This window comes from Streptomyces sp. NPDC044002 (assembly GCF_056434525.1).
The window spans coordinates 27,033-142,375 of sequence record NZ_JBWKEZ010000004.1 but is presented as its reverse complement, the minus strand read 5'-3'; the positions used below and the strand labels follow the sequence as shown (position 1 = coordinate 142,375).

38 protein-coding genes and 3 pseudogenes (1 of these 41 only partly in view) are annotated in these 115,343 nt (G+C 75.5%); 21 read left to right on the top strand and 20 right to left on the bottom strand.

Annotation, left to right across the window (positions count from 1 at the left end; genetic code table 11):
- The 9 genes and pseudogenes from AC07A6_RS04660 to AC07A6_RS04620 form a co-directional block, all read right to left on the bottom strand.
- Positions 1-11,046: the 5' portion of a type I polyketide synthase gene (locus tag AC07A6_RS04660; protein ID WP_478776064.1), read on the bottom strand. The gene continues 201 nt to the left of window position 1, outside the view; 11,046 of the gene's 11,247 nt are visible here — the first part of the coding sequence; the start codon lies at positions 11,044-11,046; its stop codon lies off the left edge, out of view.
- 58 nt (positions 11,047-11,104) lie between these two features.
- On the bottom strand, positions 11,105-16,057 hold the full coding sequence (locus AC07A6_RS04655) for a type I polyketide synthase (RefSeq protein WP_478776063.1): 4,953 nt from the start codon (positions 16,055-16,057) through the stop codon (positions 11,105-11,107).
- A gap of 39 nt (positions 16,058-16,096) precedes the next feature.
- A pseudogene (locus AC07A6_RS04650) lies at positions 16,097-20,371 on the bottom strand (type I polyketide synthase); the annotation flags it as partial.
- A 128-nt stretch (positions 20,372-20,499) separates the two neighbouring features.
- Complete coding sequence (locus AC07A6_RS04645; protein WP_478776062.1) at positions 20,500-31,737, bottom strand: type I polyketide synthase; 11,238 nt, start codon at positions 31,735-31,737, stop codon at positions 20,500-20,502.
- Positions 31,738-31,814: 77 nt separating this feature from the next.
- Positions 31,815-36,755 carry a type I polyketide synthase gene (locus tag AC07A6_RS04640; RefSeq protein ID WP_478776061.1) on the bottom strand — a complete coding sequence of 1,647 codons (4,941 nt, stop codon included), beginning with the start codon at positions 36,753-36,755 and terminating at the stop codon, positions 31,815-31,817.
- A 36-nt stretch (positions 36,756-36,791) separates the two neighbouring features.
- A pseudogene (locus AC07A6_RS04635) lies at positions 36,792-44,834 on the bottom strand (type I polyketide synthase); the annotation flags it as partial.
- Positions 44,835-44,928: 94 nt separating this feature from the next.
- Positions 44,929-56,676: an SDR family NAD(P)-dependent oxidoreductase gene (locus AC07A6_RS04630; RefSeq protein WP_478776111.1), complete on the bottom strand. Its 11,748-nt coding sequence runs from the start codon at positions 56,674-56,676 to the stop codon at positions 44,929-44,931.
- A gap of 36 nt (positions 56,677-56,712) precedes the next feature.
- Positions 56,713-56,790, bottom strand: a pseudogene (locus AC07A6_RS04625) (polyketide synthase docking domain-containing protein); the annotation flags it as partial.
- A gap of 38 nt (positions 56,791-56,828) precedes the next feature.
- Complete coding sequence (locus tag AC07A6_RS04620) at positions 56,829-71,624, bottom strand: SDR family NAD(P)-dependent oxidoreductase (RefSeq protein ID WP_478776060.1); 14,796 nt, start codon at positions 71,622-71,624, stop codon at positions 56,829-56,831.
- A 312-nt stretch (positions 71,625-71,936) separates the two neighbouring features.
- On the opposite strand from AC07A6_RS04620, the gene AC07A6_RS04615 reads away from it, so the two are divergent.
- Together AC07A6_RS04615 and AC07A6_RS04610 are read left to right on the top strand one after the other, a co-directional pair.
- Positions 71,937-72,968: a 3-oxoacyl-ACP synthase III family protein gene (locus tag AC07A6_RS04615; RefSeq protein ID WP_478776059.1), complete on the top strand. Its 1,032-nt coding sequence runs from the start codon at positions 71,937-71,939 to the stop codon at positions 72,966-72,968.
- Positions 72,965-74,731, top strand: coding sequence for a 3-hydroxyacyl-CoA dehydrogenase family protein (locus tag AC07A6_RS04610; RefSeq protein WP_362461388.1), 1,767 nt, complete (start codon positions 72,965-72,967; stop codon positions 74,729-74,731). Before AC07A6_RS04615 ends, AC07A6_RS04610 begins: the two co-directional genes overlap by 4 nt.
- 85 nt (positions 74,732-74,816) lie before the next feature.
- Here AC07A6_RS04610 and AC07A6_RS04605 read toward each other — a convergent pair whose 3' ends face one another.
- Complete coding sequence (locus AC07A6_RS04605) at positions 74,817-75,314, bottom strand: GbsR/MarR family transcriptional regulator (protein ID WP_362461385.1); 498 nt, start codon at positions 75,312-75,314, stop codon at positions 74,817-74,819.
- An 82-nt stretch (positions 75,315-75,396) separates the two neighbouring features.
- On the opposite strand from AC07A6_RS04605, the gene AC07A6_RS04600 reads away from it, so the two are divergent.
- Positions 75,397-76,317 carry an ABC transporter ATP-binding protein gene (locus tag AC07A6_RS04600; protein ID WP_386272188.1) on the top strand — a complete coding sequence of 307 codons (921 nt, stop codon included), beginning with the start codon at positions 75,397-75,399 and terminating at the stop codon, positions 76,315-76,317.
- A 12-nt stretch (positions 76,318-76,329) separates the two neighbouring features.
- On the opposite strand, the gene AC07A6_RS04595 is transcribed toward AC07A6_RS04600, so the two are convergent.
- Complete coding sequence (locus AC07A6_RS04595; RefSeq protein WP_478776058.1) at positions 76,330-77,664, bottom strand: AMP-binding protein; 1,335 nt, start codon at positions 77,662-77,664, stop codon at positions 76,330-76,332.
- A 98-nt stretch (positions 77,665-77,762) separates the two neighbouring features.
- Positions 77,763-80,834, bottom strand: a complete 3,072-nt coding sequence (locus tag AC07A6_RS04590) for an AfsR/SARP family transcriptional regulator (RefSeq protein ID WP_478776057.1) — start codon at positions 80,832-80,834, stop codon at positions 77,763-77,765.
- Positions 80,835-81,082: 248 nt separating this feature from the next.
- Here AC07A6_RS04590 and AC07A6_RS04585 point away from each other — a divergent pair, with 248 nt between their 5' ends.
- From AC07A6_RS04585 to AC07A6_RS04550, 8 genes are read left to right on the top strand one after another with little or no spacing between them, the layout of a single operon-like run.
- Positions 81,083-82,891, top strand: coding sequence for a fatty acyl-AMP ligase (locus tag AC07A6_RS04585; protein ID WP_386272183.1), 1,809 nt, complete (start codon positions 81,083-81,085; stop codon positions 82,889-82,891).
- The gene (locus AC07A6_RS04580; RefSeq protein WP_478776056.1) at positions 82,888-84,675 is read left to right on the top strand and encodes an acyl-CoA dehydrogenase; all 1,788 of its coding nucleotides are present in this window, start codon (positions 82,888-82,890) and stop codon (positions 84,673-84,675) included. Before AC07A6_RS04585 ends, AC07A6_RS04580 begins: the two co-directional genes overlap by 4 nt.
- Before the next feature lie 56 nt (positions 84,676-84,731).
- Positions 84,732-85,019, top strand: a complete 288-nt coding sequence (locus AC07A6_RS04575; protein ID WP_362461367.1) for an acyl carrier protein — start codon at positions 84,732-84,734, stop codon at positions 85,017-85,019.
- Positions 85,016-88,018, top strand: a complete 3,003-nt coding sequence (locus AC07A6_RS04570) for a type I polyketide synthase (protein WP_478776055.1) — start codon at positions 85,016-85,018, stop codon at positions 88,016-88,018. The genes AC07A6_RS04575 and AC07A6_RS04570 overlap by 4 nt, the downstream gene beginning before the upstream one ends.
- A 5-nt stretch (positions 88,019-88,023) precedes the next feature.
- Entirely contained in the window at positions 88,024-89,064 is a 1,041-nt protein-coding gene (locus AC07A6_RS04565; RefSeq protein ID WP_478776054.1) for a 3-oxoacyl-ACP synthase III family protein, read from the top strand.
- Positions 89,061-91,052, top strand: coding sequence for an HAD-IIIC family phosphatase (locus tag AC07A6_RS04560; protein ID WP_478776053.1), 1,992 nt, complete (start codon positions 89,061-89,063; stop codon positions 91,050-91,052). The genes AC07A6_RS04565 and AC07A6_RS04560 overlap by 4 nt, the downstream gene beginning before the upstream one ends.
- The gene (locus AC07A6_RS04555; protein WP_478776052.1) at positions 91,027-91,308 is read left to right on the top strand and encodes an acyl carrier protein; all 282 of its coding nucleotides are present in this window, start codon (positions 91,027-91,029) and stop codon (positions 91,306-91,308) included. The genes AC07A6_RS04560 and AC07A6_RS04555 overlap by 26 nt, the downstream gene beginning before the upstream one ends.
- Complete coding sequence (locus AC07A6_RS04550) at positions 91,305-92,153, top strand: 4'-phosphopantetheinyl transferase family protein (protein WP_362461352.1); 849 nt, start codon at positions 91,305-91,307, stop codon at positions 92,151-92,153. The genes AC07A6_RS04555 and AC07A6_RS04550 overlap by 4 nt, the downstream gene beginning before the upstream one ends.
- 54 nt (positions 92,154-92,207) lie before the next feature.
- On the opposite strand, the gene AC07A6_RS04545 is transcribed toward AC07A6_RS04550, so the two are convergent.
- Complete coding sequence (locus tag AC07A6_RS04545) at positions 92,208-93,200, bottom strand: AfsA-related hotdog domain-containing protein (RefSeq protein ID WP_386272177.1); 993 nt, start codon at positions 93,198-93,200, stop codon at positions 92,208-92,210.
- A 105-nt stretch (positions 93,201-93,305) separates the two neighbouring features.
- The gene (locus AC07A6_RS04540) at positions 93,306-94,388 is read right to left on the bottom strand and encodes a helix-turn-helix transcriptional regulator (RefSeq protein ID WP_478776051.1); all 1,083 of its coding nucleotides are present in this window, start codon (positions 94,386-94,388) and stop codon (positions 93,306-93,308) included.
- Positions 94,389-94,521: 133 nt separating this feature from the next.
- Here AC07A6_RS04540 and AC07A6_RS04535 point away from each other — a divergent pair, with 133 nt between their 5' ends.
- Entirely contained in the window at positions 94,522-94,728 is a 207-nt protein-coding gene (locus tag AC07A6_RS04535; protein WP_362461343.1) for a hypothetical protein, read from the top strand.
- Between the two features lie 210 nt (positions 94,729-94,938).
- On the opposite strand, the gene AC07A6_RS04530 is transcribed toward AC07A6_RS04535, so the two are convergent.
- Complete coding sequence (locus AC07A6_RS04530) at positions 94,939-97,233, bottom strand: helix-turn-helix transcriptional regulator (protein WP_478776050.1); 2,295 nt, start codon at positions 97,231-97,233, stop codon at positions 94,939-94,941.
- 245 nt (positions 97,234-97,478) lie between these two features.
- On the opposite strand from AC07A6_RS04530, the gene AC07A6_RS04525 reads away from it, so the two are divergent.
- Positions 97,479-98,894, top strand: coding sequence for an MFS transporter (locus AC07A6_RS04525; protein ID WP_478776049.1), 1,416 nt, complete (start codon positions 97,479-97,481; stop codon positions 98,892-98,894).
- On the opposite strand, the gene AC07A6_RS04520 is transcribed toward AC07A6_RS04525, so the two are convergent.
- Together AC07A6_RS04520 and ccrA are read right to left on the bottom strand one after the other, a co-directional pair.
- Complete coding sequence (locus tag AC07A6_RS04520; RefSeq protein WP_478776048.1) at positions 98,857-99,876, bottom strand: AIR synthase-related protein; 1,020 nt, start codon at positions 99,874-99,876, stop codon at positions 98,857-98,859. The genes AC07A6_RS04525 and AC07A6_RS04520 overlap by 38 nt on opposite strands.
- Positions 99,873-101,255 carry a crotonyl-CoA carboxylase/reductase gene (gene ccrA / locus AC07A6_RS04515; RefSeq protein ID WP_478776110.1) on the bottom strand — a complete coding sequence of 461 codons (1,383 nt, stop codon included), beginning with the start codon at positions 101,253-101,255 and terminating at the stop codon, positions 99,873-99,875. The genes AC07A6_RS04520 and ccrA overlap by 4 nt, the downstream gene beginning before the upstream one ends.
- 234 nt (positions 101,256-101,489) lie before the next feature.
- Here ccrA and AC07A6_RS04510 point away from each other — a divergent pair, with 234 nt between their 5' ends.
- From AC07A6_RS04510 to AC07A6_RS04495, 4 genes are all read left to right on the top strand, one after another.
- Complete coding sequence (locus AC07A6_RS04510) at positions 101,490-103,067, top strand: acyl-CoA carboxylase subunit beta (protein ID WP_362461331.1); 1,578 nt, start codon at positions 101,490-101,492, stop codon at positions 103,065-103,067.
- Positions 103,064-103,270: an acyl-CoA carboxylase epsilon subunit gene (locus AC07A6_RS04505; RefSeq protein ID WP_362461329.1), complete on the top strand. Its 207-nt coding sequence runs from the start codon at positions 103,064-103,066 to the stop codon at positions 103,268-103,270. The genes AC07A6_RS04510 and AC07A6_RS04505 overlap by 4 nt, the downstream gene beginning before the upstream one ends.
- Before the next feature lie 117 nt (positions 103,271-103,387).
- Positions 103,388-103,612, top strand: a complete 225-nt coding sequence (locus AC07A6_RS04500; RefSeq protein ID WP_362461326.1) for a DUF5988 family protein — start codon at positions 103,388-103,390, stop codon at positions 103,610-103,612.
- 118 nt (positions 103,613-103,730) lie between these two features.
- The gene (locus AC07A6_RS04495) at positions 103,731-104,069 is read left to right on the top strand and encodes a DoxX family protein (protein ID WP_362461323.1); all 339 of its coding nucleotides are present in this window, start codon (positions 103,731-103,733) and stop codon (positions 104,067-104,069) included.
- A gap of 38 nt (positions 104,070-104,107) precedes the next feature.
- On the opposite strand, the gene AC07A6_RS04490 is transcribed toward AC07A6_RS04495, so the two are convergent.
- Together AC07A6_RS04490 and AC07A6_RS04485 are read right to left on the bottom strand one after the other, a co-directional pair.
- Positions 104,108-104,734, bottom strand: coding sequence for a TetR/AcrR family transcriptional regulator (locus tag AC07A6_RS04490; RefSeq protein ID WP_478776047.1), 627 nt, complete (start codon positions 104,732-104,734; stop codon positions 104,108-104,110).
- 123 nt (positions 104,735-104,857) lie between these two features.
- Positions 104,858-108,814, bottom strand: coding sequence for a type I polyketide synthase (locus AC07A6_RS04485; RefSeq protein WP_478776046.1), 3,957 nt, complete (start codon positions 108,812-108,814; stop codon positions 104,858-104,860).
- 348 nt (positions 108,815-109,162) lie between these two features.
- Between AC07A6_RS04485 and AC07A6_RS04480 the strand changes: the two genes are divergently transcribed.
- From AC07A6_RS04480 to AC07A6_RS04470, 3 genes are all read left to right on the top strand, one after another.
- Complete coding sequence (locus AC07A6_RS04480) at positions 109,163-110,335, top strand: hypothetical protein (protein ID WP_478776045.1); 1,173 nt, start codon at positions 109,163-109,165, stop codon at positions 110,333-110,335.
- Positions 110,336-110,420: 85 nt separating this feature from the next.
- Complete coding sequence (locus tag AC07A6_RS04475) at positions 110,421-111,269, top strand: MDR/zinc-dependent alcohol dehydrogenase-like family protein (protein WP_478776044.1); 849 nt, start codon at positions 110,421-110,423, stop codon at positions 111,267-111,269.
- Positions 111,270-111,415: 146 nt separating this feature from the next.
- A complete protein-coding gene (locus AC07A6_RS04470) occupies positions 111,416-112,411 on the top strand; it encodes a glutathione S-transferase family protein (RefSeq protein ID WP_478776043.1) in 996 nt (331 codons plus the stop codon).
- A gap of 73 nt (positions 112,412-112,484) precedes the next feature.
- Here the strand turns inward: AC07A6_RS04470 and AC07A6_RS04465 are convergent, their stop codons facing one another.
- Positions 112,485-114,071: an FAD-dependent monooxygenase gene (locus AC07A6_RS04465; protein WP_478776042.1), complete on the bottom strand. Its 1,587-nt coding sequence runs from the start codon at positions 114,069-114,071 to the stop codon at positions 112,485-112,487.
- Between the two features lie 86 nt (positions 114,072-114,157).
- On the opposite strand from AC07A6_RS04465, the gene AC07A6_RS04460 reads away from it, so the two are divergent.
- A complete protein-coding gene (locus AC07A6_RS04460; protein ID WP_478776041.1) occupies positions 114,158-115,225 on the top strand; it encodes an aldo/keto reductase in 1,068 nt (355 codons plus the stop codon).
- The last annotated feature ends 118 nt before the right edge of the window (positions 115,226-115,343 follow it).

Here is a 115,343-nt window from a genome sequence, read left to right as displayed (position 1 = left end):
CTCGTCGACCGGTGCGCCGGTGCCCGTCGGGCCGGCCGCGGGGTCCGCCGCCGCGGTCTCCGGGGCGAGTTCGTCCCGGAGGTGGTCCGCGAGTTCGACCGGGGTGGGGTGGTCGAAGACGATGGTCGCGGGCAGCCGCAGTCCGGTGGCCGCGCCGAGCCGGTTGCGCAGTTCGACGGCGGTCAGCGAGTCGAAGCCGAGCTCCTTGAAGGCCCGGTCGGCCTCGATGGATCCGGTGCCGGAGTGGCCGAGGACGGCCGCCACGTTGGTCCGTACGAGGTCCAGCAGCACGCCCCGGCGGCGCTCGGCGGTGAGCCCGGCGAGCTTGCGCAGGAGCGCGGAGCCGTCCGGTTCCGCGGTGGCGGCACCTCCCGCGGCCCGGCGTACCGGGGTGCGGACGAGGGAGCGGTACAGCGCGGGCAGTTCGGCCCCGCCGGCGGAGTCGCGCAGCGCGGCCGGGTCGAGCCGGACGGGGACGCTCAGCGCCTCGTCCTGGTCCACGGCGGCGTCGAACAGGGCGAGGCCCTGCTCCGCGGTGAGCGGGGTGACGCCGCCGCGGCTGAACCGGGCCAGGTCGGTGTCGTCGAGGCCGGCCGTGAGCTCGCTGGTCTGGCGCCACATGCCCCAGGCGAGGGAGGTGGCGGGCAGGCCCTGGGCCCGGCGGTGGTGGGCGAGGGCGTCCAGGTAGGTGTTGGCGGCGGCGTAGTTGGCCTGGCCGGAGTTGCCGGTCACGCCCGCGGCCGAGGAGTAGAGCACGAACCGGCTCAGGTCCAGGTCGCGGGTGAGCTCGTGGAGGTTCCACGCGGCGTCCGTCTTGGGCCGCATGGCGCGCTCCATGCGTGCCGGGGTGAGCGAGGCGAAGACGCCGTCGTCGACGACGCCGGCCGCGTGGACCACGCCGGTCAGCGGCCGGTCGGCCGGGATCGCGGCGAGGAGCGCGGCCAGCGCGTCCCGGTCGGCGGCGTCGCAGGCCACGACCTCGGCCGTGCCGCCCGACGCGGCGATCTCGGCGACGAGTTCGGCCGCGCCGGGGGCGTCCGGGCCGCGCCGGCCGGCGAGCAGCAGGTGCCGGACGCCGTGGTGCGTGACGAGGTGCTTGGCGAGCAGGGCGCCGAGGGTGCCGGTGCCGCCGGTGACGAGGACGGTGCCGGCCGGGTCCCAGCCCTGCGGGACGGTGAGCACGATCTTGCCGGTGTGCTTGGCCTGGCTCATGAAGCGAAACGCCTCGGGCGCCCGCCGGATGTCCCAGGTGCGGGTGGGCAGCGGCCGCAGCCCGTCCGTCTCGAACAGGCCGGCCAGTTCGGTGAGCATGGCGGCGGTGCGCTGCGGCCCGGCCTCGGCCAGGTCGAAGCGGCGGTAGTGGACGCCCGGGTGGTCCTGGGCGACCTGTCCGGCGTCGCGGACGTCGGTGGCGCCGAGCTCGACGAAGCGGCCGCCGCGCGGCAGGAGCCGCAGCGAGGCGTCGACGAGGTCACCGGCCAGGCAGTCCAGGACGACGTCCATGCCCTCGCCGCCGGTGGCGGCGGCGAAGCGCTCCTCGAAGGAGGCGTCGCGGGAGGAGGCGATGCGGTCGTCGTCGAGTCCGGCCGCGCGCAGCGCGTCCCACTTGCCCTCGCTGGCCGTGCCGTACACCTCGGCGCCGAGGTGGCGGGCGATCTGCACCGCCGCCGAGCCGACGCCGCCGGCGGCGGCGTGCACGAGCACCCGCTCCCCCGCCTTCAGTCCCGCCAGGTCCACCAGCGCGTAGTAGGCGGTGAGGAACGCGGCGGGCACCGAGGCGGCCTTCTCGAAGGACCAGCCCTCGGGGATGCGGGCCACCATCTCGGCGTCGGCCACCGCGAGGGGGCCGAAGGCGTACGGCACCATGCCCATCACCCGGTCGCCGGGGGCGAGGCGGGTGACGCCCGGGCCGGTCTCGACGACCACGCCGGCCGCCTCGCAGCCCATGAACCCGCCGCCCGGGTACATCCCGAGGGAGACCAGGACGTCGCGGAAGTTGAGCCCGGCGGCGTGCACGGCGATGCGCACCGCCCCCTCGGGCAGCGGTCCGGCGGCCTCCGGGCGGGGCAGCAGGGCCAGGTGGTCGAGGGTTCCGGCGGCGGTGGTGTCCAGGGCCCAGGCGGCGGCGTCCGGTACCGGCAGGGCCGTGCCCGAGCCGGCCCGGACCAGGCGCGGCGCGAGGGCGGTGCCGGCGCGCAGCGCGGTCTGCGGCTCGTCGTGGACGAGGGCCGCGGCGACCGCGCCCCGCAGGGCGGCGGCCGACTCCGCGGTGGTGTCGAGGTCGGCGATCAGGAGCCGGCCCGGGTTCTCGGCCTGGGCGGAGCGGATCAGCCCCCAGGCGGGTGAGTGCGCGAGGCCGGCGGCGTCCTCGCCGGTGCGGGTGGCGACGGCGCCGTGGGTGAGGACGACCAGCCGGGATCCGGCGAAGCGTTCCCCGGCCACCCATTCCTGCACGGTGGCGAGCAGGGCGGCCGCGTCGGCGTGGACCCGGTCGAGGGCGCCGTCCGGGGCGGGGCCGGCGGCCGGGTCCCCGTACGGCAGGACCACGGTCTGCGGCAGGGCCGTGCCGTCGGCGGCGGCGAGGGCCGCGAGGTCCTCGTACCGGTCGACGGCGGCGCCCGCGCCCTCCAGGGCGGCGGCGATGCCGGCCGTGTCGGAGCCGAGGACGGCCCAGTTCCCGGCGGCGGAGGCGTCGGCCCCGGCGGGCAGTTCCGTCCAGTCGAGGCGGAACAGCCCGTCGGTGGCGCCGTCGCCGCCCTGGCGCAGGGTGGCCGTGTCGACGGGGCGCAGGACGAGCGCGTCGACGGTGGCGACCGGTGCGCCGGCCGCGTCGGCGACGTCCACCGCGATGGTGTCGGTGCCCGCCGCGCTGACGCGGACCCGCAGGGTGCCGGCGCCGGCCGCGTGGAGGGAGACGCCGCTCCAGGCGAAGGGCAGCCGGGCCTGGCCGGTCAGCTCGATGAACTCGCCGAGCCGCATGGCGTGCAGCGCGGCGTCGAGCAGGGCGGGGTGCAGGAGGTAGCGGGCCGCTTCGCCCTGGTGGCTGTCGGGCAGGGCGACCTCGGCGAAGACGTCCCCGGTGGACTCCTGGCGCCAGGCGGCGCGCAGGCCCTGGAAGGCGGGGCCGAACTGGTAGCCGGTCTCGGCCGCGGCGGCGTAGAAGCCGTCGAGGTCGACGGGTTCGGCGCCGGCGGGCGGCCAGGCGGTCAGGTCGTGGCCGGGGGCGCGGACGTCCCGGGCGAGGACACCGCTGGCGTGGCGGGTCCAGGGCAGGTCGGCGGGTGCGTCCTCGGCGCGGGAGTGGATGGTGACCGGGCGGGTGCCGGCGGCGCCGTCGGGGCCGACCAGCACCTGGAGGTGGACGCCGCCGCGGGCCGGGAGGACCAGCGGTGCTTCGAGGGTGAGCTCGTCGAGCAGGGTGAAGCCGGCTTCGTCGCCGGCGCGGACGGCCAGTTCGACGAAGGCGGTGCCGGGGAGGATCGGCGTGCCGGACACCGCGTGGTCGGCGAGCCAGGACTGGGTGTCGGGGGCGATCCGGCCGGTGAACAGCAGGCCTTCGCCGCCCGCGAGGCCGACGGCCGCGCCGAGCAGCGGGTGCCCGGCGTCCGAGAGCCCGAAGCCGGTGGCGTCACCGGAGTAGGGCGGCAGCGGATCGGGCCAGAAGGGCTCGTTCTGGAAGGCGTACGTGGGCAGGTCGACGCGCGCGGCGTCCTGGCCGGCGTAGACGGCCTCCCAGTCGACGGGGGCGCCGTGGGTCCAGGCCTCGGCCAGGGAGGCCAGGAACCGCTGGGCGCCGCCTTCGTCACGGCGCAGGGTGCCCTGGGTGACGGCGGAGGTGCCGGCGGCCTCGATGGTCTCCTGGACGCCGATGGTCAGCACCGGGTGGGCGCTGGACTCCACGAAGACCTTGTGGCCGCGCTCCAGGAGGCCGGCGACGGCGTCCTGGAAGCGGACGGTCTGGCGGAGGTTGGTGTACCAGTACTCGGCGTCCAGCTCCGAGCCGTCGGCCCACTCCCCGGTGACGGTGGAGAAGAACGGGACCTCGGCGGTGCGGGGTTCGATGCCCGCGAGGAGGCCGATGACCTCGTCGCGGATCGACTCGACCTGGGGGCCGTGCGAGGCGTAGTCCACGTTGATCCGGCGGGCCCGGACGCCGTCGGCCTCGCAGGCCGCCATCAGCTCGTCCAGAGCCTCCGGATCACCGGAGACGACCGTCGACTGCGGGCCGTTGACCGAGGCGAGGGCGAGGCGCTCGCCCCAGGCGGAGATGCGTTCCGCCACCGCGTCGGCCGCAGCCGGGACCGACACCATGCCGCCCTTGCCGGCCAGCGCGAGCAGCGCCTTGGCGCGCAGCGCCGACACCTTCGCCGCGTCCTCCAGCGACAGCGCGCCGGACACCGCGGCCGCGGCGATCTCACCCTGCGAGTGGCCGACCACGGCCGCGGGGACGACGCCGACGGCGCGCCACAGCTCGGCGAGGGAGACCATCACGGCCCACAGGGCGGGCTGCACGACGTCGACGCGGTCGAAGCCGGGGGCTCCGTCCTTCTGCCGGAGCACGTCCAGCAGCGACCAGTCGGTGTGCGGGGCCAGGGCGCGCTCGCAGTCGTCGAGGCGGGCGGCGAAGGCCGGCGAGGAGTCGTACAGCTCCACCGCCATGCCCGCCCACTGCGAACCCTGCCCGGGGAAGACGAACACCGGGCGGCCGGTGCCCTTGACGACGGCGCCCTCGGTGACGCCGACGGCGGGCGTGCCCTCGGCCAGGGCGGTGAGCCCGGCGAGGAGTCCGGTGCGGTCGTCGGCCTGGACCGCGGCACGGCGTTCCAGGGCGGCCCGGGTGGTGGCCAGCGACCAGGCGACGTCCACGGGGCGCGGTGCCCCGGTGTCCTCGGCCGCGGCGAACTCCCGCAGCCGGCCGGCCTGGGCGTGCAGGGCGGCCGTACCGCGTCCGGAGACGATCCAGGGCAGTGCGGCGGCCGGGAAGGCCGGGACGGCGGGTACGCGGGCGGGCTCCTCGGCGGGCGGCGCCTGCTCCAGCACGACGTGGACGTTGGTGCCGCTGCCGCCGAAGGAGGACACGCCGGCGCGGCGCGGGCGGCCCGTCTCGGGCCACGGCCGGGCCTCGGTCAGCAGTTCCACGGCGCCCGAGGACCAGTCGATCTCGCGGGACGGCTCGCCGACGTGGAGGGTCTTGGGCAGCACGCCGTGGCGCAGCGCCATGACGGTCTTGATGACGCCGGCGACGCCGGAGGCGGCCTGGGAGTGGCCCAGGTTGGACTTCAGGGAGCCCAGCCACAGGGGCTGGTCGGCGGTGCGGTCCTGCCCGTAGGTGGCGAGGAGGGCACCGGCCTCGATGGGGTCGCCGAGGGTGGTGCCGGTGCCGTGCGCCTCGACGGCGTCGATGTCGGCGGGGCCGAGTCCGGCGTCGGCGAGGGCCGCGCGGATGACGCGCTGCTGGGCCGGGCCGCTGGGGGCGGAGAGGCCGTTGCTGGCGCCGTCCTGGTTGGCGGCCGTACCGCGGATGACGGCGAGGACCTGGTGGCCGTTGGCCTGTGCGTCGGAGAGGCGCTCCAGCATGATCACGCCGACGCCCTCGGACCAGCCGGTGCCGTCGGCGTCCTCGGAGAAGGACTTGCAGCGGCCGGACGGGGAGAGTCCGCCCTGCTGGCTGAAGCCGATGAAGACGCCGGGCGAGCACATGACCATCGCGCCGCCGGCGAGCGCCATGCGGCAGTCCCCGGTCCGCAGGGCCTGCACGGCGAGGTGCAGGGCGGTCAGGGAGGAGGAGCACATGGTGTCGACGGTGACGGCCGGGCCCTCCAGGCCGAAGGTGTAGGCGAGGCGGCCGGAGGCGACGGCGGCGGAGGCGCCGAACAGCATCTGGCCGTCGGAGCCTTCGGGCATCTGCACGCCGTGTCCGTAGCCGGGGTATCCGGCTCCGATGAACACGCCGGTGCTGCTGCCCTTGAGGCTGTCCGGGTCGAGGCCGGCCCGTTCGAAGACCTCCCAGGCGGTCTCCAGGAGGAGGCGCTGCTGCGGGTCCATGGTGAGGGCCTCGCGGGGCGAGATACCGAAGAAGCCGGGGTCGAAGTGGGTGGCGGTGTCGACGAAGCCGCCCTCGCGGACGTAGCTCGTACCGGCCTTGGCGCGGTCGGGGTCGTAGAAGCCGTCGAGGTTCCAGCCGCGGTCGGCGGGGAAGCCGCCGATGGCGTCGCGGCCTTCGGCGACGAGCTGCCACATGTCCTCGGGCGAGGTGATCCCGCCGGGGTAGCGGCAGCTCATGGAGACGATGGCGATGGGCTCGTCGGAGGCGACGGCCCGGGTGGTGGCGGTGCCGGCCGCGCCGGCGGTGTCCTCGGCGCCGAGGAGTCCGGTGCGCAGCAGGTCGGCGACGGCCTGCGGGGTGGGGTGGTCGAAGACCATCGTGGCGGGCAGGGTGAGGCCGGTGGCGGCGGTGAGCCGGTTGCGCAGGTCGACGGAGGTCAGCGAGTCGAAGCCGGTCGCCTTGAAGGCGCGTCCGGGTTCGATCGCGTCGAGGGACGGGTGGCCGAGGACGGCGGCAGCCTCGCGGCGGACCAGGTCGAGCAGGAGGGTGTCCCGCTCGCCCTCGGGGGCCTGCCGCAGGCGGCGGGCGAACTCGCCCGCGGGGCCTTCGCGTCCGTCGGTGTCCTCATCGGCGCCGGCGGCCCGGGTGGCCTCGCGGGCCTCGGGGATGCCGGTGAGCAGCGGGCTGGGGCGGGTGGCGGTGAAGCCGGGCGCGAAGCGGGTCCAGTCGACGTCGGCGACGGCGACGAACGCCTCGTCGTGTTCGACGGCCTGGAGCAGCGCGGACAGGGCGGTCACCGGGTCCATCTCCAGGACGCCGCGGCGGCTCATGTACTCCTGGGCGCCGGCGGTCTCCATGATGCCGCCGCCGCCCCAGGCGCCCCAGGCGACGGAGGTGGCGGTGAGGCCGCGGGCCCGGCGGTGTTCGGCGAGGGCGTCGAGGTGGGCGTTGGCCGCGGCGTAGGCGGTGTGTCCGGCGGCGCCCCACACGCCGGAGTTGGAGGAGAACAGGACGAAGGCGTCCAGGGGGGTGTCGCCGAGGAGTTCGTCGAGGTGGGTGGCGCCGGCGGCCTTGCCGGCGAGGACCCGCTCGAACTCCTCGGGGGTGACGTCCTCCAGGACGGTGGACTGGGGTACGCCGGCGGCGTGCACGACGGCGGTGAGGGGGGTGGCGGCGGGTACGGAGGCCAGCAGCGCGGCGACCGCGTCGCGGTCGGCGACGTCGCAGGCGACGGCTTCGGCCTCGGCGCCCAGGGCGCGGAGCTCCGTGAGGAGTTCGGCGGCGCCGGGGGCGTCGGGGCCGCGGCGGCCGGCCAGGACGAGGCGTTCGGCGCCGGCGGCGGCGAGCCAGCGGGCGACGTGCGCGCCGACTCCGCCGGTGCCGCCGGTGACGAGGACGGTGCCGTGCGGGCGCCAGTCGCGGGCCGGTTCGCGGTCTTCGAGGGCGGCGCGGACGAGGCGGCGGCCGAAGGTGCCGGAGCCGCGGACGGCGATCTGGTCCTCGTCTCCGGCTCCTCCGGCGAGGATCTGGACGAGCCTGGTCAGGGCGCGTTCGTCGGCGGCCGGCGGCAGGTCGACGAGGCCGCCCCAGCTGCGGGGCTGTTCCAGTGCGACGACCCGGCCGAGGCCCCAGACCTGTGCCTGGGCGGGGTCGGGGGCGTCGTCGGAGCGGCCGGTGGAGACGGCGCCGCGGGTGACGGTCCAGAGCCGGGCGCCGGTCACGTCGGCGTCGGTGAGGGCCTGGGCCAGGACGAGGCCGTGCAGGGCGCCGTCGGCGCCGAGGCCGGCGAGGGAGAGGACCCCGGTGATCTCGGAGGCGGAGACGGCGGTGCGGATCAGTTCGGCGAGCGCGGTCCGGTCGGTGCCGGTGGCGCGTACGGTCACGGTCGAGGCGCCGTGCCGGGCGAGCGCGGCGGCGCAGTCGGCGGCGAGGGACTCGTGGGCGGGGTCGGCGGGCAGCACGACCAGCCAGGTGCCGGTCAGCGGCGCCGGGGCGGGCTCCGGGAGGCGGTCCCAGGTGACGCGGTAGCGCCAGGAGTCGACGGTGGAGCGTTCGCGGCGGCGGCGCCGCCAGGAGGACAGGGCGGGCAGCAGTTCGCCGAGGGAGCGGCGCTCCTCCAGGTCGAGGGTGCCGGCGAGGGCTTCGAGGTCCTCGCGTTCGACGGCGTCCCAGAAGCGTGCCTCGGTCTCGTCGGCGGCCGGGGTGCCGCCCGCCGGCTCGGCGGGGGCGGCCGCCTCCAGCCAGTAGCGCTGCTGCTGGAAGGCGTAGGTGGGCAGTTCCACGGGGTGGGGGCCGTGCGGGGCGACGAGTGCCGCCCAGTCGACGGCGGCGCCGTGGACCCAGGCTTCGGCGAGGGAGGTGAGGAGGCGGCGCGGGCCGCCCTCGTCGCGGCGCAGGGAGCCGAGGGTGACGGCGGCGGCGGCCGTGGTGTCGATGGTCTCCTGGACGCCGATGGTCAGCACGGGGTGGGCGCTGGACTCGACGAAGATGCCGTGGCCCTCGGCGAGGAGGGCGCGGACGGCCTCCTCGAAGCGGACGGTGGTGCGCAGGTTGGTGTACCAGTACTCGGCGTCGAGCTCGGTGCCGTCGACGAAGCCGGCGGTGACGGTGGAGAAGAACGGGATCTCGGCGGTGCGCGGCTCGATCCCGGCGAGGAGGCCGAGGACCTCGTCGCGGATGGATTCGACCTGCGCGGAGTGGGAGGCGTAGTCGACGTTGATGCGGCGGGCGCGGACCCCGTCGGTCTCGCAGGCCGCCATCAGCTCGTCCAGCGCCTGCGGGTCACCGGAGACGACGGTGGAGCGGGGGCCGTTGACGGAGGCGAGGGCGAGGCGCTCGCCCCAGGCGGAGATGCGTTCGGCGACGGCCTCGGCGGTGTCGGCGACGGACACCATGCCGCCCTTGCCGGCCAGGGCCACGATGGCCTTCGCGCGCAGCGCGGAAACCTTCGCGGCGTCCTCCAGCGACAGGGCGCCCGCGACGGCGGCCGCGGCGATCTCGCCCTGCGAGTGGCCGACCACGGCTGCCGGGACGACACCCGCCGCACGCCACAGCTCGGCGAGGGACACCATCACCGCCCACAGCGCCGGCTGGACCACATCGACGTGGTCGAAGCCGGGCGCGCCGTCCTGCTGGCGGAGCACGTCCAGCAGCGACCAGTCCGTGTGCGGGGCCAGGGCCTCGGCGCACGCGTCGAGGCGGGCGGCGAACACCGGGGAGGCCTCGTACAGTTCCACGGCCATGCCGGCCCACTGGGAGCCCTGACCGGGGAAGACGAGGACGGTACCGGAGCCGGGCAGGGTGGTGCCCTGGACGACGGTGGCGGCGCCGGGTGCGGCGTCGGCGAGGGCGGCGAGGCCCTCCTGGAACCCGTTGTCGCCGGCGGCGACGACCACGGCGCGCTGCTCCAGGGCGGCGCGGGTGGTGGCCAGGGAGTGGGCGACGTCGGCGGGGCCCGGCGCGTCCTCGCGGGCGGCGAAGGTGCGCAGCCGGCCGGCCTGGGCGCGCAGGGCGCCCGGGGTGTGGCCGGAGAGGGCCCACGGGACCAGCGGGGTGGACAGGACCGCCGGGGTGGCGGCGGGAGCGGCGTGGGCGGCTTCGGGGCCGTCGGGGGCGGTGTCCTGTTCGAGGATGACGTGGGCGTTGGTGCCGCCGACTCCGAAGGCGGAGACGCCCGCGCGGCGCGGGCCGCCGTCGCGGGGGGTCCACTCGACGGGGTCGCGCAGCAGCCGTACGGTGCCGGACGACCAGTCGACCTGGCTGGTGGGCTCGTCGACGTGGAGGGTGCGGGGCAGCAGGCCGTGGCGCATGGCCATGACCATCTTCATCACGCCGGCCATGCCGGCGGCGGCCTGGGTGTGGCCGATGTTGGACTTGACGGAGCCGAGCCACAGCGGCCGGTCCTCGGGGCGGTTCTTGCCGTAGGCGGTCAGCAGGGCCTGCGCCTCGATGGGGTCGCCGAGGGTGGTGCCGGTGCCGTGCGCCTCGACGGCGTCGACGTCGGCGGCGGTGACGCGGGCGTTGGCGAGGGCCTGCTTGATGACGCGGACCTGGGAGGGGCCGTTGGGGGCGGTCAGGCCGTTGGACGCGCCGTCCTGGTTGACGGCCGAGCCGCGGATGACGGCGAGGACCTCGTGGCCGTTGCGGCGGGCGTCGGAGAGCCGCTCCAGCAGCAGGACGCCGATGCCCTCGGCGAAGCCGGTGCCGTCGGCGGAGTCGGCGAAGGCCTTGCAGCGGCCGTCGGAGGCGAGGCCGCGCTGGCGGCTGAACTCGACGAACAGGCCGGGGGTGGACATGACGGTGACGCCGGCGGCCAGGGCGAGGGAGCACTCGTCCTGGCGCAGGGCCTGCACGGCCAGGTGCAGGGCGACGAGGGAGGAGGAGCAGGCGGTGTCGACGGTGACGGCCGGGCCCTCCAGGCCGAAGGTGTAGGCGAGGCGCCCGGAGACGACGGCGGCGGCGCTGCCCGTGCCGAGGTAGCCCTCGACGTCGTCGGGGACGGAGTCGAGGTCGGTGGCGTAGCTGGAGGAGGAGGCGCCGACGAACACGCCGGTGCGGCTGCCCTTGAGGGAGGTCGGGTCGTATCCGGCGCGCTCCAGGACCTCCCAGGAGGCCTCCAGCAGCAGCCGCTGCTGCGGGTCCATGGCGAGGGCCTCGCGCGGCGAGATGCCGAACAGCTGTGCGTCGAAGCCGGGGACGTCCTGGAGGAAGCCGCCCTGCTTGGTGTACGAGGTGCCGATCCGCTCGGGGTCGGGGTCGTAGAGGGCGTCGAGGTCCCAGCCGCGGTCCTCGGGGAAGCCGCCGATGCCGTCGCGGCCGTCGGCGACGAGGTCCCACAGCTGTTCGGGGGTGGTGACCTGGCCGGGGAAGCGGCAGGCCATGCGGACGACGGCCACGGGCTCGGGCTCTTCGAGCTCCTTGACGCGCCGGCGCGCGTTGCGCAGGTCGGCGGTGGCCCGCTTCAGATATTCGCGGAGCTTGTCTTCATTGGTCGTGCTCAACGTCACTCACCTACCGGGAACGGGAAGCCAACACGGCGCGGTCGTTGCGGGCGCGGGGTCACTGCGTCTCCAACTCGTCGTCGAGCAGGTCGAAGAGCTCGCTGTCCGAGGCCGTGTCGAGGTCGGCGTCGGGGGCGGGCGCCGCGTCCGTCCCGGTGGCGTTCCAGGCGGCGAGCAGCGCGTGGAGCCTGCCGCTGATCCGGCCGCGGTCCTCGGGGCCGGCCTGCGCGGCTGCGGCCAGGGCGCCGCCGAGCCGGTCGATCTCGTCGAGGAGCGGGTCCACGCCGTCGGTGTCGCCGAGGAGTTCGGTGCGCAGCAGGGCGGCGAGCTCGACGGGCGTGGGGTGGTCGAAGACCAGGGTGGAGGGCAGGCTCAGGCCGGTGGCGGCGCCGAGCCGGTTGCGCAGTTCGACCGCGCTGAGGGAGTCGAAGCCCAGTTCGCGGAAGGCCCGCTGGGGGCCGACGGCGGCCAGGGCCTCGGGGCCGGCGGTGCCGTGGCCCAGGACGGAGGCGGCCTGCTTGCGGACCAGGTCGAGCAGGACGCGGTCCTGCTCGGCCGGCGGGAGGCCGGTGAGCCGGTGCAGCAGGGCGTCGGCGGCGCCGTCGGCGGCCTCGGCCTCGGCGGCGGCGGTGGCCTCGGCCTGGGCGAGGAGCTTCGCCGCCTCGGGGACCATCTCGAACAGGGGGCTGTCGCGTTCGGTGTTGGTGCCCAGCGAGAAGCTGTCCCAGCGGATGTCGATGATGACGGGGCTGGTCTCCTCGTGGTCGAGGGACTGCTGGAGCGCGGCGGTGGCGAGCTCCGGGGGGAGCTCCCAGACGCCCTGGAGGCGGGCGCGTTCGCCGACGCCGTTGTCGGCCATGCCGCTGCCCTCCCAGGTGCCCCACACGACGGCGGTGGCGGGCAGGCCGAGGGCGCGGCGCTGCTCGGCGAGGGCGTCGAGGAAGGTGTTGCCGGGGGTGTAGTTGCCCAGGCCCGCGGAGCCGTAGGCGGCGCCGAAGGAGGAGAACAGGACGAAGGCCGTGAGCTCCTTGTCGCGGGTCAGTTCCTGGAGGTTGAGGGCGCCGCGCGCCTTGACGGCGAGGACGCGTTCCATGCGGTCGGGGGTGAGCGAGTCGACCATGCCGTCGTCGAGGACGGCGGCGGTGTGGAACACCGAGGTCAGGGGGGCGTCGGCGGGGAGTGCGTCGATGACGGCGGCGAGCGCGGCGGCGTCGCTGACGTCGGCGGCGGCGATGGTGACCCGGGCGCCGAGCTCGGTGAGTTCGGCCTGGAGGGCGTCGGCGCCGGGGGCGCCGGGGCCGCTGCGGCTGATCAGGAGGAGGTGTTCGGCGCCGGCGCGGGCGAGCCAGCGGGCGGTCTGCGCGCCGAGGCCGCCGGTGCCGCCGGTGATGAGGGCGGTGCCGGCCGGCTGCCAGGTGCGGACGGGTTCGGTGTCGCCGATCGGGGCCCGGACCAGCCTGCGGACCAGGACGTTCCAGGAGCGTACGGCGAGCTGGTCCTCGTCTCCGGGCTCGGTGAGGATGCCGGCGAGCCGCTTCCAGGCCTCCTCGTCGGGCTGCTGCGGCAGGTCGACGATGCCGCCCCACAGCCGCGGGTGCTCCTGGACGAGGACGCGGGCCAGGCCCCAGACGGTGGCCTGGACGGGGCTGGTGAGCGGGTCGGAGTCGCCGACGGAGACGGCGCCCTGGGTGAGGGACCAGACCGGGGCGTCGAACTCGGCGAGTTCGCGGACCTGGAGGACAGCCTGGACGAGGGTGACGGTGCCGGCCAGGCCGAGCGGGAGTTCCGGGTGGTCGGGGTGCGGCCGCTCGTCGAGGGACAGCAGGGACAGGATGCCGGTGACGCGGTCCTCGCCCTCGGCGGTGAGCTCCTGGTGGAGCTGCTGGGCGAGGGTGTAGCGGTCGCTCGCCCAGATGTCGACGGGGATGCGGACGGTGCGGGCGCCCTGGGCGGCGAGGCGGTCGGCGGCGGCCGAGGCGAGCGCGTCGTCGCCGCCCTCGGACTCCACGATCAGCCAGGTGCCGGTGAGCTGCGGGGCGGCGGTCTCGGCGACGGTCCACACGGTGCGGTAGCGCCAGGAGTCGATCGCGGACTTCTCGCGGCGGGTGCGGCGCCAGGCGGCCAGGGCGGGCAGGGCCTCGCCGAGGGGCTGGTCGGCGCCGACGCCGAGGGGGGCCAGGTCGCCGCTGTCCACGGCCGCCCAGAAGGCGGTGTCGACCTCGTCGCCGCCGTGCGCGGCGGGGGCGGGGGCCGTCGGGTCGGCGGGGGCGGCGTCGAGCCAGTAGGGGCGGTGCTGGAAGGCGTACGTGGGCAGTTCGACGCGCTGCGCGCCCTCGGGGAAGACGGTGGGCCAGGCGACGGCGGCGCCGCGGGTCCAGGCTTCGGCGAGGGAGGTGAGGAAGCGCTGCGGGCCGCCCTCGTCGCGGCGCAGGGTGGCGAGGGTGACGGCGGAGGCGGCGGCGGGGGCCCCGTCGGCGTCGATGGTCTCCTGGACGCCGATGGTCAGCACCGGGTGGGCGCTGGACTCGACGAACAGGCCGTGGCCGGAGGCCAGGAGGCTGCGGACGCCGTCCTCGAAGCGGACGGTGGTGCGCAGGTTGGTGTACCAGTACTCGGCGTCCAGCTCGGAGCCGTCGGCCCACTCCCCCGTCACGGTGGAGAAGAACGGGATCTCGGCGGTGCGCGGCTCGATGCCGGCGAGCAGGCCGAGGACCTCGTCGCGGATGGATTCGACCTGCGCGGAGTGGGAGGCGTAGTCGACGTTGATGCGGCGGGCGCGGACCCCGTCGGCCTCGCAGGCCGCCATCAGCTCGTCCAGCGCCTCCGGGTCACCGGAGACGACGGTCGACTGCGGGCCGTTGACGGAGGCGAGGGCGAGGCGCTCGCCCCAGGCGGAGATGCGTTCGGCGACGGCGCCGGCGACGTCCGCGACGGACACCATGCCGCCCTTGCCGGCCAGCGCCACGATGGCCTTCGCCCGCAGCGCGGAAACCTTCGCCGCGTCCTGGAGCGACAGGGCTCCGGAGACGGCGGCGGCGGCGATCTCGCCCTGGGAGTGGCCCAGCACGGCGGCGGGGCGCACCCCGTGGAAGCGCCACAGTTCGGCGAGGGACACCATCACGGCCCACAGGGCGGGCTGGACGACGTCGACGCGGTCGAAGCCGGGGGCGCCGTCCTTCTGGCGGAGCACGTCGAGCAGCGACCAGTCGGTGTGCGGGGCCAGGGCCTGGGCGCACTCCTCCAGGCGGGCGGCGAACACCGGGGTGGAGTCGTACAGTTCCACGGCCATGCCGGCCCACTGGGAGCCCTGGCCGGGGAAGACGAAGACGGGGCGGTCCGCGCCCGCGGCGGCGGTGACGCCGGTGGTGTCGCCCTCGGCGAGCTCGGCGAGCCCGGCGAGGAACTCCTCGTGCTTGGCGGCGACGACCGCGCCGCGCACCGGGTGGGCGGTGCGGGTGGTGGCCAGCGAGAAGCCGGTGGAGGCGGGCGCGGCGCCGTCCCGGACGTGGTCCAGGAGGCGGGCGGCCTGCTCGCGCAGCGCGGCCCGGGTGCGGCCGGAGAGGATCCACGGCACGGGCGCGCCGCCGTCCTCGGGGGCCGGCGCGGCCGGCAGGTCGGCCGGGGCGGCCTCTTCGAGGATGACGTGGGCGTTCGTACCGCTGACGCCGAAGGAGGAGACGCCGGCGCGGCGGGGTTCCTCGCCGCGGCGCGTCCAGTCGCGGGAGTCGTTCAGCAGCCGGACGCCGCCGGAGGACCAGTCGATGTGCGGGGAAGGCTCGTCGGCGTGCAGGGTCTTGGGGAGCACGCCGTGGCGCAGGGCCTGCACCATCTTGATGACGCCGGCGATGCCGGCGACGGGACCTCCGTGTCCGATGTTGGACTTCGACGAGCCGAGCCACAGCGGCTGGTCGGCGGAGTGCTCCTGCCCGTAGGTGGCGAGCAGGGCCTGGGCCTCGATCGGGTCGCCGAGGGAGGTGCCGGTGCCGTGCGCCTCGACCGCGTCCACGTCCTGCGGGGTGAGCCGGGCGTTGGCGAGGGCGCGGCGGATGACCTCCTGCTGGGCGGGCTCGCTGGGGGCGGTGAGGCCGTTGCTGGCGCCGTCCTGGTTGAGGGCGGAGCCGCGGATGACGGCGAGGACCTGGTGGCCGTTGCGGCGCGCGTCGGAGAGGCGCTCCACGAGCAGCACTCCGGCGCCCTCGGCCCAGGTGGTGCCGTCGGCGTCGGCGCCGAAGGCCTTGCAGCGGCCGTCGGCGGCCAGCGCGCGCTGCCGGCTGAACTCGACGAACGCGGCGGGGCTGGACATGACGGCCACGCCCGCGGCCAGGGCGAGCGAGCACTCGCCCTGGCGCAGGGCCTGCACGGCCAGGTGCAGGGCGACCAGGCCGGAGGAGCAGGCGGTGTCGACGGTGACGGCGGGGCCGGCCAGCCCGAAGGTGTAGGCGACCCGGCCGGACAGGACGCTCGACATGGTGCCGGTGCCGATGTAGCCCTCCACGCCGTCCGGCAGGGCGTCCAGCCGGGAGGCGTAGTCGGAGGCGACGGCGCCGACGAAGACGCCCGTCCCGGTGCCCTTCAGCGACAGCGGGTCGTAGCCCGCGCGCTCCAGGGTCTCCCAGGCGGTCTCCAGGAACAGCCGCTGCTGCGGGTCCATGGCGGCCGCCTCGCGCGGCGAGATGCCGAAGAGCTCCGGGTCGAAGAGGGTGGCTCCCTGGAGGAAGCCGCCCTCGCGGACGTACGTCTTGCCGGGGGCGTCGGGGTCGGGGTCGTACAGGTCGGTGTCCCAGCCGCGGTCGGCCGGGAAGGGGCCGATCGCGTCGGTACCGGACGCCACGAGGTTCCAGAAGCCCTCGGGGTCGGTGACCCCGCCCGGGAAGCGGCAGGCCATCGAGACGATGGCGATCGGCTCGGACCCGGCGTCCTCGGCGTCGCGCAGCTGCTGCTTGGTACGGCTCAGATCGGCTGTGACGCGCTTGAGGTATTCGCGGAGCTTCTCTTCGTTGCTCGTCGACATGCTCGGTACTCCTAAGTGGATATGGGACAGAGGAGCAGGTCAGGAAGCTCCCAGTTCCTTGTCGATCAGTGCGAAGATCTCGTCGTCCGTCACCGCGGCGAGGGCTTCGTCGTCGAGGACGTCCGCCTCCGTCTCGGTGCCGCGCCACTTCCACAGCAGCGCCTCCAGGCGCTTGGCGACGGTGTCGCGGGCGTCGCCGTCCGGGTCGGCGTCCGCCAGTACGGCTTCCAGGGCGGCGAGTTCACGCAGCCCGGGCGCTTGCGCGCCGCGGGCGGTGCCCAGCTGGTCGAGGAGGTGCCGGGCGAGGGCAAGCGGGGTCGGGTGGCTGAAGACGAGGGTGGCGGGCAGGGACAGGCCGGTCGCGGCGGTGAGCCGGTTGCGGAGTTCGACGGCGGTCAGCGAGTCGAACCCGAGCTCCCGGAAGGCCCGTTCCGCCTCGACCGATTCCGTCTCCGGGTGGCCGAGGACCGCGGCCACCCGGGTGCGGACGAGGTCGGTGACCGTGCGCTCCTGTTCCTGCGGGGAGAGCGCGGCCAGCCGCTGTGCGAACGATTCGGCCTCCGCCGCGTCCTGCGAGGCGGCCGTCCGGCGTACGGGCGTACGCGTCGCGGTGCCCGCCCCGCCGGTGGCTCCGGCGGCGGCCGCGGCGGCGGTCAGTTCCCCGGCGGACACCAGCCGCGACGCGAACGACGCGACGGAGGCGACGGGGCGGCCGGTGGCGTCGGCGACCGTGAGGGCCACCTCGTCCGGGCCGGCCGGGGTCAGGTGCACGCGCACGCGCGAGGCTCCGGCGGCGTGCAGGCGCACTCCGCTCCACGCGAACGGCAGCCAGGCCGTTCCGTCCTCCGCTTCCGGCCCGCTCACCGCCAGCGCGTGGAGCGCGGCGTCGAGCAGGGCCGGGTGGAGGCCGAACCGGCCGGCGTCCTCCTGCTGATCCTCGGGCAGCACCACCTCGGCGTACACCCCGACACCGTCGCCCGGGAGCCAGACCTCGGCCAACCCCTGAAAGGCCGGGCCGTACCCGTACCCCGACCCCGACAGCCCCTCATAGAAACCGTCCAGGTCCACGCGCTCGGCGCCGGCCGGGGGCCAGGCGGTGAGCTCGCGGCCGGGCTCCGGGGTCTCGGCGCGGCTGAGCACGCCCTGGGCGTGGCGGGTCCAGGGGCCGTCGGCGGCGTCCTGGCGGCCGTACACGGCGACGGTGCGCCGGGATGCCGGGTCGGGGGCGCCGACGACGATCTGGAGCAGTACGGGGCCTTCGTCGGGCAGGACGAGCGGGGCTTCCAGGGTCAGTTCGTCGAGGGTGTCGCAGCCGGCCTCGTCGCCGGCGCGGACGGCCAGCTCGACGAACGCGGCGCCGGGCAGCACCCGGGCTCCGGCCACGACGTGGTCGGCGAGCCAGGGGTGGGTGCGCAGCGACAGCCGCCCGGTGAGGACGGTCTGGCCGCCTTCGGCGAGGCGGACGGCGGCGCCGAGCAGGGGGTGGTCGGCGGCGCCGAGGCCGGCGGCGGCCACGTCGGCGGCGCCGGTGCCGGCGGGGGCCGTCAGCCAGTAGCGCTCGCGCTGGAAGGCGTACGTGGGCAGCTCGACGCCTGAGACGTCCTGGCTGGCGTGGACGGTCTGCCAGTCGACGGGGGCGCCGTGGGTCCAGGCCTCGGCGAGGGAGGCCAGGAAGCGCTGCGGCCCGCCCTCCTCGCGGCGCAGGGTGCCGAGGGTGACGGCGGCCGACTCCGTGGCGTCGATGGTCTCCTGGACGCCGATGGTGAGCACCGGGTGGGCGCTGGACTCCACGAAGACCTTGTGGCCGCGCTCCAGGAGGCCGGCGACGGCGTCCTGGAAGCGGACCGTGCGGCGGAGGTTGGTGTACCAGTACTCGGCGTCCAGCTCCGAGCCGTCGGCCCACTCCCCCGTCACGGTGGAGAAGAACGGGACCTCGGCCGTACGCGGCTCGATCCCGGCCAGGAGGGCGAGGACCTCGTCCCGGATCGACTCCACCTGCGGGCCGTGCGAGGCGTAGTCCACGTTGATGCGGCGCGCCCGGACCCCGTCGGCCTCGCAGGCCGCCATCAGCTCGTCCAAAGCCTCCGGATCACCCGAGACGACCGTCGACTGCGGGCCGTTGACCGAGGCGAGGGCGAGGCGCTCGCCCCAGGCGGAGATGCGTTCCGCCACCGCGTCGGCGGTGTCGGCGACGGACACCATGCCGCCCTTGCCGGCCAGGGCCACGATGGCGCGGGCCCGCAGCGCGGACACCTTCGCCGCGTCCTCCAACGACAGGGCACCCGCGACGGCCGCGGCGGCGATCTCGCCCTGCGAGTGGCCGACCACGGCCGCCGGGATGACACCCGCCGCCCGCCACAGCTCGGCCAGCGAGACCATGACCGCCCACAGGGCGGGCTGCACGACGTCGACGCGGTCGAAGCCGGGCGCGCCGTCCTTCTGCCGGAGCACGTCCAGCAGCGACCAGTCCGTGTGCGGGGCCAGGGCCTCGGCGCACGCGTCCAGACGGGCCGCGAACACCGGCGAGGTCTCGTACAGCTCCAGGGCCATGCCGGCCCACTGGGAGCCCTGCCCGGGGAAGACGAACACCGTCTTGCCGGTGCCCGCCTGGCCCTGGTGGACGCCCGTCGCGGTGTCGCCGTCGGCGAGGGCGGTGAGGGCGCGTGCGGTGTCCTGCGCGGAGGTGAGGGAGGTGATGGCCGCGCGGTGGTCGAAGGCGGCCCGGGTGGTGGCCAGGGCGATGCCGGTGGCGGTGTGCGCGTCGGGGTGCGCAACAGCGTGCGCGGCGAGCCGTTCGGCCTGGCCGCGCAGGGCGGCGGCGGTGCGGCCCGACAGGAGCCACGGGGTGCCGTCCACGGGGCCGGACAGGACGGCGGGGCGGCCGGGGCCGGTCTCGGCCGGCTCGGCCTCGGTGTCCGTGCCGGTGTCCTCGGGGGCCTGCTCCAGGATGATGTGGGCGTTGGTGCCGCTGATGCCGAACGCGGAGACGCCGGCCCGGCGCGGGCGGCCGGTCTCCGGCCAGGCGCGGGGCTCCGTCAGCAGTTCCACGGCGCCCGAGGCCCAGTCGATCTTCGGGGAGGGCGCGTCGACGTGCAGGGTCTGCGGGAGCAGGCCGCCCCGCATCGCCATGACCATCTTCATCACGCCGGCCGCGCCCGAGGCGGCGGAGGTGTGGCCGATGTTGGACTTCACGGAGCCCAGCCACAGCGGCCGGTCGGCGGGCCGGTTCTGCCCGTAGGTGGCGAGGAGGGCCTGGGCCTCGATGGGGTCGCCGAGGGTGGTGCCGGTGCCGTGCGCCTCGACGGCGTCGACGTCGGCGGCGGTGACGCGGGCGCTGGCGAGGGCCTGCTTGATGACCCGCATCTGGGCGGGCCCGTTGGGGGCGGTGAGGCCGTTGCTGGCGCCGTCCTGGTTGACGGCGGTGCCGCGGATGACGGCGAGGACGCGGCGGCCGGCGCGGCGGGCGTCGGAGAGCCGCTCCACGAGGAGCACGCCGACGCCCTCGGCGGGCCCGAAGCCGTCGGCGGCGGCGGCGAAGGCCTTGCAGCGGCCGTCGGCGGCGAGCGCCCGCTGGCGGCTGAACTCGACGAACCCGGCGGGGTTCGACATGACGGTGACGCCGCCGGCGAGGGCCATGGAGCATTCGCCGTTGCGCAGGGCCTGCACGGCCATGTGCAGGGCGACGAGGGAGGAGGAGCAGGCGGTGTCGATGGTGACGGCCGGGCCCTCCAGGCCGAGGGAGTAGGCGAGCCGGCCGGACATGACGCTGGCCAGGTTGCCGGTGCCGAGGTAGCCCTCCAGCTCGTCCGGGGCCTGGAGGATGCCGGTGGTGTAGTCGATGGCGCTGAAGCCGACGAAGGTGCCGGTGAGGCTGCCGGTGAGGGTGGCGGGGTCGATCCCGGCGCGTTCGACGGCCTCCCAGCCGGTCTCCAGGAGCAGGCGCTGCTGGGGGTCCATGGCGAGGGCCTCGCGGGGGGAGATCCCGAAGAAGCCGGCGTCGAACTGGTCGAGGTCGTGCAGGAAGCCGCCTTCCCTGACGTAGTTGGTGCCCGGCTTGTCGGGGTCGGGGTCGTAGAGGGATTCGATGTCCCACCCGCGGTTGACGGGGAAGGCGCCGACGGCGTCGCCGCCGGCCGCGACCAGCTCCCACAGGTCTTCGGGGGAGCTCACCCCGCCGGGGTAGCGGCAGGCCATGCCGGTGATCGCGATCGGTTCGTGGCCGGCCGACTCGGCCGCCTGCAGCCGCTTGCGGGTCTGCTGCAGGTCGGCCGTCGCCCGCTTGAGGTATTCGAGGAGCTTCTCTTCGTTGTTCGCCATGGTCGGTATCTCCGTGGGCCCCGTGGGGCGGATCGCTGGCCGGCGGGTGGGATGGGGGAAGGGGTGCCCCCGCCGTACGGACCGTGGTCGTGGCCCGGCCGGCGGAGACACCCCTCCCGGATGTGTCAGGAGGTGCCCAGCTCTTTGTCGAGCAGGGCGAACATGTCGTCGGCGGTGGCGCTCTGCAGGCCTTCGCCGGTGCTCTCGTCCGGGGTGGCGTCGGTGCCGCCCACGGTCCACAGCAGGGCTTCGAGGCGCTGCTTGAGCTTGGTGCGGGTGTCGCTGTCGGGCTCGGCGGCGGCGAGCGCGCCTTCGAGGCGGTCGAGTTCGTCGAGGACCGAGCCGACGGGTGCCGTCGACTCCGGCAGCAGGGCGCCGCGGAGGTGCCCGGCGAGGGCCGCCGGGTTGGGGTAGTCGAAGACGATGGTGGCGGGGAGCTTGAGGCCGGTGGCGGCGCCGAGCCGGTCGCGCAGTTCGACGGCGGTCAGCGAGTCGAAGCCGAGGCCTTTGAAGGCGCGGCCGGGTTCGATGGCGTCGGCCGAGTCGTGGCCGAGGACGCCGGCCACCTTCTCGCGCACCAGGTCGAGGAGGATCGTCTCGCGCTCGGCGGGGCTGGCCGCGGTGAGCGTCTCGACGAGCCGGGCCGCGGCCCCGCCGGCGGCCGTGTCCGCCGGGGCGGGTTCGTCGGATGCCTTGAGGGCGGCGCGGGCCTCGGGGACGCCCTGGATGAGCGGGCTGGGGCGGCCGGAGGTGAAGCCGCGGGCGAAGCGCTCCCATTCGACGTCGGCGACGGCTCGGAACACCTCGTCGTGCTCCACGGCCTGGACCATCGCGTTCAGGGCGAGTTCGGGGTCCATCTCGATGACGCCGCGGCGGCGCATGTACTCCTCGACGCCTTCGCCCTCCATCATGCCGCCGCCGCCCCAGGCGCCCCAGGCGAGGGAGGTCGCGGTGAGGCCGCGGGCGCGGCGCTGCTGGGCGAACGCGTCGAGCCAGGCGTTGCCGGGGGCGTAGCCGCCGTGCCGGCCGCTGCCCCAGACGCCGGAGTTCGAGGAGAACAGGACGAACGCGTCGAGCGCGGTGTCACCGAGGAGCTCGTCCAGGTGGCGGGCGCCGTCGATCTTGCCCTCGTTGATCTTCCGGTATTCGTCGGTGGTCATCTCGTCGACGAGGGTCGACTGGACGATCCCGACGGCGTGGACGACGGCGGTCAGGGGCCGGTCGGCGGGGATCGCGTCGAGGACCGCCTTGAGCTGGTCGCGGTCGGAGACGTCGCAGGCGGGGATGGTGACGTCGGCGCCCAGTGCCCGGATCTCGGCGGCGAGTTCGGCCGCTCCGGGGGCGTCGGCGCCGCGCCGGCTGGTGAGGACGAGGTGGGCGGCGCCGGTGGCGGCGAGGCGGCGGGCGACGCGCGCGCCGACGCCTCCGGTGCCGCCGGTGACCAGGACGGTCCCGGACGGCTCCCAGCGGCGTACCGGCTCGCGGTCGCCGAGCGGGGCGCGGACCAGGCGGCGGCCGAAGGCTCCGCCGGAGCGGACGGCGACCTGGTCCTCGTCGCCGAGGCCGGTGAGGACCCGGGCGAGCCGGGCCGCGGCCCGCTCGTCCAGGGTGGCCGGCAGGTCGACGAGGCCGCCCCAGGTGCGGGGCTGTTCGAGGCCGACGACCCGGCCGAGGCCCCACAGCTGGGCCTGGACGGGGTCGGCGGGCGCGTCCGCCGGGCCGGTGGCGACGGCGCCGCGGGTGAGCGCCCACAGGGGTGCGGTCACTCCGGCGTCGTTCAGGGCCTGGACGAGGACGAGGGTGCCGGTGGCGACGGCGTCCCGGTCGGCGGCCTCGCCGAGCAGGGAGACCACGCCGGTGAGCGGGGTTCCGGGCAGCAGGGCGGCCCAGGCCGTGCGGTCGGCTCCGGCCGGGTCGAGGGCGATCCGGTCGACGTCGGCGCCGTGCGCGGCGAGCGCGGCGACGGTGGCCGCGGTGCGCTCCGGGTCGGCCGGCCGCAGGGGCTCCACGACGAGCCAGCGTCCGGTGAGCCGGTCGGCGCCGTCCTCGGGCAGCAGGGTCCAGTCGACGTCGTAGCGCCAGGAGTCGACGGTGGAGCGCTCGCGGCGGCCGCGCCGCCAGGTGGCCAGCTCGGGCAGCAGGTCGCGCAGCGGGCGGTCGCCGTCGAGGCCGACGGTCTCGGCGAGGGTGTCCAGGTCGCCGGCTTCGACGGCCGACCAGAACGCGCCCTCGGTCTCCTCGGCCGGGCCCTGCGGGGCGGCGGCTTCGGCGGGGCCGGAGGCCAGCCAGTAGCGCTGCTGCTGGAAGGCGTACGTGGGGAGTTCGACGGTGCGCGCGCCGCGTCCGGCGAGGACGGCGGTCCAGTCGACGTCGACGCCTCGGGTCCAGGCGGTGCCGAGGGAGGTGTAGAAGCGGGCCAGGCCGCCCTCCTCGCGGCGCAGGGTGCCCAGGGCGAGGGCCTCGGTCCCGGCGTCGTCGGCGGTCTCCATGACGCCGTAGACGAGGACGGGGTGGGCGCTGGACTCGACGAACACGCGGTGTCCGGCGGCGAGGAGGGTACGGACGACGGGCTCGAAGGAGACGGGCTGCCGGCAGTTCTCGTACCAGTAGGCGGCGGTGAGCTCGGAGCCGTCGAGGACCTCGCCGGTGACGGTGGAGTAGAGCGGGACGGAGCCGGCGCGCGGCCGGACGAAGGAGAGGAGTTCGATCACCCGGTCCTTGAGGCGGTCGACCTGGGCGCAGTGGGAGGCCACCGTCGAGGGAATGATCTTGGCGCGGACGCCTTCTGCCTCCAGGGCGGCGACCAGCTCCTCCAGCGGAGCCACCTCACCGGCGACGGTGACCGTACCCGGACCGTTGATCCCCGCGATGGACAACGCGTCCCCGTACCGGGCGATCCGCTCCCGGACCGCGTCCGCACCCAGCGACACCGAAGCCACAGCACCCCGGCCCACCAGCTCGTCCGCGAACAGCTGCGAGCGGAGCACGACGACCCTGGCCGCGTCCTCCAGCGACAGCGCACCCGACACGGCCGCAGCCGCGATCTCACCCTGCGAATGACCCACGACCGCGTCGGGCACCACGCCCGCCGCACGCCACAGCTCCGCCAGGGACACCATCACGGCGAACAGGACGGGCTGGAGCACCTCGATCCGGGTCAGACCGTCCCCGTCACCGCGCAGCACCTCCTCCACCGACCAGTCGACATGCGCCTCCACCGCGGCCGCGACCTCGGCGAACCGCGCCGCGAACACCGGCGAGGAGTCCAGCAGTTCGACACCCATCCCGACCCACTGGGAGCCCTGACCGGGGAAGACGAACACCGTCTTGCCCTCGGTGTCGGCGGTGCCGGTGACGGTGCGGCCGGCGGGTGCGCCGTCCGCGAGGGCGGCGAGTCCGGCGAGGGCCTCCTCGCGGCTGCCGAGGACGACGGCGGCCCGGTGTTCCAGGCGGGCCCGGGTGGTGGCCAGGGACAGGGCGACGTCGGAGAGGGACAGGTCGACGTCGGCGGCGAGGTGGTCGTGCAGCCGCCGCGCCTGTGCCTGGAGGGCCCCGGGGTTCTTGCCGGTCAGGGTCCAGGGGACGGTGGCGGCGAGGACCCCGGCGACCGCCGGGCGCGCGGTGTCCTCGGGGGCCCGGTCGTGGTCCGGGGAGGCGGCCTGCGGGGCCTGTTCCAGGATGACGTGGGCGTTGGTGCCGCTGAGGCCGAAGGAGGAGACGCCGACCCGGCGCGGGTGGCCGGTCTCGGGCCAGGTGCGCCGCTCGGTGAGCAGTTCGACGGCCCCGGTGGACCATTCGACGTGCGGGGAGGGCTCGTCGACGTGCAGGGTCCGGGCGAGGACTCCGTGGCGCAGGGCCATCACGGACTTGATGACGCCGGCGATGCCGGAGACGGCCTGGGTGTGGCCGATGTTGGACTTGAGGGAGCCGAGCCACAGCGGCCGGTCCTCCTCGCGGCCCTGGCCGTAGGTGGCCAGCAGGGCGTGCGCCTCGATGGGGTCGCCCAGCTTGGTGCCGGTGCCGTGGGCCTCGACGGCGTCGACGTCCTGCGCGGCGAGCTTGGCGGAGGCCAGGGCCTGGCGGATGACGCGCTGCTGGGCGGGGCCGCTGGGGGCGGTCAGGCCGTTGGAGGCGCCGTCCTGGTTGGTGGCGGAGCCCCGTACGACGGCGAGGACGCGGTGGCCGTTGCGGCGGGCGTCGGAGAGCTTCTCCAGGAGGAGCACGCCGAGGCCCTCGGAGAAGGCGGTGCCGTCGGCCGCGGCCGCGAAGGCCTTGGCCCGGCCGTCGGCGGCGAGTGCCCGCTGGCGTCCGAACTCGACGAACTCGGCGGGGGTCGACATGACGGCGACGCCGCCGGCCAGGGCCATGGAGCACTCGCCCTGGCGCAGGGACTGGGCGGCCAGGTGCAGGGCGACGAGCGAGGAGGAGCAGGCGGTGTCGACGGTGACGGCGGGGCCCTCCAGGCCGAAGGTGTAGGCGACGCGGCCGGAGATGACGCTGTTGGAGAGGCCGGTGCCGAAGTAGCCCTCGACGCCTTCGGGGATCTCGCGCAGTTCGGTGGCGTACCCGGAGGGGACGGCGCCGACGAAGACGCCGGTGCGGGTGCCCTTGAGGGTGGCGGGGTCGACGCCGGCCCGTTCGAAGACCTGCCAGGCGCCTTCCAGGACGAGCCGCTGCTGCGGGTCCATGGCGAGGGCCTCGCGCGGGGAGATGCCGAAGAGTTCGGCGTCGAAGCGGCCCGCGTCGTGCAGGAAGCCGCCCTCCTTGACGTACGTGCGGCCGGGCGTGCCGGGCTCGGGGTCGTAGATGGCGTCCAGGTCCCAGCCGCGGTCGGCGGGGAAGGCGCCGAGGGCGTCGCCCTCGGCGTCGACGAGCCGCCACAGGGCCTCGGGCGAGTCCACGCCGTCGGGGAAGCGGCAGGCCATGCCCACGATCACGACCGGGTCGCCGTCGGCGGCCGGGGCGGTGAGGGGGGCGTCTTCCTCTCCGCGCGGCTCCGTCCCGGCGTCGCCGACGAGGGCGGTGCGCAGCTGACGGGCGAGGGAGGAGGGGGTGGGGTGGTCGAAGACGATGGTCGCGGGCAGCCGGAGTCCGGTGGCGGTGCCGAGCCGGTTGCGCAGTTCGACGGCGGTCAGCGAGTCGAAGCCGAGCTCCTTGAAGGCCCTTTCGGCGCCGACGGCTTCGGCGGTGGAGTGCCCGAGGACGGCGGCCGCGTGGGTGCGGACCAGGTCGAGCAGGGTGCGCAGCTGGTCGTCGGGGCCGAGGGCGGTCAGGCGGCGGGCGAGGGCCGATCCGCCGGCGCCGTCGGCGCTCTCCACGGTGCGGCGGGCGGACACGCGGACCAGGCCGCGGGCGAGCGCGGGCAGGGTGTGGGCGGCGGCCATGGTGCGCAGCGCGTTCTGGTCCAGGCGTACGGGGACCAGCAGGGGTGTGCCGTCGGCCGTGCCCGCGTCGAGGAGGGCGAGGCCCTCGGCCGGGGAGAAGGCGACCATGCCGGAGCGGGCCATGCGGGCCACGTCCTCCTCGGAGAGGTGGCCGGTCATGCCGCTGGCCTCGTCCCACAGGCCCCAGGCGAGGGAGGTGGCGGGCAGGCCCTGGGCGCAGCGGTGCTGGGCGAGGGCGTCGAGGAAGGCGTTGGCGGCGGCGTAGTTGCCCTGGGCGGGGCCGCCGATGACGCCGGCGGCGGAGGAGAACAGGACGAAGGCGGTGAGGTCCAGGTCGCGGGTGAGCTCGTGGAGGAGCGCGGCGGCGTCGGCCTTGGGGCGCAGGACGGCGCCGAGCCGGCCGGCGTCGAGGGAGGCGATGACGCCGTCGTCGAGGACTCCGGCGGTGTGGACGACTCCGCGCAGCGGCCGGTCGGCCGGGATCGCGGCGAGGAGCGCGGTGAGCGCGTCGCGGTCGGCGGCGTCGCAGGCCACGACCTCGGCCGTGCCGCCCAGCTCGGCGATCTCGGCGACGAGTTCGGCCGCGCCGGGGGCGTCGGGGCCGCGCCGGCCGGCGAGCAGCAGGTGGCGGACGCCGTGCGTGGTGACCAGGTGCTTGGCGACGAGCCCGCCGAGGGTGCCGGTGCCGCCGGTGATGAGGACGGTGCCGTCCGGGTCCCAGCCCTGCGGGACGGTGAGCACGATCTTGCCGGTGTGCTTGGCCTGGCTCATGAAGCGGAACGCCTCGGGCGCCCGCCGGATGTCCCAGCTGCGGACGGGCAGCGGCCGGAGCACGCCCGCGTCGAACAGCCGGCCCAGCTCGGTGAGCATTTCGGCGATCCGGTCGGGTCCGGCCTCGGCGAGGTCGAAGGCCCGGTAGGCGGCCCCGGGGTGGTCCCGTCCGACGTCCTGCGGGTCGCGGACGTCGGTCTTGCCCATCTCGACGAAGCGGCCGCCGCGCGGCAGCAGCCGCAGCGAGGCGTCGGTGAGTTCGCCGGCGAGGGAGTTCAGGACGACGTCGACGCCCTCGCCGCCGGTGGCGGCGGCGAAGCGCTCCTCGAAGGAGGCGTCGCGGGAGGAGGCGATGTGGGCGTCGTCGAGTCCGGCCGCGCGCAGCGCGTCCCACTTGCCCTCGCTGGCGGTGGCGAACACCTCGGCGCCCAGGTGGCGGGCGATGCGGACGGCGGCCGATCCGACGCCGCCCGCGGCGGCGTGGACCAGGATCCGTTCGCCGGCCTTCAGGCCTGCCAGGTCGACGAGCGCGTAGTAGGCGGTGAGGAAGGCGGTCGGCGCGGACGCGGCCTCCTCGAAGGTCCAGCCGTCGGGGATCCGGGTGACGACGCGCCGGTCGGCGACCGTGTGCGGGCCGAAGGCGCCGGGGAACGGGCCCATCACCCGGTCGCCGGCGGCGAGTCCGGTGACTCCGGGGCCCACCTCGGTGACGGTGCCGGCGCCCTCGTTGCCCATGGCCGCGTCGCCCGGGTACATGCCGAGCGCGATCATCACGTCGCGGAAGTTCAGGCCGGCGGCGCGGACCGCGACGCGGATCTCGCCCTCGGCGAGCGGCCGGGTCCCGGCGGGCACGAGGGTCAGGTGGTCGAGGGTGCCGCCGGAGGAGGCGAGCTGCCAGCCGTCGGCGTTCCGCGGGGGCGTCAGGGTGCCGCCGGGGGCGGTCCCGCGGACCAGGCGCGGCGAGAGCACCGCCGTGTCGCGTACGGCGGCCTGCGGTTCGCCGGCCCGGTGCGCGGCGGCCACGGCCGCCGGGAGCGCGGCGGCGGCGTCCTCGGCCGCGTCGAGGTCGACGAGGAGCAGCCGGCCGGGGTTCTCGGCCTGCGCGGAGCGGACCAGGCCCCACAGCGGGGCGTGCACCAGGTCGGTGACGTCCTCGCCGGGCCGTACGGAGACGGCGCCGCGGGTGACGACGGCGAGGCGGACGCCCTCCAGCCGCTCGTCGGCGAGCCAGTCCTGGAGGACGGTGAGGATCCGGGCGGTCTCCTCGCGGACCGCGTCGGCGAGGAGGCCGCCCGGGGTGCCGCCGACGGGCAGTACCACGACCTCGGGGGCGGGCAGTCCGGCGGCGACGGCGTCGCCGAGGGTGGCCACGTCGTCGAAGAGCTGCGGGAACGCGCCGAGCCGCTGGAAGGCGGCCTCGACGCCGAGGCGGTCCTCGCCGAGCAGGCACCAGTCGTGCGGGGCGGCGTCCTGCGGGAGGCCGTCCGTGTCCACGGCCGTCCAGTCCAGCCGGAACAGGGAGTCGTCGGTGGCCGGCCCGGCGTCCAGGGCTGCGGCGGTGACGGCCCGGGACACCAGGGCGCCGACGGTGGCGACGGGACGGCCCGTGGCGTCGGCGATCTCCAGGCCGACGCCGTCCTCCCCGGCCGGGGAGATCCGCACGCGCAGCGCGGTCGCGCCGACGGCGTGCAGGGTGACCCCGTTCCAGGAGAACGGCAGGCGTACGCCTTCGGCCTCGCCGCGGGCGGCCGGCACCAGGCCGGCGTGCAGGGCGGCGTCGAGGAGGGCGGGGTGGAGGCCGAACCGGGCGGCGTCGTCGTGCTGCTCGTGGGCGAGGGCGACCTCGGCGTAGATCTCCTCGCCGCCGTTCTGCTTCCACGCGGCGGTCAGGCCCCGGAAGGCGGGCCCGTACTGGTAGCCGGAGCCGGAGAGGGCCTCGTAGAAGCCGTCGAGGTCGACGGGCTCGGCGCCGGGCGGCGGCCAGGCGGCGAGGTCGAAGCCCGGTTCGCGGCGGGCGGCGAGCAGCAGGCCGGTGGCGTGGCGGGTCCACGGGGTGCCCTCGGGGGCGTCCTCGGGGAGGGAGTGCAGGGACACGGGCCTGCGGCCGTCGGCCTCGGGGCCGCCGACGACGAGCTGGAGGCGGGCCGCGCCCTCGGGGGGCAGGACGAGCGGGGCTTCCAGGGTCAGTTCGTCGAGGGTGTCGCAGCCGACCTCGTCGCCGGCGCGGACGACGAGTTCGACGAACGCGGTGCCGGGGAGGATGACGGTGCCGTTCACGGCGTGGTCGGCGAGCCAGGGGTGGGTGCGCAGCGAGAGGCGCCCGGTCAGGACGGCCTGGTCCCCGTCGGCGAGGCGGACGGTCGCGCCGAGGAGGGGGTGGTCGGCGGCGCCGAGACCGGCGGCGGACACGTCCCCGGAACCGGTGTCGGCGACCTCCAGCCAGTAGTGCTCGCGTTGGAAGGCGTACGTGGGCAGCTCGACGCGTCCGGCGTCCCGGCCGGCGTGGACGGTCTGCCAGTCGACGGGGGCGCCGTGGGTCCAGGCCTGGGCGAGGGAGGCCAGGAAGCGCTGCGGCCCGCCCTCCTCGCGGCGCAGGGTGCCCTGGGTGACGGCCGGGGAGCCGGCGGCTTCGATGGTCTCCTGGACGCCGATGGTCAGCACCGGGTGGGCGCTGGACTCCACGAACAGGCCGTGGCCGCGCTCCAGCAGGGCGCTGACGGCGTCCTGGAAGCGGACGGTCTGGCGGAGGTTGGTGTACCAGTACTCGGCGTCCAGCTCCGTGCCGTCGACGAATCCGGCGGTGACGGTGGAGAAGAACGGGACCTCGGCCGTGCGCGGCTCGATCCCGGCCAGCAGGCCGATGACCTCGTCGCGGATCGACTCGACCTGGGGACCGTGCGAGGCGTAGTCCACATTGATGCGGCGGGCCCGGACCCCGTCGGCCTCGCAGGCCGCCATCAGCTCGTCCAGAGCCTCCGGATCACCCGAGACGACCGTCGACTGCGGGCCGTTGACGGAGGCGAGGGCGAGCCGGTCGCCCCAGGCGGAGATGCGTTCCGCCACAGCGGTGGCGGTGTCGGCGACGGACACCATGCCGCCCTTGCCGGCCAGCGCGAGCAGCGCCTTGGCGCGCAGCGCCGACACCTTGGCGGCGTCCTGGAGCGACAGGGCACCCGCAACGGCCGCGGCCGCGATCTCCCCCTGCGAGTGCCCGACGACGGCCGCCGGGACGACACCCGCCGCACGCCACAGCTCGGCGAGGGACACCATCACGGCCCACAGCGCCGGCTGGACCACGTCGACGCGGTCGAAGCCGGGCGCCCCGTCTTGCTGCCGGAGCACCTCCAGCAGCGACCAGTCCGTGTGCGGGGCCAGGGCCTCGGCGCACGCGTCCAGACGGGCCGCGAACACCGGCGAGGAGTCGTACAGCTCCACCGCCATGCCCGCCCACTGCGAGCCCTGCCCGGGGAAGACGAAGACGGGCCGGTCGGCGCCCTTGACGACGGAGCCGTCCACGACGCCCGTCGCCGGGAGCCCGGCGGCCAGGGCGTCCAGGCCGGTCAGGAAGCCGTCGCGGTCGGCGGCCAGGACGACGCCGCGCCGTTCCAGCGCAGCGCGGGTCGTGGTCAGGGCCGCCGCCACCGCGGCCGGTTCGACGGTGGTGCCGGACTCCGCGTGGGCGCGCAGCCGGGCCGCCTGCCCGTGCAGGGCTTCGGTGGTCTTGCCGGACAGCGTCCACGGGATCAGGCCGCCGGTGACGACGGTCGCGGCGGGCGCCTCGGGGGCGGTGTCCTCGGCGGTGTCCTCGGCCGCGTCCTGGGCGAGGTGCTGCTCCAGGATGACGTGGGCGTTGGTGCCGCTGATGCCGAACGAGGAGACGGCGGCGCGGCGCGGGCGGCCGTCGACGGTCCAGTCGGCGGGCTCGGTGAGCAGTTCCACCGCGCCGGAGGTCCAGTCGATGTGCGGGGACGGCTCGCTGGCGTGGAGGGTCTTGGGGAGGACGCCGTTGCGCATCGCCATGACCATCTTGATGACGCCGGCGATGCCCGAAGCGGCCTGGGTGTGGCCGATGTTGGACTTCACGGAGCCCAGCCGCAGCGGTGCGGAGTCCGCGGGCCGCTGGCCGTAGGTCGCCAGCAGCGCCCCGGCCTCGATCGGGTCGCCGAGGGCGGTGCCGGTGCCGTGCGCCTCGACGACGTCGACGTCGAGGGCGGTCAGCCGGGCGTTGGAGAGGGCCTGCTTGATGACGCGCTGCTGGGAGGGGCCGTTGGGGGCGGTCATGCCGTTGGAGGCGCCGTCCTGGTTGGTCGCCGAACCCCGGACGACGGCCAGGACCTCGTGGCCGTTGCGCACGGCGTCGGAGAGCCGTTCGACGAGCAGGATGCCGGCGCCCTCGGCGAGCGCCATGCCGTCGGCGCCCGCGGAGAAGGCCTTGCAGCGGCCGTCGGCGGCCATGCCGCGCTGCTCGCTGTAGCCGATGAACTCCAGCGGGGTGGACATGACGGTGACGCCGCCGACGAGGGCCATGGAGCACTCGTCGGCGCGCAGCGCCTGCGCGGCCATGTGCAGGGCGACGAGTCCCGAGGAGCAGGCGGTGTCGACGGAGACGGCCGGGCCCTCCAGGCCGAAGGTGTAGGCGACGCGGCCGGAGACGACGCTCGCCGCGCTGCCGGTGGTCAGGTGGCCCTCGTAGCCCTCGGGGATGGAGGGCAGGGACCAGCAGTAGTCGAGGTTGTAGCAGCCGACGAAGGTGCCGGTGCGGCTTCCCTTCACGGAGTGCGGGTCGATCCCGGCCCGTTCGAAGGCCTCCCAGGCGGCTTCCATGACGAGGCGCTGCTGCGGGTCCATCGCGAGGGCCTCGCGCGGCGATATGCCGAACACGCCCGGGTCGAACGCGCCGGCCTCGTAGAGGAATCCGCCTTCCTTCACGTAGGTGCGGCCGGAGCGTTCGGGGTCCGGGTCGTAGATCGCGTCGAGGTCCCAGCCGCGGTCCTCGGGGAAGGGGCCGATGGCGTCGCCGCCGTCCGACACCAGGCGCCACAGGTCCTCCGGCGACGCGACGCCGCCGGGGAAGCGGCAGGCCATGCCGACGATCGCGATCGGCTCGTGCCCGGCGTCCTCGACCTCGCGCAGCCGCTGCTTGGTCTCGTGGAGATCGGCGGTGACCCACTTGAGGTAATCGCGGAGCGTCTCTTCGTTCGTCGCCATGGGGACCTCTTTGAACCTCTCGGATAGAGCTGGAATTCGTGGGGGAATCCGGATGACCGACCGGCCGGAGGACGCCCTTACTCCGGGCGGCCGAATTCCTTGCGGATGAATGCGAATATCTCTTCGTCGGACGCCGCGTCGAGCTTTCCGCTGACGGATTCGGCGTCCGCGGCGGCCTGTGCGTCCTTCCAGCGGGAGAGCAGTGCCTCCAGGCGGCGGGTGAGGTTCTTGCTCTCCTCCTGGCCGGGTGCCAGCGACAGCAGGTCGGACTCGATGCGGTCGAGGTCGCCGTGCACGGATTCCGCGGTGGCCTCTTCGCGCCGGGCGGCGCCGCCGTCCAGGAGCAGGCCGCGCAGGTAGCCGGCGAGGGCGCCGGGGGTGGGGTAGTCGAAGACCATCGTGGCGGGCAGGGTGAGGCCGGTGGCGGCGTTCAGCCCGTTGCGCAGGCCGACGGCCGTCAGCGAGTCGAAGCCGAGGTCCTTGAAGGCGCGGGCGGCGTCGACCGCGCCGGACGAGGCGTGGCCGAGGACGGCGGCGGCGTGGCCGCACACCAGGTCGGTGAGGACGCGGTCCTGTTCCTCGCCGGACAGTTCGGCGAGCTTGTGGCGCAGCGCGTCGGCCGCTCCGGTGTCCCCGGCTGCCTCGTCGCCGCCGTGGCCGGCCCGGTCGAGGATCCGGCGGGCCTGCGGGACGTCCTCGGTGAGGCGTCCCGTGCGGGCGGAGGTGAACAGGGGCAGGAAGCGGTCCCAGTCGACGTCGGCGACGGCCACGGCCGTCTCGTCGTGGCCGAGGACCTGCCGCAGGGCGTGGAGGGCCGCCGCGGGGTCGAGGAGCGGCAGGCCGCGCTGTGCGGAGCGTTCGTGGAGTTCGCGCGCCTCGTCGGGGTGGGCTTCGGCGTCGAACAGGTCCCACACGCCCCAGCCGACGGCGGTGGCGGGCAGGTCGCGGGCGCGGCGCTGCTGGGCGAGGGCGTCCAGGTGGGCGTTGGCCGCGGCGAACGCGGCGTGCTCGCCGCCGCCCCAGTAGGAGGTGACGGAGGAGAACAGGACGAACGCGTCCAGGGCGGGGCCGTCGGTGCCGAACACCTCGTCGAGGGCCCGGGCGGAGGTGACCTTCGCGGCGAGGGCCTCGTCGAGGTGGCGGGCGGTGGTGGCGGCGAGGGGGGTGAGTTCGACGTGCGCGGCGGCGTGGACGACGGTGCGGACGGGCCGTCCCGCCTGCTCGGCGCGGGCGGTCAGCGCGGCGAGCGCCGCCGGGTCGGCGCCGTCCCACTCCTCCAGGGTGACCTCGGTGCCGTCGGCGGTGAGTTCGCCGGCGAGGGCTTCGAGGGCGGGAGTGAGTTCCGCGGGGGTGGCCGTGAGCAGGAGGTGGCCGGCGCCCGCGGCGGCGAGGCGGCGGGCCGCCTCGGCTCCCAGGGGGCCCGCGGCGCCGGTGAGCAGGGTGGTGCCGGACGGCTGCCAGTCGCGGGCGGGTGCGCCGTCGGGCAGGGCGGCCCGGACGAGGCGGCGTACGTAGGTGCCCGCGGTGCGGATCGCGATCTGGTCCTCGCCGTCCCGGCCCGCGAGGATTCCGGCGAGGCGGGCCGCGGCGGCCTCGTCGAGGTCGGCGGGGAGGTCGACGAGGCCGCCCCAGCCGCGCGGCCGTTCCAGTGCGGCCACGAGGCCGAGGCCCCAGACCTGTGCCTGTACGGCGCTGCGCGGAGCGTTCTCGGGGCCGGCGGCGACGGCTCCGCGGGTGAGGGCCCACAGGGGGGCCTCGATGCCGGCGTCGTCGAGCGCCTGGGTGGCGACGAGGGTGCCGAGGAGGCCGGCGTCCTCGTTGGTCGAGAGCAGGGAGAGGACTCCGGTGAACGGCTCGTGGTCGTCCTGGAGGGTGCGCAGGGCCCCGGCCCACGCGTCGCGGTCGGCCCGGGCGGGGTCGAGGGTGAGGAGGTGGGCGCGGGCGCCGTGGGTGGTGAGCAGCTCCGCGAAGGGCCCGGCGGGGGTGCCGTCGGGGATGCCTGCGGGGGCCAGCAGCAGCCAGTCGCCGTGGAGGCGGGCGGGTGCGGCGTCGGGCAGGTGCTTCCAGGTGATGCGGTAGCGGCGGGCGTCGAGCGCGCTCGCCTCGCGGCGGTCGCGGCGCCAGGCGGACAGGGCGGGCAGCAGTTCCCGGAGCGGCCCGGTGTCCTGGAGGGCGAGGGTGTCGGCGAGGGCGGTGACGTCGGCGCTCTCGACGGAGTTCCAGAAGCCGGCCTCGGCCTCGTCCACGACGGGGGTGCGGTCGGCTGCCGGGGCGGCCTCCAGCCAGTAGGTGCGTCGCTGGAAGGCGTACGTGGGCAGGTCGGCGGGTGCGTCCGGGGTGTCGCAGACGGCCTGCCAGTCGACGGGGGCGCCGTGGGTCCAGGCCTCGGCGAGGGAGGCCAGGAACCGCTGGGCGCCGCCTTCGTCACGGCGCAGGGTGCCCTGGGTGACGGCCGGGGAGCCGGCGGCTTCGATGGTCTCCTGGACGCCGATGGTCAGCACCGGGTGGGCGCTCGACTCCACGAACAGGCCGTGGCCGCGCTCCAGCAGGGCACTGACGGCGTCCTGGAAGCGGACGGTCTGGCGGAGGTTGGTGTACCAGTACTCGGCGTCCAGCTCGGAGCCGTCGGCCCACTCCCCGGTCACGGTGGAGAAGAACGGCACCTCGGCCGTACGCGGCTCGATCCCGGCCAGGAGGCCGATGACCTCGTCGCGGATCGACTCCACCTGCGGGCCGTGCGAGGCGTAGTCCACGTTGATGCGACGCGCCCGGACGCCGTCGGCCTCGCAGGCCGCCATCAGCTCGTCCAGCGCTTCCGGATCACCCGAAACCACCGTCGACTGCGGACCGTTCACCGAGGCGAGGGCCAGGCGCTCGCCCCAGGCGGAGATACGTTCCGCCACCGCGTCGGCGACGTCCGCGACCGACACCATGCCGCCCTTGCCGGCCAGGGCCACGATGGCGCGGGCCCGCAGCGCGGACACCTTGGCCGCGTCCTCCAGCGACAGGGCGCCGGACACCGCCGCGGCGGCGATCTCACCCTGCGAGTGCCCGACGACCGCCGCCGGAACGACACCGGCGGCCCGCCACAGCTCGGCCAGCGACACCATCACCGCCCACAGGGCCGGCTGGACCACGTCCACCCGGTCGAAGCCGGGCGCGCCGTCCTCCTGCCGCAGCACGTCCAGCAGCGACCAGTCCGTGTGCGGGGCCAGGGCCTCGGCGCACGCGTCCAGACGGGCCGCGAACACCGGCGAGGCCTCGTACAGCTCCACCGCCATGCCCGCCCACTGCGAGCCCTGCCCGGGGAAGACGAACACCGGGCGGTCTGCGCCCGTCACCACGGCTCCGTCCACGACGTCCGCCGCCGGGAGCCCGGCGGCCAGCGCGTCCAGGCCGGCCCGCGAGCCCGCCGGGACGACGCCGCGCCGCTCCAGCCCGGCCCGGGTCGTGGCCAGGGCGAGGCCGATGGCCGACTCGGAGACGGTGGTGGCGGCTTCGTCGGCGAAGGCGCGCAGCCGGGCCGCCTGGCCGCGCAGGCCCTCGGCGGTGCGGCCGGAGAGCACCCAGGGCAGGGTGGCGGCGGGGAGGACCGGTTCGGGCGACCGCGGGGCGGGTTCGGCGTCCGCGTCCTGGCCGGCGTACTGGACGATGACGTGGGCGTTGGTGCCGCTGGCGCCGAAGGAGGAGACGGCCGCGGTGCGGGGGCCCTCCGTGGCGGGCCAGGGCCGCTCCTCGGTGAGGAGCTCGACGGCGCCGGAGGACCAGTCGACCTCGGGCGTGGGCCCGTCGATGTGCAGGCTGCGGGGCAGCACCCCGTCGCGTACGGACATCACGGCCTTGATGACGCCCGCGACGCCGGCGGCGGCCGCCGAGTGGCCGATGTTGGACTTGATGGAGCCCAGGTGCAGGGGGCGTCCCTCGGGGCGGCTGCGGCCGTAGGTGGCGAGGAGGGCCTGGGCCTCGATGGGGTCGCCGAGGGTGGTGCCGGTGCCGTGCGCCTCGACGAGGTCGACCTCGTGGGGCGAGAGCCGGGCGTTGGCGAGGGCCTCCTCGATGACCCGCTGCTGGGAGGGGCCGTTGGGGGCGGTCAGGCCGTTGGAGGCGCCGTCCTGGTTGACGGCGGAGCCGCGGACGACGGCGAGGACCTTGTGGCCGTTGCGGCGGGCGTCCGACAGCTTCTCCAGCAGCAGGACGCCGACGCCCTCCGACCAGCCGGTGCCGTCGGCGGCGGCCGCGAACGGCTTGCAGCGGCCGTCGGGGGAGAGTCCGCGCTGGCGGCTGAACTCGACGTACACCTCGGGCGTCGACATGATCTGCGCGCCGCCCGCGAGGGCGAGCGCGCACTCGCCCTGGCGCAGGGACTGCACGGCCAGGTGGATGGCGACGAGGGAGGAGGAGCACATGGTGTCGACGGAGACGGCCGGGCCCTCCAGCCCGAAGGCGTACGACAGGCGCCCGGAGGACACGGCGGTGGCGATGCCGGTCATCAGGTGGCCCTCGACGTTCTCGGCGGCCCCTTCCCGGTCGCTGCCGTAGCCGGTGTAGGTGGTGCCGACGTAGACGCCGGTCCGGCTGCCGGCGACCGCCGTCGGGTCGACGGACGCCCGCTCGAAGGCCTCCCAGGCGGTCTCCAGCAGCAGCCGCTGCTGGGGGTCCATGGCGAGGGCCTCGCGGGGGGAGATGCCGAAGAAGTCGGCGTCGAAGTCGCCCGCGTCGTGGACGAAGCCGCCCTCGCGGACGTACGTGGTGCCGAGGTGGTCGGGGTCGGGGTCGTAGAGGGCGTCGAGGTCCCAGCCGCGGTTGGCGGGGAAGCCGGAGACGGCGTCGCGGCCGTCGCGGACGAGCCGCCACAGGTCCTCGGGCGAGCGGACGCCGCCCGGGTAGCGGCAGGCCATGCCGACGACGGCGATGGGCTCGGGCTCGTCCGCCTCGACCTCGCGCAGCCGCTGCCGGGTCTGCTTCAGCTCGGCGGTCACCCACCTGAGGTGATCGAGCAGCTTCTGTTCGTTGTCCATCTGGCGGGAGCTCCTTGGATGACGTTCCGGCACGGGCTACGACTTGCCGAGCTCTTCGTTGATGAACGCGAAGATCTCTTCGGCCGAGGCGGACGCCAGTTCGTCGTGGGCGTCGGCTTCTTCGGCCTTCTCCGGGTGGGTGCCGCCCCATTTGGTGAGCAGCACCTGGAGCCGGCCTGCGATGCGGTGGCGGGCCCCGTCGTCCGGGGTGAGCCGGGTGAGGGCCGCGTCGATGCGGTCGAGGTCGGCGAGGACGGACCGGTCCGTCTCGACGTCGCCGTCCTGCAGGTGTTCGCGCAGGTGCTGGGCGAGCGCGGCGGGGGTGGGGTGGTCGAAGAGGAGGGTGGCGGACAGCTTGAGGCCGGTGTCGGCCGCGAGGCGGTTGCGGAGTTCGACGGCGCTGAGCGAGTCGAAGCCCAGGTCCTTGAAGGGCCGTGCCTCCTGGACCCCGTCGGCGGTGCGGTGGCCGAGGACCGCGGCGGCGTGTCCGCGGACCAGTTCGACGAGGATGTGCTGCTGTTCGGCGGGCGCGGCGGCGGCGAGGCGCTGCCGGAGGGCGGCGGCCGAGGCGGCGGCCCCCTGCCCGGTGCCCGGCTCGTCGTCCGCCAGCGCCGCCTGTACGTCGGCCAGTTCGCCGATCAGCGCGCTGTGGCGCATGGCCGTGTAGGTGGGGGCGAACAGCGCCCAGTCGACGTCGGCGACGCCGACGCAGGTCTCGTCGAGGTCGAGGGCCTGCTGGAGGGCGGCGATGGCGGTGCCGGGGGCGATGCCGATCACGCCGCGGCGGCGCAGGTGTTCGTCGATGTCCTCGGAGGCCGCCATGCCGGCTTCGGCCCAGGGGCCCCAGGCGACGGCGGTGGCGGGCAGGCCGTGGGCGCGGCGGCGTTCGGCGAGGGCGTCGAGGTGGGCGTTGGCGGCCGCGTAGGCGGCCTGGCCGCCGCTGCCCCACATGCCGGCGCTGGACGCGAAGACGACGAACGCAGACAGGTCGAGGCCGCGGGTGAGTTCGTCGAGCAGGTCGGCGGCGACGGCCTTGGGGCGCAGGACGTGGGCGAGGTGTTCGGCGGTGACCTCGTCCATGAAGCCGTTGTCGGAGACGCCCGCGGCGTGGACGACGGCGGTCAGCGGCCGGTCGGCCGGTACGGAGGCCAGCAGGGCGGTGAGCTGGTCGCGGTCGGCGACGTCGCAGGCGGCGAGGGTGACCTCGGTGCCCGACGCGCGCAGGGCGGCGGCGAGTTCGGTGGCGCCGGGGGCGTCCGCGCCGCGCCGGCTGGTCAGCAGCAGGTGGTCGGCGCCGCCCTCGGCGAGCCAGCCGGCGAGCCGGCTGCCGAGGGCGCCGGTGCCGCCGGTGACGAGGACGGTTCCGGTGGGCCGCCAGGGTGCGGAGTCCGGGCGGGCTGCGGGGGCGGGGGCGCGGCGCAGCCGGCGTACCTGGACGCCGGCGCCGCGGACGGCGAGCTGGTCCTCGCCGGCGGGTGCGGCGAGGACGGCGGCGAGGCGGGCGGCGGCCCGCTCGTCGAGGTCGCCGGGGACGTCGACGAGGCCGCCCCAGCGGTCGGGGTATTCGAGGGCGGCGACCCGGCCGAGGGCCCACACCTGGGCCTGGGCGCCGGTGGGGTCGTCCGCCGGGTCGGAGGGGCCGGTGGAGACGGCGCCGCTGGTCAGGTTCCACAGCGGGGCGCCGGTGCCGGCGTCCCCGAGGGCCTGCGCCAGGGCGGCGGTCGCGGCGAGCGCGGCGCTGACCCCGGGCTGGGCGGTGTGCGGGCGGGTGTCGAGCGGGAGGAGGGAGAGCACGCCGGCGGGCTCCGGGCCGGTGCCGTTGGCGGTGCGCAGCCGGGCGGCCCAGTCGGCGCGGTCGGCGGTGGTGGCGTCGAGGTGCAGGACGGTGGTGGTGGCTCCGGCGGCGGTGAGCGCGGCGGCGGCCCGGTCGGCGAGCGGCCCGGCGGGGTCCGTGCCCTCGGGTACGACGAGCAGCCAGTGTCCGTCGGGGCGGGCGGCGGCCGGGTCGGGGGCGGGCTTCCAGGTGATGCGGTAGCGCCAGGAGTCGATGGTGTGCTGCTCGCGGCGGGCGCGCCGCCAGGTGGACAGGGCGGGCAGGACGCCGCGCAGCTGCTCCTCGTCGGGGAGGCGCAGGGTTCCGGTGAGGGCCTGGAGGTCCTCACGTTCGACGGCCGCCCAGAACTCGGTGTCGACCTCGTCCTGCGCGGTGGGCGCGCCGGATCCGGCGGGGGCGGCGTCGAGCCAGTAGCGGCCGTGCTGGAAGGCGTACGTGGGGAGGTCGACCCGGCAGGCGGGCCGGTCGGCGAGCGGCGGTGTCCAGTCGACGGGGAGGCCGCGGGTCCAGGCCTCGGCGAGGGCGCCGAGGAAGGCCTCCGGCTCGGGGCGGTCCTTGCGCAGGACGGGGGTGAGCAGTCCGGAGAAGTCGTCCGGGAGGGACTCCCCCGCCATGGCGGCGAGGACGCCCTGCGGGCCGAGTTCGAGGTAGTGGGTGACGCCCTGGGCGGCGAGGTGCCGGACGCCGTCGGCGAAGCGGACGGCGGCGCGGACGTGCTCGACCCAGTAGCCGGCGGTGAACTCGGTGATCTGCTCGCCGGTGACGTTGGAGACCACCGGAATGACGGGAGCGGAGTGGGTGAGGGTCTCGGCGACCTCGCGGAACGCGTCGAGCATCGGCTCCATCAGCGGCGAGTGGAAGGCGTGGGAGACGGTCAGGCGCTTGGTCTTGCGGCCCTGTTCGGCCAGCTTCGCGGCGACGTCGAGGACGGCGTCCTCGGCGCCCGAGATCACCACGGACTCGGGGCCGTTGACCGCCGCGACGTCCGCGTCGGCGGGCAGCAGCGGGCGGACGTCGTCCTCGGCGGCCCGTACGGAGACCATCGCGCCGCCCTCCGGCAGCGCACCCATCAGCGCGCCGCGGGCGGTCACCAGGCGGGCCGCGTCGGCGAGGGACAGGACCCCGGCGACGTGCGCGGCGGCGATCTCGCCGATCGAGTGGCCGGCGACGAAGTCCGGGCGGATGCCGTAGGACTCCAGTACGCGGAAGAGCGCGACTTCGACGGCGAACAGCGCGGGCTGGGTGTGCTCGGTGCGGTGGACCTCGTCCCCGCCGCCGAAGACGATGTCCTTCAGCGGGAGGTCGAAGTGGGCGCAGACCTCGTCGAAGGCGTCGGCGAACACCGGCTGGGCGTCGTACAGTTCCCGGCCCATGCCCGCGCGCTGCGCGCCCTGCCCGGAGAACAGGAACGCGGTGCGGGCGCCCGCGACGGCCTCGCCGCGGAAGGTGCCGGGCGCCGAGGCGCCGGCCGCGAGGGCGTCGAGGCCCTCCAGGTAGCCCTCGTGGCTGTCGGCGAGGACCACGGCGCGGCTCTCCAGCTGGGCGCGCCAGGCCAGCAGGGCGGAGGCGGTGCTCGCGGTGTCCAGTTCGGGGCGGGCGGCGGTCAGGTCCCGCAGGCGGCGCGCCTGTTCGGTGAGGGCGTCGGGGGTGCGTGCGGAGACCAGCCAGGGCAGCAGCTCCGCGGGCGCGGGCTCGGCGGCGGGTGCGGGCTCCTGCGCCGGCTCCTCCTGCGGGCCCTCCTCGATGATCACGTGGGCGTTGGTGCCGCTGACGCCGAACGAGGAGACGCCGGCCCGGCGCGGGCGGCCGGTGTCGGGCCAGTCCACGGCCCGGGTGAGCAGTTCCACAGCACCGGCCGACCAGTCCACGTGCGGGGTGGCCTCGTCGGCGTGCAGGGTCCTGGGCAGTACGCCGTGGCGCATGGCCATGACCATCTTCATGACGCCGGCGACGCCGGCGGCGGCCGAGGTGTGGCCGATGTTCGACTTGATCGAGCCGAGCAGCAGCGGCCGGTCCCCGGGCCGGTCCTGGCCGTAGGTGGCCAGCAGGGCCTGGGCCTCGATGGGGTCGCCGAGGGCGGTGCCGGTGCCGTGCGCCTCGACGGCGTCGACGTCCTGCGCCGTCAGGCGGGCGTTGGCGAGGGCCTGGCGGATGACGCGCTGCTGGGAGGGCCCGTTGGGGGCCATGAGGCCGTTGCTGGCGCCGTCCTGGTTGGTGGCCGTACCGCGGACGACGGCGAGGACGCGGTGTCCGTTGCGGCGGGCGTCGGAGAGCTTCTCCAGGAGGAGGACGCCTGCGCCCTCGGACCAGGCGGTGCCGTCGGCGTCGGCGGAGAACGCCTTGCAGCGGCCGTCGGCGGCCAGGCCGCGCTGGCGGCTGAACTCCACGAACAGGTCGGGTGTCGGCATGACGGTGACGCCCGCGGCCAGCGCCATGGTGCACTCGCCGGCCCGGAGGGACTGGGCGGCCAGGTGCAGGGCGACGAGGGAGGAGGAGCAGGCGGTGTCGACGGTGACGGCCGGGCCCTCCAGCCCGAAGGTGTAGGCGATGCGGCCGGAGATGACGCTGGTCAGGTTGCCGGTGAGGGAGTAGCCCTCGACGCCTTCGCCGCCCATCTGCTGGAGCCCGCCGAAGTAGCCGGGCTGGGTGGCGCCGGCGAAGACGCCGACGGGGGTGGACTTCACGCTGGTCGGGTCGATGCCGGCCCGCTCGAAGGCCTCCCAGGAGGCCTCCAGCAGCAGCCGCTGCTGCGGGTCCATGGCGACGGCCTCGCGCGGGGAGATCCCGAAGAAGGCCGGGTCGAAGTCGGCGGCGTCGTGGAGGAACCCGCCCTCGCGGACGTAGCTGGTGCCGGGGTGGTCGGGGTCCGGGTGGTAGAGGGCCTCCAGGTCCCAGCCGCGGTCGACGGGGAAGGGGCTGATGACGTCGGCGCCGGTGTCGACGAGCTGCCACAGGTCCTCGGGCGAGCGGACCCCGCCGGGGTAGCGGCAGGCCATGGCGACGATGGCGATCGGCTCGTCGTGCGCGGCCGCGCCCGCGAGGTGGCCGGTGACGGCGGCGGTGTGCTCGCCGAGCACTTCGGCCCGGACGTGGGCGGCGACGGCGGCGGGGGTGGGGTGGTCGTAGGCGAAGGCGGTGGGCAGCCGCAGGCCGGTGGCGTTGTTGAGCCGGTTGCGCAGGTTGACGGCGGCCAGCGAGTCGAAGCCGAGCTCCTTGAAGGCCCGCTGCGGGTCGATGGCGGCCGGCCCGTCGTGGCCGAGCACGGCGGCGGCGTGGGCGCGTACGAGGTCCAGGACGGTACGGAGCTGCTCCGCCTCGGGGAGGTCGCGGAGCTTCTCGCGCAGCGCCGATCCGGCGGCCTCGTCGGCCTCCGCGTCGGGCGCGGAGTGCAGGGCCGCGAGGGCGGTGCGGGTCTCGGGGGCGCGGCGGCGGCGCAGCCAGGAGGCCATGTCGGGGAGGGCTTCGCGCAGCGGCTTGTCGCCGTCGATGTCGAGGGTGGCGATGAGGGTGTCGACGTCCTCCTCGTCGACGGCCTGCCAGAACCGCTCCTCGGCCGTGTCGCGGGGGGTGCCGGTTTCGGGGGTCAGCCAGTAGTGGCGGTGCTGGAAGGCGTACGTGGGCAGTTCGACGGAGGTCGCCGGGGTGGCGGGGGCGAGGAGGGGCGTCCAGTCGACGGGGAGGCCGCGGGTCCAGGCCTCGGCGAGGGCGCCGAGGAACGCCTCCGGCTCGGGGCGGCGCTTGTCGAGGGCGGTGGTGACCAGGCCGTCGAAGTCCTCGGGGAGGCTCTCCCGGGCCATCGCGGTGAGCACCCCGGCGGGACCGAGTTCCAGGAAGTGTCCGACGCCGCGTCCGGCGAGGTGGGCGACGCCGTCGCCGAAGCGGACGGCGGCGCGGACGTGCTCGACCCAGTAGTCGGCCGTGAACTCGGTGATCTGCCCGCCGGTGACGTTGGAGACGACCGGGACGGAGGGCGCGGAGTGGGTGAGGGTGCCTGCGACCTCGCGGAACGCCTCCAGCATCGGCTCCATGAGGGGCGAGTGGAAGGCGTGCGAGACCGTCAGGCGCTTGGTCTTGCGGCCCTGCTCGGCCAGCTGCGCGGCCACCGCCAGGACGGCCTGCTCGGCGCCGGAAATGACCACGGACTGCGGGCCGTTCACCGCAGCGATGTCGACATCGGCCGACAGGAGCGGACGGACCTCCTCCTCCGTGGCGCGGACCGAGACCATCGCCCCGCCCTCGGGCAGGGCACCCATCAGCGCGCCACGGGCCGCGACCAGACGGGCCGCGTCGGCCAGCGAGAGGACGCCTGCCACGTGCGCGGCGGCGATCTCACCGATCGAATGCCCGGCCACGAAGTCCGGACGCAGACCGAACGACTCCGCCAGCCGGTACAACGCCACCTCGACCGCGAACAGCGCCGGCTGGGTGAACTCCGTCCGGTGGACCTCCTCCCCTCCCCCGAAGACGATCTCCTTCAGCGGCAGGTCGAAGTGTCCGCACACCTCGTCGAAGGCCGCGGCGAACACCGGCTGGGCCTCGTACAGCCCACGGCCCATGCCCGGACGCTGCGCGCCCTGGCCGGAGAAGAGGAAGGCCAGCTTCGCCGGGCGTGCCGTGCCCTCGGACAGGGAGCCGTCCGGGGTGCCGTCCGCGAGGGCGCGCAGGCCGGAGCGGAAGCCGTCGGTGTCCCCGGCGAGGACCACCGCGCGGTGCTCCAGCGCGGAGCGGGTCGTCACGAGCGCTGCCGCGACGTCCGCCGCCGGGAGGGCGGTGTCGAGGCCGAGGAGGCGTTCGGCCTGGCCGCGCAGGGCCTGCGTGCTGTGCGCCGAGAGCACCCACGGCAGGAGCCCGGTGGTGGCCGGGGCGGGCCGCTGTTCCTCCGGTGCGCCGGCGGGCGCCTGCTCGACGATCACGTGGGCGTTGGTGCCGCTGATGCCGAACGAGGAGACGCCGGCCCGGCGCGGACGGTCGGTCTCGGGCCAGTCCACGGACTCCGTCAGGAGTTCCACGGCGCCGGCCGACCAGTCGACCTGGGGGGTGGGCTCGTCAACGTGGAGGGTGCGCGGCAGCACGCCCTCCCGCATGGCCATGACCATCTTGATGATGCCCGCGACACCGGCCGCGGCGGCCGTGTGGCCGATGTTGGACTTGACGGAGCCGAGCAGCAGCGGCCGGTCCCCGGGCCGGTCCTGGCCGTAGGTGGCCAGCAGGGCCTGGGCCTCGATGGGGTCGCCGAGGGCCGTGCCGGTGCCGTGCGCCTCGACCGCGTCCACGTCCTGCGGGGCGAGACGGGCGTTGGCGAGGGCCTGGCGGATGACGCGCTGCTGGGAGGGCCCGTTGGGGGCGGTGAGGCCGCTGCTGGCGCCGTCCTGGTTGACGGCGGAGCCGCGGACGACGGCGAGGACGCGGTGGCCGTTGCGGCGGGCGTCGGAGAGCTTCTCCAGGAGGAGGACGCCGACGCCCTCGCCCCAGATGGTGCCGTCGGCGGTGGAGGAGAACGCCTTGCAGCGGCCGTCGGCGGCCAGGCCGCGCTGGCGGCTGAACTCCTGGAACAGCCACGGGTTGGGCATGACGGTGACGCCGCCGGCGATCGCCATGGAGCACTCGTCGGCGCGCAGGGCCTGGGCGGCCTGGTGGACGGCGACGAGGGAGGAGGAGCAGGCCGTGTCGACGGTGATGGCCGGGCCCTCCAGCCCGAAGGTGTAGGCGACGCGGCCGGAGATGACGCTGTTGACGTTGCCGGTGAGGGTGTAGCCCTCGACCTCGCGGTGCGGGGTGCCGGTGCCGCCGCCCAGGTAGCCGGGGTTCCCGGCGCCGACGAAGACGCCGGTACGGCTGCCCTTGAGGGTGGCGGGGTCGATCCCGGCGCGTTCGAAGACCTCCCAGGAGGATTCGAGGAAGAGCCGCTGCTGGGGGTCCATGGCGAGGGCCTCGCGCGGCGGGATCCCGAAGAAGCCCGCGTCGAACCCGGCTGCGTCGTGGACGAACCCGCCCTCGCGGACGTAGCTGGCGCCGTGGGCGTCCGGGTCCGGGTCGTAGAGGGCGTCGAGGTCCCAGCCGCGGTCGGTGGGGAAGGCGACGATGCCGTCGCCGCCTTCCGCCACCAGCCGCCACAGGTCCTCCGGCGAACCGACGTCCCCCGGGTAGCGGCAGGCCATGGCGACGATGGCGATCGGCTCCTGCTCCTTCGCCTCCGCGGCCTGCAGACGCTTGCGGGTCTGCTGGAGGTCGGCGGTGACGAGTTTCAGGTAGTCGCGGAGCTTGTCTTCGTTACTGCTGGCCATCGTGGCAGTGCCTCCGGTGGGACGGTCAGGACGGGGCCCGTACAGGGGGCGCGGATCAGCTGAGACCGAGTTCCTTCTCGATGAGGGCGAACATCTCGTCGTCGCTCGCCGAGGTGATCTCCGCGGTCCCGTCGGAGGTCCGTGTTTCCTCGTCGGTGTCGTTCTCGGTGCCGGACTGTTCGAGCTTCCAGAGGATCGAGCGCAGCCGGTTCACGGCCCGTTCCCTGCCGTCGCTCCCCTCCGGGAGGGCGGCGACGGCCGCCTCCCAGCCGGCCATGGCGTCGAGCACCGCGGCCTCCCGGGTGCCCTCGCCCGGGTCCAGTTCCGTGTGCAGGAAACCGGCGAGGGCGGCGGGCGACGGATAGTCGAAGATGAGCGTGGTCGGGAGCCGGAGCCCGGTGGCCGCGCCGAGTCCGTTGCGCAGTTCCACGGCCGTCAGCGAGTCGAAGCCGAGGTCGAGGAAGCCGCGTTCGGTGTCGATGGCCGCCGGGTTGGGGTGCGCGAGGACGTGGGCCACCTGGGTGCGGACCAGGTCGAGGAGGGCTTCGGCGCGTTCGGCGCCGGTGAGCCGGGACAGCCGCTCGGCGAGGGCCGAGGCCCCCGATGCGGCGGCCGCCTCGCCCGCGGCCCGGCGTACGGAGGCCCGTACGAGCCCCTTGAGCACACCGGGCAGCCTGCCCGCGTCGGCCTGGCCGCGCAGTGCCGTGGTGTCCAGGCGTACGGCGGCCAGCAGGGCCTCGTCGTGGCGTGCCGCCTGGTCGAACAGGGCCAGGCCCTGTTCGGTGGCGAGCGGCAGGACACCGCTGCGGCTCATCCGCGCGAGGTCGGCGGTGTCGAGCCCGGCGGTCATGCCGCTGGACTCGGCCCACTGGCCCCAGGCGAGGGAGACACCCGGCAGGCCGTGGGCGCGCCGGTGCTGGGCGAGCGCGTCCAGGAAGGAGTTGGCCGCCGCGTAGTTGCCCTGGCCGGGGCCGCCCATGACGCCGGCCACGGAGGAGTAGAGGACGAAGGCGGTGAGGTCCAGGTCGCGGGTGAGTTCGTGCAGGTTGACGGCGGCGTCGGCCTTGGGCCGCATCACGCGGTCCAGACGGTCGGCGTCGAGGGAGGCGAGGACGCCGTCGTCGACGACCCCTGCGGTGTGGACGACGCCGCGCAGCGGCCGGTCGGCCGGGATCGCCGCGAGGAGGCCGGCCAGCGCGTCGCGGTCGGCGGCGTCGCAGGCCACCACCTCGGCCGATCCGCCCAACTCGGCGATCTCCGCGATCAGTTCGGCCGCTCCGGGGGCGTCCGGGCCGCGTCGGCCGGCGAGCAGCAGGTGCCGTACGCCGTGCGTGGTGACCAGGTGCTTGGCGACGAGCGCGCCCAGGGTTCCGGTGCCGCCGGTGACCAGGACCGTTCCGGCCTGGTCCCAGCCCTGCGGGATGGTGAGCACGATCTTGCCGGTGTGCTTGGCCTGGCTCATGAAGCGGAACGCCTCGGGGGCGTGCCGGATGTCCCAGCTGCGGACGGGCAGCGGCTGGAGCACTCCCGCGTCGAACAGCCGGCCCAGCTCGGCGAGCATCTCGCCGATCCGCTCCGGACCGGCGCCCTCGACCATGTCGAAGGCCTGGTAGGTCACTCCGGGGTGGAGCCGGGCGACCTCTTCGGGGTCGCGGACGTCCGTCTTGCCCATCTCCAGGAAGCGGCCGCCGCGCGGCAGCAGCCGCAGCGAGGCGTCGACCAGCTCGCCGGCCAGGCAGTCCAGGACCACGTCGACGCCCTCGCCGCCGGTGGCGGCGGCGAAGCGCTCCTCGAAGGAGGCGTCGCGGGAGGAGGCGATGTGCGCCTCGTCCAGGCCGAGTTCGCGCAGCACGTCCCACTTGCCCTCGCTGGCCGTGCCGAACACCTCGGCGCCCAGGTGGCGGATGAGCTGCACGGCGGCCATGCCGACGCCTCCGGCGGTGGCGTGGACGAGGACCCGCTCGCCGGCCTTCAGGCCCGCCAGGTCGACGAGCCCGTAGTAGGCGGTCAGGAACACGGTCGGGATCGCGGCGGCCTGCTCGAAGGTCCAGCCGTCGGGGATGCGGACCACCAGGCGGTGGTCGACGACCGCGACGGGGCCGAACGCGCCCCGGATGAGGCCGGTGACCTTGTCCCCGACCTCGATGCCGGTGACGCCGGGGCCCACCTCGGTGACGACGCCGGCGCCCTCGTTGCCCATGCGGGCCAGGCCCGGGTACATGCCGAGCGCGATCATCACGTCGCGGAAGTTCAGGCCGGCGGCGCGGACCGCGACGCGGATCTCGCCCTCGGCGAGCTCCATCCCGGCGGCCGGGGACGGTACGAAGCCCAGGCTGTCGAGCGTCCCGGCCCGGGTGCTGTTGAGGATCCAGGAGGAGCCGGCGGGCAGCACCAGGGCGCCGCCCGGGGCGGCGGACGGGACCAGGCGCGGTACGAGCAGCGCGCCGTCGCGGAGCGCGGCCTGCGGCTCGTTCCCGGTGAACACCGCGTCGGGTACGGGGAGTCCGCTGGCACCGTCGGCGTCGGTGTCGAGGAGGACGAAGCGGCCGGGGTTCTCGGCCTGCGCGGCCCGTACCAGACCCCACAGGGGCGCCTGAGCCAGGTCCGTGACGTCCTCGCCGGGCAGTACGGCGACCGCGCCGCGCGTGGCGACGACCAGCCGGGTGGCCCCGAGGCGCTCGTCGGCCAGCCAAGTCTGGAGGGTGTCGAGCAGCGCGGCGGTGGTCCCGTGCGCGGCTCGGGCCGCTCCTGCGGCCGGGGCGCCGGCCGGGGATCCGGTGTGCAGGAGGACCGCGGCGGGGACCGGCGCGCCCTCGTCGAGGGCGGCCCGCAGGGAAGCGAGGTCCGCGTGGTCCGCACCCGCGCCGCCGATCGTCACCCGCGGCCCGCCGGGGGTTCCGGCGGCCGGCGGAGCGGCGGTCCAGTCGAGGCGGTACAGGGCGTCGGAGTGTCCGGCGCCCGCCACGGCGGCGGTCAGCTGCTCGGCGGCGACCGTACGGGTCGCCAGCGAGGCGACGGACACGACCGGGTGCCCGGCCGGGTCCGCGATGTCGAGCGAGAGGGAATCCGGGCCGGCCGGCGTCAGCCGCACCCTCAGCCTGGACGCGCCCACGGCGTGCAGACGCACACCGCTCCAGGCGAAGGGCAGGCGGACCTGCCCCGCGTCCGTGGCCGGCCCGGCGACAGCGAGCCCGTGCAGCGCAGCGTCGAGCAGGGCCGGATGCAGTGCAAACCAGCCCGCCTCATCCTGCTGCGCATCGGGCAGCCCCACCTCGGCGAACACCACGTCACCGTCGCTCCGACGCCAGGCCCGGGCCAACCCCTGGAAGGCCTGCCCGTACCCGTAACCGGCCGCGGCGAGCCCCTCATAGAACCCGTCGAGGTCGACCGGCTCGGCGTCCGCCGGAGGCCATACGGCCAGGTCGGAGAGGGGTTCGGGGGCCGTCTCGGGGGCAGGGGCGAGCCGTCCGGCGGCGTGCCGGGTCCAGACGGCGTCGGCGTCCTCGGGACGCGAGTGGACGCTCACCGGCCGCCCGCCGTCCTCCTCCGCGGCCCCGACGAGCACCTGGAGCAGGACGCCACCCCGGTCGGGGACGACGAGGGGCGTCTCGATGGTGAGTTCCTCCAGCTCGCCGCACTCGGCCTCGTCGCCCGCGCGGAGCGCGAGTTCCACGAAGGCGGTGCCGGGCAGCAGGACCGTTCCCGCCACCGCGTGGTCGGCGAGCCAGGGGTGGGTGTGCAGGGAGATCCGCCCGGTGAGCAGCAACTGCCCTCCGTCGGCGGGCGTCACGGTGGCGCCGAGCAGCGGGTGTCCGGCAGCGCCGAGTCCGGCCGCGAGCACGTCCGCGGAGGCGGAGGCGGCGGGGCGCGGCCAGTAGCGGCTGCGCTGGAAGGCGTACGTCGGGAGGTCCACGGGGGCCGGGGCCGCCGCCGTACCGCCGGCCAGGGCCGCCCGGTCGACGGGGAGGCCGCGGGTCCAGGCCTCGGCGAGGGCGCCGAGGAAGGCCTCCGGCTCGGGGCGGTCCTTGCGCAGCACGGGGGCCAGGAGCCCGGAGAAGCCCTCGGGGAGGGACTCCCCCGCCATGGCGGCGAGGACGCCCTGCGGGCCGAGTTCGAGGTAGTGGGCGACGCCCTGCGCGGCGAGGTACTGGACCCCGTCGGCGAAGCGGACCGCGCCGCGGACGTGCTCGACCCAGTACTCGGCGGTGAACTCGGTGATCTGCCCGCCGGTGACGTTGGAGACGACCGGGATGGCCGGGGTCCCGTGGGTCAGGGTCTCGGCGACCTCGCGGAACGCCTCCAGCATCGGCTCCATCAGCGGCGAGTGGAAAGCGTGCGAGACCGTCAGGCGCTTCGTCTTGCGGCCCTGGTCCGCGAGGGTGGCGGCCACGGCCAGGACGGCATCCTCCGAACCCGAAATCACCACGGACTCCGGCCCGTTGACCGCCGCGATGTCGACATCCGCCGACAGCAGCGGACGGATCTCCTCCTCCGTAGCACGGACCGACACCATCGCGCCGCCCTCCGGCAGTGCGCCCATCAGCGCACCGCGGGCCGCCACCAGACGGGCCGCGTCGGCCAGCGAGAGAACGCCTGCCACGTGCGCGGCGGCGATCTCACCGATCGAATGACCGGCCACGAAGTCCGGACGGATGCCGTAGGACTCCGCCAGCCGGTACAACGCCACCTCGACCGCGAACAGCGCCGGCTGGGTGAACTCCGTCCGGTGCACCTTGTCCCCGCCGCCGAACACCAGGTCCTTCAGCGGGAAGTCGAAGTGTCCGCACACCTCGTCGAACGCGGTGGCGAACACCGGCTGGGCGTCGTACAGCTCGCGCCCCATCCCCGGGCGCTGCGCGCCCTGCCCCGAGAACAGGAGGGCCAGCTTCCCGGGCTGGACCGGGGCCTTGGCGGCCCCGGTCAGGGCGTCGAGTCCGGCCAGCAGGCCGTCCAGGCCGGTGGCGGTCACCGCGCCCCGGTGTTCGAGCGCGGAGCGGGTGGTGGCGAGGGAGTGCGCGACGGCGCGCGGGTCCAGGCCGGTGTGCGTACGGGCGTACTCGGCGAGCCGTGCCGCCTGGGCGCGCAGGGCCTCGGGGCCGCGGCCGGAGACGGTCCAGGTGACCGGGCCGCCGTCCGTCTCGCCGTCCGTGTCGGCGGCCGCGGGTGCCGGTGCCGTCGCGGGGGCCTGTTCCAGTACGACGTGGGCGTTGGTGCCGCTGGCTCCGAAGGAGGAGACGCCCGCGCGGCGCGGACGGCCGGTCTCGGGCCAGTCCACGGCCTCGGTGAGGAGTTCCACCGCGCCCGCCGACCAGTCGACGTGGGCCGACGGCTCGTCGACGTGCAGGGTCTTGGGCAGGATCCCTTCGCGCAGGGCCATGACCATCTTGATGACGCCCGCGACGCCGGCGGCGGCCTGGGCGTGTCCGATGTTGGACTTGACGGAGCCGAGCCACAGCGGCCGGTCCTCGGGCCGGCCCTGGCCGTAGGTGGCGAGGAGGGCCTGGGCCTCGATCGGGTCGCCGAGGGTGGTGCCGGTGCCGTGCGCCTCGACGGCGTCGACGTCGTGCGCGGTCAGGCGGGCGTTGGCGAGGGCCTGTTCGATGACCCGCTGCTGGGAGGGGCCGTTGGGGGCGGTCAGGCCGTTGCTGGCGCCGTCCTGGTTGACGGCCGAGCCGCGGAGTACGGCGAGGACCCGGTGGCCGTTGGCCTGGGCGTCGGAGAGCTTCTCCAGGAGGAGCACGCCGGCGCCTTCGGACCAGCCGGCGCCGTCCGCCGCGGCGGAGAAGGACTTGCAGCGGCCGTCGGTGGACAGTCCGCGCTGCTTGCTGAACTCGACGAACACGCTGGGGGTGGCCATGACGGTGACGCCGCCGGCCAGCGCCATGGTGCACTCGCCGGCCCGGAGGGCCTGGGCGGCCAGGTGCAGGGCGACGAGGGAGGAGGAGCAGGCGGTGTCGACGGTGACGGCCGGGCCCTCCAGGCCGAAGGCGTAGGAGAGGCGGCCGGAGACGACGCTGCCGGAGGTGCCGGTGAGCAGGTAGCCCTCGGCGCTGTCGGCGGCGCGCTCCACGTGGCTGGCGTAGTCGTGGTACATGACGCCGGCGAAGACGCCGGTGCGCGTTCCCTTGCGTTCCGCCGGGTCGAGTCCGGCGCGTTCGAAGGCCTCCCAGGAGGCTTCGAGGAGGAGCCGCTGCTGCGGGTCCATGGTGACGGCCTCGCGCGGGGAGATCCCGAAGAGTTCGGGGTCGAAGTCCGCGGCGTCGTAGAGGAAGCCGCCGTTGCGGGTGTACGAGGTGCCGGGGCGGCGTCCTTCGGGGTCGTAGAGGGCGTCGAGGTCCCAGCCGCGGTCGGTGGGGAAGCCGGAGACGGCGTCGCGGCCTTCGGCGACGAGCTGCCAGAGGTCCTCGGGCGAGCCGACCCCGCCGGGGTAGCGGCAGGCCATCCCGACGATCGCGATCGGCTCGTCGGGGGCGTGGGCGGGCGCGGGGGCGGCCGGGGCGGGGGTGGTGGTGGCGGGGGTGAGGATCCCGGAGAGGAGGTGGCGGGCCAGGGCGGCCGGGGTGGGGTGGTCGAAGACGAGCGTGGCGGCCAGTTTGAGGCCGGTGGCGGCGTTCAGCCGGTTGCGCAGTTCGACGGCGGTGAGGGAGTCGAAGCCGAGTTCCTTGAAGGCCGCGTCGGGGCGGATCGCGGAGGGGTCGGCGTGGCCGAGGACGGCGGCCACCTGGCCGCTGACGAGGCCGAGGAGTTCGCGTTCGCGTTCGTTCTCGCCGAGCGGGGCGAGCCGCCGGGCGAGGGAGGAGGCCTCGGTGTCGGAGCCCGTTTCGACGGCGCGGCGGGCGGGGGTGCGGACCAGGGAGCGCAGCAGTGCGGGCAGCAGCCCGGCGGCGGCGCGGGTGCGCAGGGTCGCCGCGTCCAGGCGTACGGGGACCAGGACGGGTTCGGTGTCGGTGTCAGCGGTGGCGCCGGCGGTGGCCGCGTCGAGGGCGGCGAGGCCCTGGGCCGCGCTGAGCGGGAGGATGCCGGCGCGGGAGGCCCAGCCGAGGTCGCCGTCCGTGAGGTGGCCGGTGAGGCCGCTGGTCTCCCACAGGCCCCAGGCCAGGGAGCTGGCCGGCAGGCCGTGGTGGCGGCGGTGGTCGGCGAGGGCGTCCATGAAGGCGTTGGCGGCCGCGTAGTTGGCCTGCCCCGGGTTGCCGAGGACACCTGCGGCGGAGGAGAAGAGCACGAAGGTCGTGAGGTCGAGGTCGCGGGTCAGCTCGTGGAGGTTCCACGCGGCGTCCACCTTCGGGCGCATCACCGCGTCCAGGCGCTCGTCCGTCAGCGAGCCGATCAGTCCGTCGTCCAGTACGCCGGCGGCGTGGACCACACCCCGCAGGGGACGGTCCGCCGGAATCCCCGCGAGCAGCGCGGCCAGCGCCTCCCGGTCGGCCGCGTCACAGGCCGCCACGTCCACGACGGCACCCAAAGCCCGCAGCGAATCGGCCAGTTCCACCGCCCCCGGCGCATCCGCGCCACGACGACCGGTCAGCAACAGGGAACGCACCCCGTGCGCGGCGACCAGGTGCCGGGCGACCAACGCACCCAGCGCACCCGTACCGCCGGTGACCAGCACCGTCCCCTCCGGATCCCAGACGCCGCCCTGGGCGGACGTGTCGGTGGCCCGGACCAGACGCGGGACGAGGGCGGTGCCCGTGCGCAGGGCGAGCTGGGGTTCCCCGGTGGCGACGGCCCGTTCCAGGGCAGCGCGGGAGGCGTCGGTGCCGTCGAGGTCGACGAGCTGGATGCGGTCGGGGTGTTCGGACTGGGCGGAGCGGACCAGGCCCCACAGCGGGGCGAGGGTCAGGTCGGGTGCGGGGTCGCCGGGTCCGGTGCGGACCGCGCCGGTGGTGGTGACGACGAGGCGCAGGGCGGCGAGGCGTTCGTCGGCGAGCCAGTCGCGGAGGGTGGCCAGGAGCGCGGCCGTGGTGGTGCGGGCGGCGCGGGCCGGGTCCTCGCCGGAGCCGGTGGCGGTGCCGGGGCGCGGGTGGGTGAGGAGGACGTGGGTGGGGGCGGCGGTTCCGGCGTCGAGGGCGGCGGTGAGCGCGCCGAGGTCCGGGAAGCCGGCGCCGCCGAGCTCGGCCCAGCCGTCGGCGGGCGCTTCGGCGGGCAGGGGGACGTCGTTCCAGGTGACGCGGTGCAGGGTGTCGGTGCGGGGGCCCTGGAGGCGGTCCGGGCTGACGGGCAGCAGGCTGAGGGCGTCCACGGTGGCGACGGGCCGGCCCTCGGGGTCGGCGAGGTCCACGGCGAGTTCGCCGCTGTCGGCCGGGGTGATGCGGACCCGCAGGGCGGCCGCTCCGGTGGCGTGCAGGGAGACCCCGCTCCAGGCGAAGGGCAGCCGGACGCCGTCGGGGGCGGTGCCGGTCCCGAGGAGCGCGGCGTGCAGGGCGGCGTCGAGGAGGGCGGGGTGCAGGCCGAAGGCGGACGCCTCCTCGCGCTGCGCCGGATCCAGCACCACCTCCGCGTACACCGTCCCGTCCACCGCCCAGGCCGCCTTCAGCCCCTGGAAGGCGGGCCCGTACGCGTAACCGGCAGCGGCGGCCCGCTCGTAGAAGCCCTCCACGTCCACGGGCCGCGCCCCGGCCGGCGGCCACTGCGCCAGCTCCACGCCCGCCGCCGAAGCGGCGGCGGGGGCGACGACGCCGGTGGCGTGCCGGGTCCAGGGGGTGTCGGCGCCGGAGTCGTCGGGCCGTGCGTGGACGGACACCGGGCGGCTTCCGTCGGCGGCGGGTTCTCCGACCACCAGCTGGAGCTGGACGGTTCCGGTCGGGGGCAGGGCGAGGGGGGTTTCCAGGGTGAGTTCGCGCAGCTGTCCGCAGCCCGCCTCGTCGCCCGCGCGGACGGCGAGTTCGACGAAGGCGGTGCCGGGCAGGAGGACGGTGTCGCCGACGGCGTGGTCGGCGAGCCAGGGGTGGCCGGTGAGGGAGATCCGGCCGGTCAGCAGGAAGCGGTCGCCGTCGGCGGAGCGTACGGAGGCGCCCAGCAGCGGGTGTCCGGCGTCGGCCAGTCCCGCGGCGGACACGTCGGCGCCGCCGGTCGCGGCCTCGGCCCAGTACCGGCTGCGCTGGAAGGCGTACGTGGGCAGGTCGACCGTGCGGGGGGCGTGTCCGGCGAGGACGGCGGTCCAGTCGGGGGAGGCGCCGCGGGTCCAGGCCTCGGCGAGGGAGGTGAGGAAGCGCTGCGGGCCGCCCTCGTCGCGGCGCAGGGAGCCGAGGGCGACGGCGGGCAGGCCGGCGGCGTCGATGGTCTCCTGGACGCCGACGGTGAGGACGGGGTGGGCGCTGGCCTCGATGAAGAAGCCGTGGCCGCGTTCGAGGAGGGCGCGGATGCCGTCCTCGAAGCGCACGGTGCGGCGCAGGTTGGTGTACCAGTACTCGGCGTCGAGTTCGGTGCCGTCGACGGGCCGTCCGGTGACCGTGGACAGGAACGGCACGCGGGTCTTGCGGGGGGTGATGCCGGCGAGGGCGCCGATGACGGCGTCGCGGATCTCCTCGACCTGGGGGCCGTGGGAGGCGTAGTCGACGTTGACGCGGCGGGCGCGGACGCCGTCGGCCTCGCAGGCGGCGAGCAGTTCGTCGAGGGCCTCGGGGGTGCCGGAGACGACGGTGGAGCGGGGGCCGTTGACGGCGGCGACGGCGAGGCGGTCGCCCCAGGCGCGGATGCGTTCGGCGACGGCGTCGGCGGTGTCGGCGACGGACATCATGCCGCCCTTGCCGGCCAGGGCGAGGAGGGCCTTGGCGCGCAGGGCGGAGACCTTCGCGGCGTCCTGGAGGGACAGGGCTCCGGAGACGGCGGCGGCGGCGATCTCTCCCTGGGAGTGGCCGACGACGGCGTCGGGTTCGATGCCGCTCGCCCGCCACAGCTCGGCGAGGGAGACCATGACGGCCCACAGGACGGGCTGGACGACGTCGACGCGGTCGAAGCCGGGGGCTCCGTCCTCCTGGCGCAGGACGTCGAGGAGGGACCAGTCGGTGTGGGGGGCGAGGGCCTGGGCGCACTCGTCGAGGCGGGCGGCGAACGCCGGGGAGGTCCCGTACAGTTCGACGGCCATGCCGGCCCACTGGGAGCCCTGCCCTGGGAAGACGAAGGCGGTCTTGCCCTCGATGTCGGCGGTGCCCTCGACGAGGCGGGCGGAGCTCTCGCCGGCGGCGAGCCGGGCGAGCGCGTCCGCGGCGTCGGTGCCGGAGTCCGTGCCGGTGCCGGTGCTGGTGCCGGTGTCCGGGCCGGCGACGACGACCGCGCGGTGGGCGAGCGCGGAGCGGGTGACGGCGAGCGCGAGGGCGGTGTCGGCGGGGCGCGGGGCGGCGGTGGCCGCTCCGGCGCCGGTGCCGGAGCCGGTGCCGGTGTCCGTGTCCGTGCCGGTGGCGAAGGCGTGCAGGCGGGCGGCCTGGCCGCGCAGGGCGGCCCCGCTGTGGCCGGAGAGCGGCCAGGGCGTGGGGGCCGCGGCCGTGAAGGGGGCGGGGCCGGCCGCTGCCGGGGCGGCGGCGTCGTCCTCCGCGGGCGCGGCCTGTTCCAGGATGAGGTGGGCGTTGGTGCCGCTGATGCCGAAGGCGGAGACGGCGGCCCGGCGGGGCCGTTCGTGGTCCGGCCATTCGCGGGCGTCGGTGAGGAGTTCGACGGCGCCGGCCGTCCAGTCGACGTGCGGGGTGGGCTCGTCGACGTGGAGGGTCTTGGGGAGGACGCCGTTGCGGATCGCCATCGTCATCTTGATGACTCCGGCGATGCCGGCGGCCGCGGCGGTGTGGCCGATGTTGGTCTTGAGTGAGCCGAGCCACAGCGGGGCGTCCTGCGGCCGGTCCTGGCCGTAGGTGGCGATGACGGCCTGCGCCTCGATCGGGTCGCCGAGGGTGGTGCCGGTGCCGTGGGCCTCGACGGCGTCGACGTCCCGGCCGCGCAGCCGGGCGTTGGCCAGGGCCTGGCGGATGACGCGCTGCTGGGAGGGCCCGTTGGGGGCGGCGAGGCCGTTGGAGGCGCCGTCCTGGTTGGTGGCGGAGCCGCGGATGACGGCGAGGACGCGGTGGCCGTTGCGGCGGGCGTCGGAGAGCCGTTCGAGGACGATCACGCCGACGCCCTCGCCCCAGCCGGTGCCGTCGGCGGCGGCGGCGAAGGCCTTGCAGCGGCCGTCCTCGGACAGGCCGCGCTGGCGGCTGAACTCGACGAAGAGGCCGGGGACGGACATGACGCTGACGCCGCCGGCGAGGGCCATGGAGCATTCGCCGTTGCGGAGGGCCTGGGCGGCGAGGTGCAGGGCGACGAGGGAGGAGGAGCAGGCGGTGTCGACGGTGACGGCCGGGCCCTCGAAGCCGTAGTGGTAGGCGAGCCGTCCGGAGACGACGCTGCCGGAGGTGCCGGTGAGGGAGTAGCCCTCGGCGCCGCCCTGGGTGTTGTGTCCTCCGACGATGTAGGCGGGCGTCGCCGCGCCCACGTACACGCCGGTCTGGGTGCCCTTGAGAGTGGCGGGGTCGAGCCCGGCCCGTTCGAGGGCCTCCCAGGAGGTCTCCAGCAGGACCCGCTGCTGCGGGTCCATGGCCAGTGCCTCGCGCGGGGAGATGCCGAACAGGCCGGGGTCGAACTCCGGCGCGTCGTGCAGGAACCCGCCGGAGCGGGTGTACGTGGTCCCGGGGTGGTCGGGGTCCGGGTGGTAGAGGGTGTCCAGGTCCCAGCCGCGGTCGGCCGGGAACCCGGATATCGCGTCGCGTCCCTCGGCGACCAGCCGCCACAGGTCCTCGGGGGAGCGGACCCCGCCCGGGTAGCGGCAGGCCATGCCCACCAGGGCGATGGGCTCGCTGCCCCGGCTCTCGGCCTCACTGAGCCGCTGCCGGGTCTCGTGGAGCTCGGCGGCCACTCGCTTGAGGGACTCGACCAGCTTGTCCTCGTTCGCCATCGCGGCGTGTCCTTCCCTGTTCTCGCGGTCGCCGGGGATCAGGAGACCCCGAGCTCGTTCTGGATGAAGTCGAGTACCTCGTCGGCCGAGGCCGACTGGAGGCGGTCCGCCACGTCCTCGCCGGCGGCGGGTGCCGCCGGTGCGGAGGCGGACGCCGCCGCCTTCCAGCGCTGGAGGAGGTCCTCGATGCGGCCGGTCACCTCGTCGTGTCCGGGTGCCTCCGGGTCGGCGGCGAGCACGGCCGCTTCGAAGCGGCCGAGTTCGCCGAGCAGGTCGGCGCCGGGGGCGGCGGTCTCCTCGGGCACCAGCTCGTTCAGCAGGTGCTTGGCGAGGGTGCCGGCCGTCGGGTAGTCGAAGATCAGCGTGGGGGGCAGCCGCAGTCCGGTGGCGGCCCCCAGCCGGTTGCGGAACTCGACGGCGGTCAGCGAGTCGAAGCCGAGTTCCTTGAAGGTGCGGTCCGCGCCGACGGCAGCGGGCGCCCCGTGTCCGAGGACGGTGGCGACGTTGGTCCGCACCAGGTCCAGCAGCAGGTGTTCCCGCTCCGATTCCGGCTGGGCGGCGAGCCGCCGGCCCAGCGGTTCGGCGCCCTCGGCGGCGGCCGGTCCGGCGACGACTCGGCGTGCCGGGGCGCGTACGAGGCCCTTGAGCACGTCGGGCAGGGAGCCGTCGCGGGCCTGGCCGCGCAGTCCGGCCAGGTCCAGCCGGACGGGGGCGAGCAGCGGCTCGTCCTGGCGCAGGGAGTCGTCGAGGAGGGTCAGGCCCTGCTCGTTGGTCATGGGCAGGAAGCCGGACCGGCCGAGGCGGGCGAGGTCGGTGGTGTCGAGTCCGGCGGTCATGCCGCTGGACTCGGCCCAGTGGCCCCAGGCGAGGGAGACGCCCGGCAGGCCGTGGGCGCGCCGGTGCTGGGCGAGGGCGTCCAGGAAGGAGTTGCCCGCCGCGTAGTTGGCCTGGCCCGCGTTGCCGAGGACGCCGGCCGCCGACGAGTAGAGGACGAAGGCGGTGAGGTCCAGGTCGCGGGTGAGTTCGTGCAGGTTGACGGCGGCGTCGACCTTGGGCCGCAGGACGCGGTCCAGCCGGCCGGCGTCGAGGGAGGCGAGGACGCCGTCGTCGACGACCCCTGCGGTGTGGACGACGCCGCGCAGCGGCCGGTCGGCCGGGATCGCCGCGAGGAGGCCGGCCAGCGCGTCGCGGTCGGCTGCGTCGCAGGCCACCACCTCGGCCGAACCACCCAACTCGGCGATCTCCGCGACCAGTTCGGCCGCCCCGGGGGCGTCCGGGCCGCGTCGGCCGGCCAGCAGCAGGTGCCGTACCCCGTGCGTGGTGACCAGGTGCTTGGCGACCAGCGCGCCCAGGGTGCCCGTACCGCCGGTGACCAGGACCGTGCCGGCCGGGTCCCAGCCCTGCGGGACCGTCAGGACGATCTTGCCCACGTGCTTGGCCTGGCTCATGAAGCGGAACGCCTCCGGGGCCCGCCGGATGTCCCAGGCGCGGACCGGCAGCGGCCGCAGCACGCCCGCCTCGAACAGCCGGCCCAGCTCGGCGAGCATCTCGCCGATCCGCTCCGGGCCGGCCTCCATCAGGTCGAAGGCCCGGTAGCGCACGCCCGGGTAGGCGGCGGCCACCTCCTGAGGGTCGCGGATGTCGGTCTTGCCCATCTCGATGAAGCGGCCGCCGCGCGGCAGCAGCCGCAGCGAGGCGTCGACCAGTTCCCCGGCCAGGCAGTCCAGGACCACGTCCATGCCGCGTCCGCCGGTCGCGTGGGTGAACCGCTGCTCGAAGGAGGTCGAGCGGGAGGACCCGTAGTGGGCGCCCTCCAGCCTGACCTGGCGGCGCAGGACGCCCCACTTGCCCTCGCTGGCCGTGCCGAACACCTCGGCGCCCAGGTGGCGGGCCAGCTGCACGGCGGCCATGCCCACGCCGCCGGCCGCCGAGTGCACGAGGACGCGTTCCCCGGCCGTCAGCCCGGCCAGGTCGACGAGCGCGTAGTAGGCGGTCAGGAACACCGCGGGCACCGAGGCGGCCTGCTCGAAGGACCAGCCCCCGGGCATCCGCGCCAGCATCCGCGCGTCGGCGACGGCCACCTCGCCGAACGCGTGCGGGACCATGCCCATCACCCGGTCGCCGGGGGCGAGGTGGGTGACGCCGGGGCCCGTCTCGGTGACGACGCCGGAGGCCTCGCTGCCCAGGACGATCTTGTCCGGGTACATGCCGAGCGCCATCAGGACGTCGCGGAAGTTCAGACCGGCGGCGCGGACCGCGATCCGCACCTGTCCGGGGGCCAGCGGTTCGGCGGCTTCCGGGAACGGGGTGAGGGCCAGGCTCTCCAGGGTGCCGCCGCCGGTGGTGTCGAGCCGCCAGTGCGGGGCGTCCTGCGGCGGGGCGAGCAGGGCCCCCGCGTCGGCGCGGCCCAGCCGCGGGACGAGGAACTCCCCGTCGCGGACGGCGATCTGGCTCTCGCCGGTGGCGACGGCCGGGATCACCGGGGCGTCCTCGACGGCGGTGTCCGTGTCGACGAGGACGAGCCTGCCCGGGTTCTCGGCCTGCGCGGAGCGCACCAGGCCCCAGAGCCCGGCGTGCGTCAGGTCGGTGACGTCCTCGCCCGGGCGGGCCGCGACCGCGCCGCGCGTCGCCACGACCAGGCGGGACGAGGCGAACGCGGGCTCGGCGAGCCAGTGCTGGAGGGTGCCCAGCAGGGCCGCGGTGGCCTCCCGTACGGCGTCCGCCCGTACGGCGGTACGCGTCCGGGGAACCGGCAGCAGCACCGCGTCGGGGGCGGGGGCGCCGCCGGCGACGGCGGCGGCGAGCGCCTGGAGGTCGGGGTGGGCGGGCAGGCCCGCCTCGTCCGGGTCGGCCGGGGAGCCGAGCACCGCCCAGTTCAGCTGCGGCTCGTCGGCGGCGGTGGCCGTCGTCCAGTCGACCCGGTACAGGGCGTCCTGGTCGGCCGACCGCGCCCGGTGCAGCTGGTCGTGGGAGACGGGCAGCAGGGTGAGGGAGTCGATGGTCGCGACCGGCAGCCCGGCCGGGTCCACGACGGTGACCGCCACCGCGTCGGCGCCCGCGGGCACCAGGCGGACCCGTACGGCCGAGGCGCCCTCGGCGTGCACGGTCACCCCGCTCCAGGCGAAGGGCAGGCGCAGACCGCTGTCGGCGCCGGACGCGACGTCGAGCAGCATGCCGTGCAGGGAGGCGTCGAGCAGGGCCGGGTGCACGCCGAACGCGGCGGCCTCCTCCTGCCGGGCCGGGTCGAGGGCGACCTCGGCGTAGACCTCCTCGCCGGACCGCCAGGCGGCCTTGAGGCCCTGGAAGGCGGGCCCGTAGGCGTAACCGGCGTCGGCGAGCCCCTCGTAGAACCCGCGCAGGTCGACCGGCCGGGCCCCGGCCGGCGGCCACACCGCGAACTCCGCACCGCTCGGCGCGGGGCCGGCGGCGGTGAGGGTGCCGGTGGCGTGCCGGGTCCACGGCAGGGCCGTCTCGGCGCCCTCCGGCCGCGAGTGGATCACGACGCTGCGGGAGCCGGACTCCTCGTCCGGGGCGCCCACCGCGATCTGGAGGCGGGCCGCGCCGCGCTCCGGGAGCGCGAGCGGGGCTTCCAGGGTCAGTTCCTCCAGGCGGCCGCAGCCCGCTTCGTCGCCCGCGCGGAGCGCGAGTTCCACGAAGGCGGTGCCGGGCAGCAGAACCGTTCCTGCCACCGCGTGGTCGACGGCCCACGGAAGGGTCTCGGCGGACAGCCGGCCGGTGAGGACCAGCCCGTCCCCGTCGGCCAGGTCGACCGAGGCGCCGAGCAGCGGGTGGGTGGCGGAGGTCAGGCCGAGCCCGGCCGCCGCTCCGTTCGAGGCGGGGGCGGGGGCGAGCCAGAACCGCTCGTGTTCGAAGGCGTACGTCGGCAGGTCCACCCGGCGGGCCGGGCGGCCCGCGACGAGCGGGGCCCAGTCGACGGGGAGGCCGCGGGTCCAGGCCTCGGCGAGGGCGCCGAGGAACGCCTCCGGCTCGGGACGGTCCTTGCGCAGGACGGGGGTGAGCAGCCCCGAGAAGTCCTCGGGCAGGCTCTCCCCCGCCATGGCGGCGAGGACGCCCTGCGGGCCGAGCTCCAGGAAGTGGGCGACGCCCTGCGAGGCGAGGTACTGGACCCCGTCGGCGAAGCGGACCGCGCCCCGGACGTGCTCGACCCAGTACTCGGCGGTGAACTCGGTGATCTGCCCGCCGGTGACGTTGGAGACCACCGGGATCTCGGGCACGGCGTGGGTCAGGGATTCCGCGACCTCGCGGAACGCCTCCAGCATCGGCTCCATGAGGGGCGAGTGGAAGGCGTGCGAGACCGTCAGGCGCTTCGTCTTGCGGCCCTGGTCCGCGAGGGTGGCGGCGACGGCCAGGACGGCGTCCTCCGCGCCAGAAATCACCACGGAATCCGGGCCGTTGACCGCCGCGATGTCGACATCGGCCGACAGCAGCGGACGGATCTCCTCCTCGCCGGCACGGACCGACACCATCGCGCCGCCCTCCGGCAGCGCACCCATCAGCGCGCCGCGGGCCGCGACCAGACGGGCCGCGTCGGACAGCGAGAGGACGCCTGCCACGTGCGCGGCGGCGATCTCACCGATCGAATGCCCGGCCACGAAGTCCGGACGCAGACCGAACGACTCCGCCAGCCGGTACAGGGCCACCTCGACCGCGAACAGCGCCGGCTGGGTGAACTCCGTCCGGTGGACCTCCTCCCCGCCGCCGAACACCAGGTCCTTCAACGGGAAGTCGAAGTGTCCGCACACCTCGTCGAACGCGGCGGCAAACACCGGCTGCGCCTCGTACAGCTCACGCCCCATACCCGGACGCTGCGCACCCTGCCCCGAGAACAGGAACGCGAGCCGCTCTCCGGTGCCCGTGAGGCCCTGCGTGACGCCGGGCGCGCCGTTGCCGTCGGCGAGGGCGCGGAGTCCGGCCGCGAAGCCGTCGCGGTCCTCGGCGAGGACCACCGCGCGGTGCTCCAGCGGCGACCGGGTGGTCAGCAGTGCGGTGGCGACGTCCGCGGCGGGGACGGAGCCGTCCAGGTCCAGCAGCCGTGCGGCCTGGCCGCGCAGGGCTCCGGCGCTGCGGGCCGAGAGCACCCAGGGCAGCAGCCCGGCGGGTTCCTGCTCCGTGGCGGGCGCGGGCTCCTGCGGGCCCTCTTCGATGACCACGTGGGCGTTGGTGCCGCTGATGCCGAACGAGGAGACGCCGGCCCGGCGCGGGCGGCCGGTCCGCGGCCACTCCACGGCCTCGGTGAGCAGCTCGACGGCGCCGGCCTCCCAGTCGACCTCGGTAGTGGGCTCGTCGACGTGGAGGGTGCGCGGCAGCACGCCCTCCCGCATCGCCATGACCATCTTGATGACGCCGGCGACGCCGGCGGCGGCCTGGGCGTGTCCGATGTTGGACTTCAGCGAGCCGAGCAGCAGCGGCCGGTCCTCCGGCCGGTCCTGGCCGTAGGTGGCGAGGAGGGCCTGGGCCTCGATGGGGTCGCCGAGGGTGGTGCCGGTGCCGTGCGCCTCGACGGCGTCCACGTCCTGCGGGGCGAGCCGGGCGTTGGCGAGGGCCTGGCGGATGACGCGCTGCTGGGCGGGGCCGTTGGGGGCGGTGAGCCCGTTGGAGGCGCCGTCCTGGTTGGTGGCCGTACCGCGGACGACGGCGAGGACGCGGTGTCCGTTGCGGCGGGCGTCGGAGAGCTTCTCCAGGAGGAGCACGCCGACGCCCTCGGCCCAGCCGGTGCCGTCGGCGTCGGCGGAGAAGGACTTGCAGCGGCCGTCGGCGGCCATGCCGCGCTGACGGCTGAACTCGACGAACACGCTGGGGGTGGCCATGACGGTGACGCCGCCGGCCAGCGCCATGGTGCACTCGCCGGCCCGGAGGGCCTGGGCGGCCAGGTGCAGGGCGACGAGGGAGGAGGAGCAGGCGGTGTCGACGGTGACGGCCGGGCCCTCCAGCCCGAAGGTGTAGGCGACGCGGCCGGAGACCACGCTGCCCTGGGTGCCGGTCAGGCCGTAGCCCTCGACGCGCTGCGGGTTCTCCTCGACGCGGAAGGCGTAGTCGTGGTGCATGGCTCCGGCGAAGACGCCGGTCCGGCTGCCTCGCACGGTGTCGAGGTCGAGCCCGGCCCGCTCGAAGACCTCCCAGGAGGCTTCGAGGAGGAGCCGCTGCTGCGGGTCCATGGCGAGGGCCTCGCGGGGCGAGATCCCGAAGAGGAGGGGGTCGAAGTCGCCCGCTCCGTAGAGGAACCCGCCCTCGCGGGCGTAGCTGGTGCCCAGCCGTTCGGGGTCGGCGTCGAAGAGGGTGGCGAGGTCCCAGCCGCGGTCGGTGGGGAAGCCGGAGACGGCGTCGCGGCCTTCGGCGACGAGCTGCCAGAGGTCCTCGGGCGAGCCGACGCCGCCGGGGTAGCGGCAGGCCATCCCGACGATCGCGATCGGCTCGTCGGAGGCCGTCGCGGCCTGGGCCGCCGCGGCCGGCTCCTCGGTGCCGGCGGCCGTCGCCGCGTCCTGTGCGCCGAGCAGCTCGGTGAGCAGGAAGCGGGCGGCCGCGTTGATCGTGGGGTGGTCGAAGACGATGGTGGCGGGCAGCCGCAGGCCGGTGGCGGCGCCGAGCTGGTTGCGCAGTTCGACGGCGGTGAGGGAGTCGAAGCCGAGTTCCTTGAACGCCTTGTCGGGGCGGATCGCGGACGGGTCGGCGTGGCCGAGGACGGCCGCGACCCGGCCGCGCACGAGGTCGAGGAGTTCGCGTTCGCGTTCGGCGCCGTCGAGGGCGGTGAGGCGGCGGACCAGTGCGGAGACCTCGGCCTCCGGTGCGGCCGCCTCGACGGCGCGGCGGGCGGGGGTGCGGACCAGGGAGCGCAGCAGTGCGGGCAGCAGCCCGGCGGCGGCGCGGGTGCGCAGGGTCGCCGCGTCCAGGCGTACGGGGACCAGCAGGGGTGTGCCGGGGGCGCGCAGCGCGGTGTCGAGCAGCGTGAGGGCGTGGTCGGTGGCCAGCGGGAGGATGCCGGCACGGGTCATCCAGCCGAGGTCACCGTCCTTGAGGTGGGCGAGCATGCCGCTGGACTGCTCCCACAGGCCCCAGGCGAGGGCGGTGGCGGGGAGGCCCTGGGCGTGCCGGCGGTGGGCGAGGGCGTCCATGAAGGCGTTGGCGGCCGCGTAGTTGGCCTGCCCCGGGTTGCCGAAGACGCCCGCGATGGAGGAGAAGAGGACGAGGGCGGTGAGGTCGAGGTCGCGGGTCAGCTCGTGGAGGTTCCACGCGGCGTCCACCTTCGGGCGCATCACCGCGTCCAGACGCTCGTCCGTGAGCGAGCCGATCAGCCCGTCGTCCAGTACGCCGGCGGCGTGGACCACACCCCGCAGGGGACGGTCCGCCGGAATGCCCGCGAGCAGCGCGGCCAGCGCCTCGCGGTCGGCGGCGTCGCAGGCCACGACGTCCACGACGGCACCCAAAGCCCGCAGCGAATCGGCCAGTTCCACCGCGCCCGGCGCATCCGCGCCACGACGACCGGTCAGCAGCAGGGAACGCACCCCGTGCGCGCTGACCAGGTGCCGGGCGACCAGCGCACCCAGCGCACCCGTACCGCCGGTGACCAGCACCGTCCCCTCCGGATCCCAGACGGCGCCCTGGGCGGACGTGTCGGTGGCCCGGACCAGGCGCGGGACGAGCAGGGAGCCGTCGCGGACGGCGAGCTGGGGTTCCCCGGTGGCGAGTGCGGCGGCCAGGTCGGTGCTGCCGTTGTCCCAGGGGTCGAGGTCGACCAGGACGAAGCGGTCCTGGTTCTCCGTCTGGGCGGAGCGCAGCAGGCCCCACAGCGGGGCGTGCACGAGGTCGATGACGTCCTCGCCGGCGCGTACGGAGACGGCGCCGCGCGTGACGACCACCAGCCGGGCGGCGGCCAGCCGGTCCTCGGCGAGCCAGTCCCGGACGAGGCCGAGGGCGTTGGCCGTCGCCGCGCGGGCGGCTTCGGCGGTCGTGGCTCCGTCGGTGTCCGCGCCGGGGGCGGGCGGGCAGGTGAGGACGACCGTCGAGGGGACGGCGAGCCCCTGGTCGAGGGCGGCGGTGAGGTCGGCGAGGCGCGGGTAGGCGGCGCCCCCGAGCTCGGTCCAGTCGGGGAGCGCGCCGGAGTCCCCGGTGGCGGGGAGCGCCGACCACTCGACGCGGTGGAGTCCGTCGCGGTGTGCGCCGCGCAGGGCTCCGGCGGCGACGGGCCGCAGCACGAGCGACTCGACGCGGGCCACGGGGCGGCCCTCGGCGTCGGCGACGTCCAGCGCGACCGTGTCGGTGCCGAGGGGGGTCATGCGCAGGCGGAGGGAGGCGGCGCCGGTGGCGAGGAGGGACACGCCGCTCCACACGAACGGCAGCCGGACGCCGGAGTCCTCGCCGCGGGCGGCGCGGACCAGCTGCTCGGCGTGCAGGGCGGCGTCGAGGAGGGCGGGGTGCAGGCCGAAGGCGGACGCCTCCTCGCGCTGCGCCGGATCCAGCACCACCTCCGCGTACACCGTCCCGTCGACCGCCCAGGCCGCCTTCAAGCCCTGGAAGGCGGGCCCGTACGCGTAACCGGCGGCCGCCGCACGCTCGTAGAACCCCTCCACATCGACAGGCTGGGCCCCGGCCGGCGGCCACTGCGCCAGCTCCACGCCCGCCGCCGAAGCGGCGGCGGGGGCCAGGAAGCCGTTGGCGTGGCGGGTCCAGGCGGTGTCGGTGTCGGCGTCGTCGGGCCGTGCGTAGACGGCGACGGAGCGGCGGCCGGAGCCGTCGGGGGCTCCGACGACGGCCTGGACCTGGACGGCTCCGCGGGGCGGGAGCACGAGCGGGGCTTCGAGCGTGAGCTCTTCCAGGTGCGCGCAGCCGGCCTCGTCACCGGCGCGGACGGCCAGTTCGACGAAGGCGGTGCCGGGCAGCAGGACGGTTTCCAGCGCGCCGTGGTCGGCGAGCCAGGGGTGGCTGCCCAGGGAGATCCGGCCGGTGAGCAGGAACCGGTCGCCGTCGGCGACCCGTACGGACGCGCCCAGCAGCGGGTGCCGGGCCTCGGCCAGGCCGGCCGCGGACACGTCGGCGCCGGCGGTGTCCGGGGCGTCGAGCCAGTGGCGGGCGCGCTGGAAGGGGTAGGTGGGCAGCTCGGTCGCCGCGTGGGCGCCGGAGCCGGTGAGGACGGCGGTCCAGTCGACGTCGATGCCGCGGGTCCAGGCGGTCGCGAGGGAGGTGGTGAAGCGGGCGAGGCCGCCCTCGCCGCGGCGCAGGGTGCCCGTCGCCAGGACGTCGGCGCCCGCGTCCTCGGCGGTCTCCACCAGCCCGTACGTGAGGACCGGGTGCGCGCTCGACTCCACGAAGGCCCGGAAACCGTCCGCGAGCAGGGTACGGACGACCGGCTCGAACGACACCGGCTGCCGGCAGTTCTCGTACCAGTAGGCGGCCGTCAGCTCGGGACCTTCCAGCACCTCCCCGCTGACGGTGGAGTACAGCGGCACCGAACCGGTCCGGGGCTCCACGAACCCCAGCAGGTCCAGGATCCGCTCCTTGAGGCGGTCGACCTGGGCGCAGTGGGAGGCCACGGTCGAGGGGATGATCTTGGCGCGGACGCCTTCTGCCTCCAGCGCGGCGACCAGCTCCTCCAGCGGAGCCACCTCACCGGCGACGGTGACCGTACCCGGACCGTTGATCCCCGCGATGGACAACGCGTCCCCGTACCGGGCGATCCGCTCACGCACCGCGTCCGCACCCAGCGACACCGAAGCCACAGCACCCCGGCCCACCAGCTCGTCCGCGAACAGCTGCGAGCGGAGCACGACGACCCTGGCCGCGTCCTCCAGCGACAGCGCACCCGACACGGCCGCGGCCGCGATCTCACCCTGCGAGTGACCCACGACCGCGTCGGGCACCACGCCCGCCGCACGCCACAGCTCGGCGAGGGAGACCATCACGGCGAACAGGACGGGCTGGAGCACCTCGATCCGGGTCAGAGCCTCCCCGTCACCGCGCAGCACCTCCTCCACCGACCAGTCGACATGCGCCTCGACCGCGGCCGCGACCTCGGCGAACCGCGCCGCGAACACCGGCGAGGAGTCGAGGAGTTCGACGCCCATCCCGACCCACTGCGAGCCCTGACCGGGGAAGACGAACACCGTCTTGCCGCCCGCGTCCGCGACGCCGGAGACCAGCGGGGCCTCCAGGCCCGTGAGGAGTTCCTCGCGGGTGGAGCCCAGCACGGCCGCCCGGTGGGCGAAGACGGAGCGGTGCCCGGCGAGGGCGGCGGCCACGGCGGAGACGGGGGTGTCGGGGTGCTCGGCGGCGTGGGTGCGCAGCCGGGCGGCCTGCTCGCGCAGGGCGTCCTCGGTCTTGGCGGACAGCAGCCACGCCACGGGGCCGGCGGCGGGTGCCGCCTCCGGCTCGGGCGACGCCGGGGCCGGGGCCGGGGCCGGGGCCTCTTCGAGGATGAGGTGGGCGTTCGTACCGCTGATCCCGAAGGAGGAGACGCCCGCGCGGCGCGGGTGGCCGCTCTCCTCGGCGGCGGGCCACGGACGGGCCTCGGTGAGGAGTTCGACGGAGCCCGCCGACCAGTCGATGTGGGGGGAGCGCTCTTCTGCGTGCAGGGTCTTGGGCAGGACGCCGTGGCGCAGGGCCAGGATCATCTTGATGACGCCGGCGACGCCGGCGGCCTGCTGGGTGTGGCCGGTGTTGGACTTGAGGGAGCCGAGCCACAGCGGCCGGTCCTCCTCGCGGCCCTGGCCGTAGGTGGCCAGCAGGGCGTGCGCCTCGATGGGGTCGCCCAGCTTGGTGCCGGTGCCGTGGGCCTCGACGGCGTCGACGGTGTCGGCGGTGACGCCCGCGTTGGCGAGGGCCTGGCGGATGACGCGCTGCTGGGAGGGGCCGTTGGGGGCGGTGAGGCCGTTGGAGGCGCCGTCCTGGTTGGTGGCGGAGCCGCGGATGACGGCGAGGACCTGGTGGCCGTTGGCCTGGGCGTCGGAGAGCTTCTCCAGCAGGAGGACGCCCGCGCCCTCGGCCCAGCCGGTGCCGTCGGCGTCGGCGGAGAAGGACTTGCAGCGGCCGTCGGCGGACAGGGCGCGCTGGCGGGTGAGTTCGACGAAGAGGCCGGGGGTGGGCATGACGGTGACGCCGCCGGCCACGGCGAGGGTGCACTCGCCCTGGCGCAGGGACTGGGCTGCCAGGTGCAGGGCGACGAGGGAGGAGGAGCAGGCGGTGTCGACGGTGACGGCGGGGCCTTCGAGGCCGAGGGTGTAGGCGATGCGGCCGGAGGCGACGCTGGGGGTGCTGCCGGTCATCAGGTAGCCCTCGGTGGACTCCGTGCCCTCGTGCAGGCGGGGGCCGTAGTCCTGGAAGGTCGCGCCGATGAACACGCCGGTGTCGGTGCCCTTGAGGGCGAGCGGGTCGAGGCCGGCGCGCTCCAGGGCCTCCCAGGAGGTCTCCAGCAGGAGCCGCTGCTGCGGGTCCATGGCGGCGGCCTCGCGGGGCGAGATGCCGAAGAAGGCGGGGTCGAAGAGGGTGGCGCCGTCGAGGAAGCCGCCCGCCCGCACGTAGTGGGTGCCGGGCCGGCCCTCGGGGTCGTAGAGGCCCTCCAGGTCCCAGCCGCGGTCGGTGGGGAAGGGGCCGGTGACGTCCCGGCCGGCGGCGAGGACCTCCCACAGTGCTTCGGGGGAGTCGGTGCCGCCGGGGAAGCGGCAGGCCATGGCGACGACGGCGATCGGTTCGTCGGCGGCCGCGGCGGCGGTGCGGCGGGTGGTGGCGGCCGCGTCGGCCGTCCGGCCGAGGGCGCGTTCCGTGAGGTTGCGGGCGAGGGCGACGGGCGTGGGGTGGTCGAACAGGAGGCTGCTGGGCAGGGCCAGTCCGGTGCTGCGGGTGAGGCTGTCGCGGAGTTCGACGGCCGTCCAGGAGTCGAAGCCGAGTTCGTGGAAGGTCTCGCGCAGGTCGATGTCGCGGGGGTCGTCGTGGCGCAGGACGGCGGCGATGTCCGCGCGGAGCAGGTCGAGGACGGCCTGCTCGCGGTCGGCGGCGGGGAGCGCGGTGAGCCGGGCGCGCAGGGCCCCGGCGTCGGAGTGCGCGTCCTCCTCCGGGGCGTCGGCGGCGGCCGGGGCGGCCTCCGGGGCGGTCTCCGGCGCCGCGGTGGCGGGGGCCGCGTCGATCCAGTGGCGGCGGCGCTGGAAGGCGTACGTCGGCAGGTCCAGCCGGGGGGCCGGGCCGGTGGTGCCGAGGAGGGCCTCCCAGTCCAGGTCCGGGGCGGCGCCCAGGGTGTGCAGGCGGGCGAGGGCCGTGGCGAGCGACTCCGGCTCGGGCTGCTTGCCGGTGCGGGCGACGGGCACGAACGCGGCGGCGTCGCCGGCGCATTCGCGTCCGGCGGAGGACAGGGCGCCGTCGGGGCCGAGTTCCACGTAGGTGGTGACGCCGGCGGCATCGAGGGCGCGGATGCCGTCGGCGAAGCGGACGGCCTCGCGGACGTGGCGCACCCAGTAGTCGGCGGTGCCGATCTCCTCGTCGGTGACGATGCGTCCGGTCAGGTTGGAGACGAGGGGGATGCGGGCCGGGGCGTAGGAGACGGAGGCCGCGACGGTGCGGAACTCGTCGAGCATGCCGTCCATGTGGGGGGAGTGGAAGGCGTGGCTGACGGGCAGTCGCTTGGTCTTGCGGCCCAGCTCGGCGAAGTGCCGGGCAAGGGCGTCGACGGCGTCCTCGTCGCCGGAGACCACGACGGAGCGGGGGCCGTTGACGGCGGCCACGCACACCCGGTCGGTGCGTCCGGCGAGGAGCGGCGCGAGCTCGGTCTCGTCGGCCTGGAGGGCGGCCATCGCGCCGCCCTCGGGGAGGGCGTCCATGAGGCGGCCGCGGGCGGCGACGAGCGCGGCGGCGTCGGGCAGGGTGAGGATCCCGGCGACGTGCGCGGCGGCGAGTTCGCCGATGGAGTGGCCGACGAGGTGGTCGGGGCGGACGCCGAGGTGCCCGAGCAGCCGGTGGAGGGCGACCTCGAAGGCGAACAGGGCGGGCTGGGTCCAGGCGGTGCGGTCGAGGAGGGCCGCCTCGTCGGTGCCCGGGGCGGCGAAGGCGATCTCGCGGAGCGGGCGGGGCAGGTGGGCGTCGAAGGCGGCGCACACCTCGTCGAAGGCGGCGGCGAACGCGGGCTGCGCGGCGTGCAGTTCGCGTCCCATGCCGGGGCGCTGGCTGCCCTGGCCGGAGAAGAGGAACGCGGTGGTGCCGGTGGCGGCCCGGCCGCGGACCAGGTGCGGGGAGGCGGTCGCGGCGGCGAGGGCGTCGAGTCCGGCGGTGAGGCCGGTGAGGTCCTCGGCGAGGACGACGGCCCGGTCCTCGTGGGCGGTCCGGGTGGCGGCCAGGGCGTGCGCGAGGTCCGCGGCCGTCCCGGTGTGGGTGGCGGCGTACTCGGCGAGCCGGGCGGCCTGGGCGCGCAGGGCCTGCTCGCCGCGGCCGGAGAGCGGGAAGAGCAGCGTCCGGCCGGCGGCGGGCTCAGGAGTCCCGGCCGGTGCCTCGGCGGGGGCGGGAGCGGGGGCTTCGGCGAGGACGACGTGGCAGTTGGCGCCGCCGAGGCCGAAGGAGCTGACGCCGGCGACGAGGGGGCGGGCGGGGTGCGGCCAGGGGCCGGGCTCGGTCTGCACCCGCAGCCGCAGCGCGTCGAGGTCGATGGCGGGGTTCGGGGTGCGGTGGTGGAGGCTGGCCGGCAGTTCGCGGTGGCCGACGGCGAGGGCGGCCTTGATGAGGCCGGCGATGCCCGCGGCGGCTTCGAGGTGGCCGATGTTGGTCTTGGCGGAGCCGACGGGCAGCGGGTCGGCGGCGTCGCGGGCCGCGCCGAGGGCGGTACCGAGGGCGGTGGCCTCGACGGGGTCGCCGACCGGGGTGCCGGTGCCGTGCAGTTCGACGTACTGCACCTCGGCGGGGTCGGTGCCGGCGGCCTCCAGGGCCCGGCGGATGACGTCGGCCTGGGCGGTGGGGCTGGGCACGGTGAGGCCGTCGGTGGGCCCGTCGTGGTTGACGGCGCTGCCGAGCAGGACGCAGTGGACGCGGTCGCCGTCGGCGAGGGCCCGGTCGAGGGGCTTGAGCAGGACGAGTCCGCCGCCCTCGCCGCGGACGAAGCCGTTGGCGCGCTCGTCGAAGGTGTGGCAGCGGCCGTCGGGCGACAGGGCTCCGAACCCGGCGGTGATCTCGGAACTGGCGGGCGTGACCCGCAGGTTGACGCCGCCGGCGAGGGCCAGGTCGGCCTCCCCGCTGAGCAGGGCCTGGCAGGCCAGGTGCACGGCGACGAGGGAGGAGGACTGGGCGGTGTCGACGGTCATGCTGGGGCCGTGCAGGCCGAGCGTGTAGGAGACGCGGTTGGCGATGACGCCCCGGTTGAGGCCGGTGAAGGCGTGCTGGCCGGTGCCCGCGCCGCCGGAGCGGCGTACGAGGTCGGCGTAGTCGTCCCAGATGGCGCCGACGAACACGCCGGTGCCGCTGTTCTTGAGGGTGCCCGGCAGGACGCCCGCGTCCTCCAGTGCCTCCCAGGCGAGTTCGAGGACGAGGCGCTGCTGCGGGTCCATGGCGGCGGCCTCGCGCGGCGAGATGCCGAAGAACCGGGCGTCGAAGGTGTCGACGCGGTCGAGGTAGCCGCCGCGGGCGGCGGCCGGGCCGGAGCCCGCCGGGACGACGTCGCGGCGCGCGTCGGGCGCGTCGGTGACGGCGTCCGTGCCGTCGCGCAGCAGCCGCCAGTACGCGGCGGGACCGTCGGCCTGCGGGAACCGGCAGGAGATGCCGATGACCGCGATCGGCCCGGTGCCACGGCCTGGTGTCCCGGACTCCTCCGGAGCCGCCGTCGTCTGCCGTGCCGAAATCAGCGGGTCAGCCACGATCTCCCCCTTCGCCTGTTTGCCTGATGCGTCTTCAGGGATCCGCCGGGCGCGCGGGCGGACCGAGGACCGGGGGAATTCCATGCAGACCGTCGAGACGCTGACGTCCGTCTCTAAAGCTCGGCTAAAAACAGCTCCCGGTCACCGGCCTGCCGGACCGCTAGGGGCGGCTAGGGGGCGGAGCAAGGGTTACCGGCCCTGTCGGGCTGCGAGAACCATTGCTGAATGTCCCATTCGAGCACCCCGCGGTGAATGCATTTCCCGCACTTTCCCGCGCTTTCTGCCCACCGCCACGGTGAGGAGCCGTCCGTCATGACAGCAATCGGAATTCTGGGCACCGGGTCCTATCTGCCGGCCGACACGGTGTCCAACCGGGTCGTCGGGGAACGGGCGGGTGTCACGGAGGACTGGATCCTGCAGAAGACCGGTATCCGGGAGCGCCGCTACGCGGCCGAGTACGAGGCCACTTCCGACCTGGCGGTCGAGGCGGCGCGGGCCGCGCTGGACGCGGCGGGCATCTCGGCGGACCAGCTGTCGTGGATCGTGGTGGCGACGTCGACGCCGGATTCCCCGCAGCCGGCCACGGCCTGTCTGGTCCAGCACCATATCGGTGCGGTGAACGCGGCCGCGTTCGACGTGAATTCGGTGTGCAGCGGCTTCGTCTTCGGTCTGGTGGCGGCGGCCCGGATGCTGCCGGGGCAGGACGGCGGGGTCAGCGGTCACGCCCTGGTCATCGGCGCCGACGTGTACTCGCGCATCATCGACCGGGAGGACCGGCGCACCGCCGTCCTGTTCGGTGACGGCGCGGGCGCGGTGGTGCTGGGCCCGGTGCGGTCCGGGTACGGGGTCCTCGGCTCGTACCTGGCCAGCCGGGGCGACCAGGCGGACCTGATCCGGGTCGAGGCGGGCGGCAGCCGGCTGCCCGCGTCGGAGAAGACGGTCGCGGAGGGGCTGCACCACTTCAGGATGAACGGGCGCGGTGTGCGCGACTTCGTGGCCGCCGAGCTGCCCCGCGCGGTCGGGGAGGTGCTGGACCGGCACGGTCTGGAGCGCTCCGAGGTCGACCACTTCGTCCCGCACCAGGCCAACGGCGTGATGCTGGGCGAGACCGTGCCCCGGCTCGGGCTGCCCCGCGCCCGTACGCACCTCACCGTCGCCGAGCACGGAAACACCAGTGCCGCCTCCATTCCCCTCGCCCTCGACGAGGCGTACCGGTCCGGGGCGTTCCGGGACCGGGACGTCGTGCTGCTCGCCGGTTTCGGCGGCGGCATGTCCCTGGGCACGGTGCTCGTCCGCTGGGACGAGGAGGCGGCTCCCGCTCCCCGAAAGGACTCAGCAGCATGACGGCAGCATCCGCGGCACCCCTTCCCGGTGCCCTGCCCTTCACCGCGGTCGCGGTGATCGGCCTCGGTACGGTCGGATCCGCGCTGGCCCGCTCGCTCGCCTCGGCGGGCGCCCGGGTGGTGGCGGTGGAGGCCGGCGGTGACGCAGTGGCCGGCGGCCGCGAGCGCGTCGAGCGCGGGCTGGAGGATCCGGCGGCCCGGGCCCGGATCTCGTACACGGCCGATCTCGCCGCCATCACGGGCAGTGAGCTGGTCGTGGAGGCGCTGCCGGAGGACTTCGAGCTGAAGACGGAGGTGCTGCGGCGGGCCGACGGGCTGTGCGGTCCCGAGGCGGTGTTCGCGACGACGACCTCGCTGTCGGTGACCCGGGTGGCGGCGGCGTGCGGGCGGCTGCCGCGCACGGTGGGCCTGCACCCGGTCGGGCACGCCCCGGACGGCGGTGTGGTGGAGGTGGTGACCACGCCCCTGACGGAGCCGTCGGTGGGGCGGGCCGCCGAGGAGCTGGTGGGTGCGCTGGGCCGGCGGGCCGTGGCCTCCAGCGACCAGCCGGGCTTCACGGGCGGCGGGCTGCTGATGGGCTACCTGAACGGTGCCGTGGCGATGTACGAGCGGCGGTACGCGTCGCGCGACGACATCGACGCGGCGATGATGCTGGGCTGCGGGCTGCCGCTGGGGCCGCTGGCCCACCTCGACCTGATCGGCCTGGACACGGCGCGCGACACCCTGCGCGGCCTGTACGAGCAGACGGGGCAGGCGCAGTTCCTGCCGCCGCCGCTGCTGGACCACATGGTGACGGCGGGGCTGCTGGGCGCGAAGGCGGGCCGGGGGTTCCACACCTGGCCCGAGGGCCCGGCGGGTCCCCGGGCGGCGGCCGGGGCGCCGGGAGGTCCGGCGGGGGGTCCCGCGCGGCCGTCGCGTCCGGTGCGCGAGGTCGGGGTGATCGGGTCCGGCACGATGGCGTCGGGCATCGCCGAGGTGTTCGCCCGGTCCGGGTACGGTACGCGGCTGGTGGCCCGTACGGACGTGCGCGCGAAGGAGGCGCTGGACAAGGTCGCGGGTTCCGTGGAGCGCGGGGTCAAGCGCGGGCGGATCAGCGCCGAGGACGGCCGGGCCGCGCTGGAGCGGCTGGTGCCGGCGGATTCGCTGGACGCGGTGGCGGACTGCGACCTGGTGGTCGAGGCGGTCGCGGAGGAACTCCCCGTCAAGCGCGAGGTGTTCCGGGGGCTGGACGCGGTGTGCCGTCCGGGTGCGGTGCTGACGACGACGACGTCGAGCCTGCCGGTGGTGGAGTGCGCGGCGGTCACCTCGCGGCCCGAGGACGTGCTCGGGATGCACTTCTTCAACCCGGCTCCGGTGATGCGGCTGGTGGAGGTGGTCGGCACGGTGCTGACGGCGCCGGACGCGCTGGGGACGGTCCACGAGGTGTGCGCGCGGCTGGGCAAGCACCCGGTCGGGATCGACGACCGGGCCGGGTTCATCGTCAACGCCCTGCTGTTCCCGTACCTCAACAGCGCGGTGCGGCTGCTGGAGGAGCGCCGGGCGGTGGCCGGGGAGATCGACGCGGTGATGACGCAGGGCTGCGGCTATCCGATGGGGCCGCTGACGCTGCTGGACACGATCGGTCTGGACGTGTCGCTGCAGATCCAGAACAGCCTGCACGCCTCGTTCCGTGAGCCGTCGCTGGTGCCGGCCAGGCACCTGGAGCACCTGGTGGACGCGGGCTACCTGGGCCGCAAGAGCGGCCGGGGCTTCCACACTTATTAGGCGTCCGGGGCGGCCGCGCGGCACCGGGTCTCCCGGGTGCCGCGCGGCTGCGGTGCCCGCCGTCGGGCCCGTGCCTCCGGGGCGGTCAGCGGCCGCGGTGGGCGCGCCAGCGGTCCATCAGGGAGTCCAGTTCCAGTTTCACGAAGTTGAAGAAGTCGGCCGTCTCCTCGGCGCGGAGGCCCGCCGGGGTGCCGGGGCCCAGTGCCTCCACGCCCTGCTTGAGGGTGGCCGCCCAGCGGTTGAGCATCTGGTCGCGGCTGGTGACCGTCTCGTACCAGAGGTCCGCGTGGATCCGGTAGATCTCCCGCCGCTCGCCCGGCGCCCGTTCCCGGCCGACCATGTGCATCTGGGCGAGGTAGCGGACGGCGCCCGAGACCGCGGCCGGGCTGACCTTCAGCCGCTCGGAGAGTTCCGCGGCGCTCAGCGCGCCCGCGTCCTCGGCGAGCAGGCAGGCGAAGATCCGGGAGGGCATCCGGGGCATCCCGGCGGCCACCAGGTCGCCGGCGAACCGTTCGACGAAGGCCGAGACCTCCTCGCTGTAGTCCCGCTGTTGGCTTTCGCTTCCGTCGGCACCTGCGTCCATACCGTCTCCCCCGTGATCGATCGTCAGACGATACCTTCCAATAGCTTCACGATATTCTGAAACTAAGGTATCTTCCGACAATGTGACGATGGCAATCGATATTGCCGGACTGTACAAGTCGTTCGGCCGCACGCAAGCGCTGAAGGGCCTGGACCTGAGCGTCGAGAAGGGCGAGGTGCACGGCTTCCTCGGCCCCAACGGAGCCGGCAAGTCCACCACCCTGCGCATCCTCCTCGGCCTGATCCGCGCCGACGGCGGCCGCGTTCGGCTGCTGGGCGGCGACCCCTGGCGCGACGCGGTCGCCCTGCACCAGCGCATCGCGTACGTGCCCGGCGACGTGCACCTGTGGCGCAACCTCTCCGGCGGCGACGCCCTCGGCTTCCTGTCCGGGCTCCGGGACAACACCGACTCCCGGTTAACCAGGGAGCTGATGGAGCGCTTCGAGCTCGACCCGGGCAAGAAGGGCCGCGCGTACTCCAAGGGCAACCGGCAGAAGCTCGCCCTGGTCGCCGCCTTCGCCGCCGACGCCGAGCTGCTCGTCTTCGACGAACCCACCTCCGGCCTCGACCCGTTGGCCGAGGAAGTCTTCCAGAGCTGCGTCGGCGAGGCCACCGACGAGGGCCGTACGGTCCTGCTCTCCAGCCACCTCCTCACCGAGGTCGAGGCACTGTGCGACCGGATCAGCATCGTCCGGGACGGGCGCACGGTCGAGACCGGCACGCTCGCCCGGATGCGGCACCTGTCCCGCACCTACGTCACGGCCGAACTCGCCGCCCCCGTCGAGGGCCTGGAGGAACTCCCCGGGGTGCACGGGCTGGAGGTGCACGGCGCCGAGGTCACCGCCCAGGTCGACCAGGAGCACCTCGGCTCGTTCCTGCGGGTGCTGTCGGAGACCGGCGTGCGCAGCCTCGTCAGCCGGCCGCCGACCCTGGAGGAGCTGTTCCTGCGGCACTACCGGCCCGAGGCCGAGCAGGCACCCGCCGGGTCCCCGGGGCCGGCCTGAGGACGCGCCGCCTCACCCCTCCTGCGACAGCAGCAGCCGCTTCTGGGTCTTGCCCATCGCGTTGCGCGGCAGCGCGGCGACGAACCGCACCTCGCGCGGCCGCTTGTGCACCGAGAGGCGTCCGGCGACGAAGTCGGTGAGCTCGGCCCCGGTCACCCCCGAGGCCACGACGTACGCCACGACGCGCTGGCCAAGATCGGAGTCGGGCACCCCGACGACGGCGGCCTCCGCCACACCGGGGTGGTCCAGAAGCGCGTTCTCGATCTCGCCCGCCCCCATGCGGTACCCGCCCGACTTGATCATGTCGACGGAGGCCCGGCCCACGATGCGGTGGGTGCCGTCCGCGTCGATCGCCGCGATGTCGCCCGTACGGAACCAACCGTCCTCGGTGTACGAGGCCGCCGTGGCCTCGGGACGCCCCAGGTAGCCGGAGAACAACGTGGGCGCGGTCAGCTGGAGTTCGCCGATCTCCTCCCCCGGCCCGGCCGCGATCCGGGTGCGGACGCCGGGCAGCGGCGTCCCCACCGCACCCGGCCGCAGCGGGCCGCCCGCACGGCCGCTCACCGTGATCAGGGTCTCCGTCATCCCGTACCGCTCGACCGGCCGGCTCCCCGTCAGCTCCTCCAGGCCGCGGAAGACCCGCTCCGGCAGCGGGGCGCTGCCCGAGACCAGCAGCCGCGCGGAGCGCAGCGCCCGGGCCGACTCCGGCTCCGCCACGACGCGGGACCACACCGTCGGCACCCCGAAGTACAGGCTGCCGCCCGCCCCGGCGTACGCGGCGGCGGTGGGCCGGCCGGTGTGCACGAGGCGGCTGCCGGTGCGCAGCGCGCCCAGGACGCCGAGGATCAGGCCGTGGACGTGGAACAGCGGCAGGCCGTGGACCAGGGTGTCCTCGGCGGTCCACTGCCAGGCCTCGGCGAGGGCGTCCAGTCCGGCGGCGATGGCGGCACCGCCGAGGACGACGCCCTTGGGCGCGCCGGTGGTCCCGGAGGTGTAGAGGATCATCGCGGGGGCGTCGGCGGCCGGTGCGGGGCCGCTCCAGACGGCCCGGCGGGCGAAGTCGACGGTGACGGGGCAGGCGCCCGAGTCCCGCAGGATGTGCTCGCGTTCGGCGGTGCCCGCGTCGGGCGGCACCGGCACCACGGGCACCCCGGCCAGCAGGCAGCCGGCCACTGCGGCGACGGTCTCCAGGGAGGCCGTGGCCTCGACGGCGACGGCGGGGGCGCCGGCCACGTCGGCGGCCACCGCTCCGGCCGCGCCCAGCAGTTCCTCGTACGAGGCGGTCCGGCCGGCGACGGTGACCGCGTCCGCGCGGTCCCCGTACACCCCTTGCAGCGCCGTGAGCACGGATGTCTCTCCTTACGTCTTGCGTCGGTACGGGGTGACGCGTGGCGCGTCGCCCGGTCGGGGTCGGTCGGTGGTGCGGTGGTGCGGCGGCGTGCGGTTCAGGCGGCGGCGCGCAGCCGCCACACCCCGGGCCGGGTCTCCGTCCAGTCCGGCAGCGGGAGGCCGCCGCGCACGTGGCGCAGCCAGCGGACCGCGTACGCCTCGCGCCGCCGGTCGCCGAGCCGGGCCGCCAGGGCCAGGCAGCGCTCGAAGTGCGGCTCCGCGGCGGCGGGGCCCTCGGTCTCCAGCGCGAGCAGGGCCCGGACCCGGCGGGCCTCGTAGTGGTCGCGGGGGTCGGCGGGTTCCGCGTCGAGGACCCGGCCGATCAGCCGGGCCGCCTCCGTGACGGCCGAGGCGTCCAGGCTCAGTTCGGCCAGGCCCGTCAGGGCGCGGTCGCGTTCGGGCCGGGCGTCGGCGCCGTCGGCGGCCCGCAGGGCCCGCCGGTAGAGCCCGCGGGCCGCGTCGGTGCGGCGGCGCTGCCAGGCCAGGTCGCCGAGCGAGCACAGCAGCCGGGACTGGGCGCCGAGGTCGCCGGAGCGTTCGGCCGCGTCGAGGGCCAGGGTGTGCGCGCGCTCCCAGTCGTCCCAGGCCGCGTGGGCCTCCAGGGGGGCGGTGAGGACGTCGGCGAGGCGCACGGTACGGGCCCACAGTCCGGCCGCGTGGGCCCGGCCCAGGGCCGAGGCCAGTGCGGTGCGGCGGTCCGCGAACCACTCGGCGGCGTGCGGCAGTCCGTCGGCCTCCCGCGCCTCGGCGGCCAGGGCGTCGGCGAGCCGGGCCACGGCCCGGGCCGCCTCGCCGGGGGGCTCCTCGGCGGTGAGGAGCTCGCCGGCCAGCAGCCGCCACAGCACGTGCAGGCGGTAGGCGCCGCGGGGTTCGGCCCGCAGCAGGCGGGCTTCCACGAGGCTCTCCAGCAGGGCTTCGGCGGCCGGTTCGGGGGTGCCGAACAGGGCTGCCGCGTCGGCGGTGGGGAAGGGGCCGGCGGGCAGCAGCCCGAGCAGCCGGAAGGCGCGCTTGAGCGGTGCGCCGGCCTCCTCGTACCCGGCGCGCAGGGCGGCGTCCAGGCCGGGCTGCGCGGAGCGGAGTTCGGCGAGCCGGGCGTGTTCGCCGGACAGCCGGGCGGCCAGGGAGGCCACGCTCCAGTGCGGGCGGGCGGCCAGCCGGCCCGCGAGGGCCCGTACGGCCGACGGCAGCCGGCCGCAGGCGTCGACGACGGCGGCGCAGGCCCCGTCGGGCCCGTCGTCCTCGCCGTCGCGGCCCGAGGCGGCCAGCAGCAGCCGGCGGGCCTGGGCCGGGGCGAGGACGTCCAGCAGGTGCGTCCGGGTGACCGGGAGCGCCGGGGTCGGGCGGCAGGTCAGCAGCGCGGTGCTGCCGGGGGTCGCGGGCAGCAGGGGGCGGGCCTGCTCCGCGTCGGCCGCGTCGTCGAGCACGAACAGCATCCGGCGGCCCGGGGTGAGCCGGTCCAGGGTGCGGCGCAGCCCGTCGAGGTCGTCGGGCAGCGGCCCGCGGACCCCGCAGCGGAGCAGCAGCCGGGTGAGGGCGGCGGCGGGGCCGAGGGGTGCGCCGGTGTCGTCGCGCAGGGTGAGGAACACCCGGCCGTCGGGGAAGAGGTCGTCGGCGTGGTGCGCGGCGGCCAGGGCGAGGGCGGTCTTGCCCACGCCGGCGGGGCCGGTGAGCGCGACGCAGCCGCCCGCGGGGACGTCCCGCAGGAGCGTGCGCAGCGCGGCCAGCTCCTCGTCGCGGCCGGTGAACAGCGGGTCGGACGGCGGGAGTTCACCGACCGGCCCGGCGGCCGGCGGCGGCAGCACGGGGCCCGGCCCCGCGAACGGCGCCGCGAACCCGGCGTACGACCCGGCGAAGGGGCCGCCGGCCTGTCCCGCAGCCGGCCCTGCGTACGGCCCGGCGGCCTGTCCTGCGGTCGGCCCGGCGAAGGACCCTGCGGACGGCCCGGCGGCCTGTCCTGCGGTCGGCCCGGCGAAGGACCCTGCGGACGGCCCGGCGGTCTGCCCTGCGGCCGGCCCGGCGAAGGACCCTGCGGACGGCCCGGCGGGCCCCGCCGATTCCCCGGCGTACGGCCCGGCGGCCTCTCCCGCGGCCGACCCCGCGAAGGGCCCGGCGTACGGCCCCGCGGCCTCCCCCGCGGCCGGCCCCGCGAAGGGCCCGGCGGTCTCTCCCGCGGCCGGCTCCGCGTACGGCCCCGCGAAGGGGTCGTACGGCCCTGCGGCCTGCCCCGCCGACGGCGCGCCGGTCTGCCCGCCGGGACGTCCGGCGGCCGGTCCGCCGGGCCCCTCGGCGGGGCCCGCCGTGCCGGGTCCGCCCGCGGGCGGCGCGGAACGCGCCCGGTGCGGGGCGGCGCCCGAGGGGCGCAGCAGTGCGGTGTCCCCGTCGAGGATGCGGCCGTGGAGCTGCTGCAGGGGCGGCCCCGGCTCGATCGCCAGTTCGTCGACGAGGGTGCGCCGCAGCCGGGCGAAGGCCTCCAGCGCGTCGGCCTGCCGGCCGGTGCGGTAGAGCGCCACCATCAGGTGGGCGTGGAACTCCTCGCGCATCGGCAGCTCGGTGGCCAGCGCCCGGAGTTCGCCGACGAGTTCGTGGTGGCGGCCCAGTTGCAGGTCGGCCCGGATGCGCTGCTCCAGTGCGGCCGTGCGCAGTTCGCCGAGGCGGATCGCGGTGCTGTCGAGGAGTGCCCCGTGGGGGGTGTCGGACAGCAGGGGGCCGCGCCACAGCGCGAGCGCGCGGGTCTGGAGGTCGGCGGCGGCCCCGGCGTCCTGGCGGGCCATGGCGGCGCGGCCGCGGGCGTGCAGGTCCTCGAAGGCGGTCAGGTCCAGCCGGTCCGGGTCCAGCCGCATGAGGTAGCCGGGCGGCCGGGTGACCAGGCAGTCGCGGCCCGTTTCGGGGTCGGCGGCGTGCAGGAGCTTGCGCAGCTGCGAGATGTAGACCTGGAGCGTGGTCGTCGCGGTGCGCGGCGGGTCCTCGCCCCACAGTTCGTCGATGAGGCTGCCCACGGACACGATCTCGTTGGGCCGGACCAGCAGCGTCGCGAGCACCACGCGGATCTTCGCCGCGCGGGGCGTGACGCGCTGCGCGTCCGGGCCGGCCGCGTCCACTTCCAGTGGCCCCAACACCCGAAATCGCATGCAGCCCCCGTTCCTCGGCACTCCGGTGGCACGGGTGGCGGCAGACTCCCCCAGCTGCCCGGCCCTCGTCACCCTAGGGCCGGGCGCACCCCCGGCTTCGGACAGCCGGACCCCTGATCCGGTGCCGCGCACCCTGGCCGGGACCCGCAAGCCATGCTTTAGGCGCTCCGTGGAGCATGCCGAGGCGTTGGCGGCAGGGGCGCCGGGCGTTCGGCAGTTGCCCCGGGTGCGCCAGAAGGGGGCTGACGTTGTCTGGATTCGCTACGTTCACCGATGTGCTCCGCGGCCGGGCCGCGGCGCTCGGCGGGCGCGACGCTCACGTGTTCCTCGGTGACGCCCCGGGCGCCGCCGCCGAGCACCTCACGTACGGGGAGCTGGACCGGGCGGCCCGGGCCATCGCGGTGCGGCTGCGCGAGCACGGCGCCCTGCGGCAGCCGGTGCTGCTGCTGTACCCGCCGGGCCCCGGCTTCCTGAAGGCGTTCGCCGGCTGCCTGTACGCGGGCGCCGTCGCCGTTCCCGCCCCGCTCCCCGGTGACCGGGGCGAGCGGCTGCAGCGCGTGTCGGGGATCATCCGCGACACCGGCGCGCAGCTGGTGCTGACGGACTCGGCCAACGCCCCCGACGTGTCGCTGTGGCTCGCCATGGCGGGCCGGGGCGAGACGGTGTGCCTGGCCACGGACGTGGAGGAGGGGCTGGACGCCGACGCCTGGCAGCCGCCCCGCACCGGTCCGGAGGACCTGGCGTTCCTCCAGTACACCTCGGGTTCGACGTCCCGGCCGCGCGGTGTGATGGTCAGTCACCGCAACCTCCTCGCCAACATGGAGGCCATGCGCGAGGTCCTGGGGTCCACCGACCGGGACGTGTTCGGCAGCTGGCTGCCGCACTACCACGACATGGGGCTCATCTGCCATCTGCTGCACCCGCTGTGGCTGGGCACCTCGTCGGTGCAGATGTCCCCCACCGCCTTCGTCAAGCGGCCGGTGCGCTGGCTGCGTTCGATCGGCGAGTACGGGGTGACGATCGGCGGCGGCCCCAACTTCTGCTTCGACCTGTGCCTGCGCCGGATCACGGACGAGCAGCTCGCCGGCCTGGACCTGAGCGGCTGGCGGCTGGCGATCAACGGCGCGGAGCCGGTGCGCCACCAGACCCTGGAGGCCTTCGCCGAGCGCTTCGCCGCGGCCGGTTTCCGGCGCGAGAGCCTCTTCCCGGCCTACGGGCTCGCCGAGGCCACGCTCGTCGTGTCCGGCGGCGCGCCCGGCCGCGGCCCGCGCACCCTGACCGTCGACGCGGCCGGCCTGGAGTACGACGAGCTGCGCCCGCCGCGGCCCGGGCAGCCGGTGCGGACCCTGGTCGGGAGCGGCACCGTACGCGGCTTCGACGTGCGGATCGTGGAGCCGGTGGTCGGCGGCGAGGTGCCGGAGGGCCGGGTCGGGGAGATCTGGGTGCGCGGCGACAGCGTCGCCCAGGGCTACTGGCGCCGTCCCACCGACACCGCCCGGACCTTCCAGGCGATGGTGGACGACGGGGACAGCGGCTTCCTGCGCACCGGTGACCTCGGGGTGGTCGACGGGGACGAGCTGTACGTCACCGGCCGCCTCAAGGAGATGATCATCCTCAACGGGCGCAACATCTATCCGCAGGACGTGGAGTGGGCGGTGCGCGAGACGGAGCCGTCCCTCGGGGCCGGCCAGGGCGCCGTGTTCACCGTGGACGCGGACCGCGAGCAGCTCGTCGTCGTGCACGAGGTGCGCCCCGAGAACGCGGACTGGGAGACGCTGCGCGCCCTGGCCCGGCGCATCCAGATCCTCATCGGCCAGGACTTCGACGTGCCCGCGGCCAACGTGCTCCTGGTGCGGCCCGGCACGCTGCGCCGCACCACCAGCGGGAAGATCCAGCGGACCCTGATCCGCAAGCTGTTCCTGGCGGGTGAGGTGAGCGGCGCGTACGAGGTCCTCGACCCGGCCGTGCAGGCCCTGGTCCGTCCGCGCGACACGCTGCTCGGCAACGACCTGCTGCGGCCCTCCGCCCGCGCCGCCGCCGCGGAGACGGCGTGGTGAGCGCCGTCGCCGTCGCCGCCGGACCGGCCCCCCGGGCGCCGGTGCGGCGGCCCGCGCCGTCCCCGGAGTCGACGAGCGGCCGGGTCCGGGCCGCCGCGCTGGAGGCCCTGCTCGGCGACCCGGCGGAGCCCGGCAACCCGGCCGGGCACCGCGCGCTGCTCGCCTCCGACCAGGCGGCCGCGCTGTCGCCGGAGGCGGAGGGGCTGCTCGACGACTTCGGGATGCACCGCGAGTTCGTCCCGCGCGAGCTCGGCGGCCGCTTCGACTCCGCGGAGGGCCTGCTGCGGGTGATGCGTCCGGTGTTCCGCCGGGACGTGTCCCTCGGCATGGGCTACGGCATGACCACCTTCATGGCCGCCTCCGACGTGTGGATGCGCGGCAGCGAGGAGCAGCGGTCGTGGCTGGGCGGCCTGCTGCTGGGCGGTTCGAAGGCGGCCATCGCCCAGCACGAGACCGCGCACACCAACGACTTCGTCCGCAACCAGATCTCCGCGGACCTGCTCCCCGGCGGCGGCCTGTCGCTCACCGGGGCGAAGCCGGTGGTCAACAACCTGCACCGGGCCGACGCCCTGGTGCTGTTCTGCCGTACCGGCGACCACTTCCCCGGCGGGACGCAGAGCGCCCTGCTGCTGGACCCGCGCACCCTGCCCGCCGGCCGCTACCGCACCGAGCGGCGGCCGGCCGCGGTGGGGCTGCGGTCCTGCTTCTTCTCGGGCGTGCGCTTCGACGACTGCCCCGTGCCCGCAGACGCCCTGCTGGGCGCGCCGGGCAGCGGCGTCGCGACCTCGCTGCAGTCGTTCCAGATGAGCCGCACGCTGATGGCCTCCCTGTCGGTGGCCGCCGTGGACACGAGTCTGCGCACGGCCGTGCTGGTGGACCGTCAGCGGGGTCCCGGCGCGGCCGGCACGGCGCCGGTGGACCCGCAGCACACCGCGAACACCCTGACCGGCGCGTTCGTGAACCTGCTGCTGTACGACTGCCTGGCGGTCGTCGCCACCCGGGCGCTGCACCTGCTGCCGGCCGAGACCAGCGTGTACTCGGCGGCCGTGAAGCTGCTGCTGCCGCGGGTGCTGATCGAGACGATGTACGACCTGTCGACGGTCCTTGGCTCGCAGCTGTACACGCGGGAAGGCACCGTGGGCGTGCTGCAGAAGCACATCCGGGACGTGCCGGTGATCAGCCTCGGCCACGCGGGGACCGTCGCCTGCCAGGCGACGGTCATCCCGCAGCTGAAGCAGCTGGCGAGCCGCTCCTGGTTCGCCGAGGAGGAGGCCCCGGCCGCGCTGTTCCAGCCCGACGCGCCCCTGCCTGCGTTCCGTTACGACGCGCTCGCGCTGGCCAGCGGCCGCGACAGCCTCAGCGCCTCGCTGCTGGCCGCCGTCGCGGAGCCGCCGGGCCGCGATCCGGTGGAGCGGGCCCTGCGCACGATGGCGGAGCACCTCGTCGAGGAGCTGCGGGACCTGCGCCGGCGGGTGCTCGCGCTGCCGCCGCTGGACGGCGGGACGCCGGTGGGGCCGGCCTGGTTCGCGCTGACGGACCGCTACGTGCTGGTCCTGGCGGCCGCGGCCGTGCTCGGCGTCCGCCGCCACAACCGCCACGGCCTCGACCCGTTCCTGGCCGATCCGGCCTGGGCGGCGGCCGCCCTGCACCGCATCACGTCCAGGCTGGGCGCCGCGCCCGTGGAGCTGCCCCCCGAGTGCCTGGCGCGCGTCCACCAGGAGGTGCTGGCCCGCTTCGGGGACCGGCGCAGCTACGACCTGCACAACACCCCGCTTCCCGGCTGACGGGCGACGGCCCCGACCACCGCTTCCCCCTTAGCCCGCACGCAAGGAGTCCAGGGATGTCCCTGTCCGTGTCGCCGCACAGCGCGGCCCCGCTGCACCACTGGCTGACCGACCGCCTCGCCGTCTACCTCGACCGGCTGCCGGACAGCATCGACCCCACCGTGCCGCTCGCCGAGTACGGCATGGACTCGGTGGGGGCGCTGAGCCTGTGCGGGGACATCGAGGACACGTTCCGCATCGCCGTGGACCCGTCGCTGGCCTGGGACCACCCGACCGTCGTCGCGCTGGTCGCCTACCTCGGCGGGCGGGGCGTGACGGTTCCGGCCGCGGAGGTCTCCCGGTGAGCTCCCCCTCCGTCGCCCTGGTCGGGCTGGACTGCGTCTTCCCGGGGGCGCCGGGCCCCGACGCCTACTGGGACCTGCTGATGCGCGGCGGCGACGCGACCGGTGAGCAGCCCGGCCCGCGCAGGTTCGGGCCGGGGTACGAGACTCCGGTGCGCGGCGGTTTCATCGACGACGCCGACGTGTTCGACAACGACTTCTTCACCGTGTCGCCGCGCGAGGCCGCGGCGATGGACCCGCAGCAGCGGCTGCTGCTCCAGTGCGCGTGGCGGGCCCTGGAGGACTCGGGGCGCTCCCCGCGGTCCCTGGCGGGCGGCGACACCGGGGTGTTCGTCGGCATGATGGGCAGCGAGTGGGGCCAGCTGCACCTGGGCGACTACGGGCGGGTGACCCCGCAGCTGGGTGCCGGGTCCAGCGCCGGCATGGCCGCCAACCGCATCTCGTACCACCTCGACCTGAAGGGGCCGAGCCTGTCCGTGGACACGGCCTGCTCCTCCTCGCTGGTAGCCGTGCACCTGGCGGTGAACTCGCTGCTGTCCGGGGAGTGCGGGACGGCGCTGGCCGGCGGGGTCAACCTGGTGCTGACGCCGGCGCTGGGGCTGGTGTACGCGCAGATGGGGCTGGCCTCTCCGGACGGCCGGTGCCGGCCGTTCAGCGCCGACGCGAACGGCATCGCGCGCAGTGACGGCGTGGGGGTGGTGGTGCTGCGGCGGCTGGAGGACGCGCTCGCCGACGGGCAGCGGGTCTACGCCGTCATCCGGGGCACCGCCGTCAACCAGGACGGGCGCAGCAACGGCGTCACCGCGCCGAACCGGCACTCGCAGCGGGAGGTCGTCGCGGCCGCGTACCGGCGGGCCGGGGTCACCCCCGGCCAGGTGCGGTTCGTCGAGGCCCACGGCACGGGCACGGCGCTCGGCGACGTCATCGAGTGCGGGGCCCTGGGCGAGGTCCACGGCGTGCCGCGCGAGGAGCCGTGCGCGATCGGCTCCGTCAAGGGCAACCTGGGGCACACGGAGGGGGCTTCGGGCATCGCCGGGCTGATCAAGGTGGCGCTCGCGCTGCACCACCGGATCGTGCCCGCGAGCCGGTACGCGGACCGGGAGAACCCGCAGCTGCGGCTCGCCGAGCGGGGGCTGGCGCTGCTGAAGGCGCCGGTGCGGCTGCCCGCCGGCGAGGTCGTGGCGGGCGTGAGCAGTTTCGGCATGGGCGGGACGAACGCGCACGCGGTGCTCGCCGCGGCGCCCCGTACGGCCCGCGGCGGACGCCGCCGGGCGGCGGCCGCGCCGGCCGGGGTGTTCACGCTGTCGGCCGACACCCCCGAGGCGCTACGCCGCAACCTCGCAGCGCAGGCGGAGGCGGTGGCCGCCCGTCCGCGCGGGGACGCCGCGGCGCTGTGCTGGACCAGCAACCGGGTCAAGACCGGGCTGCCCTACCGGGCGGCGTTCACCGCGACCGACACGGTCGAGCTGGCGGCGGCGCTGCGCGCGGCGGCCGAGGACGGGCGGCTCGCGGCCGGGATCGCCGACCGGGCCTGGCGTCCGCCGGTCATCGGGTTCCTCTTCACCGGCCAGGGGGTCCAGGAGCCGGGGATGACGGCCGCCCTGTACCGGCAGTCGCCGCTGTACCGGCGCCGGCTGGACGAGGCCGACGCGGCGCTCGCCCCGCACCTGGGCGGTTCGGTGCGCGACCTGCTCCTCGGCGGGGATCCGGCCCTGCACCGGACCCGCTGGGCGCAGCCCGCCCTGTTCGCCGTCGGCCACGCGCTCGCGGCCACGCTGACCGGCCTCGGGGCGGGGCCGCACGTGGTGCTCGGGCACAGCGTCGGGGAGTTCGCGGCGGCCGTGGCCGCCGGGGTGCTCACCCTGGAGGAGGCGGCCCGGCTGGTCGCGGAGCGGGCCCGGCTGATGGACGCGCTGCCGGAGGGCGGCGGCATGCTGTCGGTGCGGGCGGGGCGGGAGGAGGTCGAGGAGTTCCTCACCGCCGGGCCGGGGGTGTCCCTCGCGGCGGTCAACGGCCCGCGGAACACCATCCTGTCGGGCGGGCTGGCGGAGCTGGAGCGGGTCGCCGGGGTGCTGCGCGGGCGGGGTGTGCACTGCCGTGCGGTCGGCGTCTCGCACGCCTTCCACTCGCCGCTGATGGATCCCGTGCTGGAGCCGCTGGCCGCGGCCGCCGCGGGGATCGCGCCCGCCGCGCCGCGCATCCCCGTCGCCTCCACCCGGTACGGGCGGCTGCTGGCCGACGAGCCGATGGACGGCGCCTACTGGGCCGGGCAGGCGGCCGGGCCGGTGCTGTTCGCGGACGCGCTGGCCGACCTGGTGGCGCGGACCGCCCCGACCGCGCTCGTGGAGATCGGTCCGGCGCCGCAGCTGATCCAGCTGGCGGGGCGGTCCGGGCTGGCCGACGGGATCCGGCTGCTGCATCCGTCGCCGGGCCGGGACGCGACGGCCCGCGACCTGGCCGAGACCGTCGCCGCGCTGTACCGCTCCGGGCTGGAGCCGCAGTGGGACGAGCTGTACGAGCCCGTCTGGCGGACCACCGAGCGGCTGCCCCCGTACGCCTTCTCGACCGAGCACCGCTTCTGGCACGCCGGGGCGGCCCGCCCACTGGTCTCCCCGGGTCCGGCCGCGTCCCCGGCCTCGTCCCCGGCCTCGTCGTCCCCGGCGGCGAGCCCGGCCGGGGCGGCCGCCGGACCGGTGCCGGCCCCGGCGGAAAGCGGCAGAAGCGGCGGAAGCGACGGGTCCGCCGACCCGGTGCTGGCCGCCGTCGTGGGGGCCGTGGTGGAGGTGGGCGAGTACGCGCCCGAACGGGTCGACCGGAACTCCAGGTTCTATGAGGACCTCGGCTTCGACTCTGTAATGATCATGCAGCTCAAGGACCGGATCGAGACCTCGCTGCCGCAGGCCGGCGGCATCGCGGTGCAGCAACTCCTGCCCGCACTGCGCTCGGTGGGCACCCTGGCCGACTTCGTCGGCGAGTGGATCAGTGTGGGGGTACGACCGTGACACCAGTGACCGAGACCGCCCTGTACGTCGTGGGCACGGGCACCGCCCTGCCCGGCGACCCGGTGGACAACACCACGCTGGGCAAGGTGTTCGGGATCAGCGAGGAGTGGATCGACCTCTTCGTGGGCACCCGCAGCCGCCACTTCTGCTGGGACCTGGGCACCGGCACCCTCACCCACAGCCTCGCCGACCTGTGCGCCGAGGCCGCCGGGCGCGCCCTGGCGGGCTCCGGCCTCGCCCCCGCCGACCTCGACTTCCTGATCCTGGCCACCGCCACGCCCGACACCCTGCTGCCCACCACCGCGACGGTGGTGGCCGACCGGCTGGGCCTCAGCCACCTGCCCGCCTTCCAGCTGCAGGCGGGCTGCTCGGGCGCCGTGCAGGCGCTGGACGTGGCCCGCGCGCTGCTCGCGGGCGGCCACCGTGCGGGGCTCGTCGTCGGCGGGGACGTCACCGACCGGTTCCTCGACCCGGGGCGCGAGGCGGTCAGCCTGCCCACCGAGGAGCTCGTCAACTACGTGCTGTTCGGCGACGGGGCGGGAGCGGCCGTGGTGGCCTCGGAGCCCGTCGGCGAGGCCATCGCCGTACGCGGCCTGCTGCACCGTTTCACCGGGCGGGGCCGCGCCCCCGGCCAGATCGTCGACTGGCAGGGCGTGGCCCGCCAAACCGCCGCACGGCAGATGCTGTTCGAGGACTACAAGGCCATCGAGGAGAGCGTCCCCGCCATGGCCTCGGAGATCTTCTGGGAGCTGCTGACCGCCTCCGGCTGGTGCCGCGAGGACCTCGACTACGTCCTGCCCCCGCAGCTCTCGGGCCGGATGACGGCCCGCATCACCGAGCACCTGGACGTACCGGAGCTGCGCGAGGTGTCCTGCGTCGCCGACACCGGGAACACCGGCAACGCCCTGCCCCTGATCCAGCTCGACCGGCTCGCCGGGGAGCTGGGCGACGGCGAGCGGGCCCTGGCGGTGGTGGTCGAGTCCAGCAAGTGGATCAAGGGCGGGCTGGCGCTGGAGCGGGTCCCGGAGACGGAGGGCGCCGGATGACCGTCCCCGCCACCTCCGCCTCCTCCACCACCCCCGCCTCCCCCGCGGGTCCCGCGGCGCCCCCCGACCCGGTGCGGGAGCTGCGCGCCCTGCACCGGGCGGGCCGGCTCGCCGAGCAGTGGCCCCGCGTCGCCCCGCTGCTGGCCGAGCTGACCGACCACGGGGACCGGGAGCCCGAGGCCGTCCGCACCGACCTGGTGCGGGCCGGCCGGGTCCTGGCCGCGCTCCCGGCCGCCGAGGTCCTCGCCCGCCACCCGGACACCCCCCGGGTCACGGTGGCCGTCACCGGGCACTCCACCCTGGTCCAGCTCACCGACCCGCTGGTCGCCGAGCTGGCCCGGCACGGGCTGCTCTCCCTGGTGCTGTCCGGGGACCACGGCGCCTACCTGCGCGACCTGCTCGACGGCGGCGAACTGAGCCGCCGGCGCCCCGACCTGACGCTGTGCGTGCTCGACGCGGGCGCCGTCTTCGACGAGCTCCCGGAGCCGTGGACCTGGCAGGACGTGGAGGCCGGCTGCGCCGGTCTGCTGGAGCGGCTGCGCGCGGTCGCCGCCGCGCACGCCGCGGACCCCGCGGGTCCGCTCGTCCTGAACACCCTGCCGCTGCCCCGGATCCGGCTCCAGCAGCTGGTCGGACAGCGGGAGCGGGCCCTGCTCGCCGCGGTGTGGCGGGAGTTCAACGCCCGGCTGCTGCGGCTGGCCGCCGAGCACCCGACGCTGGCCGTGGTCGACCTGGAGCCGCTGATCGCCGACGGCGGCCCGGCCGCCGACCCGCGCCTGGCCCTGTACACGCACGCCCCGTACACCGAACAGCTGCTCGCCGCCTACGCCCGGGAGGCCGTGCACGTGCTGCGCGCCCACCGGGGCATGACCCGCAAGTGCCTGGTCCTGGACCTGGACGGCACCCTGTGGGCGGGGATCCTCGGCGACGACGGCCCCGAGGGGATCACGGCCGCCGCCGGCACCCTGGCCGGGGAGCCGCACGCGGCCCTTCAGCGGACCGCGCGGCAGCTCGCCGCCCAGGGGGTGCTGCTCGCGGTCAGCAGCAAGAACGATTCCGCTCCGGTCCTCGGCGTGCTCCGAGACCACCCGGACATGGTGCTGCGCGAGCGGGACTTCGTCCGCGTCCACGCCAACTGGGAGCCCAAGGACGGCAATCTGCGGGACATCGCCGCCGCCCTCGGCATCGGCGCCGACGCGCTGGTCTTCGCCGACGACTCCCCCGCCGAGCGCGCCCTGGTGCGGGCCCGGCTGCCCGCCGCCGCCGTGGTGCCGCTGGGCACGGAACCGGCCCTGCACGTCACCCGGCTGCTGGCCGACGGCTGGTTCGACACCCCCCGGCTGACCGGCGACGACCTCGCGCGGACCGCCCGCTACCACGAGGCGGCCGCCCGTACGGAGCTGGAGCGCGGCAGCGGATCGTACGAGGAGTACCTGCGCGGTCTGGGCGTCCGCGTCCGGATCGCGCCGCCGGAGCCGCACGAGCGCGACCGGATCGTCCAGCTGTCGCTGCGCACCAACCAGTTCAACCTCACCGGCGAACGGCTCGGCGCGGACCGCGTCGCCGCCCTCTCCGCCGACCGGGCGGGCCTGCTGCTCGGGGTGCACGTCGGCGACCGGTTCGGCGACAGCGGTCTGGCGGGCGCTGTCCTCGGCCGGTACGCGGACGACGGGCTGCACCTGGACGGCTTCTGGCTCAGCTGCCGGGTGTTCGCGCGCGGGGTCGAGCAGGCCGTCCTCGCGACCCTGCTGGCGCACGCGGCGGCCCGCGGCCTGCCGGCCGTGCACGCCCGCCACCGGCCGACCGCCAAGAACGGCAGGGCGGCCGGCTTCTACCCCTCGCTGGGCTTCACCGAGACCGGCGGGGACCCCGACGGCTCGCTGCACTACCGCCACGACCTGGCGCAGCTGCCCCCCGTACCCGACCACCTGACCACCGATCCACGCCTCGGAGGGGACGACGATGAGCCTGCCGGAACCACCCGCTGATCTTCCGGGCTTCCTCGCCCTGATCGGCGACGAACTCGGACTGGAGCTGACCGAGGAGCAGGCCCGCGCCGACCTGGACGCCCTGCCGTCCTGGGACTCCGTGCACCTGCTCCGGCTGGTCATGCTGATCGAGCAGGAGACGGGCAGCCGCGTGCCCGTCTCCGCCGTGCTGCGGGCCCGCAGCATCGCGCAGATCCACACCGAGGTCCTGGCCGCCTCCGGCGCCCGGCCCGTGTCCCCGGGCGGTGCGCTGTGAACGCTGCGGCGTCCCTGCCGCCGGGCGAGCCGATCGCGGTGCGCGCCGAGGGCACCGACTGGGGGGCGGTCCGCGCGGACCTGCGCACCCACGGGACGGCCCTGGTGCACGGCACCCTCGCGGACTGGCGCCCCCGGGACCCCGACGGGCCCGCGCTGCGCGCCGTGCTGGGCCGTGACTGGGCCCGCTACAGCGGTATGGCGCACGAGGACATCCGGGAGCGGTACGCGGCCTCGCGCCGGCTCCTCAAACACGCGGCCGCGGCGGCCCTGCACGCCGACGCGGCGGACCTCGAACTCACCTACGGGCCCACCGGGCGGCCGTACCTGCGCGGCTGCGACCAGATCGACATCAGCCTCAGCCACACCGGGGACCTGCTGCTGGTGGGTCTGACGACGCGCGGGCTCGTCGGTGTCGACGCGGAGCTCGCGGACCGCCAGATCTACAGCAAGGGCCTGGACCGGCACATCTGCACCCCGGCCGAGCGCCTGCACCTCACCGGGCTGGACCCGGCCGAGCGCAATCCGCGGCTGGTGCGGCTGTGGACCCTGAAGGAGGCCTACAGCAAGGCCATCGGGCAGGGCATGCAGTTCCGGTTCACCGAGTTCGGCTTCGGGCCGGACGACCGTCCGGCCCGCGTGCACCGGCCGGACGGCACTCCCGGCTCGGGCTCCGAGTGGGCCTTCCGCACGTACGGCCTCGACGTCGGCGGCGTCGCGTTCTGCGTCAGCGCGGCCGTGTACGACGCGGGGCTGGGCCGGACCCTGGACACCGAGATCACCACGATGCTCGACTCGGAGGCCGCCGAGGCCCTGGGGCGGGCGCTGCGGGCCGCCGCCTGCTGACGCCCCGCCGGCGGCGGTGGTCCGGTCCCGTCAGCGGTCCTCTCAGTGGTCCTCTCAGTGGTCCTCGACGACCACGGTGGTGGCCTCCAGGACGGTACGGCCGGCCTGGGTGAGGGTCAGGGTGAGGGGGGCCGTGCGCCGGCCCGCGGCGTCCCGTCCCGGCCGGCCGGTCACCGCGGCGCAGCGCAGCGGCAGGTCGGCCTCGGCGTATCCGCGGACGTGGACCTGGAGCGAGGCGAGGGCGCTGCGCCCGGGTTCGAGGCAGTGGCCGCGCCCCACGGCCAGCAGGGACGTCTGGCGCAGGGATTCGAGCAGCGCCGGCGCGGGCACGTGCCCGTCCCGCGCGGCGCTCTCGCCGAGCCAGTGCGGGGGCACGGACACCCCGACGGACAGCCGGCCGTCGCGGGGTCCGGAGGGGCCGTGCAGCAGGACGTTGGCCGGATCGCGGCGTCCCACCTCCTCGGGGTCGACGGGGGCGCCGGCGGCGTCCGGGCGGTCCTGTCCGGCCACCGAGGAGAGCGCGGCCAGCCGGCTGTGCTCGCGGTGGCTGCGGTGCACCATCGGGGCGAGGAAGACCAGGTTGGCGGTGCCCGTGCCGCAGGGCACGTCGTCGATCTCCAGTGCGGTGCGGAACTCCAGCGCGCGCGGCACCCCGTCGATGACCTTGTCGGGGCGGACGCTCATCGTGGTGGCCAGCCGTGCGGGGGCGGCCCCGGGCCGGGTGGTCCACGGTCCGATGTCGCCGACCTCGATGCCCACCCGGTAGAAGATGCCCGTGCGGTTCCCGGGCACGCGGAAGTGGGTGCGGCCGATGAACTCGCCGACCTCGCGGAGCATGTCGGCCGCCGCCACCACGTCGTGGAAGTGCGCCGGGCCGTCGTCGAACAGCGGGTGACCGGACGTCAGGTCGCCCAGCAGGACGAACTCCTCCGCCACGGGCGGCGCGGCGGCACCGCCGTGCCGCTCCCAGGGCTGCGGACGGTGCACCAGGTGCCGTGCGGCGGCCCTGGCGGCAGTCGGTCCCGCGGCGATGACGGCGGTGTCCATGGCTGGCCCTCCCTCCGGCCCCGCCGGGTGCCGGGGCCGCAGGGACCAGGCTGCCGGGGGTCCGGCGGAGGGAACCAGCCGTGGGAGCTGGCAGGTTGCTGTCCGTCAGCTAGTACCCAGCCCGGCGATCTCTCCCGCGATCTCTCCCGCGGCCGCGCCCGAGGGGGAGAAGTCGGCGCCGAGGAGCCCGTAGAGGGCGACGTTGACTCCGGTCTGGAACCTGCTGGTGGACTCCATCTCCTCCATGATCCGGGCGATGTGGCGGCGGCAGGTGCGCACCGACATGCCGAGCCGGCGGGCCACCATCTCGTCCTTGTGGCCCTGCGCCATGAGCCGGATGATCGACCGCTTGAGGTCGTCGGCGATGTCGGTGGCGTCCTCGCCGCCGGGCGTGAACGGCGTGGCCCCGGCCCACATGTGGTCGTAGACCTTGCACAGGAAGGCGACGAGCGTGGGTTCGCGGACCACGATCGCACCCGGGAAGCGGCCCTCCACATGCTGTTCCGGAAGGAACGCCACCTCCCGGTCGTAGACCACCATCCGGTCGATCACCTCGTCGGTGGTGCGCACTTCGGCGCCCTCCCCCGTGATCGCGCGCACGTAGTCGGCGGTCGCGAGGTCGCTGCGCACGGTGTGCTGGTACAGGTGCTTGATGCCGACGCCGCGCCGGAGCCGGTCGAGGGCCTTGGGCCGGGCGGCGTCCATGCGCTTGGCGTTGCGGGACCCTCCCGGCATGGCGGTCAGCACCTCGTTGCGGCAGCGGGCCCCGCATTCGTCCAGCATCGCCTGGAGCACGCCCACGTCGCTGACGACGTCGAACGCCTCCGTCTGATTGCGGCGTCGGCGGTTCTCGAAGTACGCCGGCAGCAGCGCCAGCATCTGGGTCTTCACCCCGGTCACCGACTGCTGCATCTTGCGTATCTCGGCTTCGGTCGGGCCCACCAGGTCCGCCGCCGCCGCGTCCGGGCTCACCGGGACGAGCTCGTCCGGCCGACCGGGCATCGGCCGGAGCAGGCGGAGCGTGGTGAGCGCCTCCTCCACCCGGCCGGCCTCCTGCTCCGTCACCCCCAGAGCGGACGCGATCTCCGCACGGACGAAACGCCCCAGCAGGACGGCGTGCTGATAGGCGGACGCGCTCGCGTCGTCCAACTCGCCGAACTCGGCCCCGTGTAGGGAACTCCCCGACATCCCGTTTGACACCCCCATGTGCTGACAGGACTTGCTGCCAGGCAACTTTACGCCTGCCTTTTTTGCTTGGAGCGGCCGTGTCCGCTGGTCAGGATGTTCCTGCAAGCGAAAGTTGTCGACACGGGGGTTAGACATGAGCAGCGCTTCCATCCGAAATGCCACAACCGCCATCGTTCTCGCGTTCGGCGTGTGGGGAATGGCCTGGACCAATGCCGCCCAGGCGTCCGAGTCCGTTACCAAGATCACTGTCACCGCGCCGAAGAACCTCGCCGATCTGCGCGTGAGCGAGGCGGTCATCAACTGCCCGCAGGACGACGAGTGGCACTCCACCTGCCCGTGAGCGGCAGCCGCCACCCACTTCTTTAGCGGGCCACAAGCGCGCGGGGGCATGATCCGGGGCACGGGCTCCCGGATCCCCCGCCGGTAGAGCCGGACCGCTGGCCCCGTTGGTTTTCGGAAAAGTTTTTCCGAAAACCAACGGGGCTTCGGCGTGAATAGACCGAAGGAATATGCAAAACATACCGTCCGTGGCACTTGCATCCGGCGGTAGTCAGCGGATATTGGCGCTCAACCCGACGACGTGTGCCACTTGGGTCCGGGAATTCATCCCGAGCTTCTTGAAGATCCGGCCCATATACGTCTCCACGGTCTTCACGCTGATGTCCAGACGGGCTGCAATCTGCTGGTTCGTACGCCCTTCTCCCACGAGCCCGGTGACGATGCGCTCCCGCTCGCTGAGCAGGGACAGCCGGCTCGCGTCGGGGGGCCCGCCCGCGTGGGCACCGGTGCGGTGCTCCGCCTCCCGGGCGGCGGCCGCGAGAGCAGGCACTGCGGTCTGTTCCGCGAGCGCGGCCGCCAGTTGGACGCGCGCCCGTGCCCCCTCGGTGTCGCCGGCGGCCAGCGCGGCCTCCGCCAGCCCCAGGGCCAGCAGCCCCGCCAGATGCGCCTGCCCGCACTCCAGTGCCGCCGCCAGGCCCCGCTCGACGTGCCGGCCCGCCCGCTCGGGCTCGCCCAACCCGGTCTCGGCCGCGCCCAGCCAGCGCAGCGCCTCCAGGTGCGCGGCCCGCTCCGGCTCACCGGTCCGCGCCAGCAGCGCGTGCGCCGCGTCCGCCGCCGCCCGGGCCGGCTCGACGTCACCGGCCGCCGCGCAGGCGGCGGCCAGCAGCGCGTACGCGTGCGCCCGCGCCCCGGGATCATCCGCCGGGGCCGTCCGCAGGGCCTGCTCGGCCGCCGCGCGGGCTGCTCCCGGGCCGGCCCCCGCCCCCGGCTCCAGGGCCAGCGCCGCCCGTTCCGCGTCGGCGGCGGGGCCCCCCGGGGGCAGTCCCCCGTCCCCATCAAGCACGGACCGGGCCTGCGCGTGGCGCCCGCTCCAGCGCAGGGCACGGGCCTGCCACACCGCCGTGTCGGTCCGGCCGCCGGGCAGCCGGTCCTCGTGCGAGCGGGGTCCGGTCTCCTCGTAGCCGCGCACCGCCTCCTCCAGCCGGCCCGACAGCGCCAGCGCCTTGTTGAGCAGCAGGCGGACCTCCACCGGTACCGGGCCGGTGGCCATCACCCGGCGCAGGGCGGCGGCGGAGCGCGCGGGCCGGGTGTACAGGCCCTCGCGGGCGCTCAGCGCCAGGGCCCGGACGTCCTCCAGGCCGATCCCGGCGGCGTGTTCGAGGTGCGCGGCCAGGGTCCGGCGGGCCGCGGCGGCCCCGGCGTCCTCGTCCTGCGGGGCCTCCCGCGGACCGGCCGGGTTGCCGGCCCCCGCCCTCAGCGCGTCCAGGGCCCGCCCCAGCGCCGCGCTGCGCCAGCCGGCCCCCGAGGCGTGGTGGACCAGCGCCCGTACCGCCGGACGGGCGAAGCGGAACCGCGTGCCGGTCGCGCCGTCGGGCCGGACCAGCCCCTCGCCGTGCAGTTCGTCCAGCCCGGCCAGCGCCTGCTCCGGCGGCACGCCCGCGGTGCGGGCGAGAGCGGCGGCGGTGAACGGGTCGCCGAGCAGGGCGGCTGCGCACGCGCAGCGCCAGCCGAGCGAGGACAGCGTGTGCAGGTCGATCGAGTCGGGCGCGAGCACCGGCGGTACGCCCGTGACCAGTTCGGCCGTCGCGTGGAAGGACGGGCCGGGCGCGGCGCCCCGGGCCAGGGCGTGCAGCAGCCCCGGCACCCCGGCCGCGTCGCGCAGCACCAACTCGGCCGCGAGCGGCGGCGTCCCGGCCGGCAGCAGGGCGCGGGCGTCTGCCGGTGGCAGCGGGCCCAGGGCGAGGTGGCGCACGCCGGGCGCGTCGTACGGGACGGCCGCCAGGTGGCGGCCCCCCGGCACGGTGCGGTGCGCGAAGACGGTCAGTACGGCGCCCGCCGGCGGGTGCCGTACGAGGTGGTCGAGCAGGTCGAGGACCTCGGGGCCGGCCCGGTGCACGTCGTCCAGGACGAACAGCGTCCCGCGCTCCCCCAGCAGCCCCAGCAGGACGCGCAGGGCACGGACCGCCGCGCCGGGGTCGGGCTCCTCCCCGGCCCCCGGCAGGGTGGCCAGGGCCGGGAGGACGGGCGCCAGCGCGCGCGTGCGCGCCTCGCCGAGCCGCTCGAACAACGTGCCGTCGGCGCGGGCCAGATGGTCGTCCAGGGCGTCGGCCACCACCTGGAAGGGCCTGGTCCGGCCCGCCCTGGGTATCCGCCCGGACGCCACCGTCCACCCCTCCTTGTGCGCGGTCGCGGCCAGTTGCCGCAGCAGCCGGCTCTTGCCGCTCCACGGCTCGCCGGTCAGCCGGACGAACCGGGGCCCCTCTCCGGCCAGCCGCAGCTCGCGGTAGAGGACCGCGAGGTCCCGCGTCCGGGCCGGCGCCAACGGTTGCTGCTGGTCAGGCAACATGATCCCCCTCGTGTGCGCGTTCCCCCTCCGGCAGCCTTGCCGACCCGCGTCCCCGTGCACAGAGCCACGGGACCGTCACTACCTGCATGTCAGCTACTGCGGAGGGCCGCCCGCGCGGCGGCGCCGGGTGTCGGGGTGTTCCCTGACGGGCCGTCCGGGGCGGCCGCCCGGGGACCGCCGCGACCTGCGGAAAAGGGGAGAAGCACCGACTGGTGGGGCCGGCCCGGCGCGGCGACGATCGGGGCATGTCCGCCCGTACACGTCTCGGTTACGCCTCCGGCTCCCTGGTCACCGGAGCCTTCAACACGCTGCCCGGTCTGCTCCTGCTGCCCTACCTCACCGACACCCTCGGCGTCGGCGCCGCCGTGGCGGGGGCCGTCGTCCTGGTGCCCAAGGTCTGGGACGTGCTGCTCACCCCGTACGCGGGGCGGATCAGCGACCGGACCCACGGCCGGTGGGGTCCGCGGCGGGGCCACGTCCTGGGCGGGGGCCTCGGTGTGGCCGCCGCCTTCGCCCTGATGTTCGCGGGGGCCGCGCGCGGGCCGGCGGGGGCGCTGTGGGCCGCCGCGGGCTTCCTGCTGACGGCGACCGCGTTCGCGTTCTTCCAGGTGGCGTACGCCGCCCTGCCCGCCGAGATCGCCACGAGCGCGCGGGACCGGGTGCGGCTGGTGGGGGGCCGGGTGGCCGGCATCGCCGTCGCCGCCCTGGTCGCCGGATCGGCCGCGCCCGCCGTCGTCGAGGCGGGCGGCGGCGGCCTGTCCGGGCACCGCTGGGCCGGGCTGTTCGGCGCCCTCGTCGTGGCCGTCGGGACGCTCGGGGTGTTCTTCGGGACCGCCCGGGCCACCGCGCCCGGCGGGGCGGGCTCCCCGGCGGCCGCCCCGCGGGAGGCGGGGCTGGAGGCGGGGCGGGCGGGTGGCGCCGGGCCGCGCGCCTGGTTCGCCGTGCTCCGCGCCGACGCGCACTTCGCCGCGCTGCTGCGCGGGGCGACGGTCCTCGTCGTCGGCACCGGGGTGCTGCTCGCGGGCTGCCCCTACTACGCCGAACACGTCCTGGAGCGGCCGGGGATGACCGGGGTGCTGGTCGCCGCGTTCGTCCTGCCGAACCTGTTCACCACGGCCCTGTGGTCCCGCGTGGCCGCCCGGTACGGGCACCGGCGGGTGCTCGTCCTGTCCTGCGCCCTGTTCGCCGGGGGCGCCCTGCTGCTGCCGGCCGCGCCGCTCATGCCGGCGTTCTGGGCGCCGGTGGCGCTCCTCGTCGTCGGCACCGGGCACGCGGGGCAGTTGCTGTTCCTGTACGCGATGCTCGCCGAGTGCGCGGCCGGGGACGCCGTCCGCACCGGGCGCAGCCGCGCCGGCGCGATGTCGGGCCTGTTCAGCGCCGGGGAGGCGCTGGGCATGGCCGTCGGGCCGTTCCTGATGGGGCTGGTGCTGCAGGCGTCCGGCTACGTCTCCTCCGACACCGGGCACGCCACCGGCCAGGGTTCCGGCGCCGCTTGGGGCGTCCTGGCGGGGATGGGGCTGCTCCCGGCGCTGGCCGCGGCGGCCGGACTCGTACTGCTGCGCGGCTTCCGGCCCGCGGCCCAGCCGGCCCCCGCCGGCCCGGCGAAGGCGGTGGCGGCGGGGTTCACGCCAGCCGGGGGAAGGCCGCCGGTTCGGGTGTGACGGGTACCGCGCCGCCCCGTTCGCGCAGCAGCTCGACCGGGGCGGCGCCGGCCTCGACGACCGTGCCGATCTCCGCGGCGAACCGCCCGTACGGGTGGGTGCGCAGCGCGGCCAGGACACCGGCCGCGGCGTCCGGCGCGACGAGCAGGCACAGGCAGCTCTCACTGGAGGCGTGCAGCGGGTCGACGGCCATGGCCTCCAGGGCCATCCGGGCCTCGTACTGCACGGGCAGCGCGCTCTCCTCGACGCGCAGGGTGCGGCCCAGTTCGCGGGCGTACGCGTGCAGCGTGGCGGCGAGTCCGCCGCGCGCCACGGTCCGTACGGCCCGGATCCCGTCGCCGGAGGCGGCCGCGCGGGCCCGTTCCAGCAGTCCGGCCAGGGGCGCGCAGCCGCTGGGGACGAGGCTCTCGAAGCCGAGGCCGCGGCGCACCGACAGGATGTGGGCGCCGTGTCCGCCGAGCGGGGCGCTGAGCAGGACGCGGTCCCCGGGGCGGGCGTCGCGGGTGTGCGGCGGGGCGCCGTGGAAGGCGCCGATGCCGGTGGTGTGCAGGTAGACCTGGTCCGCCTCGCCGGCCCGCACGACCCGGACGTCCACGCCGGCGATCACCACGTCGGCCTCGCGGGCGGCGTCGCGCACGGAGCGGGCCAGGCGGTGCAGCCGCTCCAGCGGCAGGCCCGCCTCGACGACCGCCGACAGGGTCAGGGCCAGGGGCCGGGCGCCGGCGGCGGCGAGTTCGTTGACGGTGGCGCACACGGCGACCCGGCCGATGTCGCCGCTGCCGTAGAACGGCGGGTCGACGACGTGGGCGCCGCTCACCACGGCGGGCGGGTGCGGGCCCAGCGGCGGGCAGGTGCCGCGCACCTCCGCGAGGACGTCCTCCAGCAGGGCGCGCAGCTCACCGCCCGGGGGCAGCTCGTCGTCGTGGGCGAGGGCCACCTGGCCGCCGGGGAGGGCGGCCCCGGCGGCCCTCGTCCCCGTCATCCGGTTTCCGGCAGCGTACGGCCGTCGCGGAAGCGGTTGATGGCGTCGAGGTGCCGGTCGCGCATCTCGTGGTCGCGGACGCCCAGGCCCTCCTCGGGGGCGAGGGCGAGGACGCCGACCTTGCCCTGGTGGAGGTTGCGGTGGACGTCGTAGGAGGCCTGGCCGGTCTCCTCCAGCGGGTAGACCTTGGAGAGGGTGGGGTGGATCTTGCCCTTGGTGATGAGGCGGTTGGCCTCCCACGCCTCGCGGTAGTTGGCGAAGTGCGAGCCGACGATCCGCTTGAGGGACATCCACAGGTAGCGGTTGTCGTACTCGTGCATGTAGCCGGAGGTGGAGGCGCAGGTGACGATGGTGCCGCCCTTGCGGGTGACGTAGACGGAGGCGCCGAAGGTCTCGCGGCCCGGGTGCTCGAAGACGATGTCGACGTCCTCGCCGCCGGTCAGCTCGCGGATCCGCTTGCCGAAGCGCTTCCACTCGCGCGGGTCCTGGGTGCGCTCGTCCTTCCAGAACCGGTAGCCCTCGGCGTTGCGGTCGATGACCGCCTCGGCGCCCATGGCCCGGCAGATCTCGGCCTTCTCCGGGCTGGAGACGACGCAGATCGGGTTGGCGCCGCCGGCCAGGGCCAGCTGGGTGGCGTAGGAGCCGAGGCCGCCGCTGGCGCCCCAGATCAGGACGTTGTCGCCCTGCTTCATGCCGGCGCCGTTGCGGGAGACCAGCTGGCGGTAGGCGGTGGAGTTGACCAGGCCGGGGGAGGCGGCCTCCTCCCAGGTGAGGTGGCGCGCCTTGGGCATCAGCTGGTTGGACTTGACGAGGGCGATCTCCGCCAGGCCGCCGAAGTTGGTCTCGAAGCCCCAGATGCGCTGCTCGGGGTCGAGCATCGTGTCGTTGTGGCCGTCGGCCGATTCCAGCTCCACGGACAGACAGTGCGCGACGACCTCGTCGCCGGGGTGCCAGCGGTTGACGCCGGGGCCGGTGCGCAGCACGACGCCCGCGAGGTCGGAGCCGAGGATGTGGTACGGAAGGTCGTGGCGCGCCGCGAGCGGCGACATCCTGCCGTAGCGCTCCAGGAAGCCGAAGGTCGGCAGCGGCTCGAAGATCGAGCTCCAGACGGTGTTGTAGTTGACCGAGGAGGCCATGACGGCCACCAGGGCCTCGCCGGGCCCGAGTTCGGGCAGCGGGACCTGCTCGACGTGCAGGGACTTGCGGGAGTCGCGGTCGCGGGTCGCGATGCCCGCGAACATGTCCGTCTCCGACTTGTGCACGGTCACCGCACGGTACGACTCGGGCAGCGGCAGGGCCACGAAGTCGGCGGCGGTGACAGCGGGAGAACCGCTGCCAGATGCGGTCGACGCGGCGATCGCGTCGAGGATTTCCTTCACAGAGGCCTCCGGCGGTTCGGACATGACGTTCCACTGATACGCACTGCGGCCGGCGAAGTCCCGGGCGCGGCGCATGCAGTGGGGTCCGCACGGGCGGGGTAGGGGTGCCCCGGACTCCGCTCGGAGCGTGCGGCGGGTCCGGGCGGCGGCGTGCAAGCCCGGCTTTAGCCCGGCGCCGGACGCTCGTCGCCGCGCACCGGCCGGTCCGGCGCGTCCGCGACGAAAGGGGCCCTCATGAGCACCCAGGAGGAGATCCGGTACTCGTCCCTGAGGGAACGCACGGCGGAGCTCGCCGTCCTGCGGGAGCAGGTGGTACGGGGTCCGAGCGAGAAGGCGACCGAGGCCCAGCACTCCAAGGGGAAGCTGACCGCCCGCGAACGCCTCGAACTCCTCTTCGACGAGGGGACGTTCACCGAGATCGAAGGGCTGCGCCGGCACCGCGCCACCGGCTTCGGCCTGGAGTACAAGAAGCCGCACACCGACGGCGTGATCACGGGGTGGGGGCTGGTCCACGGCCGGACCGCCTTCGCGTACGCCCACGACTTCCGGATCTTCGGCGGCGCACTGGGCGAGGCCCACGCCCAGAAGATCCACAAGCTGATGGACCTCGCCGAGACCACCGGGGCGCCCCTGGTGGGCCTGTGCGACGGCGCCGGCGCCCGCATCCAGGAGGGCGTCACCGCGCTCGCCGGCTACGGCGGCATCTTCACCCGCAACGTGCGCAGCTCCGGGGTGATCCCGCAGATCTCCGTGGTCATGGGCCCGTGTGCCGGCGGGGCCGCCTACTCCCCGGCGCTGACGGACTTCGTCTTCATGGTGCGCGGGACCTCGCAGATGTTCATCACGGGACCCGACGTGGTCCAGGCGGTCACCGGCGAGGCCGTCACCAGCGAGACCCTCGGCGGGGCCGACAGCCACGCGGGGACCTCCGGCGTCGCGCACTTCGCGTACGACGACGAGGAGAGCGCGCTGGAGGACGTGCGCTACCTGCTGTCGCTGCTGCCCGCCAACAACCGCGAGCTGCCCCCGGCCGGCGACACCGACGACCCGCCCGGCCGGCGCTGCGAGCGCCTGGCCGACCTGGTGCCGTCGCGCCCCCACCAGTCGTACGACATCCGCGAGGTGATCGAGGAGGTCGTCGACCACGGGGAGCACTTCGAGGTCCACGCCGCGTGGGCGCGCAACGTGGTCTGCACCCTGGCCCGGCTCGGCGGGCAGACCGTCGGCATCGTCGCCAACCAGCCCTCCGCGATGGCGGGCGTCCTCGACATCCAGGCGAGCGAGAAGGCCGCGCGGTTCGTGCAGTTCTGCGACGCCTTCAGCATCCCGCTGGTGACGCTGGTCGACGTACCGGGCTTCCTGCCGGGCGTCGGCCAGGAGCACGGCGGGGTGATCCGGCACGGGGCCAAGCTGCTGTACGCGTACTGCAACGCCACCGTGCCGCGGATCTCGCTGATCCTGCGCAAGGCCTACGGCGGCGCGTACATCGTCATGGACTCCCGGTCCATCGGCGCGGACATCGCGCTGGCCTGGCCGTCCAACGAGATCGCCGTGATGGGCGCCGAGGGCGCCGCGAACGTCATCTTCCGCCGCGAGATCGCGGCCTCCGACGATCCCGACGCGGTGCGCCAGATGAAGATCAAGGAATACCAGACCGAGCTCATGCACCCCTACTACGCCGCGGAACGAGGCCTTGTGGACGACGTCATCGACCCCGCCGAGACCAGGTCCCGGCTCATCGACGCGCTGGAGATGCTGCGCGGCAAGCACGCGCCGCGCCCCAGCCGCAAGCACGGGAACCTCCCCCTGTGAGCCCCGCCGAGGCCCAGCTCCAGCAGGCGGCCTTCCACGTGGTCGGCGGGTCCCCGACGCTGGAGGAGGTCGCCGCCATCGCCATGCTGCTCACCGCCCGGATGATGGGCTCCGAGATCGCCCCGCCCGAGCCGCGGCCGTTCCGCGCGCACTGGCCCGCTGCCGACGGGGACTTCCGCGCGCCGGGTGCGTGGGCGTCGTGAGGCGTACGGTTCCTCCGCTTTCAGACCGGTTTTAGACCGGCTTTAGCGGCACACACGATGCTGTGCGGCAGGCAGTGAGGCTGCTGCCTCCGCACCCGGCCGAAGGAGACGACGACCATGACAGTGCAGAGCCCGAACGTCATACTCAGCGGCGGACCCTCGTCCACTGCCGAAGAGCTGGACCGCATCCGCTACGTGGAGGACACCACCGCGAAGGTGAAGGTCCTCAACGGCAACCGCTACGAACACTTCGAGCCCACCGGGGGCACCGTGGTGGACCCGGAGCTCGAACTCGAACTCCTCGTGTACGCCTACAGCGGCCACACCTACATCGCCGAGTAGCCGGAGGGCGGAGGGCGGACCGGCCCGCCGGAAGAAAGTTCCGGCGGGCCGTCACATCCGTGCGGGGCGGCGGGTCATAGGGGTGTCGAAGCAAGCGAGAACGCCCCGAGGAGCCACGATGTCCACCACCGCCACCGTCGTCACCGTCGTCGCCGCCTTCATGGCCGGCTTCTCGGGCGCCTCGATCTTCGCCGGCGCCAGGTTCACCGTCGAGCCGCTGGCCCAGTACGGCGTCCCGCGCGGCTGGTGGAACCTGCTCGCGACCGCCAAGATCGCGGGCGCGCTCGGCCTCCTCGCCGGGTTCTTCGTCCCGGCGGTCGGGATCGCCGCCGCCGTCGGGCTGGTGCTGTACTTCACCGGCGCCGTGATCACGGTCCTGAAGGCCCGCGCCTTCGGCCACGCGGTGTTCCCGATGGTCTACGCCGCCCCCGCCGTCGCCGTCCTCGCCCTGGTCTGAGACCGGGGCGGGAGCGGGGCGGGGAGCGGCGGAAGGTGTCAGGAGCCGTGGGCCGAGAGCGGCATGATGCCGTCGAGGACGGTCTCGCAGGCGGTGTGCAGGTCGGCCGCCAGGTCGCTCTCCCCCTCGGGGCGCTGCACCCAGCGGAAGACGGTCCCGAAGTAGACGTCGCGCAGCAGGAGCCCGGCGAGGCGCGGGTCCACGGAGTCGGGGACCTGGCCGCGCCGGCGGGCTTCGACGACGAAGTCGCCCAGCATGTCGCTGAGGTAGGGCTCCTCCTGGAGGATGTAGCCCGCCTTGACCCAGGCCGTGGTGAGGGCCCGGGTCAGGGCGGGGTCGCTCAGGCTGATGTCGGCCAGGAGACCCATGCACTCCAGGAGCGCACGGCGGGGGTCGGTCTCCGTGGCGGCGGCGAGGCCCTCGCGCAGCACGTCGCGGCGCTTGGCACCCCACTCGGTGATGAGGTCCTCCTTCTTCTGGAAGTGGTTGAAGAAGGTGCCGCGCGCCACGTCGGCCTTCTCGGCGATCTCGTCGACGGTGGTCTGGTCGTAGCCCTGGTCCGCGAAGAGCTCGATGGCGGCGTAGTAGATGCTGTCGCGGACGCGCTGCTTGTTGCGCTCGCGGCGGCCTTGTGGCGGATCCGCGGTGATCTTGCTGCTGGTCATGTGGGGGGCTCCTTCGCGCGAACGCCGGCGCGCGGGACCGCCGGCCTGACTGACCTCGTCAGTGGCGGGAGATGGGCCGCCGCACCGGCGCCTATACCTTTTGTATCACGATCAATTTATGCATCACAGTACAGCTTCCATGGCCGATGACACACCCGGACCTGCGGTGATGGCTCGAATGCTCAGGTCGCCGAGGAGCCTGCGGACCGGAATCTCCCAGTCCAAAGTGGCGATCAGGTCCCGGCTCAGCTGGGTGGCCGTCAGGGAGTCGATGCCGTAGTCGCGCAGCGAACGGCGCACGTCGATGCGGTCGGGGACCATCCCCAGCACCCGCGCCGCGCGGGCGACGAACTGGTCGGTGCGGTCCTCGGTGCGGTCCTCGGTCCGTCTCTCGCGCTCCTCCTGCCCTCCCTCCTCCGGCGTGTACGACTCCTCCGCGGCCGGACCGGTTCCGTACGGCGGCCGCACGGTCGCGGGGCGCGGCCGCCGTGGCTCGATCCCGAGGGCGGAGCGCAGCCGGGTCGACACGGAGGGGGCCGCTCCGATCCGGCGCACGAGGATGTCGTGGAACTCGGCGAGCACCCGGCCGTCCGGGCAGAGGACGTGGACGGCGGCCCGGGCCGCGTCCCCGCGCAGGAGCGGGGTGACGGTGGCGTGGACCCAGAACTCCTCGGTGAGGCCGGCGTGGAACCGGACCCGTCCGAAGGACTCGGCGGTGTAGGGGCGGTGGTCGCCGGGGGTGTGGGGCAGGGCGGCGAGCAGCGGGAGGAAGCAGGCCTCCCAGGCCCCCTGTTCGGGTACGCCGGGGCCGGGCCGGGACATCTGGGCGATGGCCTCGCCGCCGCGCAGCCACAGGTGGCGCAGGGTGCGCAGGGCGGGCAGGACCTCGTACCCGCGGCGGGCGGCGCCGGCGAGGAACTCCCGGGGCGTCAGGTGGCGGCGGCAGCGGGCGAGGGCGGCGTCGAAGTCGGCCGGGCGGTAGCGGGAGGGCTCGGCGGGGGCGGTGTCGACGTCGGCGCGCAGGCACGGCAGGGGCGAGGGGCCGGCGGTGTCGACGCGGGCGGCGAAGGAGCCGTGCCGGGCGGGGTCGAGCCGGATCCGCACGGTTTGGGTGCCGCCCTCGGCGGGGGCTTCGACGAGTTCCTCGCCGACGAGGGCGCGGGTGATGGTGACGGTCTCGGCGCGGGCGGCGGTGCGGGCCAGCTCGTGGACGTGGGCGAGGTGGGCGACCGGGGGGACGGGGGTCAGGCCGCGCAGCCGGATCCCGGCGATCCGGTGGTCGTACGCGATCTCCGCGGTGTGGCTGCGGCCGGCGGGGGCGCCGGAGGGCGTGACGGCCTGGGGGCGGCGCAGGGGTTCGGCCTCCCAGGGGTAGGCGGGGAGCGGGGCGGGGCGTGCGCCGCCGCGGAACCAGCGCTCCCAGTGGACGGTGCCGCCGAGGGTGAAGTAGGCCCCGAGGGACCGGGCGAGGGTCAGTGCCTCGTCCTCGGGGGCGCGGCGGCTGGTGGAGGTGACGACGGCGGCGGGGGCGCCCAGTTCCCCGAGGGTCTCCTCGACGGCGCCGCTCAGCAGGGGGTGGGGGCTGATCTCGACGAAGACGTTCTCGCCCTCCTTGGCCAGGTGGCGGACGGAGTCGGCGAAGCGGACCGGGCGGCGGAGGTTGTCCGCCCAGTAGCCGGCGTCGAGTTCCCCGCCGTCGAGGTAGGCGGTGCGGACGGTGGAGTGCATCGGGGTGCCGGCCGGGCGGGGGGTGAGGTGGGCGAGCAGCCGGAGCAGGTCCTCGCGCAGGGGGTCCATGGCCGGGCAGTGGGAGGCGACGTTGGTCCGCACGAGGCGGTGGAAGACGCCCTGCTGCTCCAGGCGGCCGGCGATCCGGCGCAGGGCGGCGCGGTCGCCGGCCAGCACGGTGCTGGTGGGGGCGTTCTCGGCGGCCACGCAGACGTCCGGCTCGTCGGCGATGAGGTCCTGGGCCCGCTGGGGCAGGAGTTCCACGGCCAGCATGGCGTTCCGGCCGGCGGTGCGCTGGAGGAGGGCGCTGCGGCGGCAGATGACGGCGGCGGCGTCGGCGAGGGAGAGGGCTCCGGTGGTGGCGGCGGCCGCCGGTTCGCCCATGCTGTGGCCGACGCAGACCTCGGGGTCGACGCCCATGTCGCGCCAGTGCGCGGCGAGTGCCGTCTGGACGGACCACAGCAGCGGCTGGAGCGTGTCGACCCGTTCGGGGAAGTCGGGGGTGTCGGGGGCCGCGGCCACGAGCTCGCGTACGGACCGGCCCGTTTCGGCTCGGACGGCCCTGTCACAGGCGTCCAGGGCGGCGCGGAAGGCCGGTGAGGAGGCCAGCAGCGAGCGGCCCATGCCGGGCCACTGAGCGCCCTGGCCGGGGAAGACGAACACGGGGCGGCGGGGGCCCGCGAAGCCCGCTTCGCCGGTGCCGCCGGCCGGGGTGGGGCGGTCCTCGGCGAGGGCCCGCAGGGCGAGGGCGAGTTCGTCGTGGTCGGCGCCGGTCGCCCAGAGGCGGTGGGGGTGGGCGTCGCGGCGCAGGGCGGCGGTGGCGCAGAGGTCCCACAGGGGGTGGTCGCGGCCGGCTCCGCCGGGGGCGAGGTGGGCGGCGTGGGCGAGGGCCAGGCGGCGCAGGGCGGCGGGCGAGTGCGCGCTGAGGACCAGCAGGTGGGTGGGGCGGTCCGGGGGCAGTTCGGCGGGGCCGTGCGGGGGTTCGGCGGGCCGGGGCACGGGCGAGGCGACGACGACGTGGGCGTTGGTGCCGGAGAGGCCGAAGGAGCTGACGCCGGCGACGACGGGGGCGGCCCCTTCTCCGGCGGCGGACGGATCCCCGGCGGCGGACTCGTTGGCGGGCTCGTTGGCGGGCTCGTTGGCGGGCTCGTTGGCGGTCACGAGCCGCAGCGGGGCGTCGGGCCCTTCGAGCAGCGGGTGGGGGCTGCTCGCGTGCAGCGAGGCGGGGACGATGCCGTGCCGGACGATGAGCACGGTCTTGACGAGGCCGGCGATGCCCGCGGCGGCTTCGGCGTGCCCGATGTTGGTCTTGACCGAGCCGATCCGCAGCGGCCGGCCGGCGGGGCGGTGCCCGCGTACGGCCTCGGCGAGCGCGAGGAGTTCGACCTCGTCGCCGGTGGGGGTGCCGGTGCCGTGGGCCTCCACGTAGGCCAGCCGGGCGGGGTCCGCCCCGGCGCTGCGCCAGGCGTTCCGGATCATCGCGGTCTGGCCCTGGACGGCGGGGCGGATCAGGGACCCGCTGGCCCGGCCGTCGTTGGTGACGGCGCTGCCGGGGAGCAGGGCGAGGACCGGGTCGCCGGCCGCGAGGGCGTCGCGCAGCCGCTTGAGGACGACGACGGCGACGCCCTCGCTGCGCACGAAGCCGTCGGCGGCGGTGTCGCCGAACCGGCAGCGGCCGGCGGGCGAGAGCATCGCGGCCTGCGAGTAGGCGACGGCCTCGTGGGGGGACAGGATGACGTTGGCCCCGCCGGCGACGGCGAGGTCGCTCTCGCCGCTCAGCAGGCTCTGGCGGGCCATGTGCACGGCCACCAGGGACGAGGAGCAGGCGGCGTCGAGGGTGACGCTGGGGCCGCGCAGGTCGAGGTCGTAGGAGATGCGGCCGGCGGCCATCGCGCGTACGCCGCTGCCCGCGACCTCCCGGAGGGTGTGGGCGCCGAGGTCCTCGCCGCGGGTGTACTCGGCGGTGGCCTGGCCGATGAACACCCCGGCCTGGGTGCCGGCGAGCGACGAGGGCCGGATGCCCGCCTCGTCCAGCGCCTCGCGTAAGACGAGCAGCAGGAGCCGGTGCTGGGGGTCCATGGCGGCGGCGTCGGCGGGGGAGATCCCGAAGAACTCCGTGTCGAAGCCGAAGGGGTCGTCCAGGAAGCCGCCGTAGCGGGAGTCGGTCTTTCCGGGGACGCCCGGCTCGGGCGCGTAGTGCGCGTCGATGTCGAAGCGGTCCGCCGGTACGGCGGTCACCGAGTCGGTGCCCGCGACCAGGTTGTCCCAGAACTGCCCGATGCTGTTGGCCTGGGGGAACCTGCATCCCATGCCGACGACCGCGACGGTCGTCTCTTCGTTCCACGCTGCCACGAGAGCCCCCTCGATGGGTGTGAGTGCGCGGGAGCCGCCTCCCCGCAGCTCCACCGCGCCTCGATCGTAGTTCAAGTCTGTACCCCGGAACAATGATGGATTGGGGGCCATATCCGGATTCCGCCCGTCCGCAATCATTCCGCTTCCCAAACCCGTTGGGCTGTAGTAGAAAGTTAGACCCAAGCCCAAGAATGAACTCCAGTCGGACCTGTGAGCGAGAAGGGGTGGACTCCATTGACTCCGCGAATGTCACAGCACACGGCGTTACCAGGGACAGGCGCAGAGGCAGGGCCAGGAGCAGGAGCAGGAGCACCGGACGGTCCCGCCGGCGGACCCGGCGGACCCGGCGTGCCGGACGCCCCGGAGGGCCCCGGCGAACTGCCGGACCTGCTCCGCCGGGCGGTACGGATCCCCGCGCTCCGGGCGAAGTACTCCCCTCTCCCCGCCACCGGTCCGGTCCGCCTGACGGACCTTCCGGTACTGACCCGGCAGGAGCTGGCGCAGGCGACCGGGGAGGTCCTCGCCTCCGGGACCCAGGCGGCCTCCTCGCTGGTCTGGGCGGACGGCGGCACGGTCCGCGCGCCCGCGCTGAGCCTGCTGCCCGACGACATGTTCGCCGGGCGGGTGCACGACGCGTGGAGCCCGCTGGGCCCCTCCGACGTGCTGGTGAACCTGCACTCCTGCGAACGCCTGCGCCCCGACCACCACTTCTTCAACCGGTTCGCCGCCGCCTCGGGCGCCTCCTGCCTGCCGCTCGGCCCGCTGCCGGACGGCGCGCAGGACGCGTGGCTGGACTTCTTCGCCCGTACCGGGGTGACCGCCCTGAGCGCCCCGCCCGAGGCGGTCGCCCGGCTCGCGGGCGCCGCCGGCGCGGGACGGCCGCTGCCCTGGCTGCGCACCCTGCTGCTGGGCGGGACCCTGCACGACACCACGTCCGACGCCCTGCTCGCCGACCGCTTCCCGTACACCCGGGTCTGGCGCCTGTACGGGTCCCCGGCCACCGGGGTCGTGGCGCGGCACGGGCCGCACTGCCTGGCCGGGCTGTACCACCCGCTGCCGCACCAGCTGGTCGAGGTCGTCGACGGGCAGGTGCTGGTCACCACCCTCGACGCCCGCCGCGACCCGCCGCTGATCCGGTACGCGACGCAGGAGCGCGGCGAGTACGCGTACTGCGTCTGCGGTGCCGAGGGGCCGGCCGTCCGGCTGTTCGGTCCCGCCGACCCGTACTTCCGCCTGCACGGGCGGGCGGTCTCGGCCCGGGAACTGGTCGATTCCGCGCTGGCCACCGGCGAGGTGACGGCCGCCCAGGTGGCCGTGAGCCGGGGGCAGCGGGTGCGGCTGCGGGTGGTGCTGGCCCCCGGGGTGCCGGACGACCACTACACCCACGACTGGATCAGGTACCAGGTGCTGGAGAGCCGGCTCAGCCTGCCCTCCTTCGTCCTGGACCAGCCCGAGGTCTTCGACGTGGTCGCGGTGGACCGCCTGGACGGGGCCCCGCTCCTGGCAGCCGATGAGTTCTGACCCGCCGGCGCCGCCCGAACCGCCGCACCGCACACCCGATCACGAGCCGTACGAGGAAACACCACCAGGTACGAGAGGAACTTCCATGTCCGACCAGTCCCACACCCTCCCTTCCCCCCGGGGCTCCGCCGAGCAGGCCGAGGACGAGATCCTGATCGCCGTGCGCGCGGTGGCCCCCGAGATGGACGAGATGATCCGGGCCGAGCCGCTCCCCGAGGGCTGGCTGCCGGGCTGGGACGTCGCCGGGGTCGTCCTCAAGGCCGCCCCCGAGGGGTTCAGCCCGCAGCCCGGCGACCGGGTGGTGGGCGTGGCCACGGGTACCGAGTGGGGTCCGTACACGACCCTGCCCTCCGAGTACGCCGTGGTCCTGCCCGACCACGTGAGCTTCGAGCAGGCCGCCGCGCTGCGGGTGGCGGTGCTGACCGCGCTGCGCCTGGTGCGCGGCGCCGGTCCGGTGGCCGGCCGCCGGGTGCTGGTCACCGGCGCGGGCCGGGGCATCGGCCGGCTGCTGGTGGAGCTGGCAGCCGCGCTGGGCGGCGAGGTGACCGCCGTGGTGCGGGACGCGGGCGAGGCCGCGCAGGCGGCCCGGCTGGGTGCCCGTCAGGTGGTCACGGCGGACGCGGTGCCGGGGGCCTCCGAGGGCTCCTTCGACGTCGTGTACGAGGCCGCCGCGGGCGATCTGATCGCGGCCGGGCGGGGGCTGACCGCCGACGGCGCGACGGTGTTCCTGTACGAGAGCTTCGCCCCGCACGGCGCCGACATCGGCTTCTTCCGGTTCTTCGGCGGACCCGAGCAGGCGGGGCTGCGGCACTTCGTCTTCCGTACCGCGACGCCCGAGGACCGCGAACTGGCGCAGCTGCTGGACCTGCTGACCACGGGCGAGCTCTCCCTCGGCCGTCCCGCCGCGGTCGCGGACCGGCGGATCAGCGCCTAGCGGGCGCCCCCGGAGCCCCCCGGAGCCCCCCGGAGCCCTCCCCCCGCGACCGTGCGGCGGGAGGGCTCCGGGCCGTCCGGACGAGGGACGGTCGAGCGCCGGTGGAGGGGCTGCTCGGGGCCGCGGTTCCTGGGTAGGCCCGGGGGATGAGCAACGTACGCCCCGACAAGGGATACACGCGGGACAGCCGGTACATCACCACCCGGATCACCGCCGACGGACGCGACGGCTTCCCGGTGGAGCCCGGCCGTTACCGCCTCGTGGTGAGCCGCGCCTGCCCCTGGGCGCACCGCGCGACGATCGTCCGCCGGCTCCTCGGGCTGGAGAAGGCCCTGCCGCTGGCCGTCGCCGGGCCGACGCACGACAAGCGCAGCTGGACCTTCGACCTCGACCCGGAGGGCCGCGACCCGGTGCTCGGGATAGAACGCCTGCAGGAGGCCTACTTCGCCCGCTTCCCCGACTACGACCGGGGCATCACCGTGCCCGCGATCGTGGACGTGCCGAGCGGCGAGGTGGTCACCAACGACTACGCGCAGATCACCCTCGACATGTCGCTGGAGTGGGCGGCGTACCACCGCGAGGGCGCGCCGGAGCTGTACCCGGCGGCGCTGCGGGCGGAGATCGACGCGGTCAACGAGGAGATCTACACGGACGTGAACAACGGCGTCTACCGCGCCGGGTTCGCCAAGTCCCAGGAGGCGTACGAGGAGGCGTACGGGGCGCTCTTCGACCGTCTCGACCGGTTCTCGGAGCGGCTGGCGGGGTCCCGGTACCTGGTCGGCGACACGATCACCGAGGCGGACATCCGGCTGTTCACCTCGCTGGTGCGCTTCGACGCCGTCTACCACGGCCACTTCAAGTGCAACCGGCAGCGGCTCTCGGACATGCCGGTGCTGTGGGCGTACGCCCGGGACCTGTTCCAGACGCCCGGCTTCGGGGACACGGTCGACTTCGACCACATCAAGCAGCACTTCTACGTCGTGCACAGCCACATCAACCCGTCCGGGATCGTGCCGGCCGGCCCCGACCCGTCGGGCTGGCTGGAGCCGCACGGCCGGGAGGCGCTGGGCGGCCGCCCGTTCGGGGACGGCACCCCGCCCGGACCGCCGCTCGCGGAGGAGGCCGTCCCGCCGCTGGGCTGAAGCGGCCGGCCGGGCAGCGTACGTACGGAGGGGGCGGTCCCGCGGCCGCCCCCTCGCCGCTGTCCGCGGGGTGTCAGTCCCGCGCGGCCGGGCCCAGCCATGCAGTGAGTTCCTCCAGCAGCCGCCCGGTGTCGCGCTCGTGGCCGTGCGCGGCGATGTGCCCGTCGGGCCGGATCAGGTAGTAGCCGGCCCGGCCGCAGCCGGTCGGGCGGCGGGCGGATCCGGCGGCGAGGTCGACGGCGCGCACCTGGGGCCAGGGGGCCGCGAGGGCCCGGAGCTGGGTGCGCCAGGCGGCGGCGGTGCCCCGGCAGACGACGGCGAGGGTCCAGCCCGGCGGCTGTGCGCCCGGGCCGGCGATGCCGTGGGCGAGGGCCAGTTCGCGCGGGAAGACGGCGCCCACCTCCAGCGCTCCGGGCAGTTTCGCGCGGGCGGCGCAGCCGCCGCGGCCGGCCGGCAGCTGGGTGGGGCGCCGGGCGGGGTAGGAGAGGCGGCGGCCGGCCATGACGGGGGCGTAGAGCCGGAAGGCGCCGGTGCGTTCGGCGGCGCGGAAGGCGGCGTCGCGGGCGGCGACGGCGAGCCGGCCGCGGACCAGCCAGCCGCGGGTCTGGATGTCGGTGTCGCGGACCACCCGGCGGACCACGGCGGAGCGTTCGGCCCCGTAGTCCCGGAGCAGGGCGGCCGGGGCCTCGCCGCGGACGACGGCGGCGATCTTCCAGGCGAGGTTGTGGGCGTCCTGCATCCCGGTGTTCATGCCCTGGCCGCCGGCCGGGCTGTGCACGTGGGCGGCGTCGCCGGCGATGAAGACGCGGCCGAGCTGGTAGGTGCCCGCGTGCCGGGCGTGGATGCGGAAGACGGTCTCCCAGAGGGGTTCGACGAGGCGGACGCCGCGCGGGCCGCGCTCGTCGACGATCTGCTGCATCCGTTCCAGGCCGGCGCTCTCGCCGGGGGCGAGGCTGGAGAAGAACCGGTAGACCCCGTCGGGGAGGGCGACGATGACGAGGGCGCCGGCGGGCGACTGGTAGTAGAGGGCCTGGTCGGGCGGGAGGGTGCCCTCGATCCGGGCGTCGACGAGGGCGAAGGCGCTCTCGTAGGTGCTGCCTTCGAATCCGCTGCCGAGCTGGGCGCGGACCGCGCTGGAGGCTCCGTCGGTGCCGATGACGAAGGGGGCGCGGGTGCGCTCGACGCGGCCGTCGGCGTGTTCCAGTACGGCGGTGACGGGGCCGGTCCCGTCGATGCGGCCGGCGAAGTCGAGGTCCTCCAGGGTGAGCAGGCGTACGCCGTGCTCGACCTTGCCGCCGAGGGCGTGCATGCGGCGGCGCAGGATCTCCTCGGTCTCGTTCTGCGGGAGGCAGAGGGGGGCGAGGTGCTGGGGGAAGTCGAAGGTGGCCAGGCGCGTGCGGTCGGAGAAGTAGCTGAACGCGTTGATCTGGAGGGCGGCCGCGCGCAGGTCGTCCAGGATGCCGAGGTCCTCGAAGAGGTCGAGGCTGCGCGGCCACACCAGCAGGGCCTTGGGGAGCGGTGAGGGCTCGGGGGCGCGGTCGATGACGCGTACGCGCACGCCGCGGCGCAGGAGTTCGCAGGCGGCCGTCATCCCGGTCGGTCCGGCGCCGACGACCAGCACGTCGTAGGGCTCGGGCTCCGGGGGCGGGGTGGTGGACATGAACGCTCCTCCATCTCATTGACGACTACTATCAGATGTCTTATGGTTCATCGCAATCTTATACACCGATCGCAGGAGAAGAGAAGATGCGCTACCGCTACCTGGGCGACACCGGCCTGTCCGTGTCCGAACTGTGCTTCGGCGCCATGACCTTCGGCGGCGCGGCGAGCTTCCTGGGGGCCGAGGACCGCAACTGGTCCGAGTTCGGCACCGTCGACGACTCCAACGTGCTGGCGATGATGGACCAGGCCCTCGACGCCGGCATCAACTTCTTCGACACCGCGGACGTCTACAAGAACGGCATGGGCGAGGAGTTCTTCGGCCGCACCCTGAAGAAGGTCCGCGACCGCGTCGTCATCGGCACCAAGGGCCGCTGGCGCATCACCGACGACCCGAACGACGTCGGCGCCACCCGCCACCACCTGATCGCGGCGGTCGAGGCCAGCCTGCGGCGGCTGGACACCGACTACATCGACCTCTACCACATCCACGGCTTCGACCCGCGGACCTCGCTGGACGAGACCCTGCGCGTCCTCGACGACCTGGTCCGCTCCGGCAAGGTCCGCTACATCGGCGTCTCCAACTTCGCCGGCTGGCAGCTGATGAAGGCCCTGTCGGTCTCCGAGCGCCGCAACCTGAACCGCTTCGTCTGCTACCAGGGCTACTACAACATCGCCGCCCGCGACCTGGAGCGCGAGATCATCCCGCTCGCCGTCGACCAGAACGTCGGCATCACCGCCTGGTCGCCGCTGGCCGGGGGCTTCCTCACCGGCAAGTACCGCCGGGGCGAGGGCCGTCCCGAGGGCAGCCGGCTCTCGCAGCGCACGGCCGCCGAGTCGGCGCCGCTGACCGACCCCGACCAGGCGTACGACATCGTCGACGCGATGGCCCGGATCGCGGAGGACCGCGGGGCGACCGTGGCGCAGGTCGCGCTCAACTGGGTGCTGGCCAAGCCCGCGATCGCCTCGGCCGTGGTCGGCGCGACCAAGCCGCACCAGCTCGCGGACAACCTCCGGGCGATGGAGTGGTCCCTCACCGAGGACGAGCTCGCCCTCCTCGACAAGGTCAGCGAGACCCCGGCGCCCTACCCGTACTGGCACATCGGCACGGTCGGCGCCGACCGCAAGCTGCCGGGCGACGTCTACCCGGCCTGAAGCCGCCGCCCCGCCGCCTCCCCCGCCGGCGGGACCGGCGCGGGGGGGGGGGGGGGGGGGGGGGGGGGGGATGGGCGAGAACAGCCATCCCCCCCCGACCCCCACCCCGCAAAAAACA

Bases quoted from the DNA above. Each gene is read 5' to 3' on its own strand.
- AC07A6_RS04535 (WP_362461343.1), top strand. From the start codon at position 94,522: ATGAGCAGCGCTTCCATCCGAAATGCCACAACCGCCATCGTTCTCGCG.
- AC07A6_RS04655 (WP_478776063.1), bottom strand. From the start codon at position 16,057: ATGTCGACGAGCAACGAAGAGAAGCTCCGCGAATACCTCAAGCGCGTC.
- AC07A6_RS04500 (WP_362461326.1), top strand. From the start codon at position 103,388: ATGACAGTGCAGAGCCCGAACGTCATACTCAGCGGCGGACCCTCGTCC.
- AC07A6_RS04530 (WP_478776050.1), bottom strand. From the start codon at position 97,233: ATGTTGCCTGACCAGCAGCAACCGTTGGCGCCGGCCCGGACGCGGGAC.
- AC07A6_RS04555 (WP_478776052.1), top strand. From the start codon at position 91,027: ATGAGCCTGCCGGAACCACCCGCTGATCTTCCGGGCTTCCTCGCCCTG.
- AC07A6_RS04615 (WP_478776059.1), top strand. From the start codon at position 71,937: ATGACAGCAATCGGAATTCTGGGCACCGGGTCCTATCTGCCGGCCGAC.
- AC07A6_RS04490 (WP_478776047.1), bottom strand. From the start codon at position 104,734: ATGACCAGCAGCAAGATCACCGCGGATCCGCCACAAGGCCGCCGCGAG.
- AC07A6_RS04510 (WP_362461331.1), top strand. From the start codon at position 101,490: ATGAGCACCCAGGAGGAGATCCGGTACTCGTCCCTGAGGGAACGCACG.
- AC07A6_RS04575 (WP_362461367.1), top strand. From the start codon at position 84,732: ATGTCCCTGTCCGTGTCGCCGCACAGCGCGGCCCCGCTGCACCACTGG.
- AC07A6_RS04560 (WP_478776053.1), top strand. From the start codon at position 89,061: ATGACCGTCCCCGCCACCTCCGCCTCCTCCACCACCCCCGCCTCCCCC.
- AC07A6_RS04540 (WP_478776051.1), bottom strand. From the start codon at position 94,388: ATGTCGGGGAGTTCCCTACACGGGGCCGAGTTCGGCGAGTTGGACGAC.
- AC07A6_RS04640 (WP_478776061.1), bottom strand. From the start codon at position 36,755: ATGGACAACGAACAGAAGCTGCTCGATCACCTCAGGTGGGTGACCGCC.
- AC07A6_RS04470 (WP_478776043.1), top strand. From the start codon at position 111,416: ATGAGCAACGTACGCCCCGACAAGGGATACACGCGGGACAGCCGGTAC.
- AC07A6_RS04520 (WP_478776048.1), bottom strand. From the start codon at position 99,876: ATGACGGGGACGAGGGCCGCCGGGGCCGCCCTCCCCGGCGGCCAGGTG.
- AC07A6_RS04465 (WP_478776042.1), bottom strand. From the start codon at position 114,071: ATGTCCACCACCCCGCCCCCGGAGCCCGAGCCCTACGACGTGCTGGTC.
- AC07A6_RS04610 (WP_362461388.1), top strand. From the start codon at position 72,965: ATGACGGCAGCATCCGCGGCACCCCTTCCCGGTGCCCTGCCCTTCACC.
- AC07A6_RS04545 (WP_386272177.1), bottom strand. From the start codon at position 93,200: ATGGACACCGCCGTCATCGCCGCGGGACCGACTGCCGCCAGGGCCGCC.
- AC07A6_RS04605 (WP_362461385.1), bottom strand. From the start codon at position 75,314: ATGGACGCAGGTGCCGACGGAAGCGAAAGCCAACAGCGGGACTACAGC.
- AC07A6_RS04495 (WP_362461323.1), top strand. From the start codon at position 103,731: ATGTCCACCACCGCCACCGTCGTCACCGTCGTCGCCGCCTTCATGGCC.
- AC07A6_RS04460 (WP_478776041.1), top strand. From the start codon at position 114,158: ATGCGCTACCGCTACCTGGGCGACACCGGCCTGTCCGTGTCCGAACTG.
- AC07A6_RS04525 (WP_478776049.1), top strand. From the start codon at position 97,479: ATGTCCGCCCGTACACGTCTCGGTTACGCCTCCGGCTCCCTGGTCACC.
- AC07A6_RS04590 (WP_478776057.1), bottom strand. From the start codon at position 80,834: ATGCGATTTCGGGTGTTGGGGCCACTGGAAGTGGACGCGGCCGGCCCG.
- AC07A6_RS04645 (WP_478776062.1), bottom strand. From the start codon at position 31,737: ATGGCGACGAACGAAGAGACGCTCCGCGATTACCTCAAGTGGGTCACC.
- AC07A6_RS04475 (WP_478776044.1), top strand. From the start codon at position 110,421: ATGTCCGACCAGTCCCACACCCTCCCTTCCCCCCGGGGCTCCGCCGAG.